The sequence below is a fragment of the Photobacterium proteolyticum genome (assembly GCF_001939735.1).
In the GTDB taxonomy this organism is placed as follows: domain Bacteria; phylum Pseudomonadota; class Gammaproteobacteria; order Enterobacterales; family Vibrionaceae; genus Photobacterium; species Photobacterium proteolyticum.
Genome location: NZ_MJIL01000055.1, coordinates 1 through 115,343 on the forward strand (window position 1 = coordinate 1; position 115,343 = coordinate 115,343).

Consider the following 115,343-nt stretch of genomic DNA (forward strand, 5'->3'; position numbering starts at 1 on the left):
CAGTTTCATTGATATAATCTTTTTTGACTATTCATTTCACGAGTGCCCACACAGATTGCATGGTCAAATTGTTAAAGAACAAATCCGATACGTTGCTGGCTTAAGTCGCCGTGCTCCGTGTCGGTGAGGCGGCATTATAGAGACTTCGATTCCGTTGGCAAGGCTATTTTTAAAATAAATCACTAAAAACAGCCCAAGCGAACAATTTATGACCAATAAGGCCTATTTGGTACAATAAGCCACCAATATTGACGCGGTGATTTATAAGTTAGCCTGCTCTTGTATACGTAGAGCCAGCTCTTGCGGCAGAGAAAGCGCACTCGCCAACTGATCTAGATATGCCTTCTCTAAAAAATGATCGACATCGATTGCCAGTAGTGAGACCAAGTACACTTCCGATGCCTGATCGAGGCTAGATACCTCAGAAGCAATCACTTGTGGGTCAAGTGGTTCATTTATCCAACGGTTTATCAGCCCTTCCACATCTTGAGCGATATTCTGCTGTTGCAACCATTGCGAAATGGCTTCCTTTTCATTGCTATCAATATGCCCATCAGCTTTCGCCGCAAAAACCATGGCTTTAATCAGTATTAGTGGATCAACTATCGACGTATGGTTATAGGACAGCGACTCATATGGTTGGCCTTCCTCGTTGTTTGAGGCCGGCTTCCATTCAACGTTCTCTCCCTGCTGCCATTTTTTATACGCCTGATAAGCCAGCGTACCAACGACAGCTGTCCCTCCGAGAATGGCGGCTTTCTTTCCATATTTAGTCGCCAGTTTGCGGCTTTTTTTATTACCTAATACCGCCCCCATTAGCCCACCAGCAGCAGCCCCTTTTAGCAAATCAGTTTTACCGGATGACGACTTGGAAGAACTATCGACATATTTACTGGCCTGGTTCAACAGTTGATCCATAAGGCTTTTCATAGACTCTCCTTACTATTCGCAGACTCCACAATGCTCTCAACCCGCTGAGCGATAATGACAACATTGTGGCAAAAGAAACCTCCCCAGAAATCAAAAGCAGACTAACGCAATCAAAATGAATCGAATATGAATCTTAAGTAAAGCTAGGTAAAGGAGCATAAACGCTACCGCACCAAGCCCCATTTAACTTTCTTCTCATTCAACATGCAGAATTACGGTTGGCACTGTGAAATATCTATAGAAACATGCCCTTTACTGTTCATCAATTCGGTCATGGCGTCATAAGAACCTAAGTACTCACTACTCAGAGTGATCACTAACTGTTCCTCACTATCAGAATCAGCATAATAAGAAAGGCTGACATTGACTGCCGATCTTTCTTCAAAGGCACCACTGGCCATTATCCCCTTCAGGTAATCGACTTTTTGTTTAACTATTTGTCCAGCACTCGACCCTTTTGCATAGTCCTCCAAATAAATTAACGTGACATGCGCTCCCGAGGCTAAATCACATTTAGCAGTCCAGCCTGTTACTGGCAGCATCCCTATAACAACGGTAAAGCAACATAACCACTTACTAACCATACTAATGGCTCTCCCTTCGGAACTTTTAACTTTGTTTACGACAATAAGAGTGAGCAAAGTTTCTACGGGTTTAGTGCTTTACAAAAGAACGGCCAGTTATTGTTGCGAGATGATTCCCTTCGCCTTGAAGATTTATATAAGAAATTTCATGAAAACTGCATAGCACATACAAGATCGCCAAAGAATGAATAAACCATACGGTACAGCTATATTCTTCAAGTAAATTGAGTGTATATACCCAAGCTAGCAATAAAAAGCCCTCGCTTTAACTTAAAGCGAGGGCTTTAGATCTCAGTAACGTTCGATATCCATCGAACCATCAGCAGTTATTGCTTGGCTGTGATCCGATCGTTTTCAGCAACCAGATTAATCACTTTCCCCGTTACGAACTTACCCGAGAGGATATCTTGAGCTAACGGGTTCTCGATATAATGTTGGATAGCACGTTTTAGCGGTCTTGCTCCATAGACAGGATCAAAGCCCGCCTTGGTAATCAATTCCAACGCACTCTCTTGCAACGCAAGCTGATAGTCTTTCTCTTCCAGCCGCTTAATCAAACGTGTGACTTGAATATTTGCGATATTCTTGATGTGCTCTTCACCAAGCGGATGGAATACCACCGTTTCATCAACCCGGTTAATGAACTCGGGGCGGAAATGATGGCCGACCACTTCCATTACAGTATTTTTTATCCCCTCATAATCAAGCTCACCAAAGTGCTCCTGAATGCGATCAGAGCCAAGGTTAGAAGTCATGATGATGACGCTATTTCGGAAGTCGACAGTTCGCCCCTGACCATCGGTCAGGCGCCCGTCATCAAGTACCTGCAACAGAATATTGAACACATCCGGATGAGCCTTCTCGACCTCATCAAGCAAAATCACAGAATATGGCCGACGGCGAATAGCTTCTGTCAGATAGCCACCTTCTTCATAGCCAACATACCCAGGAGGAGCACCAACCAGGCGGGCGACGGAATGCTTTTCCATAAATTCGGACATGTCGATCCGCACCATGGAATCTTCACTGTCAAACATAAAGTGAGCCAAGGATTTACAGAGCTCTGTTTTACCAACCCCGGTCGGGCCAAGGAATAAGAAAGACCCGATTGGCCGATTTGGATCAGACAGCCCGGCACGGCTACGACGGATCGCATTGGCAACCGCTTCAACCGCCTCATCCTGACCAATCACGCGTTTATGTAGCGCCTGCTCCATTCGCAGTAGTTTGTCTCGTTCGCCTTCCAGCATCTTGGCCACAGGAATCCCTGTTTGACGCGATAACACTTCGGCAATTTCCGCATCAGTAACCTTGTTTTTCAACAAGCTCATCTCTTGCATCTCTGCCTGAGCTGCCAGATCCAACTGTTTCTCCAGTTCAGGGATTTTGCCGTACTGGAGTTCTGACATCCGGTTGAGATCGCCGGCACGACGCGCTATTTCCATATCGGTACGCGCTTGCTCCAACTCTGTCTTGATATACTGGGTACCTGAAAGAGCGGCCTTCTCGGCATTCCACACCTCTTCCAGTTCAGCATATTCTCGCTCTTTGGTATCTAGCTCTTCGGACAAATCCTTTAATCGTTTCTGGCTTGCCTCATCACTTTCTTTTTCCAGCGCCTGCTGCTCGATCTTAAGCTGGATAATCCGACGATCAAGTCGATCCAATGACTCTGGCTTGGAATCAATCTGCATACGGATACTGGAGGCGGCCTCATCGATCAGGTCGATTGCCTTATCCGGTAATTGCCTGTCTGAGATATAGCGGTGTGACAGACCGGCCGCAGCGACAATAGCAGGGTCAGTGATTTCAACATGGTGGTGAAGCTCATAACGTTCTTTCAGACCACGTAAAATCGCAACGGTATCTTCGACTGTCGGTTCATCCACCAGCACCTTCTGGAATCGTCGTTCCAATGCTGCATCTTTTTCGATGTACTGACGATACTCATCCAGCGTCGTGGCGCCCACACAGTGCAGCTCGCCTCGCGCCAGAGCCGGCTTGAGCATATTACCGGCATCCATCGAGCCTTCGCCTTTTCCGGCACCGACCATGGTGTGCAGTTCATCGATAAATAATATGATGTTGCCTTCTTCCTGAGAAAGCTCGTTGAGGACCGATTTTAGTCGCTCTTCGAATTCACCGCGGTATTTTGCCCCGGCAATTAACGCTCCCATATCCAAAGACAAAACACGTTTATGGCGAAGTCCTTCCGGTACCTCCCCATTAATAATTCGCTGCGCAAGCCCTTCAACAATCGCGGTTTTACCGACACCTGGCTCACCTATAATCACCGGGTTATTTTTGGTACGACGCTGAAGCACCTGGATTGTACGCCGGATTTCATCATCACGACCAATCACAGGATCGAGTTTGCCCTGCTCAGCCCGTTCAGTCAGATCGATGGTGAACTTTTCCAATGCCTGACGGTTTTCTTCGGCATTGGGATCATCGACCTTCTGACCACCACGAACTTGCTCGATGGCCTTTTCGACCTTCTCGGCTGTCAGCCCTTTTTGTTTCAGCAACTGCCCCAACGGACCTTTGTCGTCAACGGCAGCCAAAATGAATAGTTCAGAAGAAATGTATTTGTCTTTACGCTTTTGGGCCAGCTTGTCGCACATGTTCAGGAGCATACCCATCCCATGAGACAACTGCACATCACCACCGATACCACTGACTTTAGGCAAGTGATCCAGTAGCTCGGACAAACCAGAGCGTAATTGGGAAATATCGACATTCAGCATTGTCAGCAACGGGCGAATCGTACTGCCATCCTGATTTAGTAACGCCACCATCAGGTGGGTCGGTTCGATATACTGATGGTCTCGCCCTAAAGCCAGCGACTGTGCATCAGATATCGCCATTTGAAACTTGCTGGTAAATCGGTCAAGACGCATAAGTCCTCCATATATCATCCTTTCTCTCGATAGATATGGTGGTACACAAAACACTTTTCAACCAATGAATCATTTCATTCTTTCAATGTTACGCAGAAATTCACGAACCTAATTCTTTACTGATATCAGTGTGTGGGCCAGCTCTCCCACAGAAACAAAAAGCCCCCGTATCACTACGAGGGCTTCATTATCTTGCCAAAACTCAGGGCATTACAATTCAAAATCAGGCTATTGGCTTTCAATCCAAATCAGCGAGGCCTGCCTGCCAGTCACTCCGTCTCGCCGGTAGGAGTAAAAACGCTCCGGCTCATTGAATGTGCAGAAATCACCGCCATAGATCTTGCTAACCCCGGCTCGTTGCAACCGTTGGCGGGCCAGCAGATTAAGATCAGCCAGCCACTTGTCACCGTAAGGTTTAAAGGCCTGCTCAGCCTGAGGCAACTCAGCCATAAACTGCTCACGCACCTCGTTCCCCACTTCAAAGGCATCCGGACCAATTGCCGGCCCGAGCCAGGCTAGGATCTGATCAGCCGGTGCATGGAAGGTATCCAGAGCAGCCTCGATGATCCCATCTGCTGCACCACGCCAGCCGGCATGTACTGCAGCAACCTGAGTACCTGCACTATCACACAGTAAAATAGGCAAACAGTCGGCCGTCATCACTGCACAAACTATATCTGCAACACGGGTATAACTTCCGTCGGCATCCGGTGTTGCCGCCAATGGCGCATTCACCCCGATAACCGTCGTGCTATGAGTTTGGTTTAGCCAAGCCGGCGATTCTGCCAGCCCGAGTTCTTGCTGTAATTGCGTGCGATTACACTGAACGTGTTCAATGCTGTCCCCGACATGCGAGCCTAAGTTCAGCCCCTGGTAAGGCTGTTGACTTACCCCTCCCTCACGAGTGGTCGAAACGGCTTTAATATTGGCCGGCACCGGCCAGTCAGGAACAATAAACACCTTAGTAGTCGTCCTCGTGATGCTCTTCTTTGTCTTTGCGCAGAATATTGATCATTGCAACCATATCGATAGGAAGCGGCGCATGCCATTCCATCAATTCACCCGTGATTGGGTGATCAAGACGCAACATACGCGCATGCAGAGCCTGACGATCAAACGCACGCAGAGCCTGGATCAGCTCGTCAGATGCATGACGAGGCGGACGCGGACGACCACCGTAAGTTGCATCACCCACCAGCGGATGCGTCAGGTAAGACATATGAACACGGATCTGGTGAGTTCGCCCCGTTTCAAGACGAAGAACAATACGCGTATGCTCACGGAAGTGTTCAGCAACCCGATAATGCGTAATCGCCGGCTTGCCCAGTTCATGGACAGCCATGCAGGTACGCTTGGTCGAATGACGGCCAATCGGCTTTTCTACTGTACCGCCTCCGGTCATTTTACCCATCGCAATCGCTTCATATTCACGGGTAATTTTACGCTTCTGTAACGCGCGAACCAGACGGGTCTGAGCTTGAATGGTTTTAGCGACAACCATCAGGCCTGTCGTATCTTTATCCAGGCGGTGAACAATCCCCGCACGAGGTACTTCAGCCAGCTCAGGGCAATGATGCAGCAAGGCATTCAATACCGTACCATCTGGTGTACCAGCACCCGGGTGGACAACAAAATCACGCGGCTTGTTGATCACCAGGATATGTTCATCTTCATAAACAATATCAAGCGGAATGTCCTGGGCTTCCCAGCGCACTTCGTCCTCGACTTCTGCCTGAACGAAAAGTGCTTCACCGCCCATCATTTTTGTACGTGGTTTATTAACGACTTTGCCGTCAACGGAAACCATGTCATTCAAAATCCATTCTTTGATCCGCGAACGCGAATAATCCGGATATAATTCAGCGAGAACCTGATCAAGTCGAAGACCTAGCTGGCTCTCATTTACTGTATTTGTTAACTCAATTTGCTGTGCCATAGCGAACTTTTTCAAAAAGCGTGGGACTAAACGTCAAACGCTGCGTAAAATAACCTAATAGTGTCATTGTATCTGTTAACGGCTCCGTCCGTAATGGATCCACAGAAATAAAATTTTTATCAAGGAAACAGACACCGCAATGAAACGCCTGACAATTACGACTTTTCTTGCCGTTGCCATTCTTTCAGGCTGTTCAAGCACTGAAGAAGTAGTGCCAGATGTACCGCCATCAGAGCTGTATGCAACTGCTCAGCAGGCACTACAAAGTGGAAGCTGGATAACTGCAATCGAACAACTGGAAGCATTAGATTCTCGCTATCCGTTTGGCGCCTACTCAGAACAAGTGCAGCTTGATCTGATTTATGCCTACTACAAGAACGATGATTTAGCGCTTGGTGAAGCTACGATTGACCGCTTTAACCGTCTGAACCCTGCCCATGAAAAAGCAGATTGGGTTCTGTATATGCGTGGCCTGACCAATATGGCACAGGACCGCAGCTTTATGCACGACCTGTTTAGTATCGATCGTCATGACCGGGATCCCGAGCCGTCACGCAAGGCTTTCCGTGACTTCAAGCGCCTGCTCGAGCGCTATCCAAATAGCCACTATGCCGCTGATGCCAAAGCACGAATGACCTACCTGAAGAATCGACTGGCCGATTATGAGCTGGCAACTGCCGACTTCTATATTCGCCGCGAAGCCTGGGTCGCCGCAATCAATCGTGCCCAGCTTATCCAGCGCCAGTACCCGGACACCCGAGCAGCCCGCCAGTCTCTGGAGCTAATGGTTGTTGCCTATGAACAGCTCGGCCTGCAAGAACCGCTTGAGCACACCAAGCAACTTATTGCCCTCAACCCGCAATAAGCAAATACCATCACCGAAATGAAAAACAGCAGCCTAATGGCTGCTGTTTTTTTATCAATATTTTTGCGTGATGTTGGGCTCAAGCCATGAAGAGGCATTTATTAACACTATAAAAAAGCGGACAATTTTCACCCAAGCTATTGTTATAGTTCGAATTTAATCCCTAGTTAGCACCAGCCACCAGCGTTCCTAATACCTTCATACTGCCTTAATTAATTCATCCTCGACAAGCACTTTCGTCAAACTTTTTTGCAACAAGCAAAGCCGGATCACAGAATTTTTCTAGACATTATCGCAAGCACCCAAGTGTGACTACCGTCACATTATTAAGCCGGAATTTTAGTAATCTGAAGTTAACCCAACGAAGGGTAGCAAAAGAGGAAAGATAATTATGACAGTAAACATCACCGGCAAAAACCTTGATATCACCCCTGCTATCCGCGAACGTATTGAGTTTAAATTCAAGAAGTTAGAAAAGTACCAAGTTCCACTAATCAGTAAAAATGCAGCCATCAGTACAGAACCTGGCAAACAATTCAAAATTGAAGCATCTGCTGCCATTCCAGGAGGTCAACTAGTCGCCTCAGCAGAGCATGACGATATGTACGGTGCCATTACTGAGGTTTACCAAAAACTGGAACGCCAGCTGAAGAAACAAGCTCATAAGCCAACAGCACGTCGCGCCAGCCATAGCAGCAAGCCCGGGGTTGAAGAAACAGAAGAAGAAGCTGAAGCATAATTATTTAAGAGGATTACAGCGTTGTTTACCTTCTAGTATGAAAGGGTAAACAATCCCAAGCAGCCCTGCCCATGCAGGGCTGTTTACTTTCTGCTTGACAAGGCCTTACCGGCTGAATAATGTTGAGTCATATTCATCACAAAATACACCGTTATTACCAATGCGATTACTTAACCTGTTTTTCTTTAGCTTCTTTTTTATGTCACCTTAACGGGGGCTATTCGTTACGCGAGAAATAAGCTAAAGACGAACAGACAGCCTCCTTCCCGGGAGGCTTTTTTGTATCGGTTGCAGTTGCAGACAGACAGGGACTAACAATGACAGAGCAACAGTATTCACTGGACGACATCAGAAAAAATGTCAGCCGTATAGACAATGAAATTATCAAGCTACTGGCCGAGCGCCGCCAGCTAAGCCTGGAAGTCGCGAAAAGCAAAATTGAGACAGCCAAGCCTGTTCGCGATCAAACCCGGGAACAAGAACTCTTGCTAAGGCTGATTGAAACGGGCAAACGCGAACAGCTCGATGCCCAGTATGTTACCCAAATCTTCCATGCGATTATTGAAGATTCCGTCTTGTTCCAGCAGGCCTACCTGCAAAAACTCACCAACCCGGACAGCTTGCAGCCCGTCGCCCGAGTCTCGTTTCTCGGTGCCAAAGGCTCCTATTCAAACCTTGCCAGCCGCAACTACTTCAGCAAAAAGCAAACCAAGCTGGTCGAAATCAGCTGCTCGACGTTTCGGGATGTCCTGAGCGTGGTTGAAACCGGCAATGCCGATTACGGTGTCCTGCCAATTGAAAACACCAGCTCAGGCTCGATCAACGAAGTCTACGATCTGCTGCAGCACACCAGCCTGTCGATTGTCGGCGAGATCACCCAGCCGATTGAACACTGCTTGCTGACTGCGGTAGATACCAGCCTCGATAATATCGACACCCTGTACTCGCACCCACAGCCACACCAGCAATGCAGCGAATACTTGCACTCGATGGGAAATATTACCCAGGAGTACTGCTCCAGTACCGCCGAGGCGATGAAAATGGTTGCCGAACTGAAGCAGCCTAATGTAGCAGCTATCGGCAATGCCTCCAGCGGTGAGCTTTACGGCCTGACGCCGCTCAAGACCAATATTGCCAACCAGCAGGAAAACTTCACCCGCTTTATCGTCGTTGCCCGCAAGCCAGTGGAAGTGACATCGCTGATCCCGGCCAAGACCACGCTCATTATGTCGACGGCCCAGAAGGCCGGCTCACTGGTGGAATGCCTGCTTGTTCTGCGTAACCTCAACATCAATATGACCAAGCTGGAGTCCCGTCCGGTGATCGGTAACCCTTGGGAAGAGATGTTCTATGTTGATGTCGAGGTAAACCTGAAATCGGACGTGATGCAGGAAGCCCTCGAAGAACTCACCCGGCTAACCCGCTTTATCAAGGTGCTTGGATGTTACCCGAGTGAGAATGTTAACCCGACAGAAGTCGAGATAAACGAGTAACGCCCCTGAGGCTATCTAGTTGCTGTCATGCAAAAAGCCCACGATCGTGGGCTTTTTTCGTTCAAGTGCTCGGGCTTCTGAGCTTGGACTTCAGCCCCCGGCACATGTGTTATTTTCTATGCGTTGAATCGTTCGCCTGTCTAAGCAATCCCTGGCTCTCGATTAAAAAATGCTGTGCATAGTCTCCAAACCAATGTTCAACCTGGCCAAATGCCTGCTTGAAGGTTTGCTTATCCTGGCTATCGAGCATTTCTATCGCTTCGCCGAAGCGCTGATGGAAGCGCTTGATCATCGCCAGATTCTGCGGTGAGGACATAATAATATCGGCATACAACTGGGCATCCTGGGCAAACAGGCGCCCGACCATCGCCAGTTCCAGACGGTAAATCGGCGAGCTCAGTGACAGTAGTTGCTCCAGCTTCGGATCCTCTTCGGCCAGGTGCAGGCCGTAGACAAAGGACGTAAAGTGGCGCAATGCCTGAATGAGCGTCATTCCCTGATCGTGCTCAATCGCACTGATCCGGTTCAGGCTGGCTCCCCAGATCTGCAACTGCTCCAACAGCCACTGGTAACTCTCGGGGTTGCGACCGTCACAGTAGGCAATCACCTGTTTGGCCAGGCTGGCAATGTCAGGCCCAAACATCGGGTGCAGGCCAACAACCGGGCCATTGTGGACTTCCAGCATCGCCTGAAGCGGACCGCTTTTAACCGACGTCAGGTCAGCCAGAATACAGTCCTCCGGCAGGTTTCCTAACTTGGCGATCACCGCTTCGGTGAGGTTAATCGGCACCGACACGACCACCATACCGGCATCAGCCAGCAGCTCATCGGCCCGATCCCAATCCTGGCTGCCCAGTTTACGAACTTCATAGCCCGACAATTCAAACAGTCGGCAAAACAGGCCGCCCAGCTGGCCATAGCCGCCGACAACCACTACCGGACGTAAGTCCGGCTTCAGGCACTTAAAGCCAGAATCATTTTCACTGGCATAAGACTCTCGCATGGTACGGCGTAAAATATCTTCAATAAGATCAGGTGGGACCCCTTTGTTTTCCGCCTCCTGACGGCGTGAAGCCAGCATGGCTGCTTCACGATCCGGCGCATAGATCGGCAGGCCATGCTGACTTTTGACATGACCCACTTCCTCGACCAATGCCAGACGGCGGGCAAGCAGCTCGACCATCTGCTGATCAACATCATCGATTTGATCTCGTAATTTACTTAGTTCGGCAACCATGATTTTGCGATCCGTATTAATTCTGTATTTGTTCCGCCACAGCTCCCCAGCAACTATCCAGAGACAAGTAACCGGTACAGAACTGACTGTACCGGTTAATCTGCCTAAATTACTGGTTGAGCACTCCCTCAAACAACTCCGTCGTTACCGGTTAGTTTCGCTCGGCCAAAAACGGCTCCAACTCTTGATGAGTATGGCGAAGCAATGTTTCCGTTGTCTCCCAGCTGATACAGGCATCGGTAATAGAAATGCCATAGGCCATCTCATCACGCGACAAGTCTGCACTCTGGCTGCCCTCGTTCAGATGGCTTTCCAACATAAGACCGATGATTGACTGGTTGCCTTCGCGGATCTGGTGGATCACATCTTCGGCCACCAGCGGCTGGCGACGGTAGTCCTTTCTGGAGTTAGCGTGGCTACAGTCTATCATCAAGGACGGAGAAAGGCCTGATGCTGCCATCTCGTTTTCACATTCCGTCACTGAAACAGAATCATAGTTAGTCTGCTTGCCACCACGTAGGATCACATGCCCATCCGGGTTGCCCTGAGTATTAAGCAAGGCCACCTGTCCCTCGCGGTTAATCCCCATAAAACGGTGACCCGAAGCAGCAGCCTGCATGGCATTGATTGCCGTTCCCAGGCTGCCGTCAGTACCGTTTTTAAACCCAACCGGCATCGACAGACCACTGGCCATCTCGCGGTGAGTTTGTGACTCGGTGGTACGGGCACCAATCGCCGCCCAGCTGAACAAATCTCCCAGGTACTGAGGGCTGATAGGATCCAAGGCCTCGGTAGCCAGCGGGATCCCCATCTCCACCAGGTCGATCAGCAGCTGACGGGCAATATGCAGGCCTTCCTCGACTTCAAACGAGCCGTCAAGGTGCGGGTCATTGATCAACCCCTTCCAGCCAACGGTAGTACGTGGTTTTTCAAAATACACCCTCATCACAATATACAGCTGATCACTCAGCTCGTCTGACAGCTGCTTAAGCTTTACAGCATAACTTTTTGCCGCTTCGATATCGTGAATCGAGCACGGTCCGCACACTACCAGCAGACGGTGGTCACGCTTGTGGATAATATCGGCAATTGTCTGACGGGACTGACGCACGAAATCCAGCCCTGCATCACTGACAGACAGTTTGCTGCGCAGCTCTTTCGGCGTGATCAGGACAGATTCATCTTGAATATGGACATTATTCAGCTGGTCTTTTTGCATATTGGCTTCCCTGTAATTTTAAAATATTCAAATTATTCTGATGAGGTTAAAACAGGATTGCCCTGCTACATGGCGTCACAATAGCAAGGGATTTCGCCCCTTGGCAACACCGTGTAAAGAAAAAACACCACTCGTAAAGAAAAATTTACAGTTAAGTGTTTTTGGCCATTGGCATCAAACCCAGTTACCATAATTGCAATGCCCACTCGCACTCCCTAATGGCAATGGAACTTATATTTTCTCTTCTTCAGCAGCTCAGCGTGTATCTGGTTATTGCATACCTGCTCAGCAAAACGCCGTTATTTATGCCAATCACCACGGTATCAGGACGGCTGTCGCAACGATTTTCGTGCTACGTTCTGTTTACCCTCTTTTGTATTTTAGGCACTTACTTCGGACTTCACATAGAAGATGCTATTGCCAATACCCGGGCAATCGGTGCAGTCATGGGTGGGTTGCTTGGTGGACCGGTGGTCGGTTTCGCCGTCGGCCTCACCGGCGGCATGCATCGCTACAGTATGGGTGGCTTTACCGATGTCGCCTGTGCGATCTCTACCACCGTTGAAGGCTTGATAGGAGGTTTAATGCACAGTTACTTTGTCCGCCGCGGGCAGAGTGACCAGATCTTTAAGCCATTCACCGTTTTTACCATTACGCTGGTTGCCGAAATCATCCAGATGTTCATTATCCTGGTGGTCGCCGAACCATTCGACAAGGCGCTTCACCTTGTCAGTGCCATCGCGTTGCCTATGGTTATCGCCAACTCCGTCGGTGCCGGCCTGTTTATGAGCATCATTCAGGATCGCAAAACCATCTACGAAAAATATTCCGCGGCCTTTTCCAGTCGGGCACTCAAGATCGCCCAGCGCTCCGTCGGGATCATGAGCCAGGGCTTTAACGAGGAAAGCACCAAAAAAATCGCCAAGATTGTGTATGAAGAAACCGGGGTTGGGGCTGTCGCCATCACCGATCGCGATAAAATCCTGGCGTTTATCGGGATTGGGGATGATCACCACCTACCGGGAACGCCTATCTCTTCCGGCTATACCCGCCGGGCTATCGATGGCTGCGAGCTGGTCTATGCCGACGGCTACGATATCCCCTACTGCTGCTCGCTGCACCAGAAATGCAAGCTCGGATCGGCACTGGTGATCCCGCTAGTCGGCGGCAACAACGAGGTACTAGGGACAATCAAGCTCTATGAACCAAAAAGAAAACTGTTCTCGACCGTCAACCTCACTCTCGGCGAGGGGATAGCCAAGCTGCTGTCAAACCAGATCCTGACTGGCCGTTATGCCCAGCAGCAGGCTCTGCTGACCCAGGCCGAACTGCGACTGTTGCAGGCACAGGTTAATCCTCACTTTCTGTTCAATGCGCTCAATACCATTAACTCTGTCGTTCGTCGCGATCCGGACAAAGCGCGTCAGCTGATCCAGCACCTTTCCCAGTTCTTCCGCCGCAACCTGAAACAGAATATAGAAACGGTAACACTCGAAGAAGAGATCCAGCATGTTAATGCCTACCTTGAGATTGAACTGGCCCGTTTCTCTGACCGGCTCCAGGTGGATATCTGTGTGGCTCCGGAGCTCATGAAAATCAAACTACCGACATTTACCCTGCAGCCGCTGGTTGAAAATGCCATAAAACACGGCACCTCTTCACTACTGGAAGATGGTAAAATAATGATTCACGGATACTGCGACAAAGCATGCATCGTGCTTGAAGTGGAGGACAACGCCGGTAACTACGTCCCGGTTGGTGAAGAAAGTGGATTAGGTATGAAGATTGTAGACAAGCGCCTGAAAAACATGTTTGGCAAGCAATACGGACTGACCATGGCCTACCAACCCCGGGAATGGACCCGGGCAACGATTACTATCCCCGCAGATACCCAGCAGCCTAGCCACGCCAACGGAACGAATGGAGAAACCGCAGCATGATCAAGGCACTCGTTATTGACGATGAACTGTATGCCAGAGAAGAGCTCATCGACCTACTGCATGACACCGATGAAGTGGAAGTCATCGGCAGTTGCAATAACGCTATTGAAGGACTGAAAAAAATCAACACCCTCAAGCCTGATGTCATTTTTCTGGATATCCAGATGCCGCAAATTACCGGCATTGAAATGCTCAGCATGCTTGATCCCGATACCATGCCCAAGGTGGTCTTTGTCACCGCCTATGATGAATATGCCCTCAAAGCCTTTGAGGACAATGCCTTTGATTATCTCCTCAAGCCAGTCGAAACATGTCGCCTGGCAAAAACCATCAAGCGACTGAAAAAAGAGTGTCAGGAACAGGACTATTCACCGCTGGTCAACGAGATGCTGGAACTGATCCCGTGTACCGGCCACAACCGGATCCTGCTTATTGCTCCGGCCGATATTGAAATCGCCTATAGCGATCTCTCCGGGGTCCATATCGTGGCCAAAGACACCAAGGCCACCACCCAGCTAACACTGAAAGTGCTGGAGGAAAAAACGCCGCTGATCCGCTGCCATCGCCAGTACCTGATCCACCCGCAGGCGATCCGCGAAATCAAACTGCTGGAAAATGGCCTGGCAGAAATCACCACTCAGTTCGGCCACCAGGTCCCGGTCAGCCGCCGTTACCTCAAAGAGCTAAAAGACCGATTCGGTCTCAGCTAAGGCAGCCTCTCGCTGATCCTTGTCACAGGCAAGGATCAGCGACCAGTGACGCCGTCAAATGCCATACTACGGTCGAATCCCTGCTGCCAAAACATCTTATACAGCCCGCCGTCGTCACGGCGGAATTCACAAACGCCCCAGTCCGTTTTCATTTCCATGCCCATTTGCCTTAACTGCTCAAGCGTGCAATATGATTCCAGGCCTTTCTGGTACCCACGGAGGTAGGCATCATAGTCCAGTGCCATGGTGGCATCCACCTCCGACGCCTCAGCCTGCAGGGTTGGCTCTGCCGTCGCCTTTTCTCCCCATCGCCCCTTATTAAAACCCAGCTTGAACCAGTTGCCATCGGCTATTAACGCCTGCTTGGTACTCGTTGTAGAACATCCCGCCAGTAGCACAAGCAAGGTGACAGCGACAATTATCTTCTTCAGCATCATACGCTCCTTCGATAACAGTTCTTAATTTACAATAGGTTAAAATACTTAACCTGCACTGAACCCTCTACACCAACAACAGATATGCCTAGCAAAGACACAAAATTTCTCATCGAACCGCTAATTTTTGTCTAAAACCACTTAGTCAACTCATCGACCGCTTACCTCGCCATAGAACCACTCACTGGTTTATCGCGTGCATCTGTTTCCCGACGCTTTAACATGGCAACCAATAAAAGAAGTTTTGCGAGTGTTTAGCCGAGGGTGAAATGGCCGATAGTCGCAAAGCTAGAAACTGGAAGTCCAATCTTAAAAGAGAGACAAGAGTATGACCTGGTTCCTGATGTGCGTAGCAGCGCTAGTAGGTGGCTACTTTATCTACGGTGCGTTTATCGAAAAAGTTTTTGGCGTTAACGAAAAACGTCAAACCCCTGCCTATACCAAGCAAGACGGCGTTGACTATGTGCCGATGTCAAACAAGAAGGTATATCTGGTACAGCTGCTGAATATCGCCGGTGTCGGTCCGATCTTCGGTCCGATCATGGGGGCCCTGTACGGCCCGGCCGCGATGTTGTGGATTGTACTGGGCTGTATCTTTGCCGGTGCAGTGCACGACTACTTCTCCGGTATGTTGTCTGTCCGTAACGGCGGTGCCTCGGTACCGACGATCACAGGCCGCTACCTGGGTAATGGTGCCAAACACTTTATGAACATTTTTGCCATTATCCTGCTGCTGCTGGTTGGTGTGGTCTTCGTATCGGCTCCTGCCGGCATGATCACCAACCTGGTCAACGAGCAAACCGGTATGGGCATGTCGATGACGACGATGGTTGTTATCATATTCGCCTACTACATCATCGCAACCATTGTCCCGGTTGATAAGATCATCGGCCGTTTCTATCCGCTATTCGGTGCCCTGCTGATCTTCATGTCAGTTGGTCTAATCACGGCGATTGCCTTCTCGAGCGAGCACTCGCTGCTGGGTGACTACGAGATGAGCCAGATGTTTACCAACATGAACCCGAATAACCTGCCGCTATGGCCAGCCCTGTTCATTACCATTGCCTGTGGTGCTATCTCCGGCTTCCACGCAACCCAGTCGCCGCTAATGGCCCGTTGTATGGAAAACGAGAAGAACGGTCGCTTCGTGTTCTACGGTGCGATGATTGGTGAAGGTGTTATCGCCCTGATTTGGTGTGCACTGGCCCTGTCGTTCTTCGGTTCGGTTGACGCACTGAAAGAAGCGGTTGCCAACGGCGGCCCGGGTAACGTGGTATACAGCTCTTCAATTGGTCTGTTGGGCGTCTTCGGCGGTATCGTTGCCTTCCTGGGCGTGGTTATCCTGCCTATCACTTCAGGTGATACCGCTTTCCGCTCTAGCCGCCTTATCCTGGCTGAGTACTTCAACATGGAGCAGAAGACACTGCGCAACCGTCTGCTAATGGCCATCCCGCTGTTCGTTATCGGTGGTATCCTGACTCAAGTTGACTTCGGTATTATCTGGCGCTACTTCGGCTTTGCCAACCAGAGCACAGCCGTAATGATGCTATGGACGGCCTCGGCCTACCTCCTTCGCCACAACAAGCTACACTGGGTTACCACAGTACCGGCTGTATTCATGACCACGGTATGTATTACCTTCATCCTGAACAACAGCCAGCTAGGCTTTGGTCTGCCGATGACAGTATCGACCATTGCCGGTGTAGTTGGTGCCCTCAGCATCGCAGGCTATGTTATCAAGCGTTCAAAAGGCAAAGGTGAAACCGAACTGGCTGACGAAGAAGAAGCAAAAGGCAAGCTAGAGACAGCTTAACAACCGCCTCTTCGGCCCCGCGATTACGAAACCAGCCATCCGGCTGGTTTCTTTTTATCTGATACAAATAATACCAATCTAGCTGCCACCCTGGTACAGCATGCAGCGACACCTTTTTCTGCTAATGCCAGCAGCATCCGCTTCTCATACAATGAAGCGATTCCGTTTTCCTGTAAACAACAAGACAGCAAGAACAATAGCTGAATGGCTATAACGATTATTTTCACCCAGGCCAGGCTAGAGGTTATGGGGTAGCGACATAAAAAAAGCCCACCTTGCGGTGGGCTTTTTCAATAAACGTCTTACGCTTAAGATTACTTGCGAGCAAGCTTCTCTTTGATACGTGCTGCTTTACCAGAACGCTCACGTAGGTAGTACAGTTTGGCACGACGTACTAGACCACGACGCTTAACAGTAATGCTGTCAACTAGTGGAGAGTGTGTCTGGAATGCACGCTCAACACCTTCACCGTTCGAGATTTTACGAACTGTGAATGCAGAATGTAGACCACGGTTACGCTTAGCGATAACAACGCCTTCGAACGCCTGTAGACGCTCACGGTCACCTTCTTTTACTTTAACCTGAACAACAACAGTGTCGCCCGGTGCAAAAGTAGGTAGGTCTTGTTTTAGTTGCTCGTCTTCGAGCTGCTTGATGATGTTACTCATTGGTATACCCTAGAATAAACTGATACTAAATTAATTAATTGCTTGCTTTATATTCGCGTATAAATTCCGCGAGCAAGAATTCCTGATCGTCAGTCAGAGCTAGGTTTTCCAGGAGCTCTGGTCTTCTCAGCCAGGTTCGGCCCAGCGATTGTTTCAACCGCCAGCGGCTAATGTCCTTGTGGTTGCCAGACAACAAGACCTTAGGGACTTCCTGCCCGTCCAACATTTCGGGACGCGTATAATGCGGACAATCTAGCAAACCATTGGCAAAAGAATCTTCTTCTGCAGACGCAAAGTCACCCAGTACACCCGGTACAAACCGGACGACTGCATCGACTAGCGTCATGGCAGGCAGCTCGCCCCCAGTCAGCACAAAATCCCCGATAGACCATTCTTCGTCTACCTCTTGCTGGATAATGCGCTCATCCACCCCTTCATAGCGGCCACAGATCAGAATCAAATTCTCATTCTGTGCCAGCTCCTCAACACCGGCTTGATCAAGCTTACGGCCCTGAGGCGAAAGGTAGATGACTTTAGCCTGGCCTTCAACAGACTGCTTGGCAGCATGGATAGCATCGCGCAAAGGCTGTACCATCATCAGCATGCCAGGTCCGCCACCATAAGGTCGATCATCAACCGTACGGTGTTTGTCATGGGTAAAATCACGGGGATTCCATGTTTCTACCGACAAAAGGCCTTTTTTTACCGCCTGGCCTGTCACCCCAAAATTGGTAATGGCATTAAACATGTCAGGAAACAGGCTGATTATGCCTACCTTCATTTGTTCACCTATTACCGGGGATTAAAATCCAGGATCCCAGTCAACTTCGATCCGCTGAGCAGTGCGATCAATCGACTTGATGACCTGCTCATCGAGGAACGGGATTAGTCGTTCCTTCTGTCCAAAAGCATCTTTCAGGTTAGCCTTAACCACCAGGACATCGTTTGAACCTGTTTCCAGGATGTCTGTGACTTTACCCAGGTCGTAACCTTCGGTTGTTACCACAGCCATACCAAACAATTCGCGCCAGTAGAATTCTTCATCTGACAACGCCGGTAGTTTATCGGCCTGTATAGCAACTTCTGCGTTAGTAAACATTTGAGCGTCCTCACGAACGTTCAGGCCTTCTAACTTCGCCACCATACCCTGACCATGACGTTTCCACGACTCAACGCGGAACTCTTTCCATTCACCCTTAACTTTCACAAGCCAAGGCTGATAGGAAAAAATGCTTTCGGAATCTTCTGTGTAGGAAAAAACTTTGAGCCAACCCTTGATACCGTAGGAGGCACCCAGTTTACCGACAACAATGTAGTCTTGGTTATTTGAACTCATCGCTTCTTTGCTACCAGACATGCTAATTAAGCCGCTTTAGCAGCGTCTTTGATTAGCTTAGCTGCGCGGTCAGACACAGTTGCGCCTAGACCAACCCAGTGGTTAACACGGTCAAGGTCTAGACGTAGACGCTCTTCCTGACCCTTAGCTAGCGGGTTGAAGAAACCAATTTTTTCGATGTTACGACCGTCGCGTGCACAGCGAGAATCAGCAACAACGATTTGATAAAATGGACGCTTCTTAGCGCCGTGACGTGCCAAACGAATGGTTACCATATCGTCCTCTTTGCATTACTGTAAATTAAAGTGGCCCCGCTTGAAATAAACGGGGCCCGTGCCAAATTAAGCTCGGGAATTTTACTCTTTAAACTGACGAATGCAACCGCTTTAGCTACTTTTTCACCAGTTAAGGAAAAATAACCCGGCCTTATAGTCGTTAACTATCGACCTGGGAACATGCCGCCACCCGGCATCATGCCTTTCATATTGCGCATCATGTTCTTCATTCCGCCCTTCTGCATCTTCTTCATCATCTTCTGCATCTGGGTAAACTGCTTAAGCAAACGGTTAACATCCTGCACCTGGGTACCTGAACCCATGGCGATACGCTTCTTGCGCGAACCCTTGATGATTTCAGGACGCTCACGCTCTTTCGGCGTCATTGAGTTAATGATAGCTTCCATCTGGACGAACATCTTGTCGTCGACCTGATCTTTGACATTGTCAGGCAGCTGGGACATACCCGGCAGCTTGTCCATCATGCCCATCATGCCGCCCATATTTTTCATCTGCTGCAACTGGCCGCGGAAATCTTCCAGGTCAAAGCCTTTCTTCTCTTTGAATTTCTTCGCAAGCTTCTCGGCTTTTTCCTTATCGACGTTACGCTCAAGATCTTCGATAAGGGACAGAACGTCACCCATACCCAGAATACGCGAGGCAACACGATCAGGGTGGAAAGGTTCCAGAGCATCGGTTTTCTCACCCACACCCAGGAACTTGATTGGCTTACCGGTAATATGACGTACCGATAGCGCCGCACCGCCACGGGCATCACCGTCAACCTTGGTCAGGATCACACCGGTCAGCGGCAGGGCCTCGTCAAACGCCTTGGCGGTATTGGCCGCATCCTGGCCGGTCATGGCATCAACCACAAACAGGGTTTCTACCGGATTGATGGTCTGATGGACGTCTTTAATCTCGCCCATCATTTCTTCATCGACATGCAAACGACCAGCGGTATCGACAATCACCACGTCGTAGAACTTCAGCTTACCGTGGTCCAGTGCGGCCTTGGCAATATCGACCGGCTTCTGATCCGGTGATGACGGGAAGAAATCAATGCCAATGTCGCTAGCCAGGGTTTCCAGCTGTTTGATCGCCGCCGGGCGATAGACATCGGCAGAAACAACCAGAACCTTTTTCTTCTGGCGCTCTTTTAATAATTTACCCAGTTTACCGACACTGGTGGTTTTACCTGCACCCTGCAGGCCCGCCATCAAGATCACAGCCGGTGGCTGGCATGACAGGTCGAGATCTTCGTTGGACGCTCCCATCACCGCTTCAAGTTCAGCCTGAACTATCTTGATGAACTCCTGCCCCGGCGTCAGGCTTTTCGATACCTCGGTACCGACAGCGCGCTCTTTGACACGCTTAACAAAGTCACGGACAACAGGAAGCGCAACATCGGCTTCGAGTAACGCCATACGTACTTCACGCAGCGTATCCTTGATGTTGTCGTCCGTCAGACGACCACGGCCGCTGACATTCTTAAGCGTTCGCGATAAACGCTCCGATAAATTTTCGAACATGTGCTACTCGCTCGTTACGCAACAAAATCTGAGAGATCTGGCTAGTATACCGCATAACCCCGCCTGCTTTCATGTTATCGCAGCCACTTTAGGCCCAGTTCTCTACCGAACTGCGTCATGTCCCACAGATTCAGGTGGGCATTACATTGGCGGCGAGACATTGAGCAAGGTATAATTGCCGATTCTAACCATCTTAAATAGCTAAGTTTACTATGGATATGTTGATAGCCTTAATGGCTGCTTGCTTATATTTCCTAGCCCTCGGGCTGGTCGTGCCAGGACTTACAAACAGTAATGGTATTAAAACCAAACCAGTATTCCTGTGTGCGCTGGCAGCTATTGCCCTGCATATCCTGCTCTTAAAAGACTTAATTCATGGCGGTCCGGGCCAGAATTTAAGTATTTTGAATGTGGCATCTTTGATCAGCCTGATTATTTCGCTGCTGACCACGCTGGCAATGCTGCGGATACGGGTTTGGTTCCTGCTACCTGTCGTATACAGCTTCGCGGCGATTAACCTCTCCGCGGCCACCCTGCTTCCGGGCACCTTTATCACCCACCTGGAAGCCCACCCGCAGGTGCTTCTGCATATTTCGCTGGCACTGTTTTCGTATTCAACACTGATGATTGCCACCCTGTATGCCATTCAGCTGGCCTGGCTCGATCACAAACTAAAAAACAAGAAAAGCCTGCTGATCAATCCGAACATCCCCCCTTTAATGATGGTCGAGAGACAGCTTTTCAAGATCATTCTTGTCGGAAACTCGCTGCTGACCGTGACACTGATCACCGGCTTTGCCTTTATTCAGGATATGCTGGCGCAGGGGAAACTCCACAAAGCCGTCCTGTCATTGCTGGCCTGGGTGGTATACAGCGTCTTGCTATGGGGGCACTACCAGCTCGGTTGGCGAGGACGCCGGGTAGTATGGTTTAGCCTGGTAGGCGCCTTCCTGCTCACGCTAGCTTATTTCGGCAGCCGCTTCGTCAAAGAGATCATCATTGGGGCATAAAAAGTGCCCCTTTTATTGCCATGCTAACATTGACACCTACCCACTCAGGGTACAAAGTACTTGTAACAGAAACGTTAAGGAAATAGTTTTTTGGACGACATATCCACGGGAGTCTTATTCTCCCTCCTGATATTACTACTCGTCATTTCCGGATACTTCTCCGGTTCTGAAACCGGCATGATGTCACTCAACCGCTATAAGCTGAGACATCTTGCCAACCAGGGACACAGGGGAGCCAAGCGGGTTGAAAAGCTGCTTTCGCGTCCCGACCGCCTGATCGGTCTTATCCTGATCGGCAACAACCTCGTCAACATTCTCGCGTCGGCGATTGCGACCATTCTCGGCATGCGCCTGTACGGCGATCTGGGTGTCGCCATTGCGACCGGTGCCCTCACCCTTGTCGTCCTGGTCTTTGCCGAGGTCACACCGAAAACCCTTGCCGCCCTCTACCCGGAACGCGTCTCCTACACCAGCAGCGTCGTGCTGAATATTTTGATGAAGCTGCTGTATCCGCTGGTCTGGTTCGTCAATGGCATTACCAATAGCTTTCTGATGTTGCTGGGACTCAGGGTCGACAACATGAACGACCCCAAGCTCAGCTCAGATGAGCTGCGGACCGTGGTGAACGAGGCCGGCGGACTGATCCCCCGCCGTCACCAGGATATGCTGCTGTCTATCCTGGATCTGGAAAACGTCACGGTCGAAGATCTGATGGTACCGCGCAGCGATATCGCCGCCATCAACATCAACGATGACTGGAAGTCGATTGTCCGCCAGCTGAGCCACTCTGCCCATGGCCGGATCGTGCTGTATCGGGACACCATTGACGAAGTCGTCGGGATGTTACGAGTGCGCGAGGCATACCGGCTAATGATGGATAAGAACGACTTCAGCAAAGCGAACCTGCTGCGTGCCGCCGACGAGGTATACTTTATTCCGGAGGGCACCCCGCTCAATATTCAGTTGCTGAAATTCCAGCGTAACAAAGAGCGTATTGGCCTCATTGTCGATGAATACGGCGACATTCAGGGACTGATCACCCTCGAAGATATTCTTGAGGAGATCGTCGGCGAATTTACCACCTCGATCACCCCGACCCTGGCAGAAGAGATCACCCCACAGGCAGATGGCAGCCTGATGATAGAAGGCAGTGCCAATATCCGGGATCTCAACAAGAGCCTGAACTGGAGCCTGCCAACCGATGGGCCGCGTACCCTCAACGGCCTGATCCTGGAGCACCTGGAGGATATCCCGGACAGTCAGCTCAGTATCAAAGTCGGCGGCCACCAGATGGAAATCATCGAGGTCTCCGAGAATATGATCAAACTGGTCAAAGTCCTGCCGACGCCGCTCCAGAAAACAGGCTAGAGCGACGCTAGCCACCAATAACGTTCAGAAACAACAAAGCCGGCATTCGCCGGCTTTGTTCTTTTCAATGCGCACTGACTGTATGCTGTTACTTCACGCTCAGCTCGTTGAGCATGGCTTCCGGCAGCGCCAGATCATCATTCTTATTGACATCAATGCCCTGCTCAAGAATAGATTTGGCAATCTGCTTGGCATCATCCAGTGAGTGCATGCTGTAGGTACCGCACTGGTACTCGTTCAGCTCGGGGATTTTCTCCTGTGACTCCACCTTCAGCACATCTTCCATGGCCGCCGTCCAGCTCGCTGCCACTTCCTGCTCGCTCGGGGTACCAATCAGGCTCATGTAGAAACCGGTACGACAGCCCATCGGTGAAATGTCGATGATTTCGACATTGTCCGAATTAAGGTGGTTACGCATAAAACCTGCGTAAAGATGCTCAAGAGTATGGATACCGCGCTCGCTCAGAATATCCGCATTGGGGCGACAGAAGCGCAGATCAAAAACAGTGATGGTATCCCCTTTCGGAGTCTGCATCGTTTTGGCCACACGCACAGCCGGTGCATGCATGCGGGTATGGTCAACGGTAAAACTATCTAATAATGGCATTACATCCTTCTCCTTTGCCAAGTCTTCTCACTAGATTAATCATAGCCCAGCCGCTGACACAGTCAGCGCTGGCTAAAACGGCCACCAGCTACGGTTATCTTCCAATTCCTGCCGGCACTGCTTGAGTTGCCAGCCATAGTCCTTCGCCTGCTGCTCAACCTTGCGCGATATTTTCATCAGGGTCGGTTTGGTTCGGTAGGTGCCTCGGCTATAGCCACCGCGCCCGTCATGGTAGGCCAGGTACTGATTGTAGGCATCCCACTTGGATATTCCCAGCTGCTGCTGGGTCTCACTGGTATACCAGCCAACAAACATCATCGAATCAGCAAAGTCGGTACGCGAGCCGCCATTGCCCGTTGCCTTCTGGTAGTCCTCCCAGGCGGGATCCTGGGCCTGGGCGTAACCATAGGCGCTGCTGACCCTGCCCCAGGGAATAAACCCCAGGACATAGTCCTTCGGTGGGCGGGCGTCATGACGGAAGCTGCTTTCCTGCTTGATAAACGCCATGGCGACATGCATGGGTGTCCCCCACTCCTCCTGCATATCAAGTCCCGCTTCATACCAATCCGGCTTTTCACGGAAAATACTACACAGGTTAGATTGATCTTTGGGAGGGGGCGTCGCGCAGCCGGCCAGCGAGATGGCCAAGCCTGAACAGAGTATCAAACGGGAAACAAAACGCATTTTTTCATCCAAGCTGGAACCAAACGACAAATTAACGGTCAGAACCTATGACTGACAGCCGTGCTGTCATCATCCCTGCGAAATTATATTACCGGGCAGCAAGGTAGCTGCCCATTTTTTTTATCTCAAATTGAGACCGACCTAACCCCTATTTCAGGTCGGCAAAGTAATCATCCAGAAAATCCTCAAATGACAAAGTGTCACTTTGTTCTATCTCTGTCTGCCTACTATTCGATGCCTCAACTTCCTGCTCAAACTCATGCTGCGAATAGAACGCAAAGTCACGCTCTTTTATTGCACTAGCATGGGCATTAGCCAAATCCATTCCAACCCGGCCAATACCTTCCTGTTGTTTGATTTGATTCAGCAACTGGGCAGACAACGTCAGCTCGGGATCGTCAATCCAGGTTTTCAGGCGCTGGATAGTCTGCTGGTAGCTGTCATTGCCGGCAGCCTCGTCCATCGCCAGAGCAACCTGCTCCAGTTCGGCAAACACACGCTGGCCCCATTCCTGAACAGTCAGACGTTCACCATTACAGCCAATCTTGAGCAGCAACTCAGGGTTACGACCATCAAGCACCACGCGGTTCCAGTTATCGCGCCAGCATTCCAGCTCGGCATCGTCCATCTTATCCGACGGTGACAACACAGCCCAGGTCAGGAACAAGTCCAGGAAACGTACCTGATCTGCCGTTATCCCAATCGGGCTGAACGGGTTCACATCCAGCGAGCGCACTTCAATGTACTCAACACCACCACGGCTCAGCGCTTCGGAAGGTTTCTCCCCGTCGGCAGCAACACGTTTAGGGCGGATTGGCGCATACAGCTCATTTTCGATTTGCAGCACATTGGTATTGAGCTGACGGTACTCTCCGTCGACTTTCACTCCAATGCTGGCAAATTCCTCGGACGGGGTACGAATCGCTCTCTGCAACCCCTCCAGGTACTGGTCAAGACTGTTGAAGCCAATCTTTAACGAGCTTTGTTCATGGTTGGTGTAACCAAGATCACTCAGGCGCAGTGCTGTTGCATTAGGCAAGAAATACGTTCCGCCGCCGACCTGCTCAAAATTCAGTTCAGAGGCGCTCTTGTTGAGGAACGAGCCGCACAGTGCCGGAGAAGCACCGAACAGGTACGGGATCAACCAGCCAAAGCGGTAGTAGTTGCGGATCAGGCCGAAATACGCATCCGACACCGAATCACGGCGTGCCTGCTCGGCCTGATCGCCAAACAGCTGTTGCCAAAATTCATCCGGGAACGAAAAGTTAAAATGCACCCCGGAGATCACCTGCATCACACTGCCGTAACGGTGCTTCAGCCCCTCACGATACAGCGTCTTCATCCGGCCGCTGTTAGAGCTACCGTATTGCGCCAGGGTGATATCGTCTTCCTTGCCGACAAAACACGGCATCGACATCGGCCACAGGCTTTCCTGTTCTAACTTGCTGTAGGTAAACTGATGAATATCACTAAGTTGCGTCAACAGGCTGTCAACATCATGCGACACCGGCGTTATAAACTCCAACAATGACTCGGCAAAGTCTGTCGTTACCCATTTGTTGGTTAATGCCGAACCCAGTCCGGCAGGGTGCGGCTGTGCAGACAGGCCTCCTTGCGGTGTAATACGTAGCGCTTCTCGTTCCAAGCCACGCCCTATCTGAGTCAGTGCATCAGGATTCGCTGAAATCTGCTGCAACCTTTGTGAAAAATCCATCAAGGCCATTCTCAATCATTAACTTAATAAGTGAGCTAGAGTAATCATTATTTTTTACGATTACCACGATTATTAGTGCGAAACAGTTTTACAGGCCAGAAACAATCCTGCCCATCCGCACTTTGCTCTTTGTTACATAAAAGCAGTAAAAAGCCAGCACTTGTCGTGCTGGCTTTCTTCAGGCTAAGGCCACTATCACCGCTATTTCTGCGGCTCCAGCGCCTTAATCGGGATCCCCAGCGTTTCAAATTGCGGCGTCAGCGACTTGGCATCACCGACTACGATAATTTGATAATCATCTGGATTGAACCAGGTCGCCGCTAGCTCGTTCAGTCGCGACTTGCTGATACTGGCAACAATATCGTTACGGGTCTCAACAAAGTTCTCCGGCAGTGAATAGGTCAGGATCTGTCCCAGCAGCTGGGCCTTCTTACCCGGCGTTTCATAGTTCAGGGCATCTTTCTGTCCGACAGCCAAACGCATAAAGGCCACTTCCTCATCAGTGACTCCCTCCGAGCTCATTTTCTCCAGCTCTGTCAGAAACTCCTTGAGCGAGGCCAGACTGGCATCGGCACGAACCTGGGCATAGTAGACTGACAATCCAACTTCCTTGCCGCCACTCTGGTAGCCGCCAGCCCCATAAGTGTAGCCCTTGTCCTCACGTAAATTGAGGTTGATACGGCTATTGAAGTTACCGGCAAGGTTGAAGTTCGCCAGCTGAGTTTCAAACAGTTCACCGGTTGCATCAAACGGCAGTCCCTGACGCACCAGACGGATCACGGTCTGTGGCGCTCCCGGCTTGTCGACCATCCACAGCGTCTGCTGAGGTAACTTCGGTAGCACCTGCGACGTATAGGTCGGCTCCGGCATACCCTGCCAGTCAGCCAGGAAACCGAGCTGCGAGGCATTGATATCACCCACCACGACAATATCGGCCCCGTTCGGGGTGTAGTAGCGACGGTAGAAGGCTTTGACATCATCTAGCGAAATCGCTTCCAATGAGCCCTTGGTACCTTCCGGCGGCAAGCTAAAGCTGGTTCCGCGGAACAAGACTTCACGGGTTGCCTGGCCGGCAAGCCACGACGGACGCTGGTGCTCATAAACAACGCCTTCAAGGGCCTGCTGTTTGAGGCGCTCGAAATCGGCCGGATCAAAAGCCGGACTGAACAGGCGCTCCTCCATGATGGCCAGCGTCTGAGGCAGGTTCTTCTCCAATGAAGTAACAGACACAACGGTGCCATACAAACCGGCACTGAAGCTCACCGTACTGCCCAGGCTATCTAGCCGTGATGACAGCTCCTCGGCAGACGATTTTGTACTGGCCTCACCCATCATCGACGCCGTGAGCTGCGCCAGCCCGGTTTTCCCGGCAGGTTCAAAACGTCGTCCGGCAGGGATCACCATTTGCAGTTCTACTGTCGGTGTTTCACGGTATTTGGTTCCCAGCACCTTGATCCCGTTTGCCAGCTCGAGCTGGTACAGCTCCGGCATCACAGACTCAACTGGCGAAGATGGCTGCGGCATCACCGAGCGGTCGAAGTCATCAACCGGTTCTCTGAGCAGCAACTCATTATCCGCCACTTTCTGGTGCTCGCCGATTATCCGAGGCGGCAGCGTATAGTTTGGCTTGGCAGCCTGAATCGCCGTTTTGCCTCGCGGAACAACACTCAGGGTGACGCTTGGATTACCGTTGATATAGCGCATGTAGGCCTGCTCCATACTGGTGGTAGTCACCGCCCGGAGGTTACCCAACTCGACACTCAGGTAATTCGGGTTATCAAAGAAAGTCTGGTAGGCCGCCAGCTGAGAAGCTTTGCCTCGGACACTCTGCAGACCAAAGATCGCATTGGCCTCGACCATTCCCTTGAGCTCATTTAGTTCTTTGCTATTGATACCGCGCTGCTCAAGCCCGTCCAGTACCGTCGTGACTTTCTGGCGCAAATTTTTCAGGTTATCTTTGTTGCCGCTCTGTCCCATCGCATAGACATACATGGTACAGGCCAGCTCGGCACAGTCATGAAAGGCACCGGCATCGACCACTTCGCCGGTCTTGACCAGGTTCTGATACAGCAGGCTGTTCTTGCCGCCACCAATAACCCGCGCCAGCATATCCAGCGAGGCTTCGTCCTCAGCACCGTTATAGGACGTCGGCCATGCCATCAACAGCATTGGCTGCTGGATTCTGTCTTCCAGCGTCAGGTAGCGATCAGCATCAATCGTTACCGGCCGCTTAGCCGGTTTCTCGACTTCGGGCCCACGCGGGATCGAACCGAAGTACTTATTCACCCAGGCCAGGGTCTGCTCGACATCAATATCACCACCAATGGTCAGCGTGGCATTATTCGGCCCGTACCAGCGCAGGAAGAATGCCTTTAGATCGTTAACATCGACCCGGTCTAGATCCTCGGTATAACCGATAGTCTGCCAGGAGTAAGGATGGGTGCGAGGGAACAGCGCTTCTCCCATTCGCTCATAAACCAAACCGTATGGCCGGTTCTCATATCGCTGGGCACGCTCGTTTTTGACCGTCGAGCGCTGGATTTCAAACTTACGCTGCGAGACAGCCCCAAGCAGGAATCCCATCCGATCCGACTCCAGCCAGAGCATTTTTTCAAGCTGGTTGGCAGGTACCGTCTGGAAATAATTGGTCCGGTCACGGTTGGTGGTGCCATTAAGGGTTCCCCCCGCCTCGGTGATCAAGCGGAAATGCTCTTGATCGCCGACATGCTCGGAGCCTTGGAACATCATGTGTTCAAAGAAATGGGCAAAACCGGACTTGCCCAACTCTTCACGGGCCGACCCGACATGGTAGGTCATGTCGACATGAACCAGCGGATCGGACTTGTCTTCGTGCAACAGCACTGTCAGCCCATTGTCGAGAGTATATTTGGTATAGGGAATAACAGGCTCGTTTGGCTGTCCGCCTGTCACCTGTTCAATCAGCGTTACCCCTTCAGGCAACTCGGGAGCCGCGTCTCTCTGCGCCAACTGGGCTCCACACCCAGCAAGAGAAAATAGCGCAACGCCTAGAATCCACTTTTGCACGTAAGCATTCCTTATAATAAACCTTGTACGATCAGAGCCAGTACCGCATAGCGTATAGCCTTTCCGATCATGACGATCAGAAAACTCAACCAATGGCGCATACGCAACCAGCCTGCCGCCAAACACAAAGGATCCCCGATAACGGGTAACCAGCTGAAAAATAATGACCAGTAGCCATATTTTTTCAGCCATTGCAGGGCTTTATGACCATGTTTTTCGTCAGAAGTTTTATCTGGCAGTAATCTTCCCAGCCAGTAGTTCGTCATTCCCCCCAGGGTATTGCCCAACGTCGCCACCACTACGACAAGCCATACCGCATTATCACCGAGCTTGAGGGTCGCGATAAGGCCCGCTTCCGAGCCGCCGGGGAGCAGGGTGGCACTCAAAAAACCTGTGGTGAACAGCACCCAAAGTGCCGATTCACCATTCAATAACTCTAGCATTGAAACAACTTATTAATAATCAGGCAGATTTCATTCTACCTTTTGAGAAAGTCACTGTGCGGGTTTTACTCGCTACTACCCACAGCCAGTACAATCTTGCCTCGGGTATGACCCGCTTCTATGTCGCTATGAGCCTTCGCCCCGTCAGACAGCGGATATTGTGCAGCAATATGCAGCTGAAGCTGCCCGGCCTCCAGCATGGCCATCATCGCATTATTCTGCTCGACAGACGGCGACACCAGCATACCTTCGGCCTCTAGACCTTGCAGCTGTGCCTGCTCACACACGGCATCCGCGGTTATCGTCGGAATGGTCACCACCCGTCCTCCGGCTTTCACGCAGTCTAATGCCGCAATACCGATATCACCGCCCATCAAATCTATCAGTACATCGACCGGCTCTATCTGCTCGGCCAACGGCGCCTGGTGATAATCCACCGCCGTCGCCCCTAGCCCGCTGACAAACGCCATATTGGCCGCCGAGCAACTGGCCATCACATTGGCTCTACGGGCAACCGCCAGCTGGATCGCAATATGACCGACGCCACCGGCACCGGCCAGGATCAACACCCGATCATTTTCGTCTGCCTGTCCCTTATCGAGCGCCTGCCATGCCGTCTGCCCGGCCAGCGGCAACGCTGCCGCATTCGCCAGAGGGACGCCTTTCGCAACTCGGCTCAGCGCATCGGCCTCGACAGCGACATACTCACTGTAGCCACCACCTGCCAGGGGAAAGCCGACAAACCCCGCCACACGCTCTCCAACAGCGAGCTCCTGTACATTCGCACCTACCTTCACCACCTTACCGGCAATGTCATAGCCCGGCACCCAGGGAAGGTTATCTTTGTTCTGCTGCGCAGCCCACCCCAACCCGGCACGGGTTTTGGCATCTATCGGGTTCACACCGGCATAGGCGACCCTGACCAACACCTGGCTATCAGACGGTACCGGTATTTCGGCAGTTTGCATCGCCAATACCGAAGGCTGACCAAACTGGGTTATTGCGAGTTGCTGACAAGCGTTCATTCCCTTTTCCTTTTTTATCTGATTTATATCGGTAAGCGATCATTCTTGTAAGAGAGCATATACCTAATTGCCACCATAAAAAAACGGGTAGCATATTGCTACCCGTTTCAATTTGTTTCAAGCCAACAAGGTTATCTGATATCCAAGCGGCTTCTCACCGGCATCTTGCCTGGTCGATATGCTGTTAGCCAACCAGAGCCAGCAGAATACCGGCCGCAACTGCCGAACCCAGTACCCCGGCCACGTTAGGGCCCATGGCATGCATCAGCAGGAAGTTGTGCGGGTTAGCCTCAAGGCCGACCTTATTCACAACCCGTGCCGCCATCGGTACGGCTGATACGCCCGCCGCACCAATAAGTGGGTTGATATCTTCCTTGCTGTAGCGGTTAAGCAGCTTGGCCATCAGGACACCGCCACCGGTACCGACACTGAATGCCACCGCACCCAGCACCAGGATCCCCAGGGTTTCGAACTGCAGGAACTTGTCTGCTTCCAGCTTTGAGCCGACACCCAGGCCAAGCATGATCGTCACAATATTGATCAGCTCGTTCTGAACCGTGTTGGACAGGCGATCGACGACCCCGGACTCACGCATCAGGTTACCCAGGCAGAACATACCGACCAGCGGTGTCGCCGAAGGCAGGAACAAGATTGTCATCAACAGCACAGCCAACGGGAAAAGCACCTTCTCGGCCTTGCCGACATGGCGAAGCTGCTCCATCTGGATAACACGCTCTTCCGGTGTGGTCAGCGCCTTCATAATCGGCGGCTGGATGATCGGCACCAGTGCCATATAACTATAGGCCGCTACCGCAATCGCACCGAGCAGATCCGGTGACAGGCGACTTGCCAGGAAGATGGCCGTCGGGCCGTCGGCACCACCGATAATCGCGATAGATGACGCATCTGCCAGGGTAAATTCCATCCCAGGCACCATGTTGAGCAGGATTGCCCCGAACAGGGTGAAGAAAATACCAAACTGGGCCGCAGCACCGAGCAGCAAGGTTTTCGGGTTCGCTATCAACGCCCCGAAGTCCGTCATTGCCCCGACGCCCATGAAGATCAACAGCGGGAAGACCCCGGTTTCGATCCCGACATAGTAAATGTAATAGAGCAGACCGCCCGGCTCGGTAAAGCCGGCATTCGGAATATTCGCCAGTATTGCACCAAAGCCCATCGGCAACAGCAGCAAGGGCTCGAAGCCCTTGCGGATCGCCAAGAAAAGCAGGCCGGCACCGACCAGGATCATCACAAGCTGTCCGAACTCGAAGTTCGCAATCCCGGTCTCTGACCAGAGTTTCAATAAACCGTCCATGGTACCCTCTTACGCCAGGCTCAGGATCGGAGATCCCACCGCTACTGAGTCGCCTTCCTTGACATGCAGATCCTGCACCACACCACTGCGGGCAGCCCTGACCTCAGTCTCCATTTTCATCGCTTCCAGCACAACCAGCACATCACCTTCAGCAACTGTATTGCCCGGCTGAACATTGATTTTGAAAATATTACCGGCCAGCGGTGCCGAGACAGGTTCGGCAGTCCCAGACGCTGCAACCGGAGCCGCCGCCTGAGCAGGGGCCGCAGCAGCAGACGCTATCGCCGAGACTTCACCCGCCGGACCCACTTCGACATCGTAAACCTGACCGTTCACACGTACGCTGTACGACTCGCTGCCGCCAGCAGAGGCAACCGGAGCAGCAGCAGGAGCCGGTGCTTCCTCGGTACCCGGAACTGGCTCGAAAGCCTCTGGGTTATTTCTGTTCTTCAGGAAGTTAAGACCAACCTGAGGGAACAGGGCATACGTCAAGACGTCATCAACCTGATCGGTCGCTAGCGTGATCCCATCCGCTTTGGCCTTGGCCACCAAATCGTCAGTCAGGCTTGCCAGCTCATCCTCGATCAAATCAGCCGGGCGGCAGGTTACCGGCTCGGCACCGTCGAGTACTTTTGCCTGCAGTTCGGCATCCACCGGCGCAGGTGCTGCACCATACTCGCCTTTCAGGACACCCGCCGTTTCCTTGCTGATGCTCTTATAGCGTTCGCCGGTCAATACGTTCAGTACCGCCTGTGTACCGACAATCTGCGACGTCGGCGTTACCAACGGAATAAAACCGAGATCCTTGCGAACGCGCGGGATTTCTTCCAGCACCTCGTCAAAGCGATCCGATGCACCCTGCTCTTTGAGCTGGCTTTCCATATTAGTCAGCATACCGCCCGGTACCTGAGCCAGAAGAATACGGGCATCGACGCCCTTCAGGCTTCCCTCGAACTTGGCGTACTTTTTACGCACATCGCGGAAGTAGCTGGCAATCGGTTCCAGTTGCTGCAGATCCAGGTTCGTATCACGCTCGGTACCTTCCAGCATGGCGATCACGGTTTCCGTCGGAGTGTGACCGTAGGTCTGGCTCATCGACGAAATTGCGGTATCCAGAATATCCAAACCGGCCTCGACCGCTTTCACCGCTGTCGCCGTAGACAGGCCAGTAGTCGCGTGACAGTGCAGCGCCAGTGGTACATCACAGGACGCCTTAATACGTTTGACCAGTTCCTCTGCCTCGTAAGGCTTGAGCAAACCGGACATATCTTTGATACAGATAGAGTGACAGCCCAGATCTTCGAGGCGCTTGGCCAGATCAGTCCAGGTATCCAGGTTATGAACCGGACTGGTGGTATAGGAAATGGTTCCCTGGGCATGGGCACCGACATCAACGGTTGCCTTTACGGCTTTTTCAAAGTTGCGGACATCGTTCATCGCATCGAAGATACGGAACACATCCATACCGTTGGCATGTGCACGCTCGACAAACTTCTCCACGACATCGTCGGCATAATGACGGTAGCCGAGTAGGTTTTGACCACGCAGCAGCATCTGCATCGGTGTTTTCGGCATCGCCTGCTTGAGGGCACGCAGACGCTCCCAAGGGTCTTCGCCCAGATAGCGAATACAGGAATCAAACGTAGCACCACCCCATGTTTCGAGAGACCAGTAACCGACGTTATCCAACTGTTCGGCAATAGGCAGCATATCTTCAATACGCAAACGGGTCGCAAAAAGAGACTGATGGGCATCACGTAACACAACGTCAGTGATCGCTAAAGACTTGGACATGCTCACAAACTCCTTGTAATAAAAATCGTCCTGGAAATCACAAATTATGCATTACGGTTACGATACTGATGTATCGCAGCGGTAATGGCAGCCACGACATCGGACTGAACACCATTGTGATTTGAAGCAACTGTTGATGCAGGCTGTGGCTTTATCGCAGGTAACTCTTCCTTCGGCGCCAGTTTTGCTAACAGTTGGACTAAATAGATCAGGGTGCTGAGAAAAACAAAAACCACGACCATACCGGTGGTCATGATTGTTGCCGCTTCCCATAGCAAACTACCTAAATCTGCCATTATTGCTTCCTTTCATTCATATTGTGATTGGCAAACTAAGAATTATCATGACAAGCCAAAATATGTCAAATTGATTAACAACCGAGACCAAATTACGGTCACTTTGTCTTTTCTTTTTCCAATTTAACCAAAAAATGTTAACTAACGCAGTAATTTATCACAACTGACTGAAAAATAACCAGCTAAAATCATTATCCAGCTCGCAGCAAACTAATAAAAACACTGAGTTATCAAGTTTTCCGGACACTAATATTACGCTTACGTAAACGTAAGCAAAATAATCTGTAATGACGTCTTTTGGGTTAAAGTAATGACATATCAGTTAGTTATAAGAGGTGAGAATTTATTCACGAGCTATTCGATAATTTTGTGGTTATTTCTTATAAATAGACGCGGTTGACAGCAGCATTCACCATAATGAGGCCAGAAGGTCAGCCCTTTGTTACTACATGACTATACCGCGACAGAACACGAGGCATACATGATTTCCATTCGTAAATTCAGTATTGGCTCAAACAGCATAGAAGCGCCGTATCAGAAACAATTACACCTCGCCAGGGGTATATCTTCATACCAATCTGGATAAGTAGTGGTTCAGAGAATTGGGTAGTAATAGGCGATTGTAACCAGCAAGAAGGGAAGGGTAAAAACGAAAAAAGCCCAGCCGAAGCTGAGCTTTAAATAATGGCGCGTCCGGGAGGATTCGAACCTCCGACCGCCTGGTTCGTAGCCAGGTACTCTATCCAGCTGAGCTACGGACGCGCAGGCTTTCTTTACGCTGTTTCTAATGCATATCAGAAGCAGGAAAGAATGATACCGGTTAAAACCCAAACGGTTCTAATTGATACCTAAAATAATGGCGCGCTCGGGAGGATTCGAACCTCCGACCGCCTGGTTCGTAGCCAGGTACTCTATCCAGCTGAGCTACGGACGCGCAGGCTTTCTTTACGCTGTTTCTAATGCATATCAGAAGCAGGAAAGAATGATACCGGTTAAAACCCAAACGGTTCTAATTGATACCTAAAATAATGGCGCGCTCGGGAGGATTCGAACCTCCGACCGCCTGGTTCGTAGCCAGGTACTCTATCCAGCTGAGCTACGAGCGCGCAGGATTTCTTTGTCGCTCTACAACAACATAATGGCTGCTGTAGTCAAAATATGGCGCGTCCGGGAGGATTCGAACCTCCGACCGCCTGGTTCGTAGCCAGGTACTCTATCCAGCTGAGCTACGGACGCGCAGGCTTTCTTTACGCTGTTTCTAATGCATATCAGAAGCAGGAAAGAATGATACCGGTTAAAACCCAAACGGTTCTAATTGATACCTAAAATAATGGCGCGCTCGGGAGGATTCGAACCTCCGACCGCCTGGTTCGTAGCCAGGTACTCTATCCAGCTGAGCTACGAGCGCGCAGGATTTCTTTGTCGCTCTACAACAACATAATGGCTGCTGTAGTCAAAATATGGCGCGTCCGGGAGGATTCGAACCTCCGACCGCCTGGTTCGTAGCCAGGTACTCTATCCAGCTGAGCTACGGGCGCGCAGGATTTCTTTGCGCTGTTTCTGATACATATCAGGAACAGGAAAGAATGATATCCGTTAAAACCCACACGGTTCCAACTGATACCTTATATAATGGCGCGCTCGGGAGGATTCGAACCTCCGACCGCCTGGTTCGTAGCCAGGTACTCTATCCAGCTGAGCTACGAGCGCGCAGGAATTGCTTTATACCGAATCGTCAATCCGATTCGGTTATCAATAAGTAACATTCCATGATACTTAGAAAATATGGCGCGTCCGGGAGGATTCGAACCTCCGACCGCCTGGTTCGTAGCCAGGTACTCTATCCAGCTGAGCTACGGACGCGCAGGCTTTCTTTGCTCTGTCTCTGAACAATATCAGGACAGGAAAGAATGATACCCGTTAAAACCGAAACGGTTCCAACCGATATCGAGAAGAATGGCGCGCTCGGGAGGATTCGAACCTCCGACCGCCTGGTTCGTAGCCAGGTACTCTATCCAGCTGAGCTACGAGCGCGCAGAAATCTTTGTAAACCGAAACCAAATAAAGGCTCCAGTTATTGTCAGTAACAGTCCGTTGGTACTTAAAAACCATACCTTAATCATCTCAAAAAGAGATGGCGCGTCCGGGAGGATTCGAACCTCCGACCGCCTGGTTCGTAGCCAGGTACTCTATCCAGCTGAGCTACGGGCGCGCAGGTTTTCATATTCAAAGAACTAAGACTAACTTACTTCAAAGAAGAGAAAGAATGGCGGTGAAGGAGGGATTCGAACCCTCGATACGGGATAAACCGTATACTCCCTTAGCAGGGGAGCGCCTTCAGCCTCTCGGCCACCTCACCACACAAATTAATGGCGCGCTCGGGAGGATTCGAACCTCCGACCGCCTGGTTCGTAGCCAGGTACTCTATCCAGCTGAGCTACGAGCGCACACTTAATTCGGTTTTACTGCACCGTATCTATTTCGATACCATGCTTTTCAATAATGGCGCGTCCGGGAGGATTCGAACCTCCGACCGCCTGGTTCGTAGCCAGGTACTCTATCCAGCTGAGCTACGGACGCACAGGCTTTCTTTGCTCACTCCTGATAAATTTCAGGAACGAGAAAGAATGGCGGTGAAGGAGGGATTCGAACCCTCGATACGGGATAAACCGTATACTCCCTTAGCAGGGGAGCGCCTTCAGCCTCTCGGCCACCTCACCACACAAATTAATGGCGCGCTCGGGAGGATTCGAACCTCCGACCGCCTGGTTCGTAGCCAGGTACTCTATCCAGCTGAGCTACGAGCGCACACTTAATTCGGTTTTACTGCACCGTATCTATTTCGATACCATGCTTTTCAATAATGGCGCGTCCGGGAGGATTCGAACCTCCGACCGCCTGGTTCGTAGCCAGGTACTCTATCCAGCTGAGCTACGGACGCACAGGTTTTCTTATTCAAAGAACTAAGACTAACTTACTTCAAAGAAGAGAAAGAATGGCGGTGAAGGAGGGATTCGAACCCTCGATACGGGATAAACCGTATACTCCCTTAGCAGGGGAGCGCCTTCAGCCTCTCGGCCACCTCACCACACAAATTAATGGCGCGCTCGGGAGGATTCGAACCTCCGACCGCCTGGTTCGTAGCCAGGTACTCTATCCAGCTGAGCTACGAGCGCACACTAATATCTTTTTATCAATACCGCCAACTTGGGCCATATTGTGAATAACTGGCGCGTCCGGGAGGATTCGAACCTCCGACCGCCTGGTTCGTAGCCAGGTACTCTATCCAGCTGAGCTACGGACGCGCAGATAATCATTGCAAGAAATGGCGGTGAAGGAGGGATTCGAACCCTCGATACGGGATAAACCGTATACTCCCTTAGCAGGGGAGCGCCTTCAGCCTCTCGGCCACCTCACCGTCTTGCGGGGGCTCATATTACTGCTAGCCGAAAATAAGTCAAACACTTTATCGTCAAAAAACGACATTCACGGCGCAGGTGCACACTTAATAGCCAACAAGACAATTAAACCTGCGTAAACGCAATAGTATCTTGTCTTTTTTCAAATAAATGGCGCAATGAGCCAAATAGATCCGGGCATATTCCAGAGACAAAAAAGGCCAGCAATAGACTGACCTTTTTCGATTTAGAAGTTACCAGAACCCTGAGAGCCGGTTTCTTTTTCCGCTTGAATTCGCATGTAGATTTCTTCACGGTGAACAGATACTTCCTTTGGCGCGTTAACACCAATGCGAACCTGATTCCCTTTAACGCCAAGTACAGTAACAGTCACTTCGTCACCGATCATTAGCGTCTCACCTACGCGACGTGTCAAAATTAGCATTCGTGTGCTCCTTGAGTAATCTCAGTCTATTAAGAGTTAAAGTTTATTATCCAACAATATTTATGCCTCCGGTCACGAAGGCATAAATGGTCACTGCTCAAGAAACAGCGAGAAGTGATCGATTATCCAGACTTTCTGGCTCAACCACAAACCTTTTGTGGACGATATCTACAGCTAATTGATGATCATCCTCATTTATCAACAAAGAAAGACAATGAGTCGACCGTTTATTTTGGCGCACGCGGATGCCAGCTTCCGCCAGCACGGCACAGATATTATCTGCCAGATCAGAGACATCCTCCCCAATAACGGATAGGGTCGACACCGTCGCGATCGGGTGCATTTTATTACCCAGCACGAGCTTTAATCGTGCCAAATCTTCATTTGCTGTAACAATTTGTGTTGAATCAGCAGCAACGGCCTTACACCAACACTGCATGCCGAACAGGTTTAGCTGCTCCTGCAACTCAGGCAGAGGCATATCGACATCAAGCAGCGTCTGCTGATTCTTTAGCGCTACCCCCACAACATTCGCTGCGGCAGAGGAATCAAAACTAACCAGCGTCCCCTTCCCCTCTTCGAACGAAGACAGGACCCTCAGTGGGACTCTATGCTGTCGAGCATATTCAACTGACTGTAATTGTAGCACTTTCGCACCGTTTCGCGCCATGGATGTCATATCATCAAAATGAACGACATCCAGGCGTCGAGCTTGCGGTACGAGCCGCGGATCGCACGTATAGACGCCGTCCACATCGGTGAAAATCTGACATTCGTCTGCGCGTAAAGCACCTGCCAGTGCAACTGCCGTGGTATCTGAGCCCCCACGGCCAAGGGTGGTTATATCCCTTTCATCATTAATGCCTTGAAAACCAGCAACTATCACTATCTGGTCTTGTTCGAGCAATTGCTGAATGTAGCTAGGGTCAATATCAGTGATCTTCGCATCATTGTGCTGACAGCTGGTTTTAATCCCTGCCTGCCAACCCGTTAGCGATATCGCTTTATGCCCCAGCCTGTTCAACATCATTGCGAGCAAAGCCATAGAGACTTGTTCACCCGCTGACAAGAGAACGTCAAGTTCTCGCTCTGCAGGCACAGCATCAACTTGCTGTGCAAGGCCTAGTAGACGATTTGTCTCACCAGACATGGCAGAAACAACCACGACCAGTTGCTTGCCCTCTTCTTTAGCTTTAATGACTCGCTCGGCGACAGCCTGGATACGCTCTATCGAACCTACAGACGTACCACCAAACTTTTGCACTATTAGCGAATTACGCGCAATCTGCGTCACTTTACTTCACCTTCCTGGGGCTAATACCCCGTTACCTAACTTTTTGATAAAGAGCGCCTTACAGGCGCTCAGCGATCCATGCTTGTGCCGACTCTAGCGCAGCTGGCAATGCACTTGCATCCGTACCGCCAGCCTGTGCCATATCCGGGCGACCGCCACCTTTACCACCAACTTGCAGGGCGACCATGTTAACAAGCTCACCGGCCTTCACTTTACCGACAAGATCCTTGGTAACACCTGCAATCAAACCAACTTTGTCACCATTGACGTTACCCAATACCACGATACCGCTGCCCATCTGGTTTTTCAGCTCATCAACCATACCGCGCAGGGCTTTGTTGTCAGCGCCGTCTAGCTTGGAAATCAAGACTTTGACACCGTTGATTTCTTGCGCCTGATTGATAAGACCGGCACTTTCCTGCGCTGCCAGCTTATCTTTCAGTTGCTGAATTTCTTTCTCTAGCTGCTTGCTATGTGCAACCAGTGCACTTACTTTGGTTGCTACTGATGCCGCATCAGACTTCACCAGCGTCGCTGTTTCAGACAGCAGCGCTTCTTGCTTGTGCAGTGCCTCGATAGCTGCTTCACCCGTTACCGCTTCAATACGGCGGATACCGGCGGCGATACCACCTTCAGAGACAATTTTGAACAGGCCGATATCACCGGTGTTGTTGGCGTGAATACCGCCACACAGCTCGGTCGAGAACTCGCCCATGCTCAGTACGCGAACTTCATCGTCGTACTTCTCGCCAAACAGTGCCATCGCACCTTTTTCTTTCGCCGCCTCGATATCCATAATGTTGGTATCGATAGAATGGTTCAGGCGGATCTGCTCGTTCACAACACGCTCGATTTCACGAAGCTGCTCAGGCTTCACGGCTTCCAGGTTCGAGAAGTCAAAACGCAAGGACTCAGGCTTAACCAGCGAGCCCTTCTGCGCAACATGCTCGCCCAGAAGATTGCGAAGTGCCGCATGCAACAGGTGCGTTGCCGAGTGGTTCAGGCTGATTGCCGCGCGACGCGCCGCATCGACTGTCGCAGTCAGCTTGTCGCCCACTTTCAGCGCACCTTCCGCCAGCGTCCCTTTGTGGCCGATAGCATCACCGAACTTCTGGGTATCAGCTACGTCAAACTGGATACCAGCCGCTGTCATGACGCCGGTATCACCGCACTGACCACCTGATTCGGCATAGAAAGGCGTATTGTTCATCACCACCAGCGCTTCTTCACCGGCACTGATGCTATCCACGGCTTCGCCGCCGCGATACAGAGCAACCACCTCGCCTTCACCGTCGGTACCTGTGTAACCACAGAACTCGGTGCTGGCGTCAACCTTAATCGCTTCGTTATAGTCAACACCGAACTGACCCGCTTCACGGGCACGCTGGCGCTGGGCTTCCATTGCATTGTTGAAGCCTTCTTCATCGATAGAGAAGCCACGCTCACGAGCAACGTCGTTGGTCAAATCAGCCGGGAAGCCATAGGTGTCATACAGCTTGAATACTGTCTCGCCGTCCAGCACTTTGCCGTCTAGGCTATCGAGCGCGTCGTTCAAAATTGTCATACCACGGTCAAGAGTACGGCCGAAGTTATCTTCCTCGATCTTAAGAACCTTCTCGACCATCGCCTGCTGTTTCTTCAGTTCTTCACCGGCTGTACCCATGATCTCTGCCAGCGGCCCAACAAGCTTGTAGAAGAAAGCACCTTGGGCACCTAGCTTGTTACCATGACGAACGGCACGACGGATAATACGACGCAGTACATAACCACGACCTTCATTTGACGGCATTACACCATCGACAATCAGGTAGGCACATGAACGGATATGGTCAGCAACCACACGTAGCGACTGGTTCGATAGGTCTTCGTAGCCAATCACATCGGCGGCTTTTTTGATAAGGGTCTGGAAAATATCAATCTCGTAGTTCGAGTGAACGCCCTGCATGATCGCCGCAATACGCTCGATACCCATACCGGTATCAACTGACGGCTTAGGCAGTGGCTCCATGGTACCGTCGGCTTGACGGTTGAACTGCATGAATACGTTATTCCAGATCTCAATGAAACGGTCACCGTCTTCTTCCGGAGTGCCCGGACGGCCGCCCCAGATGTGCTCGCCGTGATCGTAAAAGATTTCGGTACACGGACCACAAGGACCGGTGTCACCCATCTGCCAGAAGTTGTCTGACTCGTATGGCTTGCCCCCCTTCTTATCGCCGATACGTACGATACGATCCGCCGGGATACCCATCTCTTTGTTCCAGATGTCGAATGCCTCGTCATCGGTCTCGTAGACAGTCACCAGCAGGCGGTCCTGAGGAAGCTTAAGCACGTCGGTCAGAAATTCCCACGCGTACTTGATCGCGTCTTGTTTGAAGTAGTCACCGAAGCTGAAGTTACCCAGCATTTCGAAAAAAGTATGGTGACGGGCGGTAAAGCCGACGTTTTCTAGGTCATTGTGCTTACCACCGGCACGTACACAGCGCTGAGCTGTTGTCGCTCGAGTGTAGCTGCGCTTTTCCAGACCTAAAAATGTATCTTTAAATTGGTTCATACCTGCGTTGGTAAACAACAGTGTTGGGTCGTTAGCAGGTACAAGAGAAGAGCTTTCTACGATCTGGTGACCTTTGCTCTCAAAAAACGCAAGAAACGCACGGCGAATCTCATCAGTGCTCATGTACATTGGCAAATCCTGAATAAATGCTTTTATAAACCGAAAAATCGCACTTAAGCGATGATGTAACTGCTTTGAATATGCATCCGGGCCACACGGCTCGACGCTTATGTCAGCAGGCTTTAATCGAACTAAGATAAATTCTTTGGGGGCTATTGTAAAACAACGGCAGGCGCTACGGGAAATGTTATGTTAAGAATTAACGGAATTTATATAGGGCAGTGCTGCCAAGCCAGACATGTTGGCAGCAAGAGGCTAGTTGAGACTGGTGAGATTATTCGTCGTCATCGGTATCCAGCGCGTATTTGATCTGCTCGAAATCAAAGCCGCGGTACTGCATAAAGCGAAAACGGCGAGCTTTTTCCTTGGGGGTGTCCATCTCGCTATTACCGAACTTGCGCCGGGCGACATCACGGGCTTGCTCATACCAGTCCGTATCATTTTCTTCGAAGATCTGGCTGACAATGGTACCGTGCACCCCCTTCATCTTCATTTCCTGCTTGATCCGCAGCTCCCCCCATCCCTTGGCAATGCCGCTGCGCATCATCATGCCCGCATAGCGAGCATCATCAAGCCAGTTGTAATCCTGACAAAAATCAATCGCCTCGGTAATATCCGACTCGCAATAGCCACGCGTCTTTAATTTCTGTCGCAGCTCTTTCTCGGCATGGTCCCGGCGTGACAGATAACCGATGGCCGCCTCTTTGGCGCTTTGCTTTGGTGTTTGCTTTTTCATTGCTCTCAGGCCTTACATAGACAAAACGGGCCGAGTACTCGCGTACCGGGCCCGTCGCTGTCAAGATTCTAGATGATCAGAGTGTTTAGAATGCCTGATCTTTCTCAGCATCTTTCTCTTCTGCCGCATCTTCCTGTTCGACTGGTGTCGTTAGCAGTAGTTCACGCAGCTTCTTGTCAAGCTCTTCGGCAATCTCTGGGTGCTCAGCCAGGAACTTACAGGCATTTGCCTTACCCTGGCCAATCTTGTCACCCTGATAACTGTACCAGACACCCGCCTTTTCGACCATCTTGTTCTTCACGCCAAGGTCAATCAGCTCGCCCAGGCGGTTAAAGCCCTGACCGTAAAGGATTTGGGTTTCAGCCTGCTTGAACGGGGCAGCAATCTTGTTCTTAACAACCTTAATACGCGTTTCGTTACCCACAACTTCGTCACCGTCTTTGATGGCATCGGTACGACGGATATCAAGACGAACAGAAACGTAGAACTTCAGGTCATTACCACCTGTAGTCGTTTCCGGGTTACCGAACATCAAACCAATCTTCATACGGTTCTGGTTGATGAAGATACACATATAGCTTGATGCTTTCAGGTTACCGGTGATCTTACTCATCGCCTGCGACAGCATTCGTGCCTGCAAGTTCTATTGAGTTATCCACTTACGAAGTGTTGGCCTTGAGATTCCACAACGACGGCAAATCAAGCCTGCATCACCGCATTCTTGGTAGAGTTTTACCCACTGTAATCTTTGTTGAATTTCTCTGTCCATAGACACCCAGTATAGTGAAAGTTTGTCTATGAATCAAATACTTATTGGATTTCGCTCTCAAAATACCCCAGTGCGTATTCCGGCCCATACTGAACACTCACTCCAGTTCAATGTGAACACCTATTATCGAAGTTAAGTATTAACTTTCAGCTGAGGGAATAAGAGCTCAACTTCACCTGAATATATACAAGTCAATAATTACAACAAGATAAAAATAAAGCCAGATCTCACTTGTCATCAAGTAGGTGATATCACCAACCAGCTTATGATTCGCATCAGTGCACAGCAATAAAATATTGTTCTAAAAGATTAATCGCAACGAGCAATAAATGGCTACTTGTTATCCAGCAATCACTGTGCACAATGCCCAAAATAAGACTTCAAACAGGCAATAAGTAACTTTTGCGCTTTGACGTTGATAATTATTGTTTAAAAATGTTCTTTGAAGCGTTAAATATACATAGGGTTCTCATGAAAAAGAGAGTATATAATTGCAACTAAATGTGAACGTTAATTTGATCATGCTTTAGCTAAAAAATATTCAACATATCACTCTACCCTTCAAACAATTAATAAATTATAAATATAAAGTATTTTTACCAATCACATTAATGATAAAATTTTGACGTGATAAAATTCGCATCTAAAACACAACAAACTGCAATATAACATTAAATTCTCTCTTCTTATTTTTATAGCCTTAGTTAATGAATCAGTTCCATGTTAGCATTCACAACTCTTATAAAAAGTGATAACCTAAAAGTTTAGTTAATGTTATTTAATATAAATGAGGACTGCTGTTATATGAAGACAAAGAAAATGAAAGTATTTCTTCATGCTGGTTTGCATAAAACTGGTAGTACAGCCATACAAAGCTATTTAAAACTCAATAATGACGAGCTTAAGTATAATAATATCTATTATGACAATGAACTATCAGGTAGAAGTCAAGTAGACATTAATTTCTGTATTGATATGGATAGAAACATAAGAGAAGCTTATAGTTTGGGAGCAGTAAATTATATCATTAGTAATGAAAGGCTTTTGGGAACTCCAAGGAATGGATATAATACAGCCAAAGATAATGCTACTTTAATAGTAAACACTCTGCAGTCAATTGATTTTGTTGAATTCGAACTGATCATTTTTGTTCGGCGTCAAGACGATTTTTTCAAATCATCTTACATTCAACAAATAAAACAAGGGGAATCTTTATCTTTTGATGAATACTTTAACAAAAAAGTAATAGATTCTTTTGATTGGTTGGAGTTATACAGAATTCTGCATATTATATTTGATGGTCGAATTAACTTCCTGGAATATTCAAATAAATTTGAATATAATCCTCACCACATCTACAATGAAGCAGATAGAGTATTTGAACTCCCAAGTGAACTAACTAGAGAGAATAAAAACTTCAATCCATCTTATGGTGATTTGGCATTAAATATCGCTCTACAATTTAATCAAAAATTTAATGGTAAGGAAAAAAACAGAAACAAATGGTTAAGAGAAATATTACAACGTGAACTAAACAACGTTAATACATCGAAAGTTCACATTATAGATAATTCTCGTTTGTTAGAAATAACAAAAAGATATAAGGCTAGTAATATGGAACTCGCAAAAATGCTTGGGTTCAGTGACACGTTTTATTGTTTTGATGATTTAGACAAGCTCCCTGAAATATATAATGATCAAATAATAATGAATGCCGCCATATTGAATGAGTTGCTAAATTCCAAACAAGAAATAGCACAACTAAAAAAATCCATTAAAAACATGGACTTAGAATTAAAGGCATTGAAATCTGTTTGTAATAATAAAAACAAGCCGAAAGAAAAATTAATCAAAAAGATTAAGAGCTTGTTTTTGAAAACAAAGAGATAGTATACAAATCATATTATTACAGCCTATATACATAATGAAGTTCCTTTTAACCAAAAATAATTAGGTCAATATAATAATCTACGATTGTAAAGATCCACCTTCTAAAGAAGGTGGCTTTGCATGAGCCTCCTCTAAGGGAGCCTTTGTTTAATTCCCTGTTCTTGACGCTCAGCATTATCCTGGTGCCTTACATATCGTCGAATTATTTCTTCATTGATTCCAACGCTATCGAAAAAACAGCCTTTATGCCAAAAGTGATTTCCCCACAATTTATTCTTCCTTAAGCACGGGAACTTACTAAATATCTTCAAGGCTATTTTGCCTTTCAACACCCCCATTAACTTGGATATTGATAACTCTGGCGGCACCTTCACTACTAGGTGTACATGGTCAACTTGAACGTTCAATTCAACGACTTCACATCCAGTTTATTTCAAAATCCTAAAGCGATACTTAGGTGTCCATACTATGTGATATTGACATCTCCAATAAACGTGGGAAGCTTGGTTATTTGTCCTCTCTGACTTCGCTAAAAATCAAGGGAACATTTAGCATGGGTAGAACTTCAGGCAAAGCCTCGCAGGATAATAACCACCTACTGAAGTAGGTGGTTTAGGGCTGAAAATAAAAAAACCCAGTTAAAAACTGGGCTATAAGTAAACGAATATTATTTAGAAGGCTTGATCTTCTTCAGTGTCAATCTTCTCTACAACTTCATCATTCTGAGGAGCTGTATTTAACAACAATTCACGCAGCTTCTTGTCAAGCTCTTCGGCAATCTCTGGGTGCTCAGCCAGGAACTTACAGGCATTTGCCTTACCCTGGCCAATCTTGTCACCCTGATAGCTGTACCAGGCACCCGCCTTCTCAACCATCTTGTTCTTCACGCCAAGGTCAACCAGCTCGCCCAAGCGGTTAAAGCCCTGACCATAAAGGATTTGGGTTTCAGCCTGCTTGAACGGGGCAGCGATTTTGTTCTTAACAACCTTGATACGCGTTTCGTTACCCACAACTTCGTCACCGTCTTTGATGGCACCGGTACGGCGGATATCAAGACGAACAGAAGCGTAGAACTTCAGGGCATTACCACCTGTAGTCGTTTCCGGGTTACCGAACATCACACCAATCTTCATACGGATCTGGTTGATGAAGATACACATACAGTTTGATGCTTTCAGGTTACCGGTGATCTTACGCATCGCCTGCGACAACATACGAGCCTGCAAGCCCATGTGGCTGTCACCCATCTCACCTTCAATTTCGGCTTTTGGTGTCAGGGCGGCAACGGAGTCGACGACCAGAATATCAACCGCGCCTGAACGTGCCAGCGCATCTGCAATTTCCAGTGCCTGCTCACCGGTATCTGGCTGAGACACCAGCAGATTATCGATGTCCACACCCAACTTCTGGGCATAGATTGGATCAAGGGCGTGCTCGGCATCGATGAATGCACATGTCTTGCCCTGCTTTTGGGCCGCGGCAATCACTTCAAGCGTCAGTGTCGTCTTACCAGATGATTCAGGACCATAGATTTCAACGATACGTCCCATTGGTAAGCCGCCTGCGCCCAGCGCGATATCAAGCGACAGGGAGCCAGTCGAAACCGTTTCAATATCCATGGTACGGTTATCGCCCAGCTTCATGATGGAACCTTTACCGAACTGCTTTTCAATCTGGCCTAACGCTGCGGCAAGAGCCTTCTGTTTGTTGTCGTCCATTCGACTCTCCAACGGATGCTTAAATTAAGTACTGATAATGATGATTAGTATACTGTCTATTCATACAGTGTCTAGCACTGTATGAAAATTTTTTTGCCCGGTGCCACTCTCACGCTGACGTCATTCTTCGCTCAGCCCAGCAGCCGCAGGCGTTGCAACATACCTGACAGGGCTTTTTGGCAAGCTTGCTGTCTTACCGCATTGCGATCACCATCAAAAAAACAGGTTTCGCACTGTATCCAGCCGGAGGTATCCGCCCAGGCAAAACACACCGTGCCGACCGGCTTATCTGGCGTCCCTCCTCCCGGACCGGCAATACCGCTAATTGCCACACTGATCGTCGCAGCAGAATTTCTCAACGCGCCCAGTGCCATCTGCTCGGCGACAGGCTCGCTCACTGCGCCATTCGCTTCAAGCACGTCACTTCCAACACCGAGCATCTGCTGCTTCGCTTCATTGCTGTAGGTAATAAACGCACGATCAAACCAAGCTGAGCTACCGGCAATATCAGTAATAGCTGCAGAGACACCGCCACCGGTGCAGGACTCTGCCGTGGTGGCGACGCCCCCGTGCCGGCTCAGAGCCGTACCAAGTTCCCGAGACAATTGCTGGATATCCGTCATCGCTTCCTCCCGTCGATTATTCCAGCCCAACCATACTCTGCCACGCCTTCGGCGGCAACTCTACCCAGCCTTCAGCGGCAAGGAAATTGTTCGCAAGAGAACCAATTGCGACTTTGCTCCCTGAACCGATTCACGTATCCTTAGCCTCCAGAAATTTACCCGGTACGTTTTCAATTCCGGCATCAATAAGCAGGCAATATCGTGACAGTAAAAGGTTTAGAAAAGCACACCCCCATGATGCAGCAATTTTTGAGGATCAAGGCAGAAAACCCTGATGTTCTGCTGTTCTATCGTATGGGCGACTTCTACGAACTATTTTTTGACGACGCCAAACAGGCCTCTCAACTACTGGATATTTCCCTGACTAAACGCGGCTCCTCCAACGGCCAGCCGATCCCGATGGCCGGTGTCCCCTACCATGCGGTCGAAGGCTATCTCGCCAAGCTGGTCCAGCAGGGCGTATCGGTGGCGATCTGCGAGCAAATCGGCGATCCGGCCACCAGCAAAGGACCGGTCGAGCGCCAGGTGGTGCGTATCGTGACACCGGGTACGGTCAGTGACGAGGCGCTGCTCAATGAACGCCATGACAACCTGATTGCGGCGATTTACCAGAATAACGACGGGTTCGGCTATGCCACGCTGGATATTACCTCCGGCCGCTTTATGCTGACCGAACCTGAAACCGAAGAAGCCATGCAGGCCGAGCTGCAACGTACCAGCCCTGCCGAGTTGCTCTACCCTGAGGATTTTGCACTGCCGGGCCTGCTGCAGTCGCAGAAAGGCACCCGCCGCCGTCCGGTCTGGGAGTTCGATTTGGACACCGCACGCCAGCAACTAACCATGCAGTTCGGTACCCGCGATCTGGTCGGCTTCGGGGTCGAAACAGCCGAACGTGGCCTGTGCGCTGCCGGCTGTCTGCTGCAGTATGTCAAAGATACCCAGCGTACCGCGCTACCGCATATCCGCGCGATCACTCAGGACACCAAAGATCATGCTGTTATCTTAGATGCAGCTACCCGCCGCAACCTGGAACTGACCCAGAACCTGGCTGGCGGGTTTGACAACACACTGGCCTCGGTACTGGATCAGACCGCGACCCCAATGGGAAGCCGATTGCTCAAGCGCTGGCTGCACCAACCGATCCGCGATCCGCAGCAGCTCAATAACCGCTTTGATGCCATCGCCGCCTTTAAGGATACCGGTTTCTTTACCGATCTAGCCGGTGTCCTGCGCCACATGGGCGATCTGGAACGTATTCTGGCTCGCCTGGCCCTGCGCTCAGCCCGCCCGCGAGACCTGGCACGCATGCGCACCGCCCTGCAGCATCTCCCTGAGCTGGCTGAACTGCTGGCAGAAATCAACCAGCCACGGATCGGCGAGCTGGCCCATTCAGCCGCACCGATGGACGAGCTGTGCGAGCTACTTGAGCGGGCGATTATCGAAAACCCACCAGTGGTGATCCGCGACGGCGGAGTGCTGGCACCGGGCTATAACGCCGAACTTGATGAATGGCGCGATCTGGCTGACGGCGCATCAAAATACCTTGATGAGCTTGAGGCCCGCGAGCGTGAACACCATGATATTGACAGCCTGAAAGTTGGCTTCAACCAGGTCCACGGCTTCTTTATTCAGGTCAGCCGCGGCCAGAGCCATCTGGTACCGAGCCATTATGTACGCCGCCAGACACTGAAAAATGCCGAACGCTATATCATTCCCGAGCTCAAGGAGCACGAGGACAAGGTACTGAACTCCAAGTCCAAGGCGTTAGGACTAGAGAAAAAGCTGTGGGAAGAGCTGTTTGACTTGCTGCTGCCTCACCTGGAGCAACTGCAAAATGCTGCCAATGCCCTGTCTGAGCTCGACGTGCTGGCCAACCTGGCCGAACGGGCCGATACCCTAAACTACTGCCGTCCGGAGCTCACCACTGAAACCGGGGTTGAGATCAATGCCGGCCGTCACCCTGTGGTCGAGCAAGTCCTGAGCGAACCATTTATCGCCAACCCGATTTCCCTGCATCATGATCGCCGGATGCTGATCATTACCGGTCCGAACATGGGCGGTAAGTCGACCTATATGCGCCAGACGGCACTGATCGCCCTGATGGCGCATGTCGGATCGTTTGTTCCGGCCGAGTCGGTGAAAATGGGGCCGCTGGATCGCATTTTTACCCGTATCGGTGCCTCGGACGATCTTGCCTCCGGTCGCTCAACCTTCATGGTGGAAATGACCGAAACCGCAAACATCCTCCACAATGCAACCCAGCATAGTCTGGTATTGATGGATGAAATCGGTCGCGGTACCAGTACCTACGACGGCCTGTCACTAGCCTGGGCCAGTGCCGAGTGGCTAGCCGAGAAAATTGCGGCCATGACCCTGTTTGCAACCCACTACTTCGAACTGACCGAGCTGCCGTCGATGATGGAAGGACTGGCCAATGTCCACCTGGATGCTGTCGAGCACGGCGACGAGATCGCCTTTATGCATGCCGTACAGGAAGGCGCTGCCAGCAAGTCTTACGGTCTGGCAGTTGCCAGCCTGGCCGGTGTACCGAAGTCCGTGATCAAGCGTGCGAAGATCAAGCTTCAGCAACTGGAGGCCAGCGGTCACCAGCAGGCGAGCGCTCCAGCCAGCATCGCGCCCAAAGCCGAACAGCAACTGAGCCTGATCCCCGAACCGAGTGAGGTGGAAGAGGCGCTGGCGAACGTCAATCCTGACGATATGACCCCGCGTCAGGCACTGGAAGAGCTCTATCGCCTGAAGGCTCTGCTATAACAGAGCAACACCAGGAACGAAAAAGGACGCATCATGCGTCCTTTTTCATTCTATATATCTGTAAGCCAAACTAGGTATCGTACTCAATAGGTATATCGGCTTACATGAGTTGTCTACATATCCTGATTAAACAGCGACTCGATGTTCAATCCCTGATGCGTCAGCATATCACGCAGACGACGCAGACCTTCAACCTGGATCTGGCGTACACGCTCACGGGTCAGACCGATTTCGCGACCAACATCTTCAAGGGTTGATGCCTCATAGCCCAGCAGACCAAAGCGACGAGCCAGCACTTCACGCTGTTTCGGGTTCAGCTCCTGCAACCAGGTCACAATCGAGGTTTTGATATCGTCATCCTGAGTCGATGTCTCCGGGCCGCCTCCTTTCTCATCCGGAATAATATCGAGCAGGGCTTTTTCCGAATCACCGCCAATCGGGTTATCAACCGAACCGACACGTTCGTTCAAACGCAGCATGCGATTGACATCATCGACAGACTTATCCAGTTTCAGGGCAATATCTTCCGCCGTCGGTTCATGATCCAGCTTCTGGGCCAACTCACGGGCAGTACGGAGGTAAACATTCAGCTCTTTGACGACGTGGATAGGTAAACGGATAGTTCGGGTTTGGTTCATGATAGCCCGTTCAATGGTTTGACGGATCCACCATGTTGCGTAGGTAGAAAAACGGAAGCCGCGTTCCGGATCAAATTTCTCGACGGCGCGGATCAAGCCAAGGTTACCTTCCTCTACCAAATCCAGCAAAGCAAGGCCACGGTTGCTATAGCGACGGGAAATCTTCACCACCAGTCGCAGGTTACTTTCAATCATTCGCTTGCGGGCCACTTCGTCGCCACGCAATGCCCGGCGGGCATACAGAACTTCTTCTTCCGCGGTCAGAAGCGGAGAAAACCCGATCTCCCCCAGGTAAAGCTGTGTCGCATCAAGGGCTTTCTGCGTGGCCCCATATTGCGAAATATCGACTTCATCACTCGTTGTTTCCGTCGATGCGGCTTTTGCCTCAACCTCTGCCGAGTCTATTTCCACATCATCAAAGTCAAAGTTCTCGATATTTGTAGCAGTATTGCTTCTACTCATAGCGCCTCCCAGATGGCGAGTTAGCAAGACATTACAACTTCACTATGCCATGTTGTCTATTTCGGCAAGTACCGAAGCGGATTAACCGACTTACCTTTGTAACGGATCTCGAAATGTAGGCGAACACTGTTGCTACCGGAGCTTCCCATTGAAGCAATCTTCTGCCCCGCTTTTACCTTCTGTTGCTCTTTGACCAGCACTTTCTCGTTGTGGGCATAAGCACTGAGATAATCATCACTATGCTTAATAATCACCAGGTTGCCATAACCGCGCAGGGCGTTGCCTGCATATACAACCGTTCCTCCAGCTGATGCCTTGACGGCCTGACCTCTTTTTCCGGCAATATCTATGCCTTTGTTACCGTTTTCTGCGCTGGAGAACTTAGCAATAACGCGACCTTTTGTCGGCCATGACCAGCTAGCCACCTTGTTGCTATTATTCGCCTTACTTGTAACAACTTTGTTACTATTTGAATTTTGAGAGTACTCTTTTGTGCGAGCAGGATCAACATTTTTATTGGCTGTTTTTTGTTCAGCCGGCTTCGGTTTTGGCACCGGTTTGACTACCGGCGGTGGGGGTGCTTTAGGCTTGGCAGCATTAGTCACTGTTTTTACTGGGGGTTTAACAACTGCGACGGTACCGGCCTTTCCGTATGCAGGGGCAACATACTTCGGTTTCCAGAGCTGGAGGGTCTGCCCCGGGTAAATGGTGTAAGGAGGAGAAAGCTTATTACTGGCAATAATATCTTTTACTTCACGACCGGTTATATAAGAAATGAAATACAGAGTATCCCCTTTCTCAACCTGATAATAACTGCCGCGAAAGCTTCCTCGCTTCAAGCTGTTGTAATCTTTTTCAAGACTGGTTACAGGCGCAGGTATATGGGTGCTACAGGCTGACAGCAGTAGACATGCGACTGCCATAGTCGTTGCTCGCCAGTTCGATCTATTCACCATCACACCCATCGGAATTTACGCCAGCTCTCCTGCGACCAGAGGAACAAAACGAACTGCCTCAATGTCCTGGGAAAGGTATTGCTCACCGTTACGTACAATCTGCTTCAGTACCTGATACTCGTCACCGACCGGAATGATCAGGCGACCGCCATCAGCCAGCTGAGCCAGCAACTCTACCGGGATATCATCGGCAGCAGCCGTTACGATAATCGCATCAAATGGCCCTTTGCTCGGCCAGCCGAGCCAGCCGTCACCGTGCTTAGTCGAAATATTGTGGAGATCGAGCTGTTTGAAACGGCGCTTTGCCTGCCATTGCAAGGCTTTGATCCGCTCCACAGAAAACACGTGTTCAACAATATGTGCCAATACCGCGGTCTGATAACCCGAGCCCGTCCCGATTTCCAGGATCCGCGAATCCGGTTTGAGATCCAGCAGCTCTGTCATTTTCGCCACAATATATGGCTGCGAGATCGTCTGTCCGCAACCAATAGGCAAGGCGTTATTCTCATAGGCTTTGTGGGATAAAGCCTCGTCGATGAACAGCTCTCTGGGAACAGCAGCCATCGCCTGCAATACGTTATCGTTACGGATACCCAGCTGATGCAAAAATGTCAGCAGACTATGTCGTTCTTCCGCATAGCGCATCCTTAATTTGTCTCCACTTGTGTTAGCCATTGTTCAATGCCGTTAATCGCATCATGTGCAGTCAGATCAACCTGTAGCGGCGTGATCGATACATGGTTGTGCTCTATGGCGTAAAAATCCGTCCCCGGGCCGGCGTCCTGACATGCCCCCGGCGGGCCCAGCCAGTATATCGTCTTACCGCGCGGATCCACGGCCTTTTCCATTTTCTCGGCACGATGGCGGGCACCCAGGCGAGTCACCTGCCAGTCACCCAGCTCAGAAAAGGGGACATCAGGTACATTAATGTTGAGTATCTTGTTGGTCGGCAACGGCTGTTCCGTCAACTTGCCGACAATATCTTTGATAACCATAGCCGCGGTATCAAAGTGTTGCGAGCCAACCAAAGAGACAGCAATCGCCGGAACACCCAGAAAGTGACCTTCTGTCGCCGCGGCAACCGTACCGGAGTAAAGCACATCATCACCGAGATTTGCACCATGGTTAATACCGGCCACAACAATATCCGGACGATACTCCAGCCATTCGTTCAGCGCAAAGTGAACACAGTCTGTCGGTGTGCCTTCAACCGAGACCCGGCGCTCGCCTTCCTCGCGAATACGCAGCGGGTTATCTAACGTGAGGGAGTTCGAGGCACCAGAACGGTTCCGATCCGGCGCCACAACGGTCACCTCGCCGATCTCTTCCAGCGCTGCTGCCAGCGTGTTTATTCCATCGGCAAAAATGCCATCATCATTACTGATCAAAATTCGCATGGTCGCCATCCTCTAGCTCACGCTCAATCATTAGTTCACGCACCACCGCAGTCGCGAAACAGCCAGCAGGCAGCGAAAACGACACAGTCAGATCATTACCATCCTGCTGCCACTCCATCTGCTGGGGTTTTAACAGCAAGGTGCGACGCTCATGGCGCATCCGGTTATCACGGATCAGCTTGAGCAACAGCGGCTCCTGCTCGACAACAGCCATCTCAAACGCCTCGGCATCCGCGGTAGTTGGCAGGGCATTATCCCCCATCATCGGGGCGGTGATTGCCATACTGCCGTCATCTACCTGCTGCTGCAGCTCGGCAGAGACCGACTCAACAATTTGACCTCGCTCGTCACCGTCCTGCTGCAGGCTATCGCCCGCCATCAAGGTATGTACCTTGCCTTGTTCTATACGGGATGACAGCACCATATTAAACAACCAGGAACGTGCTGCAGACAAATAGAAGCTGCGCTTGCTCTTGTCACGAACGCGGAATTCGTCGTTGCCCCAGCTGCGCGCCTTAACCACATTATTACCGTTGTGGCCAAACCGTTGCTCACCAAAATAGTTAGGCACCCCATGCAGGTTAACCTGCTCCAGACGGGTGATGACATCCTGCGGCATGTCCAAGTCAGTCAGGCGCAGTTGAAACCAGTTGCCGACAAGATCACCCGGTCGTAATTTTTTATCATGGCGGGCTGTTTCCAGCACCTCGACGCCAGGGTGTTCGGCAACAAAGTGCGTCAAGTCAGGATCCGGCTTGCCCGGCAGATGAACACTTAGCCACTGCTCGGTCACGGCATGGCGATCTTTCAAACCAGCCCAGCTGACATCCCGGGACTTAACTCCGCAGGCCTTGGCCAGTTCATTGACAACATATTTGGTGTTCTCGCCCGTTTTGCGGATCTTCACCATAAAATGTTCACCGCTTCCGGCAAAATCAAAGCCTAAATTTTCTTTAACCACAAAATGTTCAGGCAGGACTTTGATTCGCCCCTGGCAACCAGGCTTACCGTATAACCAGTTAAAATTGTCCATTACGTTAGACATAAATACACCGTTTGTTAGCGGCAAAACACTTGCCGCGAAACCTGCTGCTAACTTGCAGACTAAACGAGCAGCAGGGAAATAATCTTATTGTTTGTTAAGGAGAACAACTGCCTCACAAGCAATCCCTTCTTTGCGCCCGGTAAAACCCAGACGCTCTGAAGTCGTTGCCTTTACATTAATATTATCAATCTCTGTTTCCAGATCATCGGCAATGGTCTGACACATCGCCTCAATGTAAGGCGCCATCTTCGGTGCCTGGGCAATAATAGTGACGTCCAGGTTACCCAGGCGATAGCCCTTCGCCTTCACTTTACTATAGACATCCCGCAGCAGAAAACGGCTATCGGCCCCTTCCCATTCAGCATCGGTATCCGGGAAATGACGGCCAATATCACCGGCCCCGATCGCTCCAAGCAAGGCGTCACAGACGGCATGCAAGGCCACATCCCCGTCAGAATGCGCGATCAGCCCCTGCTCATAGGGGATTGCCACACCGCCAATGATCACCGGCCCTTCACCACCAAACTTGTGTACATCAAAACCGTGTCCAATTCGCATCATGGCTAATCCTTCGTTATTTGTTGTAAATAAAAACCGGCCAGAGCCAGATCCTCGGGCTGGGTCACTTTCAGGTTATCAGCCCGCCCTTTTACTAATTGCGGCACATATCCGCAAAACTCAAGGGCCGATGCCTCATCGGTGATCACTGCCCCCTTCTCCAGCGCATACCGGAGCGAGTCGCGGAGTTGTCTGACCTTGAACATCTGCGGCGTCAGGGCATGCCAGAGGTTCTCGCGATCCACGGTTTCGCGTATCCCCTGCAGGTTATCACCAGCGAGCACCACACCTCGTTTCATCGTATCCCGTACCGGTGCCGCCAAAATGGCACCGCTCTCGCTCTGCAGCGCGGCATTAATCAAACGATCCAGATCGACGAGCTGCAGACAAGGCCGGGCGGCATCATGAACCAGCACCCAGCTGTCTTCATCGTCGATAGCTGCCAGCCCTGCAAACACCGAATCAGCCCGTTCCGCGCCGCCGTCGACACGAGTGATCCGCGGATCACTGGCTAGCGGCAGCGCCTCGAAGTAGGGATCATTATTGCTGATCGCAATGATCACACGCTCTATTGCCGGATGGCAAAACAAACGATCAATGGTGTGTTCTAAAATTGTCTTTCCTGCTATCTGCAGGTATTGCTTCGGACGGTCTGCTGCCATTCGGCTGCCAACTCCAGCAGCAGGTACAACTGCGGTGATCTTTTCGGTCATGAGTAAGGTGTTTACGCTCAGAGTTAAAGTAATACCAGTTACATTATCAATGCCAATGCCTGTGTTCAGGCGTATTGAGCAAGGCGGGGCTATTCACCCACAATTCGAAAGAAGGTTTCTCCCGGCTTTATCATGCCAAGCTCATTGCGCGCCCGCTCTTCGACAGCTTCCTGACCGCGATGGAGATCATGAATTTCAGCATACATTTGCTGATTCCGCTGCTTTAGCTCGGCATTGGCCTGCTGCTGGATGGCAACATTATCTCTTGCTGCCAAATAATCCATCATGCCATTTTTACCAAGCCAAAAATCATACTGAAGCCAGCACAGTACCGCCAGCAGCAAGACAGTTAACAAGCGCATGCCGCTCCCCGTTATTTCATGCAATTAGTTCAGTGACGGCAATTTTCCTAACTAATAGTACTTATTTACGCCAGATAGAATAGCGCAATTAGTTAATAAAATTGCAATTGAGTAATAATCCCATAAAGCGCAAGATGTGACTAGCGCCGAATGCCAAACTCATCATGTATTCGGACATAAAAAAACCGCCTCACTAGGAGGCGGTTCGATAACTCAGAGTGATAGCTTCACTCCAGAGGCAAGCTAATGATTAAGCTTGGCCCTTAACTTCTTTAAGACCGTTGTAAGGTGCTTTTTCACCTAGCGCTTCTTCGATACGAATTAGCTGGTTGTACTTAGCAACACGGTCAGAACGGCTCATAGAACCAGTCTTGATCTGGCCAGCAGCAGTACCTACCGCTAGGTCAGCGATAGTTGCATCTTCAGTTTCACCAGAACGGTGAGAGATAACAGCTGTGTAGCCTGCGTCTTTAGCCATCTTGATAGCAGCCAGAGTTTCAGTTAGAGAACCGATCTGGTTGAACTTGATAAGGATAGAGTTAGCAACGCCTTTCTCGATACCTTCAGCTAGGATCTTAGTGTTTGTAACGAACAGGTCGTCACCAACTAGCTGAAGCTTGTCACCTAGAAGTTCAGTCTGGTGCTTGAAGCCAGCCCAGTCAGACTCGTCCAGACCGTCTTCGATAGAAACGATTGGGTACTGGTTAGCAAGGTCTTGTAGGTAGAAGTTAAACTCTTCAGAAGAGAAGATTTTGCCTTCGCCTTTCATGTTGTAGTTGCCAGCTTCTTTGTCGTAGAACTCAGATGCAGCACAGTCCATTGCTAGAGTAACGTCAGTACCTAGTACGTAGCCTGCAGCTTCAACCGCTTCTTTGATTGCAGCAAGTGCAGCAGCGTTTGATTCTAGGTTAGGAGCGAAACCACCTTCGTCACCAACAGCAGTGCTTAGGCCTTTAGCCTTAAGAACTTTAGCTAGGTTGTGGAATACTTCAGCACCGATACGTAGACCTTCTTTCAGAGTCTTCGCGCCAACTGGCTGAATCATGAACTCCTGGATGTCAACGTTGTTGTCAGCGTGCTCACCACCGTTGATGATGTTCATCATTGGTAGAGGCATAGAGAACTGACCAGCAGTACCGTTTAGCTCAGCGATGTGCTCGTAAAGAGGCATGCCTTTAGCCGCTGCAGCAGCTTTAGCATTCGCTAGAGAAACAGCTAGGATAGCGTTAGCACCAAAGTTAGACTTGTTTTCAGTACCGTCTAGGTCGATCATCACCTGATCGATTGCAGCTTGGTCTTTCGCATCTTTACCAACAAGAGCTTCAGCGATAGCACCGTTCACAGCTTCAACAGCTTTAAGAACGCCTTTACCTAGGAAACGAGACTTGTCGCCGTCACGTAGCTCAAGAGCTTCACGAGAACCAGTTGATGCGCCAGATGGAGCAGCAGCCATACCTACGAAACCGCCTTCTAGGTGAACTTCAGCTTCAACAGTTGGGTTACCACGTGAATCGATAATTTCACGACCTAGAACTTTAACGATCTTAGACATTATGTTTCCTCTTGCTTTATCTTCAATTTAAAAGCTAAAAAAATAGCTGCAGCCATAACCGCTACAGCTATCCGTAATCCTTACTTATTCAGTTCACCACGCTGGTTTGCACCAGCCGCTTTCACAAAGCCTTCAAACAATGGGTGGCCATCGCGAGGCGTTGAGGTGAACTCAGGGTGGAACTGAGCAGCCACAAACCATGGGTGGTTAGGGATCTCGATAATTTCCACCAGCTTCTTGTCTGCAGATAGACCAGAAATCTTCAGACCTGCCTTCTCTAGTTTCGGCAGCAGGTTGTTGTTTACTTCATAGCGGTGACGGTGACGTTCGTGAACGGTTGCATCACCGTATAGTTCACGTGCTTTCGAGCCGTCCGCTAGGTGACATAGCTGAGAACCAAGACGCATAGTGCCGCCTAGATCCGAGTTTTCAGTACGCTCTTCAACTTTACCTTCACCGTCAACCCACTCAGTGATCAGGCCAACAACCGGGTTTTTCGTTTCAGCATCAAACTCTGTTGAGTGCGCGCCTTCAAGGCCTGCAACATTTCGTGCAAACTCAATCAGTGCCACCTGCATGCCCAGACAGATGCCCAGGTATGGGATTTTGTTCTCACGGGCGTATTGTGCAGTCAGGATCTTGCCTTCTACACCACGACCGCCGAAACCACCAGGAACCAGAATAGCATCAAGCCCCTGAAGCGCTTCTGCGCCTTTAGACTCAACGTCCTGAGAGTCAACGTACTTGATCTTCACAGACAGGCGGTTTTTCAGGCCTGCATGCTTAAGAGCTTCGTTGACAGACTTATAGGCATCCGGCAGTTCGATGTACTTACCAACCATACCGATAACCACTTCGGCCGTCGGGTTGGCTTCTTCGTAGATAACCTGTTCCCACTCAGTCAGATCCGCTTCTGGCGCTGTAATACCAAAGCGCTGACAGACAAGATCATCCAGACCCTGTGCCTTGATAAGCTGAGGGATTTTGTAGATTGAATCTACGTCTTTCATTGAGATAACTGCTTTTTCCTGTACGTTACAGAATAGCGCGATCTTCGCACGCTCATTAGCAGGGATCATACGGTCAGAACGACATACCAGGATGTCAGGCTGAATACCGATAGAAAGTAGTTCTTTTACCGAGTGCTGAGTTGGCTTGGTTTTTACTTCGCCGGCAGCGGCAAGGTAAGGAACCAGCGTCAGGTGCATGAACATCGCACGCTCGCGGCCTAGCTCTACTGCCAACTGGCGGATAGCTTCCATGAACGGCAGTGATTCGATATCACCGACAGTACCGCCCACTTCCACGATAGCCACATCATGTCCTTCTGCACCGGCAATCACACGCTCTTTGATAGCGTTTGTGATGTGTGGAATAACCTGAATCGTTGCACCTAGGTAATCACCACGACGCTCTTTACGCAATACGTCCGCATAGACACGGCCAGCCGTAAAGTTGTTGCGTTTCGTCATCTTGGTACGAATGAAACGCTCGTAGTGACCTAAGTCAAGGTCGGTCTCTGCACCGTCTTCCGTAACGAATACTTCGCCGTGTTGAATTGGGCTCATTGTGCCTGGGTCAACGTTGATGTAAGGGTCTAGCTTCATCATAGTCACGTTAAGACCACGTGCTTCTAGAATAGCCGCCAGAGATGCAGCAGCAATACCTTTACCTAGTGAGGATACGACCCCGCCCGTAACAAAAATATAATTCGTTGTCATGTTTAACCTGGAAGATTGGTGTAGAGGATTAAAATGTATCTGGACGGGAAATTAGTATACCAGACACAGTTTATCGCCACAACGTGAAATCTATCACAGCATTGGCTGTTTTTTTTTGTCTCAAATCAAATATACCCAACAGCATGACTTGCTTAGCGTCGCTGCACGCTGCCAATGTACCTGGGCAGAAGTGCCAACATGACTGGTACGGCTAGCCTTCCCGCTGCTTCACTTTCTCCCACTCGCTATCGAGCATTTCCAGCGAACAATCGTCAAATTGCTTTCCTTGTTCTAGCACACTTTTTTCAACTTCGCGAAACCGACGCTCAAACTTTTTGTTTGCTCGCTGCAGGGCCGACTCCGGTTTGACCTTGAGATGGCGACTCAAGTTGACGACAGCAAACAGTAAATCCCCGACTTCTTCTTCGATCTTATCCTGATCAGGTGACACTTGGATGACTTCCTCCATCACCTCATCAATTTCTTCTTTCACTTTTTCGACAACCGGACCGACCGTATTCCAGTCAAAACCATGCTTGGCACAACGCTTCTGAATTTTATCAGCCCGTGTCAGCGCCGGGAGGGCCTTGGGAATATTAGCCAGAAGGCTGGTATCTTCCCCTTTCGCCGTCCGCTCTTTGGCCTTCTCAGCCTCCCAGTTGGCATTGATAGCCTCGTCATCTGCAAACTCGGCCTCGGCAAAAACATGGGGATGACGACGGATCAGCTTGTCATTGATGCCGGCAACAACTTCATCAAAATCAAATAGTCCCTGCTCTTTGCCCAGCTGGCTATAGAAGATCACCTGAAACAATAAATCACCGAGCTCTTCACGCACGTCATTCCAATCCTGCTGCTCGATGGCATCGGCAACCTCATAGGCCTCTTCGATGGTATGGGGCACGATAGAAGCAAAGTTCTGTTTGAGATCCCACGGACAGCCTTTGTTCGGGTCTCGCAATGTTGCCATTATTTCAACCAGCTGCTCGATAGGGGTGTGCTGTTTATCACTCATAGTCACTGTTCTTCTGTTCTTTAATGTCCATTAAAAAACGGGCGGCATCAGGCCACCCGCTTTTGGTATTAGGTTCTAGGTTCTAGGTTCTAGGTTCTAGGTTCTAGGTTCTAGGTTCTAGGTTCTAGGTTCTAGGTTCTAGGTTCTAGGTTCTAGGTTCTAGGTTCTAGGTTCTAGGTTCTAGGTTCTAGGTTCTAGGTTCTAGGTTCTAGGTTCTAGGTTCTAGGTTCTAGGTTCTAGGTTCTAGGTTCTAGGTTCTAGGTTCTAGGTTCTAGGTTCTAGGTTCTAGGTTCTAGGTTCTAGGTTCTAGGTTCTAGGTTCTAGGTTCTAGGTTCTAGGTTCTAGGTTCTAGGTTCTAGGTTCTAGGTTCTAGGTTCTAGGTTCTAGGTTCTAGGTTCTAGGTTCTAGGTTCTAGGTTCTAGGTTCTAGGTTCTAGGTTCTAGGTTCTAGGTTCTAGGTTCTAGGTTCTAGGTTCTAGGTTCTAGGTTCTAGGTTCTAGGTTCTAGGTTCTAGGTTCTAGGTTCTAGGTTCTAGGTTCTAGGTTCTAGGTTCTAGGTTCTAGGTTCTAGGTTCTAGGTTCTAGGTTCTAGGTTCTAGGTTCTAGGTTCTAGGTTCTAGGTTCTAGGTTCTAGGTTCTAGGTTCTAGGTTCTAGGTTCTAGGTTCTAGGTTCTAGGTTCTAGGTTCTAGGTTCTAGGTTCTAGGTTCTAGGTTCTAGGTTCTAGGTTCTAGGTTCTAGGTTCTAGGTTCTAGGTTCTAGGTTCTAGGTTCTAGGTTCTAGGTTCTAGGTTCTAGGTTCTAGGTTCTAGGTTCTAGGTTCTAGGTTCTAGGTTCTAGGTTCTAGGTTCTAGGTTCTAGGTTCTAGGTTCTAGGTTCTAGGTTCTAGGTTCTAGGTTCTAGGTTCTAGGTTCTAGGTTCTAGCATAACGTTAGTACAGGCGCTTGGCTTCAGCGACATCCTTCACCTGCTCAATACGCTTGAGTACCCGGCTCAGAACTTCAAGATCCGTCAGTTCCAGGTCAAAGTCCATGATTGACATCTGCTTTTTGAAATCAATCCGGCTCTTCATGCCCGAGACCTTGACTTTCTCGTTGGCAAAGGTGTTCGTCAGCTCCTTGATCAAACCATTACGCTCCGATGCCGTCACTCTGACCGTGATATTGTAGTTGCCGACAAAGCCACCGCCCCACACCGTATCAATGATTCGTTCAGCAGCAACATGACGCAGCTCCTCAAGCTGCTCACAATCACTGCGGTGCACGGAAATGCCGCGGCCCTGGGTAACAAAGCCCTGGATATCATCGCCCGGGATCGGCTGGCAGCAGCGGGCAAGATGCGTCATCAGGTTATCGACACCTTCCACCACCACTGCATCACGCTGCGGCTTCTTGCTGGTTTCAACCTTGGTACTGGCCTCGGCCAGTTTTTCCAGCAACTGCTGATCTTCTTCTTCCGCCGTCGGTTTGTTGACCAGGGCATTGATATGGTTGATCACCTGGTTGATACGCAAGTCACCGCTACCGACCCCGGCATACAACTCAACCGCGGAGTTGACGTTAAAACGCTTCAGCGCATAGGCTTCGGCGTCTTTCAGCGTCGCCCCGATTTTCACCAGCTCGGCTTCCAGGATCTCGCGTCCGGCGGCAATGTTCTTGTCACGGTCCTGCTTGCGGAACCAGGCATGTACCTTGGCACGGGCACGGCTCGAGGTGACAAAACCCAAGTTCGGGTTCAGCCAGTCCCTCGACGGATTCGGCTCTTTCTGGGTAATGATTTCTACCTGATCGCCCATCTGCAGGCGGTAGGTAAACGGTACGATACGTCCTTCCACCTTGGCCCCGATACACCGGTGCCCAACCTCAGAGTGAATGTGGTAGGCAAAATCAAGCGGGGTCGCATCGAGCGGCAGATCCACCACATCGCCCTTCGGGGTAAAGGCATAGACACGATCGTCAAACACCTGGCTGCGCAGCTCGTCAAGCATTTCGCCGGAGTCTGACATCTCCTCCTGCCAGGCCAATAGCTTACGAAGCCAGTTTATTTTCTCGTCGTAGGCCGACTTGGCCCCCCCCGAAGAACCTTCCTTGTACTTCCAGTGCGCCGCAACCCCAAGCTCGGACTCTTCGTGCATTTGCTTGGTGCGGATCTGGATCTCAATGGTCTTGCCTTCCGGCCCCAGCACGACCGTATGAATCGACTGATAGCCGTTTGGCTTGGGGTTGGCGACATAGTCATCGAATTCTTTCGGCAGATGGCGATACTTGGTGTGCACGACACCCAACGCTGCGTAGCAGTCCTGCAACTGATCCGCAATGATACGTACCGCCCGGACATCGAACAGTTCGTCAAAGGCCAGGCTCTTCTTCTGCATCTTGCGCCAGATGCTGTAGATATGCTTGGGACGACCGTGCACCTCCGCCTTGATATGCGATGCTTTCATTGACTCGTCGAGATCGGAAACAAAATGGTCAATGTACTGCTCGCGGTCTATCCGGCGCTCGGAAAGCTGTTTGGCAATTTGCTTGTAGGTATTCGGGTGGTTATAGCGAAATGCGTAGTCTTCAATCTCCCACTTCAGCTGACCGATACCCAAGCGGTTGGCCAGCGGTGAGTAGATGTTGGCACACTCTTTCGCCGCCGCACGGCGAACCTCATCCGGCTCGTCTTTCACCTCACGCAAATTACAGATACGTTCGGCCAGCTTGATCACCACGCAGCGGAAGTCATCCACCATCGACAACAGCATACGGCGGATATTATCGACCTGAGCCGACTGTGCCGCTCCTTCGGTGGTTGCATTTAACTGACCGATGGCAGCCATCTGGCCCACCCCGGTCACCATCTGCAAAATCGTATTGTTATAGTCTTCCTTCAGCTGTTCCGGATCGTAGACTCCTGCCTCGACCAACGGGAACAACAAGGCAGCTACCAGAGTATCCTTGTCCATGCTCAGGGTAACAAGGATCTCCACCATTTCGCGGCCGCGCCATAACAATAACGACGCGGACTCTTCCTCTGACGTTAATTCGATACATCGCTGGTAGGTTTGCGTAATGCGTTTCGCCACTTTGGCGTCTTGTTGCAAACTCTCGACCCAAGATGAAAGCTCAAATGTATCATTTTCCTTTAAATGCGCACCGCGAACTGCGACCATTTCTCTATCCTGTAAGTTCTCTTGTTAATGTTGAATAAACACTACTTTTTGCTGCCCAGACTATTTTTTGTAAACAGGGCCATAGACTCTAGATGCCCGGTATGCGGGAACATATCCAACATACCCAGACGCTCCAACTGATAACCTTGCTTCAGCAACACCTGACTGTCTCGTGCCAGCGTGGCAGGGTTGCATGAAACATACACGACCCTTTCCGGGTTCAAATTGACTACGTGCTGCATGACCCCGGCTGCACCGGCACGTGCCGGATCAAGCAGAATTTTATTAAAGTGTTCTTGCGCCCAAACCATCGAGGTAACATCTTCCTCCAGGTTAGCTTGATAGAACGAGGCATTGTTTAACTGGTTTATCAATGCATTATCACTAGCACGGTGCACCATCTCGTCGACACCTTCAACACCGACCAGCGCCTTTGCCCGTTTTGCCAGGGGCAGACTAAAGTTACCCAAACCACAGAACAAATCCAACACCCGATCTGTCGGCCCGACATCCAACCAGTCAAGAGCCTGACGGACCATCTGGCTATTCACATCCCGGTTAACCTGAATAAAGTCTTTCGGGGAAAAATACAACTTCTGGCCGTCTAGCTCATAATACGGAGCCTGACCCGAAATTCTATCGATTGAATCAGATGTTGGGGCTAAATACAGAATAACATCGTATTGCTCGGCAAACTGACGCAGCAAGGTCATATCTTTGTCATTAAACGGCTGCAGGTGACGGATCAGCACTACCCTGCCATTATCCGCTTCCACCAGCTCGACATGACCAAGGTGCTTTTGCCCCTTCAGCCGAGTTAACAGACTGCGTAACGGTGGCAGTAGTTCATTTAATGATTGTGCCAGCACCGGACACTGCTCGACATCGACGATATCCTTGCTCTGCTTTTTGCGAAAACCGAACTGCAGCTTCCCGCCTCCCAGCTTCAGGCTAAAGCGAGAACAGCGACGGTAGTGCTTGTCACTGCCGACAATCGGCGCCGCCTGGTTGAACGCCAGCTCCCTATCCGGGATCGCAAACTTACTCATCAGCTCGCTCAATGCCTGCTGCTTGGCTTCAACCTGTCCTGAATGGGACAAATGTTGCAAGTTGCATCCGCCACACTGGTCATAGATAGGACAATGCGGTTTAATACGTGCCTGACTGTCAGCCAGACGTTTTATGACCTTGGCACGCGCGAACTGCTTCTTGTCTTCGGTAAACTGAACCAACGCCTTTTCACCCGGCAACAGGCCATCAACAAAGACCGGTTTTCTGTTGATATGACCAATACCGGCGCCAAGGTGATCCAGGCGACTAATTTCAATTTCTTTATGCTTGGTATCAGTTACTTTTCGTTTTTGAGGCTTAAAAAAGCGTGCCATAGTGTTTTGACTCACGGAGCAGATAAACCAAACTGAGTGATATTGTCGGCAGTTTGGTATTAGTTGATTGTCGAATAGCCATAGTTTCATTAAGCTAACGGCCACAGATGGACGACAATTCTCCCACAGAATCGCTTTCTTGTAATTAAGAGAACCATGACCAAATATGGACTTCGTGCCAGGGTCTTCACCCTGACATTAGCACCGACACTGATTATTGGCCTGCTATTAAGCGCATTTTTTACCATGAGCCGTTATCGGGATCTCGAGCATCAGCTGATTTCGACCGGTGCCAGTATCATCGAACCCCTTGCGATTTCAACCGAATACGGAATGACAGATAAGAACCGCGAAGCCGTTCGCCGTCTGATCAGCTATGCCCACCGCAAGCACTCACAGATAGTCCGCAGCATTGCCGTTTTCGATGCCGACAACCAGCTGTTTGTCACCTCGAACTTCCACCGCAATTTTGAAACCCTGATGTATCCGGACGATCAGCCGATCCCGATGCTGCTTGATACCCGGCTCAACGAGAACTCACTGATCCTCCGCGCTCCGATATTGAGCGAAGGCCAGTTTTCCTCGATATCCGCGCCGGGCTACCAGGCGGAGGCACTGGGCTATATTGCATTAGAGTTGGATCTGAGCGCCCTGCGCCTGCAGCAATACCAGGAAGTCTTTACCGCCCTGATGGTACTTCTGCTCGGGCTGACATTGTCGTCCCTGTTTGCCTACCGCCTGATGAAAGATGTTACCCGCCCAATTTCCCATATGGTCAGCGTGGTGGACAGGATCCGCCGCGGCCACCTTGATATCCGAATCGAGGGTGAGCTGCTGGGAGAGCTCGATACCCTGAAAAACGGTATCAATGCCATGGCTATCTCGCTGTCTGAATACCATATAGAAATGCAACAAAGCATCGACCAGGCCACCTCGGATCTGCGCGAGACCCTGGAGCAGTTGGAGATCCAGAACGTCGAGCTGGATATTGCCAAAAAACGCGCCCAGGAAGCAGCCCGCGTGAAGTCAGAGTTCCTAGCCAATATGTCGCACGAGCTGCGAACCCCGCTCAACGGGGTCATTGGCTTTACCCGCCAGATGCTGAAAACCCGCCTCAGCACCAGCCAGCAGGACTACCTGCAGACCATCGAGAAATCAGCCAATAACCTGCTGACCATCATCAATGACATTCTCGACTTCTCGAAACTGGAAGCTGGCAAGCTGTTGCTGGAGAACATCCCGTTCGACTTCACCGAATCACTGGATGAAGTGATGAAGCTGCTGGCACCGAGTGCCCATGAGAAGGGGCTTGAGCTGACACTGAAAATCGACAATCGGATTCCGACCGGACTGATCGGCGATCCGCTACGGATCCAGCAAGTACTGACCAACTTGATTGGCAACGCGGTGAAATTTACCGAACGCGGCAATATCGATGTGTCGGTCGAGCTCAAAACCGACCGCGACGAGAACATCGAACTACAGTTTATGGTGCGTGATACCGGGATCGGGATTTCCGAACGCCAGCAGGCGCAGTTGTTCCAGGCCTTCAGCCAGGCCGATGCCAGCATTTCCCGCCGCTACGGCGGTACCGGGCTGGGACTGGTGATCACCCAGAAACTGGTTACCCAGATGGGTGGCGAGATCAGCCTGACCAGCCGCCTTCACCAGGGGTCGACGTTCTGGTTCAGCCTGCGTCTGACCAAAACGGATCTGCCTGTCTCCCAGCCGATTGATACCTCGTCGCTAAGCGGCAAGAAACTGCTGCTTATCGAGCCTAACATGCAAGCCGCCTCGGTGATCCAGCAGCGTCTGATCAAGGCCGGGATCCATGTTACCTACCGCTCGACCATGCCGGAAGATGCCGAGCATCACCACTTTGCCCTACTCAACCTGACGCCAGGCGAGCAGCCGCCGATCGCAAGCCTACTGGATATGGTATTCAAGGCCGAGCAGCTGACCGACAAGGTGATGGTCTGTCTGCCGACCACCGAACTGGCCCTGTCAGAGCGTCTGGTCAATGCCGGGGTATCCGCATGTCTGCCTAAGCCGCTGGCTCACCGCAAGCTGCTTGAAACCCTAGTCAGCGAGCCAGATATGCTTTCCGAGCCGGCACCGCAACTGTTGCCGGAGCCAAGCGAGAGCATCCAGCCGCTGACAGTGATGGCCGTCGATGACAACCCGGCCAACCTTAAGCTGATCTCCGCCTTGCTTAGCGAGCGGGTCGAGACCGTGATCACTGCCACCGGCGGGCGCAAGGCCGTCGAATATGCCCACCAGAAGGGCTTCGATCTGATCTTCATGGATATCCAGATGCCGGAAATGGACGGCGTCACGGCCTGCCAGGAGATACACAAGACCGAACTGAACCACAATACCCCGGTTATCGCCGTCACGGCCCATGCCATGGCCGGTGAGCGCGAGCGCCTGATCAATGCCGGGATGGATGACTACCTGACCAAGCCAATCGAGGAACATATCCTGCAGCAGATCCTGGCCAAGTGGACCCGTCCGCATGATGCTGACACCAAGCCGCAAGCCAGTGCAGAATTGATTCCCGAGCCAGAACCTACACCGCCCGTTAACCACAATGTCAGCTGGGATTGGGAGCTGGCCCTGAAACAGGCAGCCGGCAAGGAAGAGCTGGCGAAAGACATGCTGCAAATGCTGCTCGACTATATGCCGGAAGTCGAAATGCTGGTCAACGAAGCGCTAGACGGCAAAGATATCGAGCTCTGGCCGCCTATCCACAAACTCCACGGCAGTTGTGCGTACAGCGGGGTGCCGAGGCTGAAAAACCTCTGCTATACCATTGAAACGGCGCTGAAAGCCGACGCGAAGACAGAGGATATCGAGCCGGAGCTGTTCGAGCTGATCGATGAAATGAATAACGTGGTGAAGGCGTCGAAAACGTATCGGCACTGATTGCTAGAGACGTGAGCCTAGTTCTGGGCTCCTAGAGGAAGCACTAAAAAGGAGAGCGTTGGCTCTCCTTTTTTATAACGGTTCCTGGGACCTTGTCGGCAACTTATCCAACCTTAAACTGGGTCAAGCATCTGATCTTCCTTGAAGCTAGGGCCTGCTTTTCCTAGGAACTAGGATTCGAGGATCACCGTCGCAACCGCATATTTTTTCTCGTCGGCAATCGTGAGGTGAACATGTTTCGCCCCCATCGCCTCGGCCAGCTCGGCTGCCTTGCCCGACAAGGTCAGAATAGGCTTGCCCCGCTCGTCATTGCTGACGGTAAAGTCGTGGAAGGTTACCCCGCAGGCAATCCCGGTCCCCAGCGCCTTGGAAGCTGCCTCCTTGACGGCGAACCGCTTGGCCAGATAGCGCCCCTTCAACTTCAGACTATGAAATATAACCAGCTCGGAAGGCGACAGCACCCGCTCGGCAAACGCATCACCAGAGCGGGCAAAGACTTTTTCGACCCGCTCAATATCGGCAATATCAGTGCCAAGGCCCAAGATGGCCATTAACGACGGGCATCCAGCATTTCAACTTTCATATCGGCAACGGCTTTTTGCAGACCATCGAATGCTGCACGACCAATGATTGAGTGGCCGATATTGAGTTCATAAAGCTCTGGCAGTGCCGCAATTGGCTTCACGTTGTGGTAAGTCAGGCCATGGCCGGCATTAACCTTGATACCCTGATCGTCAGCATAGCTGGCCGCCGCGGCAATTTTCTTCAGCTCATCCTGTTGCTCTTCTTCCGTTTCGGCATCGGCATAATGGCCGGTATGCAGCTCGATATACGGCGCACCACAGGCTACCGCTGCGTCAATCTGCTCACGGTCGGCATCAATAAACAGGGACACCTTAATGCCAGCCTCAGTTAGCTTGGCTGTCGCAGCCTTGATTTTCTCCAGCTGTCCGGCAACATCCAGACCGCCTTCCGTTGTCAGCTCTTCACGCTTTTCAGGTACCAGGCAGACAAACTCCGGCTTGGTGTCCAGCGCAATCTTGACCATCTCGTCAGTCACGGCCATTTCCAGGTTCATACGAGTCTGGATGGTTTCGCGCAAAATTCGAACATCCCGATCATTGATATGGCGGCGGTCTTCACGCAGGTGAATAGTGATGCCGTCGGCTCCCGCACGCTCGGCTACCTCTGCGGCATGCACCGGATCAGGGTATCGAGTACCTCGGGCGTTTCGCAGTGTTGCAATATGATCGATATTCACGCCGAGTAAGATGTTGTTCATTTTCCGGTACTCCTTCCTCTAGGGATAAACAATTCCCTGCTTTTTAATGGTTTTCCGCCAAGATACGGCTTTAATGCTATACGTGTAAAGCGTTTTGCTGCCCGGAGCTGGTCCGGGGTTTCAAAATGCCTCGCCGCAATGGCTTTTAGCTGGCTACCGGTAAACGACAGCTGGCCTTTCACCATCGAGGCAATAAAGCCGCGCTGCTCACGGTAGTTATAAGTCATGGTGTCTTCGACAGGCAGGCCGCTACCGGCACAGTGAAGAAAATCAATGCCGTAACCAAGATGGTGCAGTAAGGCGAGTTCAAAACGCCGCAATGCCGGCTCTGGATTATCAGCCTGTGCCAGCTCCCGCAGCACATTCAGATAATCCAGAAACAACACCGGATAAGGCGTGTCATTTTCCAGTACCCGGGCCAATACTTCATTGACGTACATCGCAGAATACAGAATATAGCTGCGCATCGGCAACCCGATACTGATCGGCTCGGCATGGGTCAGCACAGGCATTGAGCCCCGGCCAGACCATTTCATAAACAGCGGAGTGAAAGGCTGCAATGTGCCTTTGAGATTGGAGCGCTTGCGGCGCGCTCCTTTCGATAGGACAGTGACACGGCCTGATTCTTCACTAAATACATCAAGGATCAGGCTCGTCTCACTATAAGGACGAGTATGAAGGACAAAACAGCGCTGTAGTCCTTCCATGGTGTCCCTTACAGGTCGTCAATATAACCTAGGCTTCGCAGTGCACGTTCGTCATCTGCCCAGCCCGACTTCACTTTGACCCACAGTTCCAGGTATACCTTGCGCTCGAACAGCTCTTCCATATCAATACGGGCTTCACGGCCGATGACTTTCATCTTCTCGCCATTTTTACCGATCACCATTTTCTTCTGGCCCTTACGTTCAACCAGAATCAAACCATTGATATCAAAGCCATTGGTGCGCGGATTATAATCAAAACGCTCGATTTCAACCGTCACCGAATACGGCAGCTCGTCACCCAGGAAGCGCATCAGCTTCTCACGGATAATTTCCGACGCCATAAAGCGCTGGGAACGATCGGTCACATATTCTTCCGGGAAGTAGTACTCCCCTTCCGGCAGGTGCTGGCGAACGATTTTTTCTACCGCATCGACATTGGTACCGTGCTTGGCCGATACCGGCACCACATCGACAAACTCCATTTTGCGAGAAAGTTCTTCCAGATGCGGGAACAGCTCGTGCTTATCCTTGACGTTGTCGACCTTGTTGACCAGCAGTACCGTCGGCAGCTGACTCTTCGCCAGCTTGTTCAATACCATCTCGTCATCGTTGGTCCACATCGTACCGTCTACCAGAAACAGAACCAGCTCGACATCCGTCAGAGAGCTGCTGGCCGCACGGTTCATCAGCCGGTTGATCGTACGTTTCTCTTCGATATGAAGTCCCGGCGTATCCACGTACACAGCCTGGTAACCGTCACGGGTATCAACCCCCATAATGCGGTGGCGCGTAGTCTGTGGCTTACGCGAGGTGATTGACAGCTTCTGGCCAACCAGACGGTTTAATAGGGTCGATTTGCCGACATTCGGTCGACCGACGATGGCAATAAAGCCGCAATGCTGTTTATCTGTCATGATTCCAACTGCTTAAGCGCAATCTCTGCCGCTGCCTGCTCTGCCTTGCGCCGACTGCCGCCCTTACCGATAACAGGCTTATCCAGGCCCGTCACTTCACACTGTACCGTGAACTCTTGATTGTGAGCCTCACCGTGTACCTTAGTTACAGTATATGCTGGAAGCGGCAAGCGACGCCCCTGCAGACACTCTTGCAGACGTGTCTTCGGATCTTTCTGGTTGATACCCGGTTTGATGGTATCCAAACGCGACTGATACCAATCCAGCACGATCTTGCGAACCACTTCGATATCGCTGTCGAGGTAGATGGCACCGATAATCGCTTCCACGCAGTCAGCCAGAATGGAATCACGACGGAAACCACCACTTTTGAGCTCGCCCGGACCAAGCAGCAAGTGATCACCCAGATCAAACTCACGACCAAGCTCAGCCAGGGTCTTGCCACGAACCAGGGTGGCACGCATGCGGCTCATGTCACCTTCATCCACATTCGGGAAACGGTGGTAGAGATCATCTGCGATAACGAAACTCAGGATTGAGTCGCCCAGAAACTCCAGGCGTTCGTTATGCGTCCCGTTGGCACTGCGGTGTGTCAGTGCCAGGGTCATTAAATCAATATTCTTAAATTGGTAACCCAGCTTACGCTGAAGTCTATTTGCAGGAGATGTCATTTTATCCCGATCAGTTTATGCCACCGATGCGGCTAAAGCGCACACCGGTAGGAATCCAAGATGGAAGTGCACTATCAGCACCTCGTTCAAACTCAAAGCTGATCCAGATCCCGACCGCCTTGCCAACCAGGTTGGCTTCAGGCACAAAGCCCCAATAACGGCTATCTGCACTGTTGTCGCGGTTATCACCCATAACGAAGTACTGTCCTTCAGGTACAACCCACTCGCTGACACCCGGACGCGGCTGATAAGCCAGCGTACGATCACGCTTCAGTGGATGCACCAGGATCTGATGTTCATGTTCACCCAGCTTTTCGTTAAATTGAACCAAACGCGTCATGCCCTGGCTGAACTCGCTGTCCGTCATATTTTCCAGCGGCACCGGCTTACACTCGGTCGCCCCTTTGGGTGCCACACAAATCTGTTTGTGGGCACTATAACGCACCGTGTCGCCCGGCATACCGACTACGCGCTTGATGTAGTCAATTTGAGGTTGAGGCGGAAACTTAAAGACCACAATATCACCACGCTCCGGCTCGCCCGTTTCAACCAGCTTGTGACGGAAAACAGGATCACGGAGACCGTAGGCATATTTCTCAACCAGGATGAAGTCACCAACAAGCAATGTCGGCATCATCGAACCGGATGGGATCTGGAACGGCTCATAAATAAAAGAGCGAAATACCATAATTAGCGCAATCACCGGAAACATCGAGCTGGCTGATTCCACCCAGCTCGGTTGCGGTGCTACGGCTTGCAGGGTTTTAGCATCGACTTGATCGCCGGCATTTGCGGCGGCAGCTTCAATTTTCAATTGGCGCTTCGGCGCCCAGATAAATTTATCCAATGCCCAAATGATCCCGGTTACCAGCGTCGCCAGTACCAGAATTAGCGAAAAAGTATTAGCCATTTTAATCCCTAATAAATGTAACAGTGCAGCAAGAAACCCTTGCTGCACTGCTCATTGACACTTGCTTCAGAACACCGGAGTTGCCTCCGGCCATTGGTATGCTTTCTGAGGCAATGACAATGAGTAAAGTAGTTACTTACTTGTCTTTACCTACATGCAGAATCGCCAAGAATGCTTCCTGAGGCAGCTCGACGTTACCGATCTGCTTCATACGCTTCTTACCTTCTTTCTGCTTCTGTAGCAGTTTCTTCTTACGGCTTACGTCACCACCGTAACACTTCGCGATTACGTTCTTACGTAGCTGCTTTACAGTCGATCGCGCAATGATGTGGTTACCGATGGCTGCCTGGATCGCGATATCGAACATCTGGCGAGGGATAAATTCCTTCATCTTCTCAACCAGCTCACGGCCGCGGTACTGGGCATTATCTTTATGGGTGATAATGGCCAGTGCATCGACACGGTCACCGTTAAGCAGAATGTCGACACGAACCATGTCAGACTCTTCATAACGCTGGAAGTTATAATCCAGAGATGCATAACCGCGAGATGTTGATTTCAGGCGGTCAAAGAAGTCCAGTACCACTTCCGACATCGGAATATCGTAGGTCAGGGCAACCTGGTTACCGTGGTAAACCATATCCACCTGAACACCACGCTTTTCAACACACAGGGTGATCACATTACCCAGGTATTCGCTCGGTACCAGAATGTTACAGCGGGCAATCGGCTCACCCATGACTTCGACGTCGTTGACTGCCGGTAGCTTGGCCGGGCTATCAACATAAATCTGCTCGCCGTTGGTCTTCTTAACCTCGTACACCACTGTCGGTGCCGTGGTGATCAGATCCAGGTTGTACTCACGCTCCAGACGCTCCTGGATGATTTCCATGTGTAGCATCCCGAGGAAGCCACAGCGGAAACCAAAGCCCAGTGCCGCCGAGTTTTCCGGCTCGTAGAACAGTGACGCATCGTTCAGGCTTAGCTTGCCCAGCGCATCACGGAAGTTCTCATAGTCATCAGATGATACCGGGAACAGGCCGGCATAAACCTGAGGCTTCACTTTCTTAAAGCCAGGTAGTGCTTCTTCGCTACCGTGCTTGGCGTGCGTCAGGGTATCGCCCACCGGCGCGCCCAGGATGTCCTTGATACCACAAACAACCCAGCCAACCTCACCGGTACGCAAGATATCGGTATCAACCTGCTTCGGCGTGAAGATACCAATACGGTCTACACCCCAAACCTGGCCGGTACTCATGACCTTGATCTTGTCGTTTTTCTTCAGTTCGCCGTTTTTGATACGAACCAATGAGACAACACCCAGGTAGTTATCAAACCATGAGTCGATGATCAGTGCCTGTAGCGGCGCGTCAGGATCACCTTCCGGTGAAGGGATCGCCGAGACGATATTCTCCAGAACATCCTCGACACCCAAGCCTGTTTTCGCCGAACAACGGGTCGCTTCCAGTGCATCGATACCGACGATTTCTTCAATTTCTTCTGAAACACGCTCAGGATCGGCAGCCGGCAGGTCGATTTTGTTCAAAATCGGCACGACTTCCAGTTCCATCTCAATGGCGGTGTAACAGTTGGCCAGCGTCTGGGCTTCTACCCCCTGACCGGCATCGACCACCAGCAGCGCACCTTCACAGGCTGCCAGAGAACGTGAAACTTCATAGGAGAAGTCAACATGTCCCGGGGTGTCGATAAAGTTAAGCTGATAAGTCTCACCATCTTTCGCCTTATAGTCGAGCGTCACGCTCTGGGCTTTGATGGTGATACCGCGTTCGCGTTCAAGGTCCATGGAGTCCAGAACCTGCGCTTCCATTTCACGATCGGAAAGGCCGCCGCAGACTTGGATTAGACGGTCAGATAGGGTCGACTTACCATGGTCGATATGTGCAATAATCGAAAAGTTACGAATGTGCTTCATGAATTGGCGTGACTAACTCGTGATTAAAAATGAATGGGATCTACAGATCAAGTTGACAGATTCTACCGAATTTAACGGCTAGTCGCTATCTTTCGATGCGGCATTTATTGTGCTGTCGGCAGATATGGGGTTGCCCAACACCCGAATCAGGTTCGGTTTATAGGCCGAATTGCCTTCCAGGCGCTTTGCCAGACGACGTGCCAGCAACAAGCCTGCGGCCGCACTCAACACTGCCGTCAGGATCACTCCCAGCTCACCACCACCGGCCAATTCAACAAACCACCACTGCCCGAATACTGCTCCCAGCACTAAGGATAGCAAAGGCAGCACATAAACCAGTACTGCCGAATGCAACATACTTTGCTCAGGCAAGCCGATTTCGACGACTTCGCCAATCGATACCCGAGTCCGGGTCGCTATTTGTACCAGATGACTACGTCCCGGCACCGCCTTGCTGACGATACCGGTTCCGCAGCTATCACGTGACGCACAGTGGCCACAACTGGTCTGCTGCTGACAGGTCACCGTAATGACACCGGGCTCGACGGCTATTACCGTCGCCAATGAGCGCATCATGGCGTCGTTTCTCCGGCAGCATTGGCCTTACCGCTCAGAAACGCGACAGACTCAGCCACACGACGGGCTGTCGCCGGTGGAATATCACCCACCACCGTCACTTCTTTATCCTTGAGCAGGTAGCTGTGCAGGGTTCTGCGCCCCTGACGTACCAGTTGCTCCCTGACAGTAAAGCTGTCGGCAGACGAGACATAGATAGAGAAGCTAAACAGGCCATCACTGTACATTTTGCTCTCGACCGGACGCTCGGTCATCATCAGGCGATGACGATTACGGGATACCGATTCAAACCCCTGAGGCAGCCAGTTGGCATGCCAGCTCAGCTCCGCCTGAGGCTGCGGAGGCAATTTGACCACCGCTGGCAGCTCGACGGTTTTCAGGCTTCTCAATACATCCCCGACTTTCGGGTTCACGACATAGGAGACGGCACGATACTGCTCAAGCGGCTCACCGTCGCGGTCCAGCAGATCGGCCCGCATTACCAGCTTGCTCCGGGTATCAATCCATATCAGATAGGAATAGCGCGCCCCGTCTTTCGGCGCAATACGAACGACATCACAGGCCACGCCCGCTTCCCGGGCCCGCCCCATTGAAATGAAGTCATAGAACTGCGCCAGCTCCTCGATATCTGACTTCATGATCGGCGGCAGAGGCGCAACCATCTTGTTGCTGTTGATGGTGAACGGATCGAGACCCGGTTCAAAATAGCTCACCTCGCTGCCCCGCTGGATAACCTCTCGCGGCGGACCGCTCAGGTAAACCAGGTGCGCGTATGTCTCGCCGTCTTCAAAGGTATGGCGATAACGTAACGGCTCAATACTGTTTTTCTTGATAAGTATGTACGACAGCTCATAGCTGAGCCCACGGCTAGCCTCATCCATTTGATGCAACAAAGCCTCTGCAGAAGAAACTGAGTCTTCCGCAGAGGCTTGCAATGGCATCATAAGGCTGACCAGTGTCACTACACCGACCAGAATCTTTCTCATTTATCCGCCAGATCAGTTTGTTTCTAACAAAGTTTTATCAATACTGCCGTCTTCGGCATTCAAACGCAGCTGGAGTTCATAATCCTGAAGCATCGCATTAATACGGCGTCGCTGCTCCATCACTTGGGCTTCACTCGGCGCGGCATGGCTATTACTGCGCACAGAATCTCGGGTCAGACTAACAGGTTCGGCCGTACCGGCAAAAGGAATGGTCTGTAATACCGGGAGCTGTGAATCAGCAGGGTTGCTGACGACGCCATCGTCACCACCGTTGTACTGCTGAACACCGACAATCACTGCCAAAGAGACACAGGCTGCGACAGCCACCTGGCCAAATTGAGTCAACCAAGCTGGCAGGGTGCGTTTTGCCTGTTGCGGTGTCGGTTGCGGCTCGGCCGTTTCACGGACCGTGGCAAGCTGAACCACTCGGGCAGGCTCTGCGCTGGCTTCTGAGACACCGGTATGTGCCGGCTCATTTTCCAACGCCATCGCGACGCTCGCAGCAATATCCCAATCCTTGTTTTGCGGCGCTTCCCCCCGCATTACATCACCGATCAGATTAAAGTGCTGCCAAGTTTGCTGGCTGTCATCATCAACGGCCAAGGCATTAATAATGCTCTGATCCAGTTCTTCACCATCTAATAGTGCCGAAATCTTTTGTTTATCAGCCATTTTTTTCACCGTATTGGCTTAACATTTATCGCTGCATTAGAGGACGAATCCGTTTTTCGACCGCCTCTCGTGCACGGAAAATACGTGATCTTACCGTACCAACCGGACATCCCATGACTTCGGCAATTTCTTCATAGCTCAAACCTTCCAGCTCGCGCAATGTGATTGCTGTTTTGAGATCATCCGGTAATGCTTCAATGGTACTAAAGACTACCCGCTTCAATTCATCTGACAACATTTGGTTCTCAGGGTTCGATATTTCTTTCAAGGCATTTCCACTTTCGTAGTATTCAGCCTCTTCTGCATCGACATCTGACGCCGGCGGACGGCGTCCCTGGGCAACCAAATAGTTTTTCGCCGTATTGACGGCAATTCGGTACAGCCATGTGTAAAACGCACTTTCCCCACGAAATGTCGGCAAAGCGCGATACGCTTTTATAAACGCTTCCTGAGCGACATCCGGCACGTCACCGGAGTTGCTGACATATCGGGCAACCAGGCTACACACCTTATTTTGGTATTTAACCACCAGCAGATTAAATGCCTGCTTGTCACCTCGCTGTACCCGCTCAATTAATACCTGATCAGTTTGCTGCTCGCTCATTCGAGCGTGTACTCCTATATCCGTCTTTCACTCGCGATTTCTAACTCGCCTGCCAACTGTGGGAGCAAAGCCCCAAAACCGTGTAAATTAAACCTAAACGCGCTTGGTTACACAGTTTAAAGCTCAGTCAAAACAGGGTTGTATGAAAAATATGAGCATGAGCACTATCTAAGACTCGGCGATAAAAGCAAAGTTCCCCGTGCGAAAGAAATAATTTCTCATTAATAGTGCGCGATTTTTTATCCGCAATGAAGCAGTATACCCAAGCTACCTCAAGATGCTTGGGTATATAACAATTGCTATTAACTGAACATTATACCGCGTCAAGACGATAAGTGGTTAACTAACAGTCAAAAATGACCAATTGAGATGGAATTTGGTAACATAGGATGATTACCACAGGGATATGATATCGATATGAACGAAAACCGTGAACATCAGTGTGATGTGCTAGTCATTGGTAGTGGCGCTGCCGGACTATCGCTGGCATTACGCCTAGCGCCACTAGGGAAAGTCATTGTCCTGAGCAAAGGACCACGCAGCGAAGGTGCCACCTATTATGCCCAAGGCGGGATTGCAGCCGTCTTTGACGAATCGGACAGTGTTGAATCTCATGTCCAGGACACTCAGGTAGCCGGTGCACACCTTTGCGATGAAGAGGTCGTTCGCTTCATTGCCGAAAACGCCAAGCACTGTGTCCAGTGGCTGATCGACGGCGGGGTGCCTTTTGACCGCGAGGAAAGCGACAGTGACGATGCACCTCGCTACCACCTGACCCGCGAGGGCGGCCACAGCCACCGCCGGATCCTGCATGCTGCAGATGCCACCGGTATGGCAGTACAAAACTCACTCCAGGACAATGTTCACAACCACCCGAATATTGAGGTGTTAGAGCGCCACAATGCGCTGGACTTAATCACCAACCAGAAGTTAGGCCGTTGCGACGAGCCAAACCGGGTGCTGGGTGCCTACATCTGGAACCGTAATCAGGAAGTGGTCGAAACCGTCCGGGCCAAGTTTGTCGTTCTGGCAACAGGCGGCGCCTCGAAGGTCTACCAATATACCTCAAACCCCGACGTATCTTCCGGCGATGGTATCGCCATGGCCTGGCGAGCAGGTTGCCGGGTTGCCAATCTCGAGTTTAACCAGTTCCACCCAACTTGCCTGTTCCACCCGGAAGCGCGAAACTTTCTGCTGACCGAGGCCCTGCGAGGCGAAGGAGCCTATCTGCGCCGCCCTGACGGCAGCCGCTTTATGAAGGATTTCGACGAGCGCGCCGAACTGGCTCCCCGTGATGTCGTAGCCCGTGCCATCGATTTTGAAATGAAGCGCCTGGGTGCAGACTGCATGTACCTGGATATCAGCCACAAGCCGACCGACTTTGTCCAGAAGCACTTCCCGACAATCTACGAGAAGCTGCTGGGGTTCGGTATCGATATCACCAAAGAGCCGATCCCGATTGTCCCGGCTGCCCACTATACCTGTGGCGGCGTTATCGTAGACAAGGAAGGACGCACGGATCTCGACGGTCTCTATGCTATCGGCGAAGTCAGCTACACCGGTCTTCATGGTGCCAACCGTATGGCATCGAACTCGCTGCTGGAGTGCGTAGTCTATGCCTGGGCGGCTGCCGAGAGCATTACGCACAAACTAGACCATGTCAGCCTGCCTTCAAGCCTGCCTAGCTGGGACGAGAGCCAGGTTAACTGCTCAGACGAAGAAGTCGTGATCCAGCACAACTGGCATGAGCTTCGCCTGTTCATGTGGGATTATGTCGGTATCGTACGAACCACCAAGCGTCTCGAACGTGCCATGCGCCGTATCCAGTTGCTCAACGAAGAAGTGAACGAGTACTACAGCAACTTCAGGGTCTCCAATAACCTGCTAGAGCTACGTAACCTGCTGCAGGTTGCCAAGCTGATGGTACGTTGCGCGCTGGAGCGAAAAGAGAGCCTCGGCCTGCATTACAACCTCGACTTCCCGGAACAGCAGGAAAGCTCGCAGCCAACCGTCCTCACCCCGGATCAACCGTGTTGAGGGGCTAGTTCCTAGGACCCGTACCCAATTCGAGATAAAAAAAGCGAGAGGTAGAAACCTCTCGCTTTTTAGTGGCCCAGGGTCCAAAAGTCTAAGAGAAGTGTCAAACTCTTGCTCTCCCTAAGGCCTGCTTGTCCCGCTCTACCTAGGATCTCGTACCTGCTATTAAACCTTAAATTCCGCAATAGCCTCATCAAGAGAAGAAGCCTGATTAGCTACCGCGTTGGCTGCCAGGGCATTCTCATGCGCCACCGAGGAGTTGAGATTGGTAATATCACGGATCGAAGTGACGTTCTGGCCAATTTCATCTGACACCAGGCTTTGCTGCTCGACTGCTGCCGCAATCTGCGTACTGGTATCCATGATCAGCTGCATATCGCTCATGATCTGGTTGATCCGAACTTCTGCACTATCTGCCTGGGTCACACTCAGGTCACCCTGCTCACGGCAACGCCCGATATGGACCACCACCTGATCGGTTTGCTCCTGCAACGAAGCGATGATCGTCGTGATTTCCTCCGTCGATTGACGGGTGCGCAATGCCAGAGAACGTACCTCGTCGGCAACGACAGCAAAACCCCGTCCCTGCTCACCGGCCCGTGCCGCTTCAATCGCTGCATTCAGTGCCAGCAGGTTGGTCTGCTCAGCAATGGCCATGATTACATCCAATACCGAACCAATGTTTTCAGACAACGTCGACAGGCTGGCTACCTCGTCGCTGGTCTGTGAAAGGTCGTCAGACAGGGCCCGAATACGCTCTTTGGTTGCAATCACCTCATTCAGGCCTTCCTGCGCCCCGTTATAGCTCTGGTCGGCATTGGCTGCCGCATTTTCGGTATTCGAAGCTATTTCGCGGATCGTTACCCCCATTTCGGTGATCGCGGTTGCCACTGAGTCCGTTTCAGACGGCTGCTGCTCCATCGCCTTTTCCGACTCCTGGCTACGACTCTGAAGCTGTTCTGATGCAGCACCCAGCTCGGTCACGGCTCCCTGCACATTACCTACCAGATTACGCAAGCTTGCCAACAGGCCGTTAAAGTTCGTCGCCATTTCACCAAGCTCATCATTACCGCTCTCATCGGCGATTTGGGTAAGATCGTTGCTCGCCGCAATATTCGCCATCAACTGACTCAGTGTCTGCACCCTACGCTGGATCGACTGACTGATAAACCATGACAGGCTGACCAATGCGATAATCACCACCAACACAGCAGCTATGGTTAGCTGGCTGATCAAGCTCCGCTCAGCAGCAACCTTTTCTTCAAGCTGCTGGACAACCTCTGAAAAGACTTCCTCAACCATATGGGATTGCTTACGAATTTCTCCTCGCAACCCGAGATTATGGTTCAAGCCAATAGTCTGTTGTTGGGTAATGATTATGTCGGTCGTATCGGCAAAGCGGGTATAGACAGGCCCAAAATCGTCGGCTAGCTTTTGGCTATAGCGGGCAGAAGCTGCCTGATAGTCCTCGAGATATTCCTTTTTACCCGTCACAAGAAATAGCTTGGCTGCCTCCTCAAGACTATAGGCTTCCAAAATGTCTCGATCCTGATCGCTGGCGGCATTAACCAGTTGCTCTGAAGATTCAAAAAACTCACGGAACAGGCCATCAGAAGACGTTAGTCCAAGCTGCTGATAGCCCTTGATCAGGGCCATCATTCCTACCTGGTAGTTCTGCATCGCACCCGGCAAGGTTTCAAGGCTCGGAATAGCAATAGACAACGACGCTAAGTCGCCTTTCAACACAGTCAGCTGGGACTGAAAGGCATCATAGTTTTTCTGGTACTTGCCCTGATACTTCATATCCATCCGCATCAGGAAATCTTTCTCGTTACGGCGCAAGTTAAGCAAAATCACCTCTAGCTGGCTAACTGCCGCACTAGAGTCATTGATCTTCATCACCCGCTCATTTGCCTTCCAGGTCATCCCCAATACAGCCAATAGAGCGACAACCGCCAGAGCGGTAAGTCCTAATAATTTATATTTAATTTTCATTTCTACATCGTCCTTGCCTAATCACCTGCGCCAGGTATGGGCAGATAACCGTGTTTCGGCAGTACTATTACGAAAAAGATATCGGCCCTGAAGGCAATACCTTTAGGGAATGAAGGTTATGGCGAATGGCCACAAAGCGCAAAATAAGGAATAAAACACTGAAAGGTAATTAGATTTCGATAAAATCAACCGTAAAAATAAATTTTATATTTATTATTTACTGGCCGAATCAATAACCAAGTGATGGCATATCAAAGACAGCGAACGATATTCCGCTTCTTCACATGCATCATGACAAATCAATAACCAACATCGCTGATCATTCTGACGCAGTCGCCAAAGCAGCAGATAGCGAGAGCGAATTTTAACCTGATCAACCACCCACGATTGCTGCTGCCACTGCAGTTCACCAGACGATTTGACCACCAGCCTTCCCTGCATCAGACGGCAGTCAATAAGACGCTGCAGCCATTCGAACCATAAGAACTCCAGGCAGACAATGACCAGCGGAAAAGGAAGAGTGTTACGAAACCAGGAAAGCAATAACAGGCTTGCCGCACCAACATAGAGGAGTGTCAGTGCGACAGCCATTAATCGAGATGGGGTTATATCAAGATCAGCGAAGCTTGCTGTTGTTGTGGGCGACAATTCTGTCCACCATCGCCGCATGGGCAGGGTTGTCACTCCTACCGTGCTGCATAACCCATGTAAACAGATCCGGATCATCGCAAGTCAGCAAAGAAATAAAGTCCCGCTGCTCCTGCTCGGGCAGATCATCAAAGCACTCTTCGAAAAAAGGCATGATGATCACATCCAACTCCAGCATACCGCGTCGGCATGCCCACTTTACCCGTGCTTTTTCATCTGCACTCAACATATACAACCTCAACGTTCAATATGGTCGTTTTACAATTTGCCCAATACTAGCAGCCAAGGCCCGGGCCGACTATGCGCAGGAACAAGCAATGCACTAAGATGAGACCTATGATCCATAATAATCAGCCAAACTAATCAGGTGTATACTCAAGCACTTTGCCGTAGCTTGGGTATATATGCTGACAAATGCCTGCCGGCGATTTAACATAGCAGAAACAGAGATATTCACCCAACCAAAGTAACTCGCCGCCCTTGCTCTGCCAATTCTCAGGCCGAGAAGAGCAAAGCCTCCGGCAAGTTACCTGCACATCATGGAAATCCTATGAGCACCTGGTCAAACGTTCTGAATTTCAAACCTATTGCTTTATCTTCCCAAGACAGCCTACCGGAGCTGGCGCTGGTCGACCTCACTGACTGGGGCCTGATCACCCTGGTTGGCGAAGACAAAAAATCATACCTGCAAGGTCAGGTTACCTGCGATGTCGTCGGCCTCACTGCCGAGCAGTCTACCCTGGGAGCCCATTGCGATGCCAAGGGCAAGATGCGCACCGTATTTCGCTTATTCCACCACCGTGATGGCTACGGTTGCTTTCAGCGTCAGAGCGTTATGGCCACCCAACTGCCTGAACTGAAAAAATATGCCATCTTTTCCAAAGTCGACATCGAACAAAGCAACGATGTTCTGCTAGGCCTGACCGGTAGCAAGGCTGGCGAGGTGGTTGAGCGTGAGTTTGGCGGTGAAGGTGATGTCCGCGCCATTCCTGGCGGGACCGCAGTACAGATTGATAAACAGCGCTGGCTAATTGCCGTTGCGGCAGATCAGGCTGAAACCATCGCCGAGAAGCTGGCAGCAGACGCAGAGCTGTCCGATAGCACACTGTGGGATCTCTACGATATTCAGCACGCGATCCCGCGCGTCGAGGCAGCAACCGAGCTGGAGTTCATTCCTCAAGCAATGAACTTGCAGGCCGTCGATGGTATTAGCTTCAAGAAAGGCTGCTATACCGGTCAGGAAACTGTGGCACGGGCCAAATACCGCGGGACTAACAAGCGGGCCATGTATATTGTTCATGGTGAAGCAGAGCAATGCCCGCAGCCCGGGGATGCCCTCGAGCGCAGTATCGGCGAAAACTGGCGCAAGGGCGGAACGATTATCGCCGCCTATAAATTTACCGACGACCAGGCTATCGCACTTGTTGGCCTGCCCAATGATTTGGATGAAGACAGCCAGTTCCGCCTTGCCGAACAGACATCGATCTGGCACAAACAGCCGCTGCCTTACTCGCTGGAAGATGATCAATAAGCAATGCAAACACCTGTTACCTTTTATTTGGAGCAAGAAGGCGTCGAATACCGGCTCCTGCCCCACACCAAACCAGCCAAAACCGTTGATGAAGCGGCCCATGAACGTGGAGTGAACCCCGAGCAGATGGTCAAATCTATCCTGCTAAGAGACATGGGCGGATTCCACGTGCTGGCCTGCGTACCGGGTCCCGCGCAAGTTGACCCGAAAAAAGTCCGTGCGATGTTTGGCTGCCGCCGTATGACGTGCGCCGATGCCAGCGATGTCGAAAAAGTCACAGGCCTGGTGATCGGTACCGTGGCACCGGTCGGACTGAAACGTCCGCTGCCGGTCATTTTTGATCACAGCATCAAAAAGCACCACAAAGTGAATATCAGCAGCGGTGATCGTATGGCCGGCGTCGAATTAGAAACCGAGGATCTGCTATTGCTGTGCGATCCCATGTTTGCCGATATCTGTCGCTGATCAGGGGAATAGGAACAAACGTGAACAATATCAACTGGCGGGGGGTAGATCTTAACCTCTTAATTGCATTTTCTGCCCTGATGGAAACCCGGAGCGTCACCAAGGCTGCTGCCAGGTTATCCATCGGACAGTCTGCCATGAGCCATAACCTATCTAGGCTGCGGGCACTGATCAATGATCCGCTGTTCGAACGTCAGGGGCACCAGATGATTGCGACCGACAAAGCTGTCGAGCTGGCCCCTGTCATCGACAACATTCTTCACCTTGTCACTACCGAGATCCTCCAGCCGAGCGATTTTACCCCCCAGGACTATCAGGGCAGCTTCCGTATCGGCCTTACCGACTATGCCGAGCTTCTGTTTGCTCCGGCCCTATTCGATGCTATTACTGTACAGGCTCCCCAGTGTCAGCTCAGCTTCTGCAATGTGGATCGCAACAACTACCAGTCCGCCATTGAAGAGCAGAAAATCAACCTGGTTATTGGATCCATGAAGGATCTGCCGAGGGCGTTCGATAGCCAGCATCTTTATACCGAAGATCATGTCTGCCTGTTCGACAGCCAGGCCACCGGGTTATCAGTACCTGTCGATCTGGCCCATTACATCGCAACGCCGCAGGCGCTTGTGACTCCCGACGGCAAGCTCGCCAGTGCTATTGATAGTCAGCTGCTACAACAAGGAGTTAGCCGCCATATTGCTGTCGGCTCGAGTAACTTCATGACAATTCGTCACTTGCTAACAGGACGGAACCTGATTTGTGTCGTGTCGACCCTGATGGCTCGTGTCGATATTTTTCATGATAACCTCACCCAGTGTCCGCCACCGGTGAAGATCCCTGATTTTGATATCAACATGTTGTGGCTGCGCCGAAATGGCAGCCACCCGAGAGTCGAATGGCTGCGGCAGATAGTCAGCGAGACTATCACCAAACGCGTTGCCGTGCTGCGACAACACAGCTAAGTGATCCCGGCCGGGATCACTTTTTCTCAGGCTCGCTGATCTGATATAGCTTGTGGCTGTCACACGTCTCGTCGCAGTTACATTCCTTTTCGACCCCGACTCCGGCCAAGCCGCCACAACTGCCCTTAATTGTTTTTTTCTTCACGACCCAGCCTATCGCCATGGCGACAATAACCAGCAGAAAAATCATCACTGTCAGCAAGAAAGTCATAACTTAAGTCCTCCTACCTTAGTCAGACCCGACAATGACAGTTTAGTATTCATTGCTGTACCAATTTTGACTGGTGCCGGTTTCTTCTTACTGCCACAACCACAGCCACAATCTCCTTTCTCTCGTTTGCACGGCCGCCCCTGCTCAGGCGATGTCAGCAGCTCTCCGACAATACTACCGCCCAGCACCGCAGAAACCTGACTCCGTACAGGCACACGGGTTACCGAGAAACCAGCCTGTAGTAACCTGGCCAGTGAGCGCTTGCCTACATTTCCCAGCGTTATTTCGCTCACACCCAGATCGCTGAGCTGACGCTGAAGACGCTTTTTGTGCTTACAGCCAATCTCACGGCTTCCGGTATTTTCCAGCGTAGTAACCAGTTGCCCTTGCTTATCAAAAACCAAAAAAGCAGCAGCTTTACCAAAATGCCCCGCCACTTCATTACGTGGCGTAACTGCAATTGCTCGCGACATATTAACGCTCCTTTTCTTTGTCCTGCCGCTTATCAACCGGCTGTGAAATGTTAGATGGTGATGAGTCAGGCTGAAGCTCCAGCGCTCTCCCTTTTACCAGGGCTTGCGCAACTTTATGCCGTGCCCGGGCAACAATATTGCCCAGTGTTTGCCGCGACACGCCGAGCTTCTCGGCAGCAGCCTGCTGTTGCAGACCGTCAAGATCCACGAGCCTGATGGCTTCAAGCTCATCCGGTGCTAACGCAATACTTTCCAGCTGCGACATCGGCACACCGTTAGGTTTAAAACAACTGTAGGCCGGGCGACAACCGATCCGGCGATGTATTTTTGGTCTGGGCATGACGTCCTCATTTCTGGCATATGCCAACAATGGCCATATTATTGGCATATGCTAAAAATCAAACCTTGATCCTGAGCAGAAAACGGAAGAAAACAGCAAACAACTCAGACCAGCAAGAGGATTTAGCACAAAACACTAAATAATCTGGAGGGGAAGCTGATCTCCGCCTAGAAGCGCGGATAAAAAATGACGCGAAACAACCAACTGAGCATCTTGATGCATATAAGGAAGATCTGTAACACCATAATATACAAACAATAATTAGCAGCTATTACCGATCTCATTAAATGTTACAATTCAACGCACTTATTTATCGATACAAACAAATAGAATAATCATCTAAAAAGATGGTAGTAGCACAAAAAAATACATCGCTCAGTTAAATTTAACATTATTATTATGCTGTAAACATCACAAAACTTTCATAGCCTCTATTTTATAATTCCTGCCGTTAGGAACCCATAGAAGGTTGGCTTTATATGCGCATGTTCAAACGCTACGTGCCAAAATTAATAGCAAAACACGTAAGCCGTTTATTTAGTGGAAGGATCTATATTGATGGCCGAGGAGGCTATGAATTCAACAATGGAATGTTGCTTGTGCCCATAAAAGCCCAGCAGCGGCATTTTCAGACCGTCAACGAGGTAAATCAGGAAATAAAACGCCTAAAAGAATGCTCTTTATAGCAAGCCGTTGACAATAACTGCCCGAACAACCCAAAGCCCACCCTCGCGTGGGCTTTATTGCCTTGGTGACTCGCTATTCCGATTCATCAATCAAGTCCAGATAGTTATCCGCATCCAGCAGATCCGCAAATTCACTCTCATCTTCGACTTTTATCTGAAATAGCCAGCCATCGCCGTAGGGATCGCTATTGACCAGCTCCGGCGAGCTTTCCAACTCTTCATTAATGGCAACGACAAACCCTGTCAAAGGGGCATAGATGTCTGACGCCGCCTTGACTGACTCTGCAACGGCACAGTCTTCCCCGGCCTCTGTGGCGGCATCAAGCTCAGGCAAATCAACAAACACCATATCACCCAGCATCGACTGGGCATGATCAGTAAGACCTACGGTATAGACACCCTCACCTTCCGGACGTACCCACTCATGGGTATTGGTAAACTTCAACTCAGAGGGAATATAGCTCATGGTGATACTTCCTTTTGAAAGCCTGCCTATCGCCTTTAACTCAATGCGACAAAGCAGATAAGTTAAAACCCAGGTACAGCACTTCAACTAACATGGCTGCCGTCAGTCTCGAATTTATTCAAATTCCTGTTATTTACTGTAGGAGAAAAAATCAAAATGTGATCAAAAAAATCCCTACGAATTAGCGACAAACAAAAACCGCCTCAAACGAGACGGTTTATTCTGCTAGCAATACCGGCATGGAATCAGTTAGTGCCTGGCTAAGTCCGGTAACTCTCCGGATAATCCCAGCGCCCGGCGCATAAATTCATCTTTCACCCCCGGCGCTTTATCGGCGATAAGCATACCGATGTCACGCACCAGTTTCTTGGCCGGGTTACTGCCATCAAACAGATCGCGGAACGCCTGCATCGCGGTGATCATTTTAGCCGCCTCGGCCTTGCGCCAACGCTCGTACTGACGCAGGTTCGCTTTCTTGCCGATATCCTGCTCTTGCAGCCACAGCGCCTTCAGTTCTTGCGCCAGACTGGCCGCATCAAGCAAGCCCAGGTTGACTCCCTGGCCGGCCAGCGGATGAATGGTATGGGCCGCATCACCAACCAGCGCCACCCGTTCACGGACAAAGTCGCGGGCATAGCGCATTTTCAGCGGAAAGGCCTGACGATCACCCTCCACCTTGCACAAGCCTAACCGGTGATCAAAGGCGGCGGTCAGGGTCTTGTTAAACTCCTCATCAGACAGCGCACAAAGCTGCTCGGCATCCTGTGGGGACACTGACCAGACAATTGAGCACAAGTCACTGTCCGGCAACGGCAGAAAGGCTAATGGTCCCTGTGGACGGAAGATCTGACGAGCCGTTTGCTCATGGGGTTCTGAACATCGAATATTGGCAACAATGGCACTGTGGCCATAGTCCCAGTGAGTCAATGGAATATCGAGCTGCTGCCGCAGCCACGAATTGGCACCGTCGGCACCGACAACCAGCTTGGCCGTCAGGCTCTGGCCCGACTCGAGACTCAGCCAGGCTTCACTTTCGCCAAAGGCAATATTCTGACAGCGCTCGGGAGCCAGTACCGTCACATTAGGCAACTGCTGTACTCGTTCTAGCAAGGCCAGCTGAATCACCCGGTTCTCGACAATATGCCCCAGGTTTGGCTGGGCCAGACGTTCGGCATCGAAGTCGATGCTGGCAAAGCTATCCTGCTCCCACACCTGCATCTTGCTATACGGGCTCAGGCGACGTGCTTCAATCCCCGGCCAAGCCCCGACGCGTTGCAAAATACGCTCACTGGCCCGGCTGAGGGCTGAAACACGCAAATCCGGTAATGGTTCAAGCGTCTGCTCCGGCAATCGGCCTTCAATGACCGCCACTCGCAACTCTGTGTCAGCGAGCGCAGCGGCCAGCGTCAAGCCAACCATTCCACCGCCAATAATGGCAACATCTACACTTTGCATCATTATACCAATTCCATAAATTATCTAACCATTCAGAACACCACAGGGAACCTAGTTCAAGGATAGCGATTGATAGAAGAGTGGTTCTCTTTTGAAATCGCTAGACACAGAAATTGGCTTCCTGTGGTGTTCCCTTTGGGCGAGTTTAAAATACTTTTATACTGCGTTAATAAATTTCAATTTAGAGCCACTAGATTTTCAATTTATCTCCTTGTCTAAAAGCATTTTAACTCTCGCTGAATTAATCAGATAATTAATGGATTTGGTATTTTATCTTTCTACCTGTCCCATAGCCCGCCGTACCAGCGGAGCTTTTAATGTATTGCATAGGCTCATTGCCATCAGGCCGCTATTTCTCCCAACAACCAGAGGCAAACTGCTGTTGGCAAAAAGACTGACCAGGCCCGCCGTCATAGTGACGGTCGCTTCCCGGTCTGGAGTGCGGCGCTGACGATATCGGCTCAACACCTTCACACTGCCGGGCTCTTCCCCGGCCTCAAGGCCATTGGCGATCTCTTCGGCCAGTGTCATCACATCTCGTAGCCCGAGATTAAACCCCTGCCCGGCAATCGGATGGAGTGTTTGCGCAGCATTCCCAACCACGGCTACGCGATGGGAGGTTAGCTGACGTGCCTGACGCAGCAGCAGCGGATAAGCACAGCGGGCGCCAGTTTTGACCAGCTGTCCGAGTCGCCAGCCAAAGGCCTTCTGCAATTCAATCAAAAACTGCTCATCGCTCCAGTCCATGACCTTGCGCTGATCTTCTGGGCGGATACACCACACCAGCGAACTGCGACCTTCAGACATCGGCAACAACGCAACAGGCCCATAGGGTGTAAAGCGCTCAAACGCACGCCCCTGGTGGGCTTCCGCCGTGGTGATATTGGCAATAACCGCAACCTGCTCAAAATCATATTCACTACGCCCGATCCCCAACATGTCACAGCACGCCGACAGAGCACCGTCTGCCGTGACCAACAGTTTGCCCGTGATCTTATCGGCCTGATCCAACGTCAGCGAAACCGTCTCCTGGCTGCGTTCGATGTCCGTGATAACCGCCGGGCAGAGCAGCTCAACCTGCTCCAGCTCACCCAGCTGCTTGTGCAGTAACGCTCCGGCATCTGCCAGCTCTATCACGTAACCAAGTGCATCCACAGCTTCTTCGCTGGCATCGACATGAACTATACCGGCATGCCCCTGATCAGAAACATGAATATGCGAAATCGGTGTTGCAACTTCTGCCATCGGCGACCAGACACCAATATCCTGCAGAATATTGGCCGATCCTAACGATAGCGCGATGCTCCGGGCATCGTAGCCCGGGTGTTGATCCAGTTTTGGTGCAACCGCTTCGACGACTGCTATTTTCAGCTGGCTCTTGCTCAGTGCATTAAGTGCAATTGCCAGTGTTGCGCCAGCCATTGCCCCACCAGCAATGACCACATCATACTGCTTCACATCCAGCCCCTTCGCGTATCAAATTAATGCAGTGTTGGCTTATCACCCTGGCCGATCCCCGGGATAGCAGGCTCTTCAACCGCACCTGGTCGCTGGCTAAGCTCAACCAGGCAGGTCAGTACACACTCCGGCACATAGGCAACTACATTATCAAACAACTGTGCCTGCTCGGACATATCGTCGTCTTCGTCGATACCAAGCTGGGAGATCTCCTCCAGTACCGATACCGCCTCGGTAACCTCAGGTGACAGTTTGGCTTTCTCCAGCCCCATCAGCCCCAGTCCCGAGATAAAATTGGTTGTCCACTCGCTCAATGCCTCGGCACGCACCATAAGATCAGCGTCACCAGCAGGGAGCAGCAGCGACACAGAAAACTCGGCATCAGCCAGCTCCGCAGCCGTTGAAGTAAACAATGTTTTAGCCAACAGCCCCATTTCAGCAGACACGGCATCAAACACGGCGCGAACTGCCGTTTTTGCACCATCGGTTAAAGGTGCGCCCTCGTTGGCGTAGTCACAGACCGGTCCCACCCAGCTTTCATCATCCACCGCCATACCGCCGCAGACCATCCCGCTCAGCAAACCGTGAAGCTCTGATGGCGTCACTGCCAGACCGTGATCTTTCAGTGCTGCTTCAACAACATTATATGCAGGTAATTTAACATCGCTCATGGGTCTTTCACCTTAATTTCATTGGTGCCAATCTCAATTGTGTTATGCTAACACTTAGCCTACGAACAGGCTAATAACCTGATAACAATTCAATAGATCGCCTATGCCGACTGGATACAATAACGCGGGTTGGCGTTTTTGGCCGGACATTTCGCGATATCAGTTCCAGATCGCTTCCCGTTATACGAGCACTTGGTGATGATCTGGCTAGTCAGTAACCATTTGCGGCAAAGCGTGATGAGCAAGCTTGCATGTTGAATAGGCTTTTTCTATATTTAGCCACCTATCGCGTATCGCAAGCGGAATGCCATATTAGCTATCTGGCACGGAGCAGATTAGAAGTTTATGAGTACTCAGGCAGTTGAAATTCAAGTAATGGGCCGTATCCTACGGGTAAACTGCCCGACCGGTCAGGAGGATGCGCTTCGCGAGGCGGCAAAAGATTTTGACCAGCGCCTGAAGGATCTCTCCGAACGAACCAATATTAGTAACATCGAGCAGCTGTTGATGTTTACCGGACTGAATATCTGTAACGAGCTGCACAGCGAACGTAAAGAACAACAAGGCACTGATTCAAATTTATCCAATCGAATCAGTGAACTAGCAGAAAGTTTGGATAAAGCATTGCAAAATCAACCAAAGCGTTGATAATAAATTGACCCTGGGGTGTACGTCAGTGAATTAACGTCCCCGAGCCGATAAGCAAATACCCAGGATCAGCTTTTTATTAGCTATTGAGCATGCTCAGCCCGTACTGAGAAGCCTGCGGTTAATGTTGCTGATCCACCTTGAACGTCTGGTTCAAGGGCCACAATTCGCAACGGCACCTTGGGGCATACCTTCTCCAGATTATGAGAACCGAGTTAGCAGCAACTCGTCTGTCACCAACTCGCTTCTTCTATACTCAGAACACCCTCAGTCATTGGATGACCTATGAGACTACCTGTTCAGCCATCATCTCCACGTCAGCACATTCGTCAACACGTCCGTTTGCTTCGCCGTGCCCTAAGCCCTGAACAGCAACAACACGATGCCCAGGAACTGCTCGTCCGGTTCCAGCAACTACAAACGGTTATTGATGCACACCATATCGCCCTGTATTTATCCAATGACGGCGAAATAGATACCCAGCCCCTGATTAACTGGCTATGGGAACACGGCAAGCAGGTTTACCTGCCCGTCCTGCACCCTTTTAGCAAAGGACACCTGCTGTTTCTCCATTACACCGCGGCCACCCCTATGGCGCTAAACAAATATAAAATCCAAGAGCCCGTGCTGGATATCCGCCTGGTCAAACCCGCCAACGAACTGGATCTGATCTGTACCCCGCTGGTTGCTTTCGACAACACTGGCCAACGCCTGGGCATGGGTGGCGGCTATTATGATCGCACGCTAAGCCGCTGGCACTATGAAAAGCAGGGACCGCGCCCGCTAGGCTTGGCCCATGACTGCCAGCAAGTCAACAATCTGCCCTTTGAAGCCTGGGATGTCCCCCTGCCGGAAATTCTCACCCCGTCTTACCACTTTACCTGGTAGACGATACCTTCAGAAAAATTAACTGGCTGCTGCCTTTTTCAGCAACTTCCGCCTACTTGCGCAAACGTTTGGCTTTTTGCGTGCCACAACGATCAATGCTAACCTTATGTTATTAATAGCTTTATGTTTTATGATGTTACGAACAGCGAACTTCGTCAAAGAATTGGCCTGACGCAGCAAGCCCAGTTAGCTATAATCAGCGCTTCGCGCAACGTGATACCAAACTGAACAATCATCTGGCCGATCAGATAATTGTTCAGTTTGGTATTAGTCATCACTAGGAGAAAGGCATGACACAAGATGAAATGAAAAAAGCTGCTGGCTGGGCTGCTCTGGACTACGTAAAGAAAGGCAGCATTGTAGGTGTAGGCACAGGCTCAACCGTTAATCACTTCATCGATGCTCTGGAAACCCGTAAAGAAGAAATCAAAGGTGCAGTTTCAAGCTCTGTCGCTTCGACTGAGCGCCTTGAGCAAATCGGCATTCCGGTACTGGATGCAAACGAAGTCTCCAGCCTAGACGTGTATGTCGATGGTGCTGACGAAATCAACGGCGAGTACGACATGATCAAAGGCGGCGGTGCTGCCCTGACTCGCGAAAAGATCGTTGCCGCCATTGCCAAGAAGTTTATCTGTATCGTTGACGATACCAAGCAAGTCGACGTGCTGGGCCAGTTCCCGCTACCTGTCGAAGTGATCCCGATGGCCCGCTCATACATTGGCCGCGAACTGGTGAAACTGGGTGGTGATCCGGTATATCGCGAAGGCGTGGTGACCGATAACGGCAACATCATCCTGGATGTACACAACATGCAAATCACCAACCCCAAAGAGCTGGAAGACCAGATCAATGCCCTTCCGGGCGTAGTCACTGTTGGCTTGTTCGCCCACCGTGGTGCAGACGCACTGCTGGTCGGTTCTCCTGACGGCGTGAAAAAGTTCGAAAAATAAACCTGTTAGCGTAATTGCTTCGCTGGTTTATGTTATTTGATTACAAAACGGCATAATTTATGCCGTTTTTTATTATCTATATTGTAATATTCTTACCCTTACTGGTTATTTTTTGATACTTTAATATCAGCATGTAGCAATCGTTTGAGTTAACGCCAGGCCTTATCAGCATGCAGGAAAATAGCCTCACTTCATCTTTCCTGCCAGAAAGCTGGTTTCCCGCCTGTATGCCTAGACTCATGTTTTTAAGGATGAGAACCCAATGGCTAAAGTTTCACTGGATAAAGAAAAGATTAAAATTCTCTTGTTAGAAGGTGTTCACCCTTCTTCAATTGAAGTTTTACAGCACGCTGGCTATACCAATATCGAATACCATAAAGGCTCTCTGGCGGGAGAAGAACTGCTGGAAGCAATTAAAGATGCCCACTTTGTTGGCATTCGATCCCGTACTCAGCTGACAGAAGACGTTTTTAGTGCTGCAAAGAAACTGATTGCCGTGGGTTGTTTCTGTATCGGAACCAACCAGGTTGACCTGCAAGCCGCAACCAAGCGAGGGATCCCTGTTTTCAATGCCCCGTTCTCGAACACCCGTAGTGTTGCCGAGCTCGTTCTGGGCGAAATCCTGCTGCTTCTTCGCGGAATCCCGGAAAAGAACGCCAAGGCACACCGCGGCGAGTGGCAGAAATCAGCAGACCATTCCTTCGAGGCCCGCGGCAAGCGCCTGGGTATTATCGGCTATGGTCACATCGGTACCCAGCTGGGTATCCTGGCAGAAAACCTCGGTATGAAAGTCTATTTCTATGATATCGAGAACAAGCTTTCGCTGGGCAACGCCACTCAGGTTCGCTCAATGACCGAACTACTGAACAAGTGTGACGTGATCAGCCTGCATGTACCCGAAACACCGGAAACCCAGGATATGATGGGAGCCGAAGAATTTGCCCGCATGAAACCCGGCGCCATCTTCATCAATGCAGCCCGTGGTACTGTGGTTGAAATTGACTCGCTCTGCAGCGCGCTGGAAAGCAAGCACATTGCCGGTGCTGCGATCGATGTGTTCCCGACCGAACCAAAAACCAATAGCGACCCGTTTGAGTCACCGTTGGCGAAGTTCGATAATGTGCTGCTGACACCGCACATCGGTGGTTCGACCCAGGAAGCTCAGGAAAACATCGGGGTTGAAGTGGCCGGCAAGCTGGCAAAATATTCTGACAATGGCTCAACGCTATCAGCCGTCGGCTTCCCGGAAGTGTCCCTGCCGGAGCACCGTGATTGTTCCCGCGTACTGCACATCCACGAAAACCGCCCGGGCATTTTGAATCAGATCACCACTATCTTTGCCTCAGAAGGTATCAACATTGCCGCCCAGTACCTGCAGACAGGCCCTGAAATCGGCTACGTGGTTATCGATGTAGAAACAGAGCGTGCCGAAGAAGCACTGACAAAGCTCAAGGTCATCGACGGTACGATCCGCGCACGTCTTCTGCACTAATAATGACAGCGCAGCTTCAATAACGAAAAGGAGAGCACTCGCTCTCCTTTTTGCTGCTCAAAGCACAGAGGAAAGGACTTATTCCTCCAGCTTAAAGACGACTTCGACACGGTCTCGAATAGTGATCTGCGCATCCTGATAGGTCGCAGCAGTCTCGGGCGCAGCATCCATCGCCATACGCATCATCACAGGCCTTGGATGGCTCACCTGATAGGTAATTCGCCACACTCCGTCAATTTTTTCACCAAACCCTTTCGCCAACGATTCCGCCTTCTCCTTCGCATCTTTTATGGCTGCCTGTCGCGCCTGCTCGACATATTCAGCTTCGTTGCTGACCTTAAGCTGGATGTTGTTGATCCGGTTGATACCGTCACCCAGCGCGTTATCAAGATAGGTATTCAACTGCTCAAGATCACGTACCGTAACGGTAATATGGCGGCTGGCACGATAACCGGTAAGCTCAGGCTTTTTATCTTTCGGATAGTGATATTGCGGCTGCAAACTGATATTGGCACTCTGAATATCGCCTCGCTCGACGCTCTTGGCCTGCAAACGCTCGACAAATGCCGTAACGGCTTTATCGACGGCCAGCTTGGCTTCTTTTGCCGTACCGCGTACCTCTTCAACCGCAACCGAAAACTCAGCCATATCAGGTTGTGCCGTTACCTCGCCACTACCTATTGTTTCGAGGTGTGGCACGGTTACATTGGCTGCGGCCGTACCAGCAAAACCCAATGCGCTACATCCTAATACCACCGCTAATAGTTGCTTTTTCATAAGGCTACCCTAGTTAGTTATACCGTCTAATCTGACCGTTGTTCTGTTTCGACAACAAGGTGGGGAAAAATATCCCCCAAAGCTCAAAAATTTTGCACGTCGTTTTATTTTTATATTTATCAGCATCCCTGACCAGCTCCTAACTATCTACTGCGGCAGTACATTACGGGCACACGCGGTTAGCTGCTGCGACAGTTCGGTCAATAGACCGCTTTCCAGAGCCCAATGATGCCAGTACATACGGCGGGTCAGAAATATCTCCGGCGTCACATTGACCAACATGCCACTATCCAGCTCCTGCTGGATCTGGATCCTCGGGATCAGGCAGTAGGCAATGCCCTCTACCGCCATTCTGACAAACGCCTCGGACGATCTCACCGTGTGCGTCACCACGCTGCCAAGCGGCAAGTTAAAATGCTGATGGACGAAGCGTTCATGCATGTCATCGTGCTGATCAAAGGCCACTCCCGGCGCGGCCAGCAACCTGTCCCGGGTTACCCCGCCAGCAAAGTATTTATTGGCAAAGTCCGGGCTGGCCACACACAGAAAGTCGACCCGACCGAGGTAATCGGCCATACAGCCCGGCAGCGAACTGGCCTCCATACTGATCGCACCGACCACCTCGCCGCTACGAAGTTTGTCCAGGGTTCTGGCCTCATCCTCCACCAGCAAGTTGAGTGCTATCCGGCGCGATTTCAACAGCGGACTCAATGCCGGTAGCAACCAGGTCGCCAGACTATCAGCATTGGTGGCCAGCGAGACTGACAACGGCTGGCTGCTGTCATCCGGAGTGATCTCCGGCAACAGCTCCTGTTCCAGCAACCGTACCCGGCGATAAAGGCCAAGCATTTTCTGCCCTGCCGGTGTCGGTCTCGGCGGTTGCTCGCGCACCAACATAGGCTGGGCCATCAGCTTTTCTAACTGCTTGATCCGTTGAGATACCGCCGACTGGGTAATACACAAATGCTCTGCCGCCCGCTCAAAGCCCCGCTGTGAGATCACTGCATCCAAGGCTTCGATCCAACGGTAATCCAACCCACGCATTGTCACTCCTTGCCTTCATTAGAAAGTCTAATAATAGATAAATTTTATTAGTTGTACTTAATCCTACTGCCAAGAGTAAGCTGGCGCCATCAGAAACCGCCGTTAATTAATCTTTTAGGAACAAGAACAAATGAGTATGTGGGTGTTATTACAAGGATTTGGCTTGGGTGCTAGCATGATCATCCCGATCGGAGCACAAAATGCGTATGTATTAAACCAAGGCATCAAACGCAACCACCACCTGACAACGGCAACAGTCTGTAGTATCTGCGATGTTATTTTTATTAGCCTGGGGATCTTCGGCGGTGGGGCACTGCTATCAAGCAATGAAACCTTGTTACTAGGTGTCACCTTAGGAGGCATAGCCTTTCTCACCCTGTACGGCACCATGTCGTTAAAAAGTGCCCTTGCATCAGCCGATCATCAGGAAAAGCAGGCTGAAATGATTGCCCGAGGCCGGCGCGGAGTCATTCTCGGTGCCCTTGCCGTAACGGTACTTAACCCACATTTGTACTTAGATACTGTGGTTATACTGGGGTCTATCGGTGGCCAGTTCGAGGGGCATGAGCGTATCGCGTTTGCCGCCGGCACTATCATGGCGTCCTTCGTCTGGTTCTACAGCCTATCGATTGGCGCCGCCAAGCTTGGCCCGACACTGTCAAAGCCCCGGGTAAAACGGACGATTGACTGTCTGGTTGCCGCTATGATGTTTTTTATTGCAGCCCACCTGGCTCACGGTTTATGGGAGACTTACCTTGGCTAACGCATCCGCCGCTTCCCTGGAAGCAATTTATCAACAAAACTTAACTCTATTCAGCCAAACCGGCGTGGACTATCAGTCATGGCAACATGCCCCTATTCTCGACTTCGAAACTGACGCCCGTATCGCCGAAGAGCTGGGCTGGACAGCTGCGCCAACCAAAAGCTTATTTATGAAAGTCAAAGGTGGCGGTTACTGCCTGCTGCTGACACATCGTGACAGCCGGCTCGACAGCAAACTGGTCAAGCAGTTACTGGGCAAGCGGGTTTCTGTCTGCAACAATGAAGAGATGGTCGAAGCTATCGGCTGCGAACCCGGCGCAGTATGTCCGTTCGCCCTGCCGGAAGACGTTAAGATCCTGGTTGACCAGGTTGTGTTCAGCTATCCGGAGCTGATGTTCACACCGGGTAAACCTGATTTCACTTTTGCTTTTGATTCCTCATCCCTGATGAGGCTGCTGGAAGCATTGCCAAACACGGTGATCATGCTGCCGGAACGAGAAACCGAGCAGGCATAACTAGGCTACAGTCCCCTCGCCGCGATTAAAACGCTGTTATCTCGAACAAAACTTAACCACGAAAGATCAACACGCCCTAGCAGTTTTTCGGATTAAAAACGCGAAGAGAGACGCAGATAAAGAAATGGAGCCATGAGGCTCCATTTTTATGTTCGGTCAGTTTGATTAACTGCCGATTTTGTTGAGATGCACATCCATCTGTGGATATGGAATGCCGATATTTTCCTTATCCAGCTCTTCTTTGATTGCTTGCAGCAAGTCAAAATAGACTCCCCAATAATCATCTGTCTTCACCCAGGGGCGCACAGCAAAGTTTACCGAAGAATCAGCCAGTGTCAGTACACCAATTGTTGGTGCCGGATCTTTCAAAATACGGTCTTCGGCTTCAATCACCCGGGTCAGTACGGCTTTGGTATGTTTCAGATCTGCGTCATAAGACACGCCAATCACAAGGTCGATACGGCGGGTTGCATGCCGCGAGTAGTTAGTGATGGCACCACCAATGACAGACGAGTTCGGGACGACAACCATCTTATTATCCGGTGTATTCAAAATGGTTGAGAACACCTGAATAGACTCTACCGATCCGGAAACACCGCCGATTTCGACAAAATCACCGGACTTGAACGGACGGAAAGCGACAATCAACACACCGGCGGCAAAGTTTGACAGCGACCCCTGCAGGGCCAGGCCGACAGCAAGACCTGCGGCACCGATCACTGCAACAACAGAAGCAGTCTGCACCCCAATTCGCCCAAGAGCGGCAATCAGCACAATCACAAACAATAGATAGCGTACTAGCGAGTGCAGAAACTCGACAACCGCTTCATCCATGTCTTTCTTACGCAGCACCTTGGCTACACCATTGGCAATCCCCTTCGTGATCATGTTACCAATGAACAAAATCAGTAAGGCGGAAAGAATATTCACCCCATACTGGATCAGCAGCTCCTGGTTATCGGCCACCCAAGTACCCGCATTCAAGACGCCGTTGGTTAACTCATTATCCTTAATAGTTTCGACAACGGTATCCGTCACGGTTTCAGCCACACTTTCACTCATACTTATCTCTTCCTGCTAATGCTGTTTCTTATTCCACAATGGGTTACGGATGCATAAATAAACTTAGCCCCAAAGCAAATCCCTCTGCCGTCACCACTATAACTGCGTTTTTTAGTGTGAGGCAATCGTCTGCGGGCAGGATAATACTCCTAACGATGTCCGGCACCAACAGAAAATAGCTCTGATAAACAAAGTCCCACAACGAAAAAAGCCCGCTAATGCGGGCTTTTCAATCATTGTGACTTTAGCGTCAGACGTTAAATTATAGTACGTCGATTGCGTTAAGGTCAGCGAATGCTTTCTCAAGGCGAGCAACCATAGAAGCCTGGCCAGCACGTAGCCATACGCGTGGGTCGTAGTACTTCTTGTTTGGTGCATCTTCACCAGTTGGGTTACCAATCTGGCCCTGCAGGTAATCAAAGTTGTCTGCAGAGTAAGCACGGATACCGTCCCAAGTCGCCCACTGAGTATCAGTATCGATGTTCATCTTGATTACACCGTAGCCGATTGACTCTTGGATTTCAGCTTCAGTTGAGCCAGAACCACCGTGGAATACGAAGTTTAGCGCGTTAGCTGCTATACCGAATTTCTCTGCACAATGTGCCTGAGAGTCACGTAGGATAGTTGGAGTCAGTACAACGTTACCTGGCTTGTATACACCGTGTACGTTACCGAAAGATGCAGCGATAGTGAAACGGTGGCTAACAGCGTTCAGCTTCTCGTATGCATAAGCAACATCTTCTGGAGAAGTGTATAGCTCAGACTGATCCATGTCAGTGTTGTCTACGCCGTCTTCTTCACCACCAGTACAACCTAGTTCGATTTCTAGTGTCATACCCATCTTTTCCATGCGCTCTAGGTACTGAGCACAGATTTCGATGTTCTCTTCCAGAGACTCTTCAGAAAGGTCAATCATGTGAGAAGAGAATAGAGGCTTGCCAGTTTGAGCGAAGAACTCTTCACCGGCAGTTAGTAGACCGTCGATCCAAGGAAGCAGTTTCTTAGCCGCGTGGTCAGTGTGAAGAATTACTGGCACACCGTAAGACTCAGCGATAGCGTGTACGTATTTTGCACCAGCTACAGCACCTTTGATCTGTGCTTCCTGACCTTCAAGTTTCAGGCCTTTACCAGCGAAGAATGCAGCACCGCCGTTAGAGAACTGAACAACAACTGGCGCTTTAACTTTAGCAGCAGCTTCTAGTACAGCGTTGATAGAATCAGTGTTAACTACGTTAACCGCTGGAAGAGCAAATTTGTTCTCTTTTGCTACTTCAAAAACTTTCTGTACGTCATCGCCAGAAATAACACCAGGTTTTACGAAATCGAAGATCTTAGACATAACAATAGTCCTATTTACCTTGTTGTCTGTATTAAATATAAATCTTTGCAAACGTTTGCTACTGGGCAAGTATTCTATAAAAACTTGATCTAATTCACAATCGTTTATCGGCCGGGAGACAGGCTCCCGGCCCAAATTAATTAAGCTTTTGCACGCTCTTCTAGCATAGCAACTGCTGGTAGTACTTTACCTTCAACAAACTCAAGGAATGCACCGCCACCTGTAGAGATGTAAGAAACGTCAGCCTTGATACCGAACTTGTCGATTGCAGCTAGCGTGTCACCACCACCCGCGACAGAGAAACCTTCAGATTCTGCGATTGCTTTAGAAATACCCGCTGTACCTGCTTCGAAGTTCTTGAACTCGAATACGCCAACTGGACCGTTCCAAAGAATAGTCTTCGCGTTGCCGATAATTTCAGCAAGCGCTGCAGTTGAATCTGGACCTAGGTCGAAGATCATGTCGTCGTCAGCAACTTCAGAAACGTGCTTGATTTCAGCTTCTGCGTTTTCGTCGAATGCTTTCGCACATGCAACGTCAGTTGCAACTGGTATAGAGCACTCTTTCATTAGTTTTTGAGCAGTTTCAACTAGGTCTGCTTCGTACAGTGATTTACCAACGTTATGGCCTTCAGCTGCAATGAAAGTGTTCGCGATGCCGCCACCAACAACCAGTTGGTCAGCAACTTTAGATAGAGACTCAAGAACAGTCAGTTTAGTTGATACTTTAGAACCACCAACGATAGCAACTAGCGGACGCTCTGGGTTGTCCATTGCTTTACCTAGTGCTTCAAGTTCAGCCGCAAGTAGAGGACCTGCACATGCTACAGGGGCGTAAGTACCTACACCGTGAGTAGATGCCTGGGCACGGTGAGCAGTACCGAATGCATCCATTACAAAGATGTCACAAAGTGCAGCGTACTTCTTAGATAGTTCTTCTTCGTTCTTCTTCTCGCCTTTGTTGAAGCGAACGTTTTCAAGAACAACCAGCTCACCAGTGTTTAGTTCAAGGCCGTCCAGGTAGTCTTTCGCTAGTTTTACGTCACAATCCAGTGCGTCGTTTAGGTAGTTAACTACAGGAGCTAGAGAGAACTCTTCTGCATATTCGCCTTCAGTCGGACGACCCAGGTGAGAAGTAACCATTACTTTAGCGCCAGCTTCCAGGCAACGCTTGATAGTTGGCAGAGATGCAAGAATACGTGCATCAGAAGTTACTTTACCGTCTTTTACTGGTACGTTCAGGTCAGCACGGATAAATACGCGTTTACCTGCTAGTTCCAGGTCAGTCATCTTGATTACAGACATGGTTTGTCCTCTCAACATTGATTAATTTAAAGTCAAAGTTTTGTCGGCCCGGCGTCACTGCCAGGCCCAATAATTCTTACAGCTTTTCTGCTGTCGCCACGCAATGTTCGGTTGCGTGCATGGCCAACGCGGTATCTAACATCCGGTTGGCAAATCCCCATTCGTTATCACACCATACCAGCAGCTTGAGTAAATGCTGGTTACTGACACGGGTCTGGGTGCCATCAACAATCGCGCTATGGGGATCGTGATTGAAGTCTATTGAGACAAGTGGTGCTTCGGTGTAATCCACGATAGAGGCTAATGTACAACGAGATGCCTCTGCCAGTGATTGATTTACGTCATTAACTTTCACATTTGTTTTAACTGTGACACTTAAATCCATCGCCGTGACGTTAATTGTCGGTACGCGCACAGAGATCGCTTCAAATTTGTCAGAAAATTTCGGAAAAATACGACCAATTCCAAGATGAAGTTTAGTATCGACTGGAATAATTGACTGACTTGCTGCGCGGGTACGGCGTAAATCGGAGTGGTAGGCATCAATGACCTGCTGGTCATTCATTGCAGAGTGGATGGTAGTAATTGTGCCGGACTCTATGCCGAAGGCGTCATCCAGTACCTTGATAACCGGGACAATACAGTTGGTTGTACAGGAACCGTTGGAGACAATGCGGTGCTCTGGCTTGAGCGAATCCTGGTTCACACCATAAATAATGGTATTGTCGATGTCATTATCGGCCGGATGGGAAAATAACACCTTGCCGGCCCCCGCCTTAATGTGCGCCTCGCCATCAGCGCGAGTGCCAAAAATACCGGTACAGTCGAGGACGATATCAACATCGAGATCCTGCCACGGTAACAGGTGTATCTCGGACTGGTGCAGAATGCGGATGCTGTCCTGTTCGCCATTTTCATGGGCAATAAAAAGGTGCTCCTGGTCATGGCTGACAGGCTTTTGAAAGCGTCCATGGCTGGTGTCATATTGCAGCAGATGAGCCATTGCTTCTGGCTCAGCCAACTCGTTGACTGCCACGACTTTAATCTGGTGATGTTTGCCGCTCTCGTACAATGCGCGAAGCACACTGCGACCGATACGGCCAAATCCATTAATTGCGACTTTAAGTGTCATATCCGTGCTACATAATTACTAAGCCGCGTTAGTGTATACCAAGCTTCGTTCAGAATCACCCTAATTGTGACAGCTATCACCACACAGACAAAAAACAGATTAAGATCATATAGATAATTAGAAAAAACAGCCGAAAAAAGCACTGATTCATGCCATCAGATAGCATTTTTTACCTGTTTTAAACACAAAAAAGGCCTCCAGAGGAGGCCTTTTTTTCATTCTTCGAAATTAATCACTATGTGGTGTGATTCTTGTGCGTAAAGCCACAGCTCGAAAAATAATGCTCGTCGCTCTTGGTTATGCCAAAAGCTCTTTCGCTGTCTCTACAACATTGTCGACCGTAAAGCCAAACATCTTGAACAGCTCACCAGCAGGTGCAGACTCGCCGAAGGTCGTCATACCGATAATACGGCCGTCGAAACCAACGTACTTGTACCAGAAATCAGCAATACCCGCTTCAATCGCGATGCGTGCTGTTACATCTGATGGCAGAACGGCTTCACGGTAAGCTGCATCTTGCTTGTCGAATGCATCTGTTGACGGCATAGAGACAACACGTACTTGCTTACCTTCAGCTGTTAGCTGTGCTGCAGCTTCTACTGCTAGCTCAACTTCAGAACCGGTTGCAATCAGGATCAGCTCAGGCTTGCCTGCACTGTCTTTCAGGATGTAGCCACCCTTAGCAATGTCAGCAACCTGCGCTGCGGTACGCTCTTGCTGAGCCAGGTTCTGGCGCGAGAAGATCAGTGATGACGGGCCGTCTTTACGCTCGATAGCCAGCTTCCAGGCCACTGCAGATTCAACCTGATCACATGGACGCCATGTGCTCATGTTCGGCGTCAAACGCAGAGAAGCAATTTGCTCAACAGGCTGGTGAGTCGGACCATCTTCACCCAGACCAATTGAATCGTGCGTGTAAACCTGGATGTTCTGCACTTTCATCAGTGCCGCCATACGCATAGCGTTACGTGCGTACTCCATGAACATCAGGAAGGTTGCGCCATATGGTACGAAGCCGCCGTGCAGCGCAATACCGTTCATGATGGCTGTCATACCGAACTCACGTACACCGTAGTGGATGTAGTTGCCCGATGCATCGTCCGCTGTCAGTGACTTCGAACCAGACCACATCGTCAGGTTAGAAGGCGCAAGGTCAGCAGAGCCGCCCATGAATTCTGGAAGCATTTGACCAAAGGCTTCCAGAGCGTTTTGGGATGCTTTACGTGATGCGATGTTCGCAGGATTTGCCTGAAGATCAGCAATAATAGCGTTCGCTTTCTCTTCCCACTCGGCTGGCAGATCGCCGTTTACACGACGCTTATACTCAGCCGCCAACTCTGGGTGAGCTGCCGCGTACGCGTCAAATTTTGTGTTCCATGCCGTTTCTTTCGCAGCACCGGCTTCTTTGGCATCCCACTCTGCTGCGATGTCAGCCGGGATTTCAAACGGACCGTGGTTCCAGCCCAGGAATTCGCGTGCCGCTGCGATTTCGTCATGACCAAGAGGCGCACCGTGACAGTCATGCGAGCCCGCTTTGTTTGGTGAACCAAAACCAATGATGGTCTTGGTACAAATCAGTGTCGGACGACCTGTGTCTGCTTTCGCCGCTTCGATTGCAGCATTGATAGCTTCCGGATCGTGACCGTCAACAGCCGGGATTACATGCCAGCCATAAGATTCGAAACGCTTAGGCGTATCGTCAGAGAACCAGCCATCCACTTCACCGTCAATTGAGATGCCGTTGTCATCCCAGAAGGCAATCAGTTTGCCAAGACCAAGGGTACCGGCAAGCGAGCACGCCTCGTGAGAGATACCTTCCATCAGACAGCCATCGCCCATAAACACGTAAGTGTGGTGGTCGACAATGTCATGGCCTTCACGGTTGAACTGTGCCGCCAGTGATTTTTCTGCCAGCGCCATACCTACGGCATTGGTAATCCCCTGACCCAGCGGACCCGTTGTCGTCTCAACACCCGGCGCATAGCCATATTCAGGGTGGCCCGGTGTTTTTGAATGCAGCTGACGGAAGTTTTTCAGATCGTCGATAGACAGATCATAACCTGTCAGATGAAGCAGAGAGTAAATCAGCATTGAACCGTGGCCGTTTGACAGAACAAAACGGTCGCGATCAGCCCACTGTGGGTTCTGTGGGTTGTGGTTCATGTGGCCACGCCACAGGACTTCAGCGATATCTGCCATCCCCATAGGTGCACCAGGGTGGCCAGAGTTGGCTTGTTGAACACCATCCATGCTCAGGGCGCGGATTGCATTAGCAAGATCTTTACGAGAAGACATGTCTGCTCCAGAAATTCGTAGACTGTTGTATTGTAGTTATTTACCAATCTGTAACTGCGGTAAATTAACCTAGATTCGGCGGGCGGGTATTGTCGCAAAGTCTGCCCCCGGACTGCAAACGTTTTCCTGAAGAAAATGAGCTCTATTTCAATAAGCTGCCATCCTCTACATTTGCAATTTTGACGTTAAGACCCTGAAAAGGTAAACGATTGCCTTTGCGATACATCTATCACCTTACTATTCACAGTGTTGATTTTAAGTCTGATATAGGTATTATGGCCGTCTAGACGGAGGTAGCTCTATACATTCAAACGTATATCCATATGCGTTTTTCTTATGAAAGCCTTTTATTTCAGAGCACCTTGTTATCAATATTCAGCCAAATAAGAGTGAGTGTACGCATGTCAAAGCACCTGTTTACTTCTGAGTCCGTATCAGAAGGTCATCCGGATAAAATTGCCGATCAGATTTCTGATGCAGTACTGGATGCGATCCTGGAACAAGACCCAAAAGCACGTGTTGCGTGTGAAACTTACGTAAAAACCGGCATGGTTATGGTAGGCGGTGAAATTACCACCTCTGCCTGGGTTGATATCGAAGAAATTACCCGTCAAACAGTGCGTGAAATCGGCTATGTCCACTCAGACATGGGCTTTGATGCCAACTCTTGTGCCGTACTGAGCGCTATCGGCAAGCAGTCGCCGGACATCAACCAGGGTGTTGACCGTGAAGACCCCCGCGATCTGGGTGCTGGTGACCAGGGCATCATGTTCGGCTACGCGACCAACGAAACTGACGTGCTAATGCCAGCACCGGTTACCTATGCTCACCGCCTTGTAGAGCGTCAGGCTAAAATCCGTAAGAACGGCACCCTGCCATGGCTACGTCCGGATGCAAAAAGCCAGGTAACTTTTGCTTACGACCAAGGCAAGATTGTTGGTATTGATGCCGTTGTTCTTTCTACCCAGCACTGTGACAGCATCGAACTGCCAGTTCTGCAGGAAGCGGTAATGGAAGAAATCATCAAGCCGGTACTGCCTTCTGAGTGGCTGAACAAAGAAACCAAATTCTTCATTAACCCAACCGGCCGTTTCGTTATTGGTGGCCCAATGGGTGACTGTGGTCTGACGGGTCGTAAGATCATCGTTGATACCTACGGTGGTGCAGCACGCCACGGTGGTGGCGCATTCTCTGGTAAAGATCCATCGAAAGTTGACCGCTCTGCAGCCTACGCGGCACGCTACGTAGCGAAAAACATCGTTGCGGCTGGCCTTGCTGATCGTTGTGAAATTCAGCTTTCATACGCTATCGGTGTTGCTGATCCAACATCTATCATGGTTGAGACGTTCGGTACCGAGAAAGTCTCTCACGACGTTATCGTTGAAGCGGTACGCCAGCACTTCGACCTACGTCCATACGGCCTGATCGAAATGCTTGATCTGCTACAGCCTATCTACCAGAAGACGGCAGCCTACGGCCACTTCGGTCGTGAAGAGTTTCCTTGGGAAGCTACCGACAAAGCAGAAATGCTACGCGACTTCGCTAACATTAAGTAAGCGACAACGCACTGATTCTAAAAAGGAAGCTTCGGCTTCCTTTTTTGTTGTCTGTAGAACAGGGGTTCTGCACTTATTGTCGCCCTCTCCCAAACTCTTTATACTTCCCCCCACTCCACCAGCCACACACAGCAATTCATGTCATCACTCCAGTCCCAAGTTATCGCCAAAGTCGAGCACTGTATCGCGTATGCCAACCAAAGGCTCAACAAGCGCCTGCCCATGCCGGCAGTCAGTTTTAAACAACGGGGAAAAATAGCTGGCAGTGCCCGCTTACAGAGCTGGGAAGTGCGCTTTAATCCCGTTTTGCTGGAAGAAAACCCTCAGGCATTTCTCAGCGAAGTGGTTCCCCACGAAATTGCCCACCTGGTGACCTTCAGGCTATTTGGCAAAGTACGCCCGCACGGCCGAGAATGGCAAATCATCATGACCGAGGTCTTTGGAGTACCGGCACGAACTACCCACAGCTTTGATGTCTCTTCGGTGCAAGGGGCCATCTACCTCTACCGATGCGGTTGCAGCGAGCACCAACTCACCATTCGTCGTCACAACAAAGTACAGCGAAAACAGGCGACCTATCACTGTCGGCGCTGCCAACACCCACTACAGGCGGTTTAACAAAGGCACCAGCTTCTAAGCAAGAATGTAATTTTCTATTTTAAAAAGAGTGAACTGCTTCTAAAAACTACATTCAGTGATAGTCTTGTCAGATAGCGTTCTAACACTAAGACATCACATGCAGTGTAATTTTAAATGGCTTGGCATCGGGCTCCTGTTTCCGGCCGTCGTAATGGCCGCTCCCCCTTCTTCATTTAGCAAAGCAAAGAAACTCGCGGTGGGCATTTATCAGGATCACCCTGTCAGCTTCTACTGCGGCTGTGACATTGAATGGCACGGTAAAAAAGGTATCCCGGACTTAGAGAGCTGCGGCTACCAGGTACGCAAACAGCAAAAGCGAGCCAGCCGTATTGAATGGGAGCACGTGGTTCCGGCCTGGCAGTTCGGACACCAGTTGCAATGCTGGCAAGATGGCGGACGCAAAAAGTGCGGTAAGGATCCGAGGTTTCGTACTATGGAGGCCGATCTTCACAACCTAACCCCGACCGTCGGAGAAGTTAACGGCGACCGCTCGAATTACAACTTCCGCCCCTGGAACGGGCAAAAAGGCGCTTACTATGGCCAGTGCGAAATGAAAGTTGACTTTAAAGGCCGCCGTGCCGACCCGCCCGCTTCGGCACGAGGGGCCATTGCGCGGATCTATCTGTATATGAGTGACGAATACCCCTTCCGCCTGTCGAGCCAGCAGCGCAAGCTCATGGAAGCCTGGAACCGGCAATACCCGGTCACAGCCTGGGAATGTGAGCGGGACAGAAGAGTTGCCGATATTCAGTATAACAACAACCCTTATGTACTGAGGGCCTGTCAAAACCAAGGGCTATAATCACTTACTTCTTTATCAATAAAAACAGTATTACCATTTATCTGGTAATACTGTTTTACCGATAAGAAATCCTCCCCCAACCTTGTATTTTCCCCTCCCTGCATCCATGTACTAAATAGCGATACAGAACTCACAACTGCATTCACAACCAGAGTTGATATAATGCAACGAGATAATGACTAACAGGTTATTGAGATAGCCATGAGAATCCCACGAATTTACCACCCAGAGCGACTTCCCGAACAAGGAAAGATCATGCTCAGCGATGATGCAGCCAACCACGTCGGCCGTGTCATGCGCATGCAGACAGGTCAGGAAGTGCTGCTGTTTGACGGCAGTGATGCCGAATTTCCCGCTGTGATCACCAACGCCAGCAAGAAAAGCGTTGAGGTCGAGATTCAAAACCGCCGCGAGAACAGTGTCGAGTCTCCGTTGAATATCCACCTTGGCCAGGTTATCTCGCGGGGTGAAAAAATGGAGTTCACCATCCAGAAGTCGGTCGAGCTGGGAGTAATGACCATCACCCCGCTGATTTCCGAGCGCTGCGGGGTCAAGCTGAACGCCGAACGCTTTGAGAAAAAACTGGCCCAATGGCAGAAAATTGCCATCAGTGCCTGTGAGCAATGCGGCCGCAATACCGTACCGGAAATTCGCCCGGTCATGAAGCTGGAAGACTGGTGTGCCGAAGAGTATGACGGACTAAAACTGAACCTGCACCCACGTGCCAGCTACTCGATTAACACCCTGCCGGAACCCGTGACCAAAGTACGTTTGCTCATTGGGCCGGAAGGCGGCCTGTCTGCAGAAGAAATCAGCATGACAGAGCAATACAAATTCGATGAAATATTACTCGGACCGCGAGTTCTGCGTACCGAAACCACGGCGATGACTGCAATCACCGCACTACAAGTCCGCTTTGGCGACTTAGGCTAACCAAGCCAACGACTGACTAGGAGAACGAAATGATCAAACTGGGTATCGTGATGGATCCGATCGAATCCATCAACATTAAAAAAGATTCCAGCTTTGCCATGATGATGGAAGCGCAGCGTCGTGGCTGGGAAATCCATTATATGGAAATGAACGACCTCTCACTGGAACAAGGCAAGGCCGTTGCCCGTACCCGTGTGGTTAGCCTGAAAGAAGATCCAAATGGCTGGTACGAATTTCACAACGAGCAGGAAATCTCCCTGTCCGAGCTGGATGCCGTACTGATGCGTAAAGATCCGCCTTTTGATACCGAATATATTTATGCAACCTATATTCTTGAGCGTGCCGAAAGCGAAGGTGCCCTGATCGTCAACGAGCCCCGCAGCCTGCGCGACTGCAATGAAAAATTGTTTACGGCCTGGTTCCCGGATCTGACGCCGACCACTGTCGTCACCCGCCGTGCCGACAAGATCAAGGCCTTCCACCAGGAGCACGGCGATGTGATCCTGAAGCCACTTGACGGTATGGGCGGCTCATCCGTCTTCCGGGTGATGAAAAACGATCCGAATGTATCTGTGATCATCGAGACACTGACCAACCACGGCCAGAACTACTGCATGGCACAAACCTTTGTGCCGGATATCAGCAACGGTGACAAACGCATTCTGGTGGTTGACGGCGAGCCAATGCCATATTGCCTGGCCCGGATCCCGGCCAAGGGCGAAACCCGCGGCAACCTGGCAGCAGGTGGTCGGGGTGAAGCCCGTCCAATCAGCGAGACCGATCGTAAAATTGCAGAAACCGTTGCCCCGGTGCTAAAAGAAAAAGGCCTGATTTTTGTCGGTCTTGATGTCATCGGCGACAAGCTCACCGAGATCAACGTCACCAGTCCGACGTGTATTCGTGAAATCGAAGCTGCCTTCGATATCTCAATCACCGGCAAACTGATGGATGCCATTGAGCGCCGTGTAAACGCTTAATTAAGCACGTTAATATAAACGCAGCCTGTAAACTGGGCTGCGTTTTTTTACGTATCCCAAAATGTTACGTATAAGACGTAAATACCATTTCTAACAAATAGTCGGCATACTGTAAGTAACAGGATATGTTGTAGGTGCACACGAATGAATCTGACTAATCATTTTCTGGTTGCCATGCCCAGCATGCAGGATCCGAACTTCAAGGGCAGCGTTGTCTATGTCTGCGAACATAATGACGATGGTGCCATGGGCATTGTCATTAACCTGCCTATCGATATTTCTGTAGGCAATATGCTTGAGCAAATTGAAGTTGAGCGTGAGCTACCGGTAAACAACCCGGCAAGCCTTGAACAACCCGTATTCAATGGGGGCCCGGTGTCCGGCGATCGCGGTTTCGTCCTTCACTTGCACCTGCAAGAAGGTCAGTTCGACTCAAGTATCAACATTACCGAACAGGTATCGGTCACCACCTCCAAGGACATCTTGCCGCTACTCGGTACCAGCGAGGCGCCGGAGAAATTTCTGGTCGCACTCGGCTATGCCGGATGGACAGCCGGACAGCTTGAGCAGGAGCTGGCTGAAAATACCTGGTTAACCACTGAAGCCGATCCGGACGTTGTTTTCAACACCCCGGTCAACGAGCGCTGGGATAAAGCTGTTGCCCAGCTCGGCATAAATTCGGCCCATCTTTCTATTGATACAGGACATGCATGAGTAACTCACGCAGCGTATTAGCATTTGACTATGGCACCAAAAGTATTGGTGTCGCTATCGGCCAGGAGCTGACAGGCACAGCCACTCCCCTTGCCGCACTAAAAGCCAAAGACGGCATCCCGAGCTGGGATGCTATCGAGAAGATCCTCAACGAATGGCAACCTGATCTGGTTGTCGTCGGCCTGCCGCTAGATTTGGAAGGCGGCGAACTTGAGGCCATCACCCCGCGGGCGAAAAAGTTCGCTAACCGCCTTCATGGTCGTTTCGGCTGCCAGGTTGAACTTCATGATGAGCGCCTGAGCACCGTTGAAGCCCGCTCCGAGCTGTTTGATCGTGGCGGTTATCGCTCGCTCAGCAAAGGCAATATCGACTCTCAGTCAGCTGTCGTGATCCTCGAAAGCTGGTTTGAACGCCAGTACGGATAACGCTCTCTCTCCCCATTACACGGGGAGAGCTTTTCCCGGTACACTTCCCTCTGTACACCTTTTTCATCTCTATACACCAAATTACTGCCACCTTCTTCGCGAAAAAGATCCGGCCAGATCTCACCCCGCGTTGAATAAGGCCTGATCAGCCTGTACAGCTTTTGGACACTTTGAACCTAAAAGCTCAACAAGCTGTACACCAACATTGCGAATCAACCATAAAAGTTTTTAATATCAAACAAGTAGAGATCTTATAAAGTAAAAAAAGCATTAGGACCATAGGAACCCCAATGCTTTTTCTACATAGTGTACTTTTTGCTACCAGGCGTTACCTCATATCGACAGTCACTCCATCAAGGGTATTACTGCCCTGCTGGTTCTTGCAGCCGACCTTGATCATCAGACGCAGATCGTTGGCCGAGTCGGCATGGTGAAGCGCATCCTGCTCGGTGATCTTGCCCTCTCGAAACAACTCGTACAGCGACTGATCGAATGTCATCATGCCGGACTCGCTGGACTTGGACATCGCCTCTTTGATCTCATGCAATTCACCCCGGCGGATCAAGTCAGCAATCCGAGGGGTATTGATCAAGAGTTCAAAAGCACCATGGCGGCCGATACCCTTGGCATCCGGGATCAACTGCTGGGCAAGAATACACTTGAGGTTCAAGGACAGATCAAACAAAAACTGCTCCCGACGCTCCTTGGGCACCAAATGCAGGATCCGCTCCAGGGCCTGGTTGGCATTGTTGGCATGCAAGGTTGCCATACACAGGTGCCCGGTTTCAGCAAAGTTCATCGCATATTCCATGGTTTCGGGGGTCCTAATTTCACCGATCAGGATCATGTCTGGCGCCTGGCGCAAAGAGTTCTTCAAGGCGACATCATAGCTTTCGGTATCAAGCCCCACTTCACGCTGGGTCACAATGCAACGTTCATGCTTATGGACAAACTCAATCGGATCCTCGACAGTCAATATATGCCCGCTGCGATTTTTATTACGATAACCGGTCATTGCCGCCATCGAGGTCGACTTACCCGATCCGGTTGCACCGACAACCAAGACCAGGCCACGCTTGGCCAGCGCCATTTTCTGCATATCCATCGGCAGGTTCAGCGAGAATAGATCAGGGATATCTGTCTCTATCCGCCGCACAACCATACCCGGTAGCTCACGCTGCCAAAAAGCACTGACACGAAAGCGCCACTCACCGCGCACCAGGGCAAAATTTGCCTCCCGGCTAGTGGTGAAATCTTGCCTCTGTTCCGGATCCATCGCCTCGTCAAACAATCGATCAACAGCGTCGCGATCCAGACTTTCTCCCAGAGGCTGAAGTTTTCCGTCCACCCGCAGCAAGCACGGGGAGTCCACTGTAATGTAGAGATCAGAGGCCTTGCAACGTACCACTTCCTCAAGGATCTGCTGTAAGTTCATTACCTTTCCTTTTATTTCGCTAATACGGACGCGCTAGGCGAGACTACTGTCGACAACACGACGTCCTTCTTCAGACTCTACAATTCCCTGCGCGACCAGCATTTTGACACTCTGCTCCATCGTCTGCATCCCCATCGCAGAGCCGGTCTGGATCATTGAGTACATCTGGGCAACCTTGTCTTCCCTGATCAGGTTGCGAATCGCCGGCGTCGCCATCATCACCTCGTGGGCCGCCACCCGGCCGCCGCTGACGCACTTAAGCAGGTTCTGCGATACCACCGCCCGCAGTGACTCCGACAGCATCGAGCGCACCATGGCTTTGTCATTACCGGGAAAAACGTCAATGATCCGGTCCACCGTCTTGGCAGCCGAGCTGGTATGCAAGGTCCCAAGTACCAAATGCCCGGTTTCGGCGGCTGTCAGCGCCAGGCTGATCGTTTCCCTGTCCCTCAACTCCCCGACCACAATAACATCGGGATCTTCTCGCAACGAAGACCGCAACGCATTGTGGAAACTATGCGTATCGCGGTGAACCTCACGCTGATTGATCAGGCAGCGCTTGCCGCTGTGCACAAACTCCACCGGATCTTCAATCGTCAGAATGTGCCGGTTGTAGTTGGCGTTGATATAGTCGACCAAGGCTGCGATAGTCGTAGACTTACCCGAACCTGTGGCTCCGGTCACCAGTACCAGGCCCCGCTGGCACTGGGCAATTTTGTAAAACACCTCGGGTACATTAAGCGAGTCCAGCGAAGGAATATGAATTGGGATGGTTCGAAATACCGCCGCACTTCCCCGGGACTGCTGAAACGCATTAACACGAAAACGGCCGACTTTCGGCAGCTCGAACGAAAAGTCCACTTCCAGCTTCTCTTCGTACTCCCTGCGCTGGGCATCAGTCATGATATCGAACACCAAGCGGTGTACCTCTCCATGCTCCAATGCTGGTAAGCTTAGTTTTCTGACTTCACCGTCAACCCTGATCATTGGCGGAACACCCGCAGAAAGGTGCAGATCAGAGGCATTATGCTTTACACTAAAGTCCAGTAGTTCGGTGATATCCATAAATTTTCCCCACAGAATCGATTATGAGTAGTATCAAACAAAACATTGAGCAGGTCATCTCCCAGATAACCTCGGCAACAGAAAAATGCGGCCGGACAGCCGATTCCGTGCAGTTACTGGCGGTAAGCAAGACCAAACCCATTGTCGCTATCGAAGAAGCCATCGATGCGGGACAATTTGCGTTTGGCGAAAACTATGTCCAGGAAGGTGTCGAAAAGGTACAGCATTTTGCCACCAGCCCGCAGGCTGACAAACTTAGCTGGCATTTTATCGGTCCTATCCAGTCAAACAAAACCCGGCAGATTGCCGAGCATTTTGACTGGGTGCACTCTGTCGACCGGGCAAAAATCGCCCGTCGTCTCAGTGAGCAACGCCCGGAAGATATGCCACCATTAAATATACTATTGCAGGTCAATACCAGCGCTGAAGCCAGCAAATCCGGCGTCACCTTTGACGAGTTAGCCACACTGGCCGACGAAATTGCCGCCATGCCCAACATCTTGCTGCGCGGCCTGATGTCAATTCCGCAAAAAGCGGACGACTACGATAGCCAATATGCAGCATTTCATGCATTGGCCGAGGCCCAGAAGGCATTAAAAGGCAAGCATCCGCAGCTCGATACCCTGTCAATGGGCATGAGCGGTGATATGGAAGCCGCCATCGCTGCAGGCAGTAGCATTGTCCGTATCGGCACCGCGATCTTCGGCGCGCGTGACTACGGCACTAAACAGTAAATGGCTCTTAGGACTATTTGACAAGGACTCTACATGGAACAACGTTCAATCGCTTTTATCGGTGCCGGCAATATGGCCCGCTCTATCATTGCCGGGCTGGTTTGCAGCGGCTACCCTGCCGACAAGATCACCGCCACCGCACCGGGCCCGGCTCGCCGTGAACCGCTTGCCCGCGACTACGGTATCCACACCGGTGACGACAACCTGCTGGCAGCCGAACAGGCCGAGGTAATCGTGCTGGCCGTCAAGCCACAGTTGATGGAAGAGGTCTGCCGCCCGCTACAGGGCATCGACCTGTCCGGTAAGCTGGTGATCTCAATCGCAGCGGGCATCTCCGCCCAGCGCCTTAACGAAATGCTCGCCACCGAGCTCAACCTCGTCAGGGTTATGCCCAATACGCCGTCGCTTATTGGCAAAGGAATGAGCGGTATGTATGCTTCAGATTTAGTCGCAGCAGCTGACAAGGCCTTTGCCGAAAACTTAATGCGAGCTGTCGGCGAAGTGTGCTGGGTAGAGCAGGAGTCGGGAATTAACGGTATTATAGCGGCAGCAGGCAGTGCCCCGGCCTATTTCTTCCTGTTTATGGAAGCGATGCAGACTGAAGCTATCAGGCAGGGCTTTGATCCGCAGACAGCCCGTCTGCTGGTACAGCAGTCTGCAGCGGGAGCTGCGGAGATGGTGGTTGCCAACCCGGATACCGAGCTGGCCACCTTGCGCGAGCAGGTAACATCCAAAGGTGGAACCACGGCAGAAGCACTGCGGACGTTTAACGAGCACCAACTTAGTGATACCGTAGCCAAAGCAATGCGTGCTGCGATTTCCCGCGCTGAAGAAATGGAAAAATTATTTTAAGGTTTAGTTATGAATTCAATTGGTTTTCTGGTCAGTACCCTGTTTGACCTCTACATCATGGTTGTATTGCTACGGATCTGGCTCCAGTGGGCTCGGGCAGATTTCTATAACCCGTTCTCCCAGTTTATCGTCAAGGCAACCCAGCCGGTTGTCGCGCCGCTGCGTCGTATTATCCCGTCGATTGGCTCGCTGGATCTTGCCACGCTGCTGTTTGCCTATGTTCTTAGCATTGCCAAGTTTG

The 115,343-nt window shown here is 50.7% G+C and carries 103 protein-coding genes, 20 tRNA genes, 1 other RNA gene, 4 pseudogenes and 1 other annotated feature (1 of these 129 running past the window's edge); of the genes and pseudogenes, 33 read left to right on the plus strand and 95 right to left on the minus strand.

Translation table 11 applies throughout. The features are described 5' to 3' along the window. Window positions 1-261: 261 nt before the first annotated feature. The 5 genes from BIT28_RS07710 to rluD form a co-directional block, all read right to left on the minus strand. Window positions 262-930, minus strand: coding sequence for a tellurite resistance TerB family protein (locus BIT28_RS07710; protein WP_075763053.1), 669 nt, complete (start codon window positions 928-930; stop codon window positions 262-264). A gap of 212 nt (window positions 931-1,142) precedes the next feature. Continuing rightward, the gene (locus BIT28_RS07715) at window positions 1,143-1,514 is read right to left on the minus strand and encodes a hypothetical protein (protein WP_075763054.1); all 372 of its coding nucleotides are present in this window, start codon (window positions 1,512-1,514) and stop codon (window positions 1,143-1,145) included. A 326-nt stretch (window positions 1,515-1,840) separates the two neighbouring features. Beyond that, entirely contained in the window at window positions 1,841-4,414 is a 2,574-nt protein-coding gene (gene clpB, locus BIT28_RS07720; protein WP_075763055.1) for an ATP-dependent chaperone ClpB, read from the minus strand. A gap of 228 nt (window positions 4,415-4,642) precedes the next feature. After that, window positions 4,643-5,374, minus strand: coding sequence for a peptidoglycan editing factor PgeF (gene pgeF, locus BIT28_RS07725; protein ID WP_075763056.1), 732 nt, complete (start codon window positions 5,372-5,374; stop codon window positions 4,643-4,645). 1 nt (window position 5,375) lies between these two features. Continuing rightward, the gene (gene rluD / locus BIT28_RS07730; protein WP_075763057.1) at window positions 5,376-6,350 is read right to left on the minus strand and encodes a 23S rRNA pseudouridine(1911/1915/1917) synthase RluD; all 975 of its coding nucleotides are present in this window, start codon (window positions 6,348-6,350) and stop codon (window positions 5,376-5,378) included. A 139-nt stretch (window positions 6,351-6,489) separates the two neighbouring features. Between rluD and bamD the strand changes: the two genes are divergently transcribed. The 3 genes from bamD to pheA all read left to right on the plus strand — a co-directional run bounded on the left by bamD (window position 6,490) and on the right by pheA (window position 9,447). Continuing rightward, complete coding sequence (bamD, locus tag BIT28_RS07735; RefSeq protein ID WP_075763058.1) at window positions 6,490-7,215, plus strand: outer membrane protein assembly factor BamD; 726 nt, start codon at window positions 6,490-6,492, stop codon at window positions 7,213-7,215. A 391-nt stretch (window positions 7,216-7,606) separates the two neighbouring features. Next, the gene (hpf, locus tag BIT28_RS07740) at window positions 7,607-7,954 is read left to right on the plus strand and encodes a ribosome hibernation-promoting factor, HPF/YfiA family (protein WP_075763059.1); all 348 of its coding nucleotides are present in this window, start codon (window positions 7,607-7,609) and stop codon (window positions 7,952-7,954) included. A 162-nt stretch (window positions 7,955-8,116) separates the two neighbouring features. Then, window positions 8,117-8,238: a sequence feature (Phe leader region), on the plus strand. 33 nt (window positions 8,239-8,271) lie between these two features. Next, window positions 8,272-9,447 carry a prephenate dehydratase gene (gene pheA / locus BIT28_RS07745; RefSeq protein WP_075763060.1) on the plus strand — a complete coding sequence of 392 codons (1,176 nt, stop codon included), beginning with the start codon at window positions 8,272-8,274 and terminating at the stop codon, window positions 9,445-9,447. Between the two features lie 109 nt (window positions 9,448-9,556). Here the strand turns inward: pheA and tyrA are convergent, their stop codons facing one another. Beyond that, window positions 9,557-10,684, minus strand: coding sequence for a bifunctional chorismate mutase/prephenate dehydrogenase (gene tyrA, locus BIT28_RS07750; RefSeq protein ID WP_075763061.1), 1,128 nt, complete (start codon window positions 10,682-10,684; stop codon window positions 9,557-9,559). Window positions 10,685-10,835: 151 nt separating this feature from the next. Beyond that, window positions 10,836-11,903 carry a 3-deoxy-7-phosphoheptulonate synthase gene (locus tag BIT28_RS07755; RefSeq protein ID WP_075763062.1) on the minus strand — a complete coding sequence of 356 codons (1,068 nt, stop codon included), beginning with the start codon at window positions 11,901-11,903 and terminating at the stop codon, window positions 10,836-10,838. Window positions 11,904-12,127: 224 nt separating this feature from the next. Between BIT28_RS07755 and BIT28_RS07760 the strand changes: the two genes are divergently transcribed. Together BIT28_RS07760 and btsR are read left to right on the plus strand one after the other, a co-directional pair. Continuing rightward, a complete protein-coding gene (locus tag BIT28_RS07760) occupies window positions 12,128-13,843 on the plus strand; it encodes a sensor histidine kinase (RefSeq protein WP_075763159.1) in 1,716 nt (571 codons plus the stop codon). Then, a complete protein-coding gene (gene btsR / locus BIT28_RS07765) occupies window positions 13,840-14,553 on the plus strand; it encodes a two-component system response regulator BtsR (protein ID WP_075763063.1) in 714 nt (237 codons plus the stop codon). The genes BIT28_RS07760 and btsR overlap by 4 nt, the downstream gene beginning before the upstream one ends. Window positions 14,554-14,588: 35 nt before the next feature. On the opposite strand, the gene BIT28_RS07770 is transcribed toward btsR, so the two are convergent. Beyond that, complete coding sequence (locus BIT28_RS07770; RefSeq protein ID WP_075763064.1) at window positions 14,589-14,987, minus strand: DUF2799 domain-containing protein; 399 nt, start codon at window positions 14,985-14,987, stop codon at window positions 14,589-14,591. Between the two features lie 328 nt (window positions 14,988-15,315). Between BIT28_RS07770 and BIT28_RS07775 the strand changes: the two genes are divergently transcribed. Beyond that, window positions 15,316-16,800: a carbon starvation CstA family protein gene (locus BIT28_RS07775; protein ID WP_075763065.1), complete on the plus strand. Its 1,485-nt coding sequence runs from the start codon at window positions 15,316-15,318 to the stop codon at window positions 16,798-16,800. A 314-nt stretch (window positions 16,801-17,114) separates the two neighbouring features. Here BIT28_RS07775 and rplS read toward each other — a convergent pair whose 3' ends face one another. From rplS to ffh, 5 genes are all read right to left on the minus strand, one after another. Then, window positions 17,115-17,468: a 50S ribosomal protein L19 gene (gene rplS, locus BIT28_RS07780; RefSeq protein ID WP_075763066.1), complete on the minus strand. Its 354-nt coding sequence runs from the start codon at window positions 17,466-17,468 to the stop codon at window positions 17,115-17,117. Window positions 17,469-17,502: 34 nt separating this feature from the next. Beyond that, entirely contained in the window at window positions 17,503-18,249 is a 747-nt protein-coding gene (gene trmD, locus BIT28_RS07785; RefSeq protein ID WP_075763067.1) for a tRNA (guanosine(37)-N1)-methyltransferase TrmD, read from the minus strand. Window positions 18,250-18,270: 21 nt separating this feature from the next. Beyond that, the gene (gene rimM, locus BIT28_RS07790) at window positions 18,271-18,831 is read right to left on the minus strand and encodes a ribosome maturation factor RimM (protein WP_175577501.1); all 561 of its coding nucleotides are present in this window, start codon (window positions 18,829-18,831) and stop codon (window positions 18,271-18,273) included. Next, window positions 18,831-19,079 carry a 30S ribosomal protein S16 gene (gene rpsP, locus BIT28_RS07795; RefSeq protein WP_075763068.1) on the minus strand — a complete coding sequence of 83 codons (249 nt, stop codon included), beginning with the start codon at window positions 19,077-19,079 and terminating at the stop codon, window positions 18,831-18,833. Before rpsP ends, rimM begins: the two co-directional genes overlap by 1 nt. Window positions 19,080-19,243: 164 nt before the next feature. Beyond that, complete coding sequence (ffh, locus tag BIT28_RS07800) at window positions 19,244-20,611, minus strand: signal recognition particle protein (RefSeq protein ID WP_075763069.1); 1,368 nt, start codon at window positions 20,609-20,611, stop codon at window positions 19,244-19,246. 212 nt (window positions 20,612-20,823) lie between these two features. Between ffh and BIT28_RS07805 the strand changes: the two genes are divergently transcribed. Together BIT28_RS07805 and BIT28_RS07810 are read left to right on the plus strand one after the other, a co-directional pair. Next, the gene (locus BIT28_RS07805) at window positions 20,824-21,621 is read left to right on the plus strand and encodes a cytochrome C assembly family protein (RefSeq protein ID WP_075763070.1); all 798 of its coding nucleotides are present in this window, start codon (window positions 20,824-20,826) and stop codon (window positions 21,619-21,621) included. A 90-nt stretch (window positions 21,622-21,711) separates the two neighbouring features. Next, window positions 21,712-22,989, plus strand: a complete 1,278-nt coding sequence (locus BIT28_RS07810) for an HlyC/CorC family transporter (protein ID WP_075763071.1) — start codon at window positions 21,712-21,714, stop codon at window positions 22,987-22,989. Window positions 22,990-23,077: 88 nt separating this feature from the next. On the opposite strand, the gene luxS is transcribed toward BIT28_RS07810, so the two are convergent. The 36 genes and pseudogenes from luxS to BIT28_RS29265 all read right to left on the minus strand — a co-directional run. Beyond that, window positions 23,078-23,596, minus strand: a complete 519-nt coding sequence (gene luxS, locus BIT28_RS07815; RefSeq protein WP_075763072.1) for an S-ribosylhomocysteine lyase — start codon at window positions 23,594-23,596, stop codon at window positions 23,078-23,080. Window positions 23,597-23,668: 72 nt separating this feature from the next. Next, window positions 23,669-24,280 (minus strand): transglycosylase SLT domain-containing protein, encoded by a 612-nt coding sequence (locus BIT28_RS07820; RefSeq protein WP_075763073.1) that lies wholly within the window; start codon window positions 24,278-24,280, stop codon window positions 23,669-23,671. 148 nt (window positions 24,281-24,428) lie between these two features. Next, window positions 24,429-25,994, minus strand: coding sequence for a glutamate--cysteine ligase (gene gshA / locus BIT28_RS07825; protein WP_075763161.1), 1,566 nt, complete (start codon window positions 25,992-25,994; stop codon window positions 24,429-24,431). A 201-nt stretch (window positions 25,995-26,195) separates the two neighbouring features. Further along, on the minus strand, window positions 26,196-29,039 hold the full coding sequence (locus tag BIT28_RS07830) for a M16 family metallopeptidase (protein ID WP_075763074.1): 2,844 nt from the start codon (window positions 29,037-29,039) through the stop codon (window positions 26,196-26,198). A gap of 11 nt (window positions 29,040-29,050) precedes the next feature. Continuing rightward, window positions 29,051-29,482 (minus strand): YqaA family protein, encoded by a 432-nt coding sequence (locus BIT28_RS07835; protein WP_075763075.1) that lies wholly within the window; start codon window positions 29,480-29,482, stop codon window positions 29,051-29,053. 65 nt (window positions 29,483-29,547) lie between these two features. Then, window positions 29,548-30,507 (minus strand): NADP-dependent oxidoreductase, encoded by a 960-nt coding sequence (locus BIT28_RS07840; RefSeq protein WP_075763076.1) that lies wholly within the window; start codon window positions 30,505-30,507, stop codon window positions 29,548-29,550. A gap of 184 nt (window positions 30,508-30,691) precedes the next feature. Then, window positions 30,692-31,822, minus strand: coding sequence for a sodium ion-translocating decarboxylase subunit beta (locus tag BIT28_RS07845; protein ID WP_075763077.1), 1,131 nt, complete (start codon window positions 31,820-31,822; stop codon window positions 30,692-30,694). Between the two features lie 9 nt (window positions 31,823-31,831). Next, on the minus strand, window positions 31,832-33,616 hold the full coding sequence (gene oadA / locus BIT28_RS07850) for a sodium-extruding oxaloacetate decarboxylase subunit alpha (protein ID WP_075763078.1): 1,785 nt from the start codon (window positions 33,614-33,616) through the stop codon (window positions 31,832-31,834). A gap of 44 nt (window positions 33,617-33,660) precedes the next feature. Next, entirely contained in the window at window positions 33,661-33,912 is a 252-nt protein-coding gene (locus BIT28_RS07855) for an oxaloacetate decarboxylase subunit gamma (protein WP_075763079.1), read from the minus strand. A 685-nt stretch (window positions 33,913-34,597) separates the two neighbouring features. Further along, window positions 34,598-34,674 (minus strand) — tRNA-Arg (locus tag BIT28_RS07860). Between the two features lie 95 nt (window positions 34,675-34,769). Beyond that, window positions 34,770-34,846 (minus strand) — tRNA-Arg (locus tag BIT28_RS07865). A 95-nt stretch (window positions 34,847-34,941) separates the two neighbouring features. Next, a tRNA-Arg gene (locus BIT28_RS07870) sits at window positions 34,942-35,018 on the minus strand. 53 nt (window positions 35,019-35,071) lie between these two features. Beyond that, a tRNA-Arg gene (locus BIT28_RS07875) sits at window positions 35,072-35,148 on the minus strand. Between the two features lie 95 nt (window positions 35,149-35,243). After that, window positions 35,244-35,320: transfer RNA gene (locus tag BIT28_RS07880), tRNA-Arg, on the minus strand. A gap of 53 nt (window positions 35,321-35,373) precedes the next feature. Beyond that, window positions 35,374-35,450 (minus strand) — tRNA-Arg (locus BIT28_RS07885). Between the two features lie 95 nt (window positions 35,451-35,545). Continuing rightward, window positions 35,546-35,622: transfer RNA gene (locus BIT28_RS07890), tRNA-Arg, on the minus strand. Window positions 35,623-35,698: 76 nt separating this feature from the next. Next, window positions 35,699-35,775, minus strand: a tRNA-Arg gene (locus BIT28_RS07895). A gap of 94 nt (window positions 35,776-35,869) precedes the next feature. Further along, window positions 35,870-35,946: transfer RNA gene (locus BIT28_RS07900), tRNA-Arg, on the minus strand. 101 nt (window positions 35,947-36,047) lie between these two features. Further along, window positions 36,048-36,124, minus strand: a tRNA-Arg gene (locus BIT28_RS07905). A gap of 55 nt (window positions 36,125-36,179) precedes the next feature. Continuing rightward, a tRNA-Ser gene (locus tag BIT28_RS07910) sits at window positions 36,180-36,271 on the minus strand. Between the two features lie 11 nt (window positions 36,272-36,282). Then, window positions 36,283-36,359, minus strand: a tRNA-Arg gene (locus tag BIT28_RS07915). Window positions 36,360-36,415: 56 nt separating this feature from the next. Further along, window positions 36,416-36,492, minus strand: a tRNA-Arg gene (locus tag BIT28_RS07920). A gap of 48 nt (window positions 36,493-36,540) precedes the next feature. Continuing rightward, a tRNA-Ser gene (locus BIT28_RS07925) sits at window positions 36,541-36,632 on the minus strand. 11 nt (window positions 36,633-36,643) lie between these two features. Beyond that, window positions 36,644-36,720: transfer RNA gene (locus BIT28_RS07930), tRNA-Arg, on the minus strand. A 56-nt stretch (window positions 36,721-36,776) separates the two neighbouring features. Beyond that, a tRNA-Arg gene (locus BIT28_RS07935) sits at window positions 36,777-36,853 on the minus strand. Window positions 36,854-36,908: 55 nt separating this feature from the next. Then, a tRNA-Ser gene (locus tag BIT28_RS07940) sits at window positions 36,909-37,000 on the minus strand. Window positions 37,001-37,011: 11 nt separating this feature from the next. After that, window positions 37,012-37,088, minus strand: a tRNA-Arg gene (locus BIT28_RS07945). 52 nt (window positions 37,089-37,140) lie between these two features. Further along, window positions 37,141-37,217: transfer RNA gene (locus tag BIT28_RS07950), tRNA-Arg, on the minus strand. A 21-nt stretch (window positions 37,218-37,238) separates the two neighbouring features. After that, window positions 37,239-37,330: transfer RNA gene (locus tag BIT28_RS07955), tRNA-Ser, on the minus strand. Between the two features lie 227 nt (window positions 37,331-37,557). Beyond that, window positions 37,558-37,755: a carbon storage regulator CsrA gene (csrA, locus tag BIT28_RS07960; protein WP_075763080.1), complete on the minus strand. Its 198-nt coding sequence runs from the start codon at window positions 37,753-37,755 to the stop codon at window positions 37,558-37,560. A gap of 97 nt (window positions 37,756-37,852) precedes the next feature. Further along, window positions 37,853-39,049: an aspartate kinase gene (locus BIT28_RS07965; RefSeq protein WP_083651764.1), complete on the minus strand. Its 1,197-nt coding sequence runs from the start codon at window positions 39,047-39,049 to the stop codon at window positions 37,853-37,855. A 58-nt stretch (window positions 39,050-39,107) separates the two neighbouring features. After that, window positions 39,108-41,732 (minus strand): alanine--tRNA ligase, encoded by a 2,625-nt coding sequence (gene alaS / locus BIT28_RS07970; protein WP_075763081.1) that lies wholly within the window; start codon window positions 41,730-41,732, stop codon window positions 39,108-39,110. A 265-nt stretch (window positions 41,733-41,997) separates the two neighbouring features. Then, window positions 41,998-42,459, minus strand: a complete 462-nt coding sequence (gene recX / locus BIT28_RS07975) for a recombination regulator RecX (protein ID WP_075763082.1) — start codon at window positions 42,457-42,459, stop codon at window positions 41,998-42,000. Between the two features lie 85 nt (window positions 42,460-42,544). Continuing rightward, window positions 42,545-43,099 (minus strand): annotated as a pseudogene (locus tag BIT28_RS07980) (recombinase RecA family protein); the annotation flags it as partial. Between the two features lie 15 nt (window positions 43,100-43,114). Further along, window positions 43,115-43,228, minus strand: a pseudogene (locus tag BIT28_RS07985) (helix-turn-helix domain-containing protein); the annotation flags it as partial. 184 nt (window positions 43,229-43,412) lie between these two features. Then, window positions 43,413-43,566: pseudogene (locus BIT28_RS29265) on the minus strand (IS3 family transposase); the annotation flags it as partial. A gap of 466 nt (window positions 43,567-44,032) precedes the next feature. Here BIT28_RS29265 and BIT28_RS07990 point away from each other — a divergent pair. After that, window positions 44,033-45,118: a hypothetical protein gene (locus BIT28_RS07990; RefSeq protein ID WP_139310449.1), complete on the plus strand. Its 1,086-nt coding sequence runs from the start codon at window positions 44,033-44,035 to the stop codon at window positions 45,116-45,118. A 131-nt stretch (window positions 45,119-45,249) separates the two neighbouring features. On the opposite strand, the pseudogene tnpA reads toward BIT28_RS07990, so the two are convergent. The 3 genes and pseudogenes from tnpA to BIT28_RS08005 all read right to left on the minus strand — a co-directional run bounded on the left by tnpA (window position 45,250) and on the right by BIT28_RS08005 (window position 47,459). Further along, window positions 45,250-45,588: pseudogene (gene tnpA, locus BIT28_RS07995) on the minus strand (IS200/IS605 family transposase). A 201-nt stretch (window positions 45,589-45,789) separates the two neighbouring features. Next, the gene (recA, locus tag BIT28_RS08000; RefSeq protein WP_075763084.1) at window positions 45,790-46,836 is read right to left on the minus strand and encodes a recombinase RecA; all 1,047 of its coding nucleotides are present in this window, start codon (window positions 46,834-46,836) and stop codon (window positions 45,790-45,792) included. Between the two features lie 131 nt (window positions 46,837-46,967). After that, window positions 46,968-47,459, minus strand: a complete 492-nt coding sequence (locus BIT28_RS08005) for a CinA family protein (protein ID WP_075763085.1) — start codon at window positions 47,457-47,459, stop codon at window positions 46,968-46,970. Between the two features lie 234 nt (window positions 47,460-47,693). On the opposite strand from BIT28_RS08005, the gene mutS reads away from it, so the two are divergent. Then, a complete protein-coding gene (mutS, locus tag BIT28_RS08010; protein WP_425439627.1) occupies window positions 47,694-50,231 on the plus strand; it encodes a DNA mismatch repair protein MutS in 2,538 nt (845 codons plus the stop codon). A 113-nt stretch (window positions 50,232-50,344) separates the two neighbouring features. Here the strand turns inward: mutS and rpoS are convergent, their stop codons facing one another. The 13 genes from rpoS to rlmD form a co-directional block, all read right to left on the minus strand. Next, window positions 50,345-51,331 carry an RNA polymerase sigma factor RpoS gene (gene rpoS, locus BIT28_RS08015; RefSeq protein ID WP_075763087.1) on the minus strand — a complete coding sequence of 329 codons (987 nt, stop codon included), beginning with the start codon at window positions 51,329-51,331 and terminating at the stop codon, window positions 50,345-50,347. Window positions 51,332-51,387: 56 nt separating this feature from the next. Then, window positions 51,388-52,254, minus strand: coding sequence for a peptidoglycan DD-metalloendopeptidase family protein (locus BIT28_RS08020; protein WP_075763163.1), 867 nt, complete (start codon window positions 52,252-52,254; stop codon window positions 51,388-51,390). Window positions 52,255-52,302: 48 nt separating this feature from the next. Then, window positions 52,303-52,962 (minus strand): protein-L-isoaspartate(D-aspartate) O-methyltransferase, encoded by a 660-nt coding sequence (locus BIT28_RS08025; protein WP_425439628.1) that lies wholly within the window; start codon window positions 52,960-52,962, stop codon window positions 52,303-52,305. Then, window positions 52,935-53,684, minus strand: coding sequence for a 5'/3'-nucleotidase SurE (gene surE, locus BIT28_RS08030; RefSeq protein WP_075763089.1), 750 nt, complete (start codon window positions 53,682-53,684; stop codon window positions 52,935-52,937). Before surE ends, BIT28_RS08025 begins: the two co-directional genes overlap by 28 nt. After that, window positions 53,665-54,729, minus strand: coding sequence for a tRNA pseudouridine(13) synthase TruD (gene truD, locus BIT28_RS08035; RefSeq protein ID WP_075763090.1), 1,065 nt, complete (start codon window positions 54,727-54,729; stop codon window positions 53,665-53,667). The genes surE and truD overlap by 20 nt, the downstream gene beginning before the upstream one ends. An 84-nt stretch (window positions 54,730-54,813) precedes the next feature. After that, on the minus strand, window positions 54,814-55,287 hold the full coding sequence (gene ispF, locus BIT28_RS08040; RefSeq protein ID WP_175577503.1) for a 2-C-methyl-D-erythritol 2,4-cyclodiphosphate synthase: 474 nt from the start codon (window positions 55,285-55,287) through the stop codon (window positions 54,814-54,816). Between the two features lie 5 nt (window positions 55,288-55,292). Continuing rightward, the gene (ispD, locus tag BIT28_RS08045) at window positions 55,293-56,000 is read right to left on the minus strand and encodes a 2-C-methyl-D-erythritol 4-phosphate cytidylyltransferase (protein ID WP_075763092.1); all 708 of its coding nucleotides are present in this window, start codon (window positions 55,998-56,000) and stop codon (window positions 55,293-55,295) included. Between the two features lie 89 nt (window positions 56,001-56,089). Beyond that, entirely contained in the window at window positions 56,090-56,362 is a 273-nt protein-coding gene (gene ftsB / locus BIT28_RS08050; RefSeq protein ID WP_075763093.1) for a cell division protein FtsB, read from the minus strand. A gap of 250 nt (window positions 56,363-56,612) precedes the next feature. Continuing rightward, complete coding sequence (gene eno, locus BIT28_RS08055; RefSeq protein WP_075763094.1) at window positions 56,613-57,914, minus strand: phosphopyruvate hydratase; 1,302 nt, start codon at window positions 57,912-57,914, stop codon at window positions 56,613-56,615. Window positions 57,915-57,994: 80 nt separating this feature from the next. After that, window positions 57,995-59,635 carry a CTP synthase gene (locus BIT28_RS08060; protein WP_075763095.1) on the minus strand — a complete coding sequence of 547 codons (1,641 nt, stop codon included), beginning with the start codon at window positions 59,633-59,635 and terminating at the stop codon, window positions 57,995-57,997. 211 nt (window positions 59,636-59,846) lie between these two features. Then, a complete protein-coding gene (mazG, locus tag BIT28_RS08065) occupies window positions 59,847-60,650 on the minus strand; it encodes a nucleoside triphosphate pyrophosphohydrolase (RefSeq protein WP_075763096.1) in 804 nt (267 codons plus the stop codon). Window positions 60,651-61,576: 926 nt separating this feature from the next. Beyond that, the gene (relA, locus tag BIT28_RS08070) at window positions 61,577-63,802 is read right to left on the minus strand and encodes a GTP diphosphokinase (RefSeq protein ID WP_075763097.1); all 2,226 of its coding nucleotides are present in this window, start codon (window positions 63,800-63,802) and stop codon (window positions 61,577-61,579) included. Window positions 63,803-63,843: 41 nt separating this feature from the next. Next, window positions 63,844-65,187 (minus strand): 23S rRNA (uracil(1939)-C(5))-methyltransferase RlmD, encoded by a 1,344-nt coding sequence (rlmD, locus tag BIT28_RS08075; protein ID WP_075763098.1) that lies wholly within the window; start codon window positions 65,185-65,187, stop codon window positions 63,844-63,846. 156 nt (window positions 65,188-65,343) lie between these two features. Between rlmD and barA the strand changes: the two genes are divergently transcribed. Continuing rightward, window positions 65,344-68,112, plus strand: a complete 2,769-nt coding sequence (barA, locus tag BIT28_RS08080) for a two-component sensor histidine kinase BarA (RefSeq protein ID WP_075763099.1) — start codon at window positions 65,344-65,346, stop codon at window positions 68,110-68,112. A gap of 170 nt (window positions 68,113-68,282) precedes the next feature. On the opposite strand, the gene acpS is transcribed toward barA, so the two are convergent. The 11 genes from acpS to rpoE form a co-directional block, all read right to left on the minus strand. Next, the gene (gene acpS, locus BIT28_RS08085; protein WP_075763100.1) at window positions 68,283-68,663 is read right to left on the minus strand and encodes a holo-ACP synthase; all 381 of its coding nucleotides are present in this window, start codon (window positions 68,661-68,663) and stop codon (window positions 68,283-68,285) included. Continuing rightward, the gene (gene pdxJ, locus BIT28_RS08090; protein ID WP_075763101.1) at window positions 68,663-69,394 is read right to left on the minus strand and encodes a pyridoxine 5'-phosphate synthase; all 732 of its coding nucleotides are present in this window, start codon (window positions 69,392-69,394) and stop codon (window positions 68,663-68,665) included. The genes acpS and pdxJ overlap by 1 nt, the downstream gene beginning before the upstream one ends. Further along, complete coding sequence (gene recO / locus BIT28_RS08095; RefSeq protein ID WP_075763102.1) at window positions 69,391-70,101, minus strand: DNA repair protein RecO; 711 nt, start codon at window positions 70,099-70,101, stop codon at window positions 69,391-69,393. Before recO ends, pdxJ begins: the two co-directional genes overlap by 4 nt. An 8-nt stretch (window positions 70,102-70,109) precedes the next feature. After that, window positions 70,110-71,015: a GTPase Era gene (era, locus tag BIT28_RS08100; RefSeq protein ID WP_075763103.1), complete on the minus strand. Its 906-nt coding sequence runs from the start codon at window positions 71,013-71,015 to the stop codon at window positions 70,110-70,112. Continuing rightward, on the minus strand, window positions 71,012-71,686 hold the full coding sequence (gene rnc, locus BIT28_RS08105; RefSeq protein ID WP_075763104.1) for a ribonuclease III: 675 nt from the start codon (window positions 71,684-71,686) through the stop codon (window positions 71,012-71,014). Before rnc ends, era begins: the two co-directional genes overlap by 4 nt. A 10-nt stretch (window positions 71,687-71,696) precedes the next feature. Continuing rightward, window positions 71,697-72,596, minus strand: a complete 900-nt coding sequence (gene lepB / locus BIT28_RS08110; protein WP_075763105.1) for a signal peptidase I — start codon at window positions 72,594-72,596, stop codon at window positions 71,697-71,699. A 136-nt stretch (window positions 72,597-72,732) separates the two neighbouring features. After that, window positions 72,733-74,529, minus strand: coding sequence for a translation elongation factor 4 (gene lepA / locus BIT28_RS08115; protein WP_075763106.1), 1,797 nt, complete (start codon window positions 74,527-74,529; stop codon window positions 72,733-72,735). Window positions 74,530-74,607: 78 nt separating this feature from the next. Continuing rightward, window positions 74,608-75,105 carry a SoxR reducing system RseC family protein gene (locus tag BIT28_RS08120; protein ID WP_075763107.1) on the minus strand — a complete coding sequence of 166 codons (498 nt, stop codon included), beginning with the start codon at window positions 75,103-75,105 and terminating at the stop codon, window positions 74,608-74,610. Continuing rightward, a complete protein-coding gene (rseB, locus tag BIT28_RS08125) occupies window positions 75,102-76,091 on the minus strand; it encodes a sigma-E factor regulatory protein RseB (protein WP_075763108.1) in 990 nt (329 codons plus the stop codon). The genes BIT28_RS08120 and rseB overlap by 4 nt, the downstream gene beginning before the upstream one ends. Window positions 76,092-76,103: 12 nt before the next feature. Continuing rightward, window positions 76,104-76,763, minus strand: coding sequence for an RseA family anti-sigma factor (locus BIT28_RS08130; RefSeq protein WP_075763109.1), 660 nt, complete (start codon window positions 76,761-76,763; stop codon window positions 76,104-76,106). A 25-nt stretch (window positions 76,764-76,788) separates the two neighbouring features. Then, entirely contained in the window at window positions 76,789-77,367 is a 579-nt protein-coding gene (gene rpoE / locus BIT28_RS08135) for an RNA polymerase sigma factor RpoE (RefSeq protein WP_075763110.1), read from the minus strand. A 417-nt stretch (window positions 77,368-77,784) separates the two neighbouring features. Between rpoE and nadB the strand changes: the two genes are divergently transcribed. Continuing rightward, window positions 77,785-79,404 (plus strand): L-aspartate oxidase, encoded by a 1,620-nt coding sequence (gene nadB / locus BIT28_RS08140; RefSeq protein ID WP_075763111.1) that lies wholly within the window; start codon window positions 77,785-77,787, stop codon window positions 79,402-79,404. Between the two features lie 165 nt (window positions 79,405-79,569). Here nadB and BIT28_RS08145 read toward each other — a convergent pair whose 3' ends face one another. The 3 genes from BIT28_RS08145 to BIT28_RS08155 form a co-directional block, all read right to left on the minus strand. Continuing rightward, window positions 79,570-81,399, minus strand: a complete 1,830-nt coding sequence (locus BIT28_RS08145; protein ID WP_075763112.1) for a methyl-accepting chemotaxis protein — start codon at window positions 81,397-81,399, stop codon at window positions 79,570-79,572. A gap of 213 nt (window positions 81,400-81,612) precedes the next feature. Beyond that, on the minus strand, window positions 81,613-82,047 hold the full coding sequence (locus BIT28_RS08150; RefSeq protein WP_175577500.1) for a protein YgfX: 435 nt from the start codon (window positions 82,045-82,047) through the stop codon (window positions 81,613-81,615). Continuing rightward, a complete protein-coding gene (locus BIT28_RS08155; RefSeq protein WP_075763114.1) occupies window positions 82,016-82,276 on the minus strand; it encodes an FAD assembly factor SdhE in 261 nt (86 codons plus the stop codon). Before BIT28_RS08155 ends, BIT28_RS08150 begins: the two co-directional genes overlap by 32 nt. Before the next feature lie 321 nt (window positions 82,277-82,597). On the opposite strand from BIT28_RS08155, the gene ygfZ reads away from it, so the two are divergent. From ygfZ to BIT28_RS08170, 3 genes are read left to right on the plus strand one after another with little or no spacing between them, the layout of a single operon-like run. Beyond that, on the plus strand, window positions 82,598-83,578 hold the full coding sequence (gene ygfZ / locus BIT28_RS08160) for a tRNA-modifying protein YgfZ (RefSeq protein ID WP_075763115.1): 981 nt from the start codon (window positions 82,598-82,600) through the stop codon (window positions 83,576-83,578). Between the two features lie 3 nt (window positions 83,579-83,581). Continuing rightward, window positions 83,582-84,043: an aminoacyl-tRNA deacylase gene (locus BIT28_RS08165; RefSeq protein ID WP_075763116.1), complete on the plus strand. Its 462-nt coding sequence runs from the start codon at window positions 83,582-83,584 to the stop codon at window positions 84,041-84,043. Window positions 84,044-84,063: 20 nt separating this feature from the next. Continuing rightward, on the plus strand, window positions 84,064-85,002 hold the full coding sequence (locus BIT28_RS08170; RefSeq protein WP_075763117.1) for a LysR substrate-binding domain-containing protein: 939 nt from the start codon (window positions 84,064-84,066) through the stop codon (window positions 85,000-85,002). 16 nt (window positions 85,003-85,018) lie between these two features. On the opposite strand, the gene nqrM is transcribed toward BIT28_RS08170, so the two are convergent. The 3 genes from nqrM to BIT28_RS08185 are packed head-to-tail and all read right to left on the minus strand — an operon-like array spanning window position 85,019 to window position 86,026. Then, window positions 85,019-85,213, minus strand: a complete 195-nt coding sequence (nqrM, locus tag BIT28_RS08175; RefSeq protein WP_075763118.1) for a (Na+)-NQR maturation NqrM — start codon at window positions 85,211-85,213, stop codon at window positions 85,019-85,021. Beyond that, the gene (locus BIT28_RS08180; protein WP_075763119.1) at window positions 85,210-85,686 is read right to left on the minus strand and encodes a NifB/NifX family molybdenum-iron cluster-binding protein; all 477 of its coding nucleotides are present in this window, start codon (window positions 85,684-85,686) and stop codon (window positions 85,210-85,212) included. The genes nqrM and BIT28_RS08180 overlap by 4 nt, the downstream gene beginning before the upstream one ends. A gap of 1 nt (window position 85,687) precedes the next feature. Next, entirely contained in the window at window positions 85,688-86,026 is a 339-nt protein-coding gene (locus BIT28_RS08185; RefSeq protein WP_075763120.1) for a DUF134 domain-containing protein, read from the minus strand. A gap of 479 nt (window positions 86,027-86,505) precedes the next feature. On the opposite strand from BIT28_RS08185, the gene BIT28_RS08190 reads away from it, so the two are divergent. Then, window positions 86,506-86,712 carry a DUF1107 domain-containing protein gene (locus BIT28_RS08190; protein ID WP_075763121.1) on the plus strand — a complete coding sequence of 69 codons (207 nt, stop codon included), beginning with the start codon at window positions 86,506-86,508 and terminating at the stop codon, window positions 86,710-86,712. 73 nt (window positions 86,713-86,785) lie between these two features. On the opposite strand, the gene gcvH is transcribed toward BIT28_RS08190, so the two are convergent. From gcvH to BIT28_RS08210, 4 genes are all read right to left on the minus strand, one after another. Further along, window positions 86,786-87,169 carry a glycine cleavage system protein GcvH gene (gene gcvH, locus BIT28_RS08195; RefSeq protein ID WP_338046931.1) on the minus strand — a complete coding sequence of 128 codons (384 nt, stop codon included), beginning with the start codon at window positions 87,167-87,169 and terminating at the stop codon, window positions 86,786-86,788. 258 nt (window positions 87,170-87,427) lie between these two features. Further along, window positions 87,428-88,636 carry an FAD-dependent 2-octaprenylphenol hydroxylase gene (locus BIT28_RS08200; protein ID WP_075763123.1) on the minus strand — a complete coding sequence of 403 codons (1,209 nt, stop codon included), beginning with the start codon at window positions 88,634-88,636 and terminating at the stop codon, window positions 87,428-87,430. A 267-nt stretch (window positions 88,637-88,903) separates the two neighbouring features. After that, window positions 88,904-90,091 carry a 2-octaprenyl-6-methoxyphenyl hydroxylase gene (gene ubiH / locus BIT28_RS08205; protein WP_075763124.1) on the minus strand — a complete coding sequence of 396 codons (1,188 nt, stop codon included), beginning with the start codon at window positions 90,089-90,091 and terminating at the stop codon, window positions 88,904-88,906. 23 nt (window positions 90,092-90,114) lie between these two features. Beyond that, a complete protein-coding gene (locus BIT28_RS08210; protein WP_075763125.1) occupies window positions 90,115-90,762 on the minus strand; it encodes a UPF0149 family protein in 648 nt (215 codons plus the stop codon). 345 nt (window positions 90,763-91,107) lie between these two features. On the opposite strand from BIT28_RS08210, the gene zapA reads away from it, so the two are divergent. The 5 genes from zapA (at window position 91,108) to serA (ending at window position 94,740) form a co-directional block, all read left to right on the plus strand. Next, complete coding sequence (gene zapA, locus BIT28_RS08215; protein WP_075763126.1) at window positions 91,108-91,410, plus strand: cell division protein ZapA; 303 nt, start codon at window positions 91,108-91,110, stop codon at window positions 91,408-91,410. A gap of 7 nt (window positions 91,411-91,417) precedes the next feature. Continuing rightward, window positions 91,418-91,601: non-coding RNA, 6S RNA (gene ssrS, locus BIT28_RS08220), on the plus strand. 94 nt (window positions 91,602-91,695) lie between these two features. After that, on the plus strand, window positions 91,696-92,298 hold the full coding sequence (locus BIT28_RS08225) for a 5-formyltetrahydrofolate cyclo-ligase (RefSeq protein ID WP_075763127.1): 603 nt from the start codon (window positions 91,696-91,698) through the stop codon (window positions 92,296-92,298). Between the two features lie 290 nt (window positions 92,299-92,588). Next, window positions 92,589-93,248: a ribose-5-phosphate isomerase RpiA gene (gene rpiA, locus BIT28_RS08230; RefSeq protein WP_075763128.1), complete on the plus strand. Its 660-nt coding sequence runs from the start codon at window positions 92,589-92,591 to the stop codon at window positions 93,246-93,248. Between the two features lie 262 nt (window positions 93,249-93,510). Next, window positions 93,511-94,740 (plus strand): phosphoglycerate dehydrogenase, encoded by a 1,230-nt coding sequence (gene serA, locus BIT28_RS08235; protein ID WP_075763129.1) that lies wholly within the window; start codon window positions 93,511-93,513, stop codon window positions 94,738-94,740. Between the two features lie 78 nt (window positions 94,741-94,818). Here the strand turns inward: serA and BIT28_RS08240 are convergent, their stop codons facing one another. Both BIT28_RS08240 and BIT28_RS08245 read right to left on the minus strand, forming a co-directional pair. Further along, window positions 94,819-95,517 (minus strand): oxidative stress defense protein, encoded by a 699-nt coding sequence (locus BIT28_RS08240; protein ID WP_075763130.1) that lies wholly within the window; start codon window positions 95,515-95,517, stop codon window positions 94,819-94,821. Between the two features lie 147 nt (window positions 95,518-95,664). Beyond that, on the minus strand, window positions 95,665-96,561 hold the full coding sequence (locus BIT28_RS08245) for a LysR family transcriptional regulator ArgP (protein WP_075763131.1): 897 nt from the start codon (window positions 96,559-96,561) through the stop codon (window positions 95,665-95,667). 130 nt (window positions 96,562-96,691) lie between these two features. Between BIT28_RS08245 and BIT28_RS08250 the strand changes: the two genes are divergently transcribed. Both BIT28_RS08250 and BIT28_RS08255 read left to right on the plus strand, forming a co-directional pair. Beyond that, window positions 96,692-97,324 carry a LysE/ArgO family amino acid transporter gene (locus tag BIT28_RS08250; protein ID WP_075763132.1) on the plus strand — a complete coding sequence of 211 codons (633 nt, stop codon included), beginning with the start codon at window positions 96,692-96,694 and terminating at the stop codon, window positions 97,322-97,324. Further along, window positions 97,317-97,838: a YbaK/EbsC family protein gene (locus BIT28_RS08255; RefSeq protein ID WP_075763133.1), complete on the plus strand. Its 522-nt coding sequence runs from the start codon at window positions 97,317-97,319 to the stop codon at window positions 97,836-97,838. Before BIT28_RS08250 ends, BIT28_RS08255 begins: the two co-directional genes overlap by 8 nt. A 165-nt stretch (window positions 97,839-98,003) precedes the next feature. Here BIT28_RS08255 and mscS read toward each other — a convergent pair whose 3' ends face one another. The 5 genes from mscS to tkt form a co-directional block, all read right to left on the minus strand. Continuing rightward, window positions 98,004-98,900 (minus strand): small-conductance mechanosensitive channel MscS, encoded by an 897-nt coding sequence (gene mscS, locus BIT28_RS08260; RefSeq protein ID WP_089153667.1) that lies wholly within the window; start codon window positions 98,898-98,900, stop codon window positions 98,004-98,006. A gap of 262 nt (window positions 98,901-99,162) precedes the next feature. Continuing rightward, window positions 99,163-100,239 (minus strand): class II fructose-bisphosphate aldolase, encoded by a 1,077-nt coding sequence (gene fbaA, locus BIT28_RS08265; RefSeq protein WP_075763134.1) that lies wholly within the window; start codon window positions 100,237-100,239, stop codon window positions 99,163-99,165. 140 nt (window positions 100,240-100,379) lie between these two features. Further along, entirely contained in the window at window positions 100,380-101,543 is a 1,164-nt protein-coding gene (locus BIT28_RS08270) for a phosphoglycerate kinase (RefSeq protein ID WP_075763135.1), read from the minus strand. 76 nt (window positions 101,544-101,619) lie between these two features. Further along, window positions 101,620-102,675, minus strand: coding sequence for an erythrose-4-phosphate dehydrogenase (epd, locus tag BIT28_RS08275; RefSeq protein ID WP_075763136.1), 1,056 nt, complete (start codon window positions 102,673-102,675; stop codon window positions 101,620-101,622). Window positions 102,676-102,972: 297 nt separating this feature from the next. Then, entirely contained in the window at window positions 102,973-104,970 is a 1,998-nt protein-coding gene (tkt, locus tag BIT28_RS08280) for a transketolase (RefSeq protein ID WP_075763137.1), read from the minus strand. A 401-nt stretch (window positions 104,971-105,371) separates the two neighbouring features. Here tkt and metK point away from each other — a divergent pair, with 401 nt between their 5' ends. The 7 genes from metK to ruvX all read left to right on the plus strand — a co-directional run bounded on the left by metK (window position 105,372) and on the right by ruvX (window position 111,016). After that, a complete protein-coding gene (metK, locus tag BIT28_RS08285; protein WP_075763138.1) occupies window positions 105,372-106,526 on the plus strand; it encodes a methionine adenosyltransferase in 1,155 nt (384 codons plus the stop codon). Window positions 106,527-106,664: 138 nt separating this feature from the next. Then, complete coding sequence (locus BIT28_RS08290) at window positions 106,665-107,144, plus strand: SprT family zinc-dependent metalloprotease (protein ID WP_075763139.1); 480 nt, start codon at window positions 106,665-106,667, stop codon at window positions 107,142-107,144. 118 nt (window positions 107,145-107,262) lie between these two features. After that, entirely contained in the window at window positions 107,263-107,967 is a 705-nt protein-coding gene (locus BIT28_RS08295) for an endonuclease (RefSeq protein WP_075763140.1), read from the plus strand. A gap of 201 nt (window positions 107,968-108,168) precedes the next feature. Beyond that, window positions 108,169-108,900 carry a 16S rRNA (uracil(1498)-N(3))-methyltransferase gene (rsmE, locus tag BIT28_RS08300; RefSeq protein WP_075763141.1) on the plus strand — a complete coding sequence of 244 codons (732 nt, stop codon included), beginning with the start codon at window positions 108,169-108,171 and terminating at the stop codon, window positions 108,898-108,900. 29 nt (window positions 108,901-108,929) lie between these two features. After that, the gene (gene gshB / locus BIT28_RS08305; protein WP_075763142.1) at window positions 108,930-109,877 is read left to right on the plus strand and encodes a glutathione synthase; all 948 of its coding nucleotides are present in this window, start codon (window positions 108,930-108,932) and stop codon (window positions 109,875-109,877) included. A 144-nt stretch (window positions 109,878-110,021) separates the two neighbouring features. Further along, window positions 110,022-110,591 carry a YqgE/AlgH family protein gene (locus tag BIT28_RS08310; protein WP_075763143.1) on the plus strand — a complete coding sequence of 190 codons (570 nt, stop codon included), beginning with the start codon at window positions 110,022-110,024 and terminating at the stop codon, window positions 110,589-110,591. Continuing rightward, window positions 110,588-111,016 (plus strand): Holliday junction resolvase RuvX, encoded by a 429-nt coding sequence (gene ruvX / locus BIT28_RS08315; protein ID WP_075763144.1) that lies wholly within the window; start codon window positions 110,588-110,590, stop codon window positions 111,014-111,016. The genes BIT28_RS08310 and ruvX overlap by 4 nt, the downstream gene beginning before the upstream one ends. A gap of 328 nt (window positions 111,017-111,344) precedes the next feature. On the opposite strand, the gene BIT28_RS08320 is transcribed toward ruvX, so the two are convergent. Then, a complete protein-coding gene (locus BIT28_RS08320; RefSeq protein ID WP_075763145.1) occupies window positions 111,345-112,451 on the minus strand; it encodes a PilT/PilU family type 4a pilus ATPase in 1,107 nt (368 codons plus the stop codon). 33 nt (window positions 112,452-112,484) lie between these two features. Continuing rightward, entirely contained in the window at window positions 112,485-113,516 is a 1,032-nt protein-coding gene (locus BIT28_RS08325; protein ID WP_075763146.1) for a type IV pilus twitching motility protein PilT, read from the minus strand. A 23-nt stretch (window positions 113,517-113,539) separates the two neighbouring features. On the opposite strand from BIT28_RS08325, the gene BIT28_RS08330 reads away from it, so the two are divergent. The 3 genes in view from BIT28_RS08330 to BIT28_RS08340 are tightly spaced (at most 33 nt apart) and all read left to right on the plus strand, a layout consistent with a single transcriptional unit that may run on beyond the window. After that, window positions 113,540-114,250: a YggS family pyridoxal phosphate-dependent enzyme gene (locus BIT28_RS08330; RefSeq protein ID WP_075763147.1), complete on the plus strand. Its 711-nt coding sequence runs from the start codon at window positions 113,540-113,542 to the stop codon at window positions 114,248-114,250. A gap of 33 nt (window positions 114,251-114,283) precedes the next feature. Then, window positions 114,284-115,102 carry a pyrroline-5-carboxylate reductase gene (proC, locus tag BIT28_RS08335; protein WP_075763148.1) on the plus strand — a complete coding sequence of 273 codons (819 nt, stop codon included), beginning with the start codon at window positions 114,284-114,286 and terminating at the stop codon, window positions 115,100-115,102. Window positions 115,103-115,111: 9 nt separating this feature from the next. Beyond that, a protein-coding gene (locus BIT28_RS08340) for a YggT family protein (protein ID WP_075763149.1) crosses the window boundary here: on the plus strand, window positions 115,112-115,343 show its 5' portion. The gene runs 326 nt beyond the window's last position; 232 of the gene's 558 nt are visible here — the first part of the coding sequence; its start codon is at window positions 115,112-115,114; the stop codon falls past the right edge of the window.

Excerpts from the sequence above, each read along its gene's own strand:
- BIT28_RS07710 (WP_075763053.1), bottom strand. The coding sequence starts at position 930 with ATGAAAAGCCTTATGGATCAACTGTTGAACCAGGCCAGTAAATATGTC.
- BIT28_RS07715 (WP_075763054.1), bottom strand. The coding sequence starts at position 1,514 with ATGGTTAGTAAGTGGTTATGTTGCTTTACCGTTGTTATAGGGATGCTG.
- clpB (WP_075763055.1), bottom strand. The coding sequence starts at position 4,414 with ATGCGTCTTGACCGATTTACCAGCAAGTTTCAAATGGCGATATCTGAT.
- rluD (WP_075763057.1), bottom strand. The coding sequence starts at position 6,350 with ATGGCACAGCAAATTGAGTTAACAAATACAGTAAATGAGAGCCAGCTA.
- bamD (WP_075763058.1), top strand. The coding sequence starts at position 6,490 with ATGAAACGCCTGACAATTACGACTTTTCTTGCCGTTGCCATTCTTTCA.
- hpf (WP_075763059.1), top strand. The coding sequence starts at position 7,607 with ATGACAGTAAACATCACCGGCAAAAACCTTGATATCACCCCTGCTATC.
- pheA (WP_075763060.1), top strand. The coding sequence starts at position 8,272 with ATGACAGAGCAACAGTATTCACTGGACGACATCAGAAAAAATGTCAGC.
- tyrA (WP_075763061.1), bottom strand. The coding sequence starts at position 10,684 with ATGGTTGCCGAACTAAGTAAATTACGAGATCAAATCGATGATGTTGAT.
- BIT28_RS07755 (WP_075763062.1), bottom strand. The coding sequence starts at position 11,903 with ATGCAAAAAGACCAGCTGAATAATGTCCATATTCAAGATGAATCTGTC.
- BIT28_RS07760 (WP_075763159.1), top strand. The coding sequence starts at position 12,128 with ATGGAACTTATATTTTCTCTTCTTCAGCAGCTCAGCGTGTATCTGGTT.
- btsR (WP_075763063.1), top strand. The coding sequence starts at position 13,840 with ATGATCAAGGCACTCGTTATTGACGATGAACTGTATGCCAGAGAAGAG.
- BIT28_RS07770 (WP_075763064.1), bottom strand. The coding sequence starts at position 14,987 with ATGCTGAAGAAGATAATTGTCGCTGTCACCTTGCTTGTGCTACTGGCG.
- BIT28_RS07775 (WP_075763065.1), top strand. The coding sequence starts at position 15,316 with ATGACCTGGTTCCTGATGTGCGTAGCAGCGCTAGTAGGTGGCTACTTT.
- rplS (WP_075763066.1), bottom strand. The coding sequence starts at position 17,468 with ATGAGTAACATCATCAAGCAGCTCGAAGACGAGCAACTAAAACAAGAC.
- trmD (WP_075763067.1), bottom strand. The coding sequence starts at position 18,249 with ATGAAGGTAGGCATAATCAGCCTGTTTCCTGACATGTTTAATGCCATT.
- rpsP (WP_075763068.1), bottom strand. The coding sequence starts at position 19,079 with ATGGTAACCATTCGTTTGGCACGTCACGGCGCTAAGAAGCGTCCATTT.
- ffh (WP_075763069.1), bottom strand. The coding sequence starts at position 20,611 with ATGTTCGAAAATTTATCGGAGCGTTTATCGCGAACGCTTAAGAATGTC.
- BIT28_RS07805 (WP_075763070.1), top strand. The coding sequence starts at position 20,824 with ATGGATATGTTGATAGCCTTAATGGCTGCTTGCTTATATTTCCTAGCC.
- luxS (WP_075763072.1), bottom strand. The coding sequence starts at position 23,596 with ATGCCATTATTAGATAGTTTTACCGTTGACCATACCCGCATGCATGCA.
- BIT28_RS07820 (WP_075763073.1), bottom strand. The coding sequence starts at position 24,280 with ATGCGTTTTGTTTCCCGTTTGATACTCTGTTCAGGCTTGGCCATCTCG.
- gshA (WP_075763161.1), bottom strand. The coding sequence starts at position 25,994 with ATGGATTTTTCACAAAGGTTGCAGCAGATTTCAGCGAATCCTGATGCA.
- BIT28_RS07835 (WP_075763075.1), bottom strand. The coding sequence starts at position 29,482 with ATGCTAGAGTTATTGAATGGTGAATCGGCACTTTGGGTGCTGTTCACC.
- BIT28_RS07840 (WP_075763076.1), bottom strand. The coding sequence starts at position 30,507 with ATGAACGCTTGTCAGCAACTCGCAATAACCCAGTTTGGTCAGCCTTCG.
- BIT28_RS07845 (WP_075763077.1), bottom strand. The coding sequence starts at position 31,822 with ATGGACGGTTTATTGAAACTCTGGTCAGAGACCGGGATTGCGAACTTC.
- oadA (WP_075763078.1), bottom strand. The coding sequence starts at position 33,616 with ATGTCCAAGTCTTTAGCGATCACTGACGTTGTGTTACGTGATGCCCAT.
- BIT28_RS07855 (WP_075763079.1), bottom strand. The coding sequence starts at position 33,912 with ATGGCAGATTTAGGTAGTTTGCTATGGGAAGCGGCAACAATCATGACC.
- csrA (WP_075763080.1), bottom strand. The coding sequence starts at position 37,755 with ATGCTAATTTTGACACGTCGCGTAGGTGAGACGCTAATGATCGGTGAC.
- alaS (WP_075763081.1), bottom strand. The coding sequence starts at position 41,732 with ATGTACATGAGCACTGATGAGATTCGCCGTGCGTTTCTTGCGTTTTTT.
- recX (WP_075763082.1), bottom strand. The coding sequence starts at position 42,459 with ATGAAAAAGCAAACACCAAAGCAAAGCGCCAAAGAGGCGGCCATCGGT.
- BIT28_RS07990 (WP_139310449.1), top strand. The coding sequence starts at position 44,033 with ATGAAGACAAAGAAAATGAAAGTATTTCTTCATGCTGGTTTGCATAAA.
- recA (WP_075763084.1), bottom strand. The coding sequence starts at position 46,836 with ATGGACGACAACAAACAGAAGGCTCTTGCCGCAGCGTTAGGCCAGATT.
- BIT28_RS08005 (WP_075763085.1), bottom strand. The coding sequence starts at position 47,459 with ATGACGGATATCCAGCAATTGTCTCGGGAACTTGGTACGGCTCTGAGC.
- mutS (WP_425439627.1), top strand. The coding sequence starts at position 47,694 with ATGATGCAGCAATTTTTGAGGATCAAGGCAGAAAACCCTGATGTTCTG.
- rpoS (WP_075763087.1), bottom strand. The coding sequence starts at position 51,331 with ATGAGTAGAAGCAATACTGCTACAAATATCGAGAACTTTGACTTTGAT.
- BIT28_RS08020 (WP_075763163.1), bottom strand. The coding sequence starts at position 52,254 with ATGGCAGTCGCATGTCTACTGCTGTCAGCCTGTAGCACCCATATACCT.
- BIT28_RS08025 (WP_425439628.1), bottom strand. The coding sequence starts at position 52,962 with ATGGCTAACACAAGTGGAGACAAATTAAGGATGCGCTATGCGGAAGAA.
- surE (WP_075763089.1), bottom strand. The coding sequence starts at position 53,684 with ATGCGAATTTTGATCAGTAATGATGATGGCATTTTTGCCGATGGAATA.
- truD (WP_075763090.1), bottom strand. The coding sequence starts at position 54,729 with ATGTCTAACGTAATGGACAATTTTAACTGGTTATACGGTAAGCCTGGT.
- ispF (WP_175577503.1), bottom strand. The coding sequence starts at position 55,287 with ATGCGAATTGGACACGGTTTTGATGTACACAAGTTTGGTGGTGAAGGG.
- ispD (WP_075763092.1), bottom strand. The coding sequence starts at position 56,000 with ATGACCGAAAAGATCACCGCAGTTGTACCTGCTGCTGGAGTTGGCAGC.
- ftsB (WP_075763093.1), bottom strand. The coding sequence starts at position 56,362 with ATGCGCTTGTTAACTGTCTTGCTGCTGGCGGTACTGTGCTGGCTTCAG.
- eno (WP_075763094.1), bottom strand. The coding sequence starts at position 57,914 with ATGTCTAAGATCGTTAAAGTTCTAGGTCGTGAAATTATCGATTCACGT.
- BIT28_RS08060 (WP_075763095.1), bottom strand. The coding sequence starts at position 59,635 with ATGACAACGAATTATATTTTTGTTACGGGCGGGGTCGTATCCTCACTA.
- mazG (WP_075763096.1), bottom strand. The coding sequence starts at position 60,650 with ATGAGTGATAAACAGCACACCCCTATCGAGCAGCTGGTTGAAATAATG.
- relA (WP_075763097.1), bottom strand. The coding sequence starts at position 63,802 with ATGGTCGCAGTTCGCGGTGCGCATTTAAAGGAAAATGATACATTTGAG.
- rlmD (WP_075763098.1), bottom strand. The coding sequence starts at position 65,187 with ATGGCACGCTTTTTTAAGCCTCAAAAACGAAAAGTAACTGATACCAAG.
- barA (WP_075763099.1), top strand. The coding sequence starts at position 65,344 with ATGACCAAATATGGACTTCGTGCCAGGGTCTTCACCCTGACATTAGCA.
- acpS (WP_075763100.1), bottom strand. The coding sequence starts at position 68,663 with ATGGCCATCTTGGGCCTTGGCACTGATATTGCCGATATTGAGCGGGTC.
- pdxJ (WP_075763101.1), bottom strand. The coding sequence starts at position 69,394 with ATGAACAACATCTTACTCGGCGTGAATATCGATCATATTGCAACACTG.
- recO (WP_075763102.1), bottom strand. The coding sequence starts at position 70,101 with ATGGAAGGACTACAGCGCTGTTTTGTCCTTCATACTCGTCCTTATAGT.
- era (WP_075763103.1), bottom strand. The coding sequence starts at position 71,015 with ATGACAGATAAACAGCATTGCGGCTTTATTGCCATCGTCGGTCGACCG.
- rnc (WP_075763104.1), bottom strand. The coding sequence starts at position 71,686 with ATGACATCTCCTGCAAATAGACTTCAGCGTAAGCTGGGTTACCAATTT.
- lepB (WP_075763105.1), bottom strand. The coding sequence starts at position 72,596 with ATGGCTAATACTTTTTCGCTAATTCTGGTACTGGCGACGCTGGTAACC.
- lepA (WP_075763106.1), bottom strand. The coding sequence starts at position 74,529 with ATGAAGCACATTCGTAACTTTTCGATTATTGCACATATCGACCATGGT.
- BIT28_RS08120 (WP_075763107.1), bottom strand. The coding sequence starts at position 75,105 with ATGATGCGCTCATTGGCGACGGTAATAGCCGTCGAGCCCGGTGTCATT.
- rseB (WP_075763108.1), bottom strand. The coding sequence starts at position 76,091 with ATGAGAAAGATTCTGGTCGGTGTAGTGACACTGGTCAGCCTTATGATG.
- BIT28_RS08130 (WP_075763109.1), bottom strand. The coding sequence starts at position 76,763 with ATGGCTGATAAACAAAAGATTTCGGCACTATTAGATGGTGAAGAACTG.
- rpoE (WP_075763110.1), bottom strand. The coding sequence starts at position 77,367 with ATGAGCGAGCAGCAAACTGATCAGGTATTAATTGAGCGGGTACAGCGA.
- nadB (WP_075763111.1), top strand. The coding sequence starts at position 77,785 with ATGAACGAAAACCGTGAACATCAGTGTGATGTGCTAGTCATTGGTAGT.
- BIT28_RS08145 (WP_075763112.1), bottom strand. The coding sequence starts at position 81,399 with ATGAAAATTAAATATAAATTATTAGGACTTACCGCTCTGGCGGTTGTC.
- BIT28_RS08155 (WP_075763114.1), bottom strand. The coding sequence starts at position 82,276 with ATGTTGAGTGCAGATGAAAAAGCACGGGTAAAGTGGGCATGCCGACGC.
- ygfZ (WP_075763115.1), top strand. The coding sequence starts at position 82,598 with ATGAGCACCTGGTCAAACGTTCTGAATTTCAAACCTATTGCTTTATCT.
- BIT28_RS08165 (WP_075763116.1), top strand. The coding sequence starts at position 83,582 with ATGCAAACACCTGTTACCTTTTATTTGGAGCAAGAAGGCGTCGAATAC.
- nqrM (WP_075763118.1), bottom strand. The coding sequence starts at position 85,213 with ATGACTTTCTTGCTGACAGTGATGATTTTTCTGCTGGTTATTGTCGCC.
- BIT28_RS08180 (WP_075763119.1), bottom strand. The coding sequence starts at position 85,686 with ATGTCGCGAGCAATTGCAGTTACGCCACGTAATGAAGTGGCGGGGCAT.
- BIT28_RS08185 (WP_075763120.1), bottom strand. The coding sequence starts at position 86,026 with ATGCCCAGACCAAAAATACATCGCCGGATCGGTTGTCGCCCGGCCTAC.
- BIT28_RS08190 (WP_075763121.1), top strand. The coding sequence starts at position 86,506 with ATGCGCATGTTCAAACGCTACGTGCCAAAATTAATAGCAAAACACGTA.
- BIT28_RS08200 (WP_075763123.1), bottom strand. The coding sequence starts at position 88,636 with ATGATGCAAAGTGTAGATGTTGCCATTATTGGCGGTGGAATGGTTGGC.
- BIT28_RS08210 (WP_075763125.1), bottom strand. The coding sequence starts at position 90,762 with ATGAGCGATGTTAAATTACCTGCATATAATGTTGTTGAAGCAGCACTG.
- zapA (WP_075763126.1), top strand. The coding sequence starts at position 91,108 with ATGAGTACTCAGGCAGTTGAAATTCAAGTAATGGGCCGTATCCTACGG.
- BIT28_RS08225 (WP_075763127.1), top strand. The coding sequence starts at position 91,696 with ATGAGACTACCTGTTCAGCCATCATCTCCACGTCAGCACATTCGTCAA.
- rpiA (WP_075763128.1), top strand. The coding sequence starts at position 92,589 with ATGACACAAGATGAAATGAAAAAAGCTGCTGGCTGGGCTGCTCTGGAC.
- serA (WP_075763129.1), top strand. The coding sequence starts at position 93,511 with ATGGCTAAAGTTTCACTGGATAAAGAAAAGATTAAAATTCTCTTGTTA.
- BIT28_RS08240 (WP_075763130.1), bottom strand. The coding sequence starts at position 95,517 with ATGAAAAAGCAACTATTAGCGGTGGTATTAGGATGTAGCGCATTGGGT.
- BIT28_RS08245 (WP_075763131.1), bottom strand. The coding sequence starts at position 96,561 with ATGCGTGGGTTGGATTACCGTTGGATCGAAGCCTTGGATGCAGTGATC.
- BIT28_RS08250 (WP_075763132.1), top strand. The coding sequence starts at position 96,692 with ATGAGTATGTGGGTGTTATTACAAGGATTTGGCTTGGGTGCTAGCATG.
- mscS (WP_089153667.1), bottom strand. The coding sequence starts at position 98,900 with ATGAGTGAAAGTGTGGCTGAAACCGTGACGGATACCGTTGTCGAAACT.
- fbaA (WP_075763134.1), bottom strand. The coding sequence starts at position 100,239 with ATGTCTAAGATCTTCGATTTCGTAAAACCTGGTGTTATTTCTGGCGAT.
- BIT28_RS08270 (WP_075763135.1), bottom strand. The coding sequence starts at position 101,543 with ATGTCTGTAATCAAGATGACTGACCTGGAACTAGCAGGTAAACGCGTA.
- epd (WP_075763136.1), bottom strand. The coding sequence starts at position 102,675 with ATGACACTTAAAGTCGCAATTAATGGATTTGGCCGTATCGGTCGCAGT.
- tkt (WP_075763137.1), bottom strand. The coding sequence starts at position 104,970 with ATGTCTTCTCGTAAAGATCTTGCTAATGCAATCCGCGCCCTGAGCATG.
- metK (WP_075763138.1), top strand. The coding sequence starts at position 105,372 with ATGTCAAAGCACCTGTTTACTTCTGAGTCCGTATCAGAAGGTCATCCG.
- BIT28_RS08290 (WP_075763139.1), top strand. The coding sequence starts at position 106,665 with ATGTCATCACTCCAGTCCCAAGTTATCGCCAAAGTCGAGCACTGTATC.
- BIT28_RS08295 (WP_075763140.1), top strand. The coding sequence starts at position 107,263 with ATGCAGTGTAATTTTAAATGGCTTGGCATCGGGCTCCTGTTTCCGGCC.
- rsmE (WP_075763141.1), top strand. The coding sequence starts at position 108,169 with ATGAGAATCCCACGAATTTACCACCCAGAGCGACTTCCCGAACAAGGA.
- gshB (WP_075763142.1), top strand. The coding sequence starts at position 108,930 with ATGATCAAACTGGGTATCGTGATGGATCCGATCGAATCCATCAACATT.
- BIT28_RS08310 (WP_075763143.1), top strand. The coding sequence starts at position 110,022 with ATGAATCTGACTAATCATTTTCTGGTTGCCATGCCCAGCATGCAGGAT.
- ruvX (WP_075763144.1), top strand. The coding sequence starts at position 110,588 with ATGAGTAACTCACGCAGCGTATTAGCATTTGACTATGGCACCAAAAGT.
- BIT28_RS08320 (WP_075763145.1), bottom strand. The coding sequence starts at position 112,451 with ATGAACTTACAGCAGATCCTTGAGGAAGTGGTACGTTGCAAGGCCTCT.
- BIT28_RS08325 (WP_075763146.1), bottom strand. The coding sequence starts at position 113,516 with ATGGATATCACCGAACTACTGGACTTTAGTGTAAAGCATAATGCCTCT.
- BIT28_RS08330 (WP_075763147.1), top strand. The coding sequence starts at position 113,540 with ATGAGTAGTATCAAACAAAACATTGAGCAGGTCATCTCCCAGATAACC.
- proC (WP_075763148.1), top strand. The coding sequence starts at position 114,284 with ATGGAACAACGTTCAATCGCTTTTATCGGTGCCGGCAATATGGCCCGC.